General features: G+C 42.4%; 106 protein-coding genes, 2 pseudogenes and 1 riboswitch. Of the genes and pseudogenes, 86 read left to right on the top strand and 22 right to left on the bottom strand.

Annotated elements, in window-relative coordinates; translation table 11 throughout:
• Positions 1-267: 267 nt before the first annotated feature.
• The gene (gene rsmG, locus ACXM1Q_RS01200; RefSeq protein ID WP_135035501.1) at positions 268-981 is read right to left on the bottom strand and encodes a 16S rRNA (guanine(527)-N(7))-methyltransferase RsmG; all 714 of its coding nucleotides are present in this window, start codon (positions 979-981) and stop codon (positions 268-270) included.
• A gap of 89 nt (positions 982-1,070) precedes the next feature.
• Between rsmG and ACXM1Q_RS01195 the strand changes: the two genes are divergently transcribed.
• The 19 genes from ACXM1Q_RS01195 (at position 1,071) to greA (ending at position 23,845) form a co-directional block, all read left to right on the top strand.
• Positions 1,071-1,634 carry a LemA family protein gene (locus ACXM1Q_RS01195; RefSeq protein ID WP_458515482.1) on the top strand — a complete coding sequence of 188 codons (564 nt, stop codon included), beginning with the start codon at positions 1,071-1,073 and terminating at the stop codon, positions 1,632-1,634.
• Between the two features lies 1 nt (position 1,635).
• On the top strand, positions 1,636-2,538 hold the full coding sequence (gene htpX, locus ACXM1Q_RS01190; protein ID WP_135035495.1) for a zinc metalloprotease HtpX: 903 nt from the start codon (positions 1,636-1,638) through the stop codon (positions 2,536-2,538).
• A gap of 8 nt (positions 2,539-2,546) precedes the next feature.
• A complete protein-coding gene (locus tag ACXM1Q_RS01185) occupies positions 2,547-3,080 on the top strand; it encodes a YceD family protein (RefSeq protein ID WP_458515481.1) in 534 nt (177 codons plus the stop codon).
• 176 nt (positions 3,081-3,256) lie between these two features.
• Positions 3,257-5,344, top strand: coding sequence for an AAA family ATPase (locus tag ACXM1Q_RS01180; RefSeq protein WP_458515480.1), 2,088 nt, complete (start codon positions 3,257-3,259; stop codon positions 5,342-5,344).
• 107 nt (positions 5,345-5,451) lie between these two features.
• A complete protein-coding gene (gndA, locus tag ACXM1Q_RS01175; protein ID WP_458515479.1) occupies positions 5,452-6,876 on the top strand; it encodes an NADP-dependent phosphogluconate dehydrogenase in 1,425 nt (474 codons plus the stop codon).
• Between the two features lie 9 nt (positions 6,877-6,885).
• Positions 6,886-7,581, top strand: a complete 696-nt coding sequence (locus ACXM1Q_RS01170; RefSeq protein WP_458515478.1) for a winged helix-turn-helix transcriptional regulator — start codon at positions 6,886-6,888, stop codon at positions 7,579-7,581.
• A 139-nt stretch (positions 7,582-7,720) separates the two neighbouring features.
• Positions 7,721-9,916 carry a PTS transporter subunit IIBC gene (locus ACXM1Q_RS01165; protein ID WP_458515477.1) on the top strand — a complete coding sequence of 732 codons (2,196 nt, stop codon included), beginning with the start codon at positions 7,721-7,723 and terminating at the stop codon, positions 9,914-9,916.
• A 23-nt stretch (positions 9,917-9,939) separates the two neighbouring features.
• The gene (locus ACXM1Q_RS01160; protein WP_458515476.1) at positions 9,940-10,758 is read left to right on the top strand and encodes an endonuclease/exonuclease/phosphatase family protein; all 819 of its coding nucleotides are present in this window, start codon (positions 9,940-9,942) and stop codon (positions 10,756-10,758) included.
• 114 nt (positions 10,759-10,872) lie between these two features.
• Positions 10,873-11,694: a 2-keto-4-pentenoate hydratase gene (locus ACXM1Q_RS01155; RefSeq protein ID WP_458515475.1), complete on the top strand. Its 822-nt coding sequence runs from the start codon at positions 10,873-10,875 to the stop codon at positions 11,692-11,694.
• Positions 11,695-11,965: 271 nt separating this feature from the next.
• Positions 11,966-12,439, top strand: coding sequence for a transcriptional regulator NrdR (nrdR, locus tag ACXM1Q_RS01150; protein ID WP_458515474.1), 474 nt, complete (start codon positions 11,966-11,968; stop codon positions 12,437-12,439).
• A complete protein-coding gene (locus tag ACXM1Q_RS01145) occupies positions 12,426-13,604 on the top strand; it encodes a DnaD domain protein (protein ID WP_458515473.1) in 1,179 nt (392 codons plus the stop codon). The genes nrdR and ACXM1Q_RS01145 overlap by 14 nt, the downstream gene beginning before the upstream one ends.
• Entirely contained in the window at positions 13,605-14,501 is an 897-nt protein-coding gene (dnaI, locus tag ACXM1Q_RS01140; protein ID WP_458515472.1) for a primosomal protein DnaI, read from the top strand.
• 10 nt (positions 14,502-14,511) lie between these two features.
• Complete coding sequence (der, locus tag ACXM1Q_RS01135) at positions 14,512-15,822, top strand: ribosome biogenesis GTPase Der (RefSeq protein WP_135035464.1); 1,311 nt, start codon at positions 14,512-14,514, stop codon at positions 15,820-15,822.
• Positions 15,823-15,883: 61 nt separating this feature from the next.
• Positions 15,884-18,967 (top strand): SNF2-related protein, encoded by a 3,084-nt coding sequence (locus ACXM1Q_RS01130; protein WP_460255632.1) that lies wholly within the window; start codon positions 15,884-15,886, stop codon positions 18,965-18,967.
• A 70-nt stretch (positions 18,968-19,037) separates the two neighbouring features.
• Complete coding sequence (locus tag ACXM1Q_RS01125) at positions 19,038-19,619, top strand: hypothetical protein (protein WP_458515470.1); 582 nt, start codon at positions 19,038-19,040, stop codon at positions 19,617-19,619.
• Positions 19,616-20,950, top strand: a complete 1,335-nt coding sequence (murC, locus tag ACXM1Q_RS01120) for a UDP-N-acetylmuramate--L-alanine ligase (RefSeq protein WP_458515469.1) — start codon at positions 19,616-19,618, stop codon at positions 20,948-20,950. Before ACXM1Q_RS01125 ends, murC begins: the two co-directional genes overlap by 4 nt.
• Positions 20,951-21,004: 54 nt before the next feature.
• On the top strand, positions 21,005-21,493 hold the full coding sequence (locus ACXM1Q_RS01115; RefSeq protein ID WP_458515468.1) for a GNAT family N-acetyltransferase: 489 nt from the start codon (positions 21,005-21,007) through the stop codon (positions 21,491-21,493).
• A gap of 65 nt (positions 21,494-21,558) precedes the next feature.
• Positions 21,559-23,349, top strand: coding sequence for an endolytic transglycosylase MltG (gene mltG, locus ACXM1Q_RS01110; RefSeq protein ID WP_458515467.1), 1,791 nt, complete (start codon positions 21,559-21,561; stop codon positions 23,347-23,349).
• A 13-nt stretch (positions 23,350-23,362) separates the two neighbouring features.
• The gene (gene greA, locus ACXM1Q_RS01105; protein ID WP_135035449.1) at positions 23,363-23,845 is read left to right on the top strand and encodes a transcription elongation factor GreA; all 483 of its coding nucleotides are present in this window, start codon (positions 23,363-23,365) and stop codon (positions 23,843-23,845) included.
• A 286-nt stretch (positions 23,846-24,131) separates the two neighbouring features.
• On the opposite strand, the gene yidC is transcribed toward greA, so the two are convergent.
• Both yidC and ACXM1Q_RS01095 read right to left on the bottom strand, forming a co-directional pair.
• A complete protein-coding gene (gene yidC, locus ACXM1Q_RS01100) occupies positions 24,132-25,064 on the bottom strand; it encodes a membrane protein insertase YidC (RefSeq protein ID WP_458515485.1) in 933 nt (310 codons plus the stop codon).
• A gap of 88 nt (positions 25,065-25,152) precedes the next feature.
• Positions 25,153-25,431 (bottom strand): acylphosphatase, encoded by a 279-nt coding sequence (locus ACXM1Q_RS01095; RefSeq protein ID WP_458515466.1) that lies wholly within the window; start codon positions 25,429-25,431, stop codon positions 25,153-25,155.
• Between the two features lie 31 nt (positions 25,432-25,462).
• On the opposite strand from ACXM1Q_RS01095, the gene ACXM1Q_RS01090 reads away from it, so the two are divergent.
• The 18 genes from ACXM1Q_RS01090 (at position 25,463) to ACXM1Q_RS01005 (ending at position 37,835) form a co-directional block, all read left to right on the top strand.
• Positions 25,463-26,200 carry a TrmH family RNA methyltransferase gene (locus tag ACXM1Q_RS01090; protein ID WP_458515465.1) on the top strand — a complete coding sequence of 246 codons (738 nt, stop codon included), beginning with the start codon at positions 25,463-25,465 and terminating at the stop codon, positions 26,198-26,200.
• A 9-nt stretch (positions 26,201-26,209) separates the two neighbouring features.
• Positions 26,210-26,896: a Bax inhibitor-1/YccA family protein gene (locus ACXM1Q_RS01085; protein ID WP_458515464.1), complete on the top strand. Its 687-nt coding sequence runs from the start codon at positions 26,210-26,212 to the stop codon at positions 26,894-26,896.
• A gap of 106 nt (positions 26,897-27,002) precedes the next feature.
• Positions 27,003-27,236 (top strand): YneF family protein, encoded by a 234-nt coding sequence (locus ACXM1Q_RS01080; protein WP_135035433.1) that lies wholly within the window; start codon positions 27,003-27,005, stop codon positions 27,234-27,236.
• A gap of 100 nt (positions 27,237-27,336) precedes the next feature.
• Positions 27,337-28,131, top strand: a complete 795-nt coding sequence (gene racE / locus ACXM1Q_RS01075; protein WP_458515463.1) for a glutamate racemase — start codon at positions 27,337-27,339, stop codon at positions 28,129-28,131.
• Entirely contained in the window at positions 28,128-29,084 is a 957-nt protein-coding gene (locus ACXM1Q_RS01070; RefSeq protein WP_458515462.1) for a nucleoside-triphosphate diphosphatase, read from the top strand. The genes racE and ACXM1Q_RS01070 overlap by 4 nt, the downstream gene beginning before the upstream one ends.
• Positions 29,066-29,590 carry a metallophosphoesterase gene (locus ACXM1Q_RS01065; protein WP_458515461.1) on the top strand — a complete coding sequence of 175 codons (525 nt, stop codon included), beginning with the start codon at positions 29,066-29,068 and terminating at the stop codon, positions 29,588-29,590. The genes ACXM1Q_RS01070 and ACXM1Q_RS01065 overlap by 19 nt, the downstream gene beginning before the upstream one ends.
• Positions 29,587-30,048: a cyclic-di-AMP-binding protein CbpB gene (cbpB, locus tag ACXM1Q_RS01060; protein ID WP_458515460.1), complete on the top strand. Its 462-nt coding sequence runs from the start codon at positions 29,587-29,589 to the stop codon at positions 30,046-30,048. Before ACXM1Q_RS01065 ends, cbpB begins: the two co-directional genes overlap by 4 nt.
• Positions 30,045-30,794 carry a site-specific tyrosine recombinase XerD gene (gene xerD, locus ACXM1Q_RS01055; protein ID WP_458515459.1) on the top strand — a complete coding sequence of 250 codons (750 nt, stop codon included), beginning with the start codon at positions 30,045-30,047 and terminating at the stop codon, positions 30,792-30,794. The genes cbpB and xerD overlap by 4 nt, the downstream gene beginning before the upstream one ends.
• Complete coding sequence (locus ACXM1Q_RS01050) at positions 30,785-31,501, top strand: segregation/condensation protein A (RefSeq protein ID WP_458515458.1); 717 nt, start codon at positions 30,785-30,787, stop codon at positions 31,499-31,501. The genes xerD and ACXM1Q_RS01050 overlap by 10 nt, the downstream gene beginning before the upstream one ends.
• The gene (gene scpB / locus ACXM1Q_RS01045; RefSeq protein WP_458515457.1) at positions 31,498-32,061 is read left to right on the top strand and encodes an SMC-Scp complex subunit ScpB; all 564 of its coding nucleotides are present in this window, start codon (positions 31,498-31,500) and stop codon (positions 32,059-32,061) included. Before ACXM1Q_RS01050 ends, scpB begins: the two co-directional genes overlap by 4 nt.
• Positions 32,051-32,794, top strand: a complete 744-nt coding sequence (locus tag ACXM1Q_RS01040; RefSeq protein ID WP_135035410.1) for a pseudouridine synthase — start codon at positions 32,051-32,053, stop codon at positions 32,792-32,794. The genes scpB and ACXM1Q_RS01040 overlap by 11 nt, the downstream gene beginning before the upstream one ends.
• Entirely contained in the window at positions 32,791-33,042 is a 252-nt protein-coding gene (gene yidD, locus ACXM1Q_RS01035) for a membrane protein insertion efficiency factor YidD (protein ID WP_458515456.1), read from the top strand. The genes ACXM1Q_RS01040 and yidD overlap by 4 nt, the downstream gene beginning before the upstream one ends.
• A 145-nt stretch (positions 33,043-33,187) precedes the next feature.
• On the top strand, positions 33,188-33,691 hold the full coding sequence (gene trmL, locus ACXM1Q_RS01030; protein WP_458515455.1) for a tRNA (uridine(34)/cytosine(34)/5-carboxymethylaminomethyluridine(34)-2'-O)-methyltransferase TrmL: 504 nt from the start codon (positions 33,188-33,190) through the stop codon (positions 33,689-33,691).
• A gap of 12 nt (positions 33,692-33,703) precedes the next feature.
• Entirely contained in the window at positions 33,704-34,267 is a 564-nt protein-coding gene (locus ACXM1Q_RS01025) for an ECF transporter S component (protein WP_135035401.1), read from the top strand.
• Positions 34,257-34,910, top strand: a complete 654-nt coding sequence (locus tag ACXM1Q_RS01020) for a phosphatase PAP2 family protein (protein WP_458515454.1) — start codon at positions 34,257-34,259, stop codon at positions 34,908-34,910. The genes ACXM1Q_RS01025 and ACXM1Q_RS01020 overlap by 11 nt, the downstream gene beginning before the upstream one ends.
• 80 nt (positions 34,911-34,990) lie before the next feature.
• Positions 34,991-35,548: a tRNA 5-(aminomethyl)-2-thiouridylate-methyltransferase MnmM gene (gene mnmM / locus ACXM1Q_RS01015; RefSeq protein ID WP_458515453.1), complete on the top strand. Its 558-nt coding sequence runs from the start codon at positions 34,991-34,993 to the stop codon at positions 35,546-35,548.
• Positions 35,541-35,795 (top strand): hypothetical protein, encoded by a 255-nt coding sequence (locus ACXM1Q_RS01010; protein WP_135035393.1) that lies wholly within the window; start codon positions 35,541-35,543, stop codon positions 35,793-35,795. Before mnmM ends, ACXM1Q_RS01010 begins: the two co-directional genes overlap by 8 nt.
• Positions 35,796-37,835, top strand: coding sequence for a cation:proton antiporter (locus tag ACXM1Q_RS01005; RefSeq protein ID WP_458515452.1), 2,040 nt, complete (start codon positions 35,796-35,798; stop codon positions 37,833-37,835). It abuts the gene before it with no gap.
• Positions 37,836-38,120: 285 nt separating this feature from the next.
• On the opposite strand, the gene ACXM1Q_RS01000 is transcribed toward ACXM1Q_RS01005, so the two are convergent.
• The 8 genes from ACXM1Q_RS01000 to ACXM1Q_RS00965 all read right to left on the bottom strand — a co-directional run bounded on the left by ACXM1Q_RS01000 (position 38,121) and on the right by ACXM1Q_RS00965 (position 46,057).
• A complete protein-coding gene (locus ACXM1Q_RS01000) occupies positions 38,121-38,948 on the bottom strand; it encodes an exodeoxyribonuclease III (RefSeq protein ID WP_458515451.1) in 828 nt (275 codons plus the stop codon).
• A gap of 275 nt (positions 38,949-39,223) precedes the next feature.
• Complete coding sequence (serS, locus tag ACXM1Q_RS00995; RefSeq protein ID WP_458515450.1) at positions 39,224-40,501, bottom strand: serine--tRNA ligase; 1,278 nt, start codon at positions 40,499-40,501, stop codon at positions 39,224-39,226.
• Between the two features lie 211 nt (positions 40,502-40,712).
• Positions 40,713-41,087 (bottom strand): DUF956 family protein, encoded by a 375-nt coding sequence (locus ACXM1Q_RS00990; RefSeq protein ID WP_458515449.1) that lies wholly within the window; start codon positions 41,085-41,087, stop codon positions 40,713-40,715.
• 55 nt (positions 41,088-41,142) lie between these two features.
• Positions 41,143-42,054, bottom strand: coding sequence for a PTS system mannose/fructose/sorbose family transporter subunit IID (locus ACXM1Q_RS00985; RefSeq protein ID WP_135035381.1), 912 nt, complete (start codon positions 42,052-42,054; stop codon positions 41,143-41,145).
• A 17-nt stretch (positions 42,055-42,071) separates the two neighbouring features.
• Positions 42,072-42,878 carry a PTS mannose/fructose/sorbose transporter subunit IIC gene (locus tag ACXM1Q_RS00980; protein ID WP_458515448.1) on the bottom strand — a complete coding sequence of 269 codons (807 nt, stop codon included), beginning with the start codon at positions 42,876-42,878 and terminating at the stop codon, positions 42,072-42,074.
• Positions 42,879-42,895: 17 nt separating this feature from the next.
• Positions 42,896-43,888: a PTS sugar transporter subunit IIB gene (locus ACXM1Q_RS00975; protein WP_458515447.1), complete on the bottom strand. Its 993-nt coding sequence runs from the start codon at positions 43,886-43,888 to the stop codon at positions 42,896-42,898.
• A 171-nt stretch (positions 43,889-44,059) separates the two neighbouring features.
• On the bottom strand, positions 44,060-45,082 hold the full coding sequence (gene adhP, locus ACXM1Q_RS00970; protein WP_458515446.1) for an alcohol dehydrogenase AdhP: 1,023 nt from the start codon (positions 45,080-45,082) through the stop codon (positions 44,060-44,062).
• A gap of 159 nt (positions 45,083-45,241) precedes the next feature.
• Positions 45,242-46,057, bottom strand: a complete 816-nt coding sequence (locus tag ACXM1Q_RS00965; RefSeq protein ID WP_458515445.1) for a Cof-type HAD-IIB family hydrolase — start codon at positions 46,055-46,057, stop codon at positions 45,242-45,244.
• Between the two features lie 86 nt (positions 46,058-46,143).
• Between ACXM1Q_RS00965 and ACXM1Q_RS00960 the strand changes: the two genes are divergently transcribed.
• From ACXM1Q_RS00960 to lytR, 4 genes are read left to right on the top strand one after another with little or no spacing between them, the layout of a single operon-like run.
• Positions 46,144-46,758 (top strand): DUF1361 domain-containing protein, encoded by a 615-nt coding sequence (locus ACXM1Q_RS00960; RefSeq protein WP_135035367.1) that lies wholly within the window; start codon positions 46,144-46,146, stop codon positions 46,756-46,758.
• Positions 46,759-46,783: 25 nt separating this feature from the next.
• Complete coding sequence (tsaE, locus tag ACXM1Q_RS00955; RefSeq protein ID WP_458515444.1) at positions 46,784-47,242, top strand: tRNA (adenosine(37)-N6)-threonylcarbamoyltransferase complex ATPase subunit type 1 TsaE; 459 nt, start codon at positions 46,784-46,786, stop codon at positions 47,240-47,242.
• Positions 47,217-47,741 carry a GNAT family N-acetyltransferase gene (locus tag ACXM1Q_RS00950; protein ID WP_458515443.1) on the top strand — a complete coding sequence of 175 codons (525 nt, stop codon included), beginning with the start codon at positions 47,217-47,219 and terminating at the stop codon, positions 47,739-47,741. The genes tsaE and ACXM1Q_RS00950 overlap by 26 nt, the downstream gene beginning before the upstream one ends.
• Before the next feature lie 4 nt (positions 47,742-47,745).
• Positions 47,746-48,780, top strand: a complete 1,035-nt coding sequence (lytR, locus tag ACXM1Q_RS00945) for a glycopolymer--peptidoglycan transferase LytR (protein ID WP_458515442.1) — start codon at positions 47,746-47,748, stop codon at positions 48,778-48,780.
• A gap of 302 nt (positions 48,781-49,082) precedes the next feature.
• Here the strand turns inward: lytR and ACXM1Q_RS00940 are convergent, their stop codons facing one another.
• From ACXM1Q_RS00940 to ACXM1Q_RS00925, 4 genes are all read right to left on the bottom strand, one after another.
• Positions 49,083-49,595 (bottom strand): hypothetical protein, encoded by a 513-nt coding sequence (locus ACXM1Q_RS00940; protein WP_458515441.1) that lies wholly within the window; start codon positions 49,593-49,595, stop codon positions 49,083-49,085.
• A gap of 19 nt (positions 49,596-49,614) precedes the next feature.
• Positions 49,615-50,580, bottom strand: coding sequence for an aromatic acid exporter family protein (locus tag ACXM1Q_RS00935; RefSeq protein WP_458515440.1), 966 nt, complete (start codon positions 50,578-50,580; stop codon positions 49,615-49,617).
• A gap of 138 nt (positions 50,581-50,718) precedes the next feature.
• Entirely contained in the window at positions 50,719-51,042 is a 324-nt protein-coding gene (locus tag ACXM1Q_RS00930) for a hypothetical protein (RefSeq protein ID WP_458515439.1), read from the bottom strand.
• On the bottom strand, positions 51,043-51,462 hold the full coding sequence (locus ACXM1Q_RS00925) for an HIT family protein (protein ID WP_135035346.1): 420 nt from the start codon (positions 51,460-51,462) through the stop codon (positions 51,043-51,045).
• Between the two features lie 130 nt (positions 51,463-51,592).
• Between ACXM1Q_RS00925 and ACXM1Q_RS00920 the strand changes: the two genes are divergently transcribed.
• The 27 genes from ACXM1Q_RS00920 to ACXM1Q_RS00790 all read left to right on the top strand — a co-directional run bounded on the left by ACXM1Q_RS00920 (position 51,593) and on the right by ACXM1Q_RS00790 (position 75,673).
• Positions 51,593-52,327 carry an ABC transporter ATP-binding protein gene (locus tag ACXM1Q_RS00920; RefSeq protein WP_458515438.1) on the top strand — a complete coding sequence of 245 codons (735 nt, stop codon included), beginning with the start codon at positions 51,593-51,595 and terminating at the stop codon, positions 52,325-52,327.
• Positions 52,320-53,372, top strand: a complete 1,053-nt coding sequence (locus ACXM1Q_RS00915; RefSeq protein WP_458515437.1) for an ABC transporter permease — start codon at positions 52,320-52,322, stop codon at positions 53,370-53,372. Before ACXM1Q_RS00920 ends, ACXM1Q_RS00915 begins: the two co-directional genes overlap by 8 nt.
• Positions 53,373-53,411: 39 nt before the next feature.
• Complete coding sequence (gene ccrZ / locus ACXM1Q_RS00910) at positions 53,412-54,206, top strand: cell cycle regulator CcrZ (protein WP_135035337.1); 795 nt, start codon at positions 53,412-53,414, stop codon at positions 54,204-54,206.
• Positions 54,203-54,844, top strand: coding sequence for a tRNA (guanosine(46)-N7)-methyltransferase TrmB (gene trmB, locus ACXM1Q_RS00905; RefSeq protein ID WP_458515436.1), 642 nt, complete (start codon positions 54,203-54,205; stop codon positions 54,842-54,844). Before ccrZ ends, trmB begins: the two co-directional genes overlap by 4 nt.
• Positions 54,845-54,994: 150 nt before the next feature.
• A complete protein-coding gene (rimP, locus tag ACXM1Q_RS00900; protein ID WP_458515435.1) occupies positions 54,995-55,444 on the top strand; it encodes a ribosome maturation factor RimP in 450 nt (149 codons plus the stop codon).
• A 44-nt stretch (positions 55,445-55,488) separates the two neighbouring features.
• Entirely contained in the window at positions 55,489-56,712 is a 1,224-nt protein-coding gene (gene nusA, locus ACXM1Q_RS00895) for a transcription termination factor NusA (protein WP_458515434.1), read from the top strand.
• A 2-nt stretch (positions 56,713-56,714) separates the two neighbouring features.
• A complete protein-coding gene (rnpM, locus tag ACXM1Q_RS00890) occupies positions 56,715-57,011 on the top strand; it encodes an RNase P modulator RnpM (RefSeq protein ID WP_458515433.1) in 297 nt (98 codons plus the stop codon).
• The gene (locus ACXM1Q_RS00885; RefSeq protein WP_458515432.1) at positions 57,004-57,306 is read left to right on the top strand and encodes a YlxQ-related RNA-binding protein; all 303 of its coding nucleotides are present in this window, start codon (positions 57,004-57,006) and stop codon (positions 57,304-57,306) included. The genes rnpM and ACXM1Q_RS00885 overlap by 8 nt, the downstream gene beginning before the upstream one ends.
• Positions 57,307-57,322: 16 nt before the next feature.
• On the top strand, positions 57,323-60,028 hold the full coding sequence (infB, locus tag ACXM1Q_RS00880) for a translation initiation factor IF-2 (protein WP_458515431.1): 2,706 nt from the start codon (positions 57,323-57,325) through the stop codon (positions 60,026-60,028).
• A 13-nt stretch (positions 60,029-60,041) separates the two neighbouring features.
• Positions 60,042-60,398 (top strand): 30S ribosome-binding factor RbfA, encoded by a 357-nt coding sequence (gene rbfA, locus ACXM1Q_RS00875; protein ID WP_135035315.1) that lies wholly within the window; start codon positions 60,042-60,044, stop codon positions 60,396-60,398.
• 166 nt (positions 60,399-60,564) lie between these two features.
• Positions 60,565-60,768: a hypothetical protein gene (locus tag ACXM1Q_RS00870; protein WP_458515430.1), complete on the top strand. Its 204-nt coding sequence runs from the start codon at positions 60,565-60,567 to the stop codon at positions 60,766-60,768.
• Positions 60,750-61,256, top strand: coding sequence for an EcsC family protein (locus ACXM1Q_RS00865; protein WP_458515429.1), 507 nt, complete (start codon positions 60,750-60,752; stop codon positions 61,254-61,256). The genes ACXM1Q_RS00870 and ACXM1Q_RS00865 overlap by 19 nt, the downstream gene beginning before the upstream one ends.
• A 169-nt stretch (positions 61,257-61,425) precedes the next feature.
• Positions 61,426-62,580 (top strand): N-acetylglucosamine-6-phosphate deacetylase, encoded by a 1,155-nt coding sequence (gene nagA / locus ACXM1Q_RS00860; RefSeq protein WP_458515428.1) that lies wholly within the window; start codon positions 61,426-61,428, stop codon positions 62,578-62,580.
• A 148-nt stretch (positions 62,581-62,728) separates the two neighbouring features.
• On the top strand, positions 62,729-63,562 hold the full coding sequence (locus ACXM1Q_RS00855; RefSeq protein WP_135038628.1) for an SAM hydrolase/SAM-dependent halogenase family protein: 834 nt from the start codon (positions 62,729-62,731) through the stop codon (positions 63,560-63,562).
• 9 nt (positions 63,563-63,571) lie between these two features.
• A complete protein-coding gene (locus ACXM1Q_RS00850; RefSeq protein WP_458515427.1) occupies positions 63,572-64,117 on the top strand; it encodes an ECF-type riboflavin transporter substrate-binding protein in 546 nt (181 codons plus the stop codon).
• Positions 64,118-64,204: 87 nt separating this feature from the next.
• Positions 64,205-65,875: an ABC transporter ATP-binding protein gene (locus ACXM1Q_RS00845; RefSeq protein ID WP_458515426.1), complete on the top strand. Its 1,671-nt coding sequence runs from the start codon at positions 64,205-64,207 to the stop codon at positions 65,873-65,875.
• The gene (locus ACXM1Q_RS00840; RefSeq protein ID WP_458515425.1) at positions 65,872-66,702 is read left to right on the top strand and encodes an energy-coupling factor transporter transmembrane component T family protein; all 831 of its coding nucleotides are present in this window, start codon (positions 65,872-65,874) and stop codon (positions 66,700-66,702) included. The genes ACXM1Q_RS00845 and ACXM1Q_RS00840 overlap by 4 nt, the downstream gene beginning before the upstream one ends.
• 65 nt (positions 66,703-66,767) lie before the next feature.
• The gene (locus tag ACXM1Q_RS00835) at positions 66,768-67,334 is read left to right on the top strand and encodes a glucosaminidase domain-containing protein (RefSeq protein ID WP_458515424.1); all 567 of its coding nucleotides are present in this window, start codon (positions 66,768-66,770) and stop codon (positions 67,332-67,334) included.
• A 120-nt stretch (positions 67,335-67,454) separates the two neighbouring features.
• On the top strand, positions 67,455-67,745 hold the full coding sequence (gene rpsF / locus ACXM1Q_RS00830; RefSeq protein ID WP_135038617.1) for a 30S ribosomal protein S6: 291 nt from the start codon (positions 67,455-67,457) through the stop codon (positions 67,743-67,745).
• A gap of 11 nt (positions 67,746-67,756) precedes the next feature.
• The gene (locus ACXM1Q_RS00825) at positions 67,757-68,248 is read left to right on the top strand and encodes a single-stranded DNA-binding protein (protein WP_458515423.1); all 492 of its coding nucleotides are present in this window, start codon (positions 67,757-67,759) and stop codon (positions 68,246-68,248) included.
• Between the two features lie 24 nt (positions 68,249-68,272).
• Positions 68,273-68,512: a 30S ribosomal protein S18 gene (gene rpsR / locus ACXM1Q_RS00820; protein ID WP_135038614.1), complete on the top strand. Its 240-nt coding sequence runs from the start codon at positions 68,273-68,275 to the stop codon at positions 68,510-68,512.
• A gap of 613 nt (positions 68,513-69,125) precedes the next feature.
• Positions 69,126-69,764, top strand: coding sequence for a deoxynucleoside kinase (locus tag ACXM1Q_RS00815; protein WP_458515484.1), 639 nt, complete (start codon positions 69,126-69,128; stop codon positions 69,762-69,764).
• 93 nt (positions 69,765-69,857) lie between these two features.
• On the top strand, positions 69,858-71,003 hold the full coding sequence (locus tag ACXM1Q_RS00810) for a glycoside hydrolase family 3 protein (protein WP_458515422.1): 1,146 nt from the start codon (positions 69,858-69,860) through the stop codon (positions 71,001-71,003).
• Between the two features lie 160 nt (positions 71,004-71,163).
• Entirely contained in the window at positions 71,164-72,090 is a 927-nt protein-coding gene (locus ACXM1Q_RS00805; protein ID WP_458515421.1) for a DUF6574 domain-containing protein, read from the top strand.
• 148 nt (positions 72,091-72,238) lie between these two features.
• Positions 72,239-72,970: a hypothetical protein gene (locus tag ACXM1Q_RS00800; protein ID WP_458515420.1), complete on the top strand. Its 732-nt coding sequence runs from the start codon at positions 72,239-72,241 to the stop codon at positions 72,968-72,970.
• Positions 72,971-72,979: 9 nt separating this feature from the next.
• Positions 72,980-74,362, top strand: a complete 1,383-nt coding sequence (locus tag ACXM1Q_RS00795) for a DUF4767 domain-containing protein (RefSeq protein ID WP_458515419.1) — start codon at positions 72,980-72,982, stop codon at positions 74,360-74,362.
• A 138-nt stretch (positions 74,363-74,500) separates the two neighbouring features.
• On the top strand, positions 74,501-75,673 hold the full coding sequence (locus ACXM1Q_RS00790) for a low temperature requirement protein A (RefSeq protein ID WP_458515418.1): 1,173 nt from the start codon (positions 74,501-74,503) through the stop codon (positions 75,671-75,673).
• Between the two features lie 305 nt (positions 75,674-75,978).
• On the opposite strand, the gene ACXM1Q_RS00785 is transcribed toward ACXM1Q_RS00790, so the two are convergent.
• Together ACXM1Q_RS00785 and ACXM1Q_RS00780 are read right to left on the bottom strand one after the other, a co-directional pair.
• Positions 75,979-76,650 carry a DUF1129 family protein gene (locus ACXM1Q_RS00785; RefSeq protein WP_458515417.1) on the bottom strand — a complete coding sequence of 224 codons (672 nt, stop codon included), beginning with the start codon at positions 76,648-76,650 and terminating at the stop codon, positions 75,979-75,981.
• A gap of 14 nt (positions 76,651-76,664) precedes the next feature.
• The gene (locus tag ACXM1Q_RS00780) at positions 76,665-77,609 is read right to left on the bottom strand and encodes a magnesium transporter CorA family protein (protein WP_135038647.1); all 945 of its coding nucleotides are present in this window, start codon (positions 77,607-77,609) and stop codon (positions 76,665-76,667) included.
• Positions 77,610-77,762: 153 nt separating this feature from the next.
• Between ACXM1Q_RS00780 and uvrA the strand changes: the two genes are divergently transcribed.
• The 7 genes from uvrA (at position 77,763) to ACXM1Q_RS00745 (ending at position 83,829) form a co-directional block, all read left to right on the top strand.
• On the top strand, positions 77,763-80,594 hold the full coding sequence (uvrA, locus tag ACXM1Q_RS00775) for an excinuclease ABC subunit UvrA (RefSeq protein ID WP_458515416.1): 2,832 nt from the start codon (positions 77,763-77,765) through the stop codon (positions 80,592-80,594).
• Positions 80,595-80,598: 4 nt separating this feature from the next.
• Positions 80,599-81,660, top strand: a complete 1,062-nt coding sequence (locus tag ACXM1Q_RS00770) for a M24 family metallopeptidase (protein WP_458515415.1) — start codon at positions 80,599-80,601, stop codon at positions 81,658-81,660.
• Between the two features lie 61 nt (positions 81,661-81,721).
• Entirely contained in the window at positions 81,722-82,282 is a 561-nt protein-coding gene (gene efp / locus ACXM1Q_RS00765; protein ID WP_135038641.1) for an elongation factor P, read from the top strand.
• Between the two features lie 12 nt (positions 82,283-82,294).
• Positions 82,295-82,681: an Asp23/Gls24 family envelope stress response protein gene (locus ACXM1Q_RS00760; protein ID WP_458515414.1), complete on the top strand. Its 387-nt coding sequence runs from the start codon at positions 82,295-82,297 to the stop codon at positions 82,679-82,681.
• On the top strand, positions 82,674-83,114 hold the full coding sequence (gene nusB, locus ACXM1Q_RS00755; RefSeq protein WP_458515413.1) for a transcription antitermination factor NusB: 441 nt from the start codon (positions 82,674-82,676) through the stop codon (positions 83,112-83,114). Before ACXM1Q_RS00760 ends, nusB begins: the two co-directional genes overlap by 8 nt.
• Before the next feature lie 193 nt (positions 83,115-83,307).
• Complete coding sequence (locus tag ACXM1Q_RS00750; protein ID WP_458515412.1) at positions 83,308-83,535, top strand: garvicin Q family class II bacteriocin; 228 nt, start codon at positions 83,308-83,310, stop codon at positions 83,533-83,535.
• Positions 83,536-83,829 carry a bacteriocin immunity protein gene (locus tag ACXM1Q_RS00745; protein WP_458515411.1) on the top strand — a complete coding sequence of 98 codons (294 nt, stop codon included), beginning with the start codon at positions 83,536-83,538 and terminating at the stop codon, positions 83,827-83,829. It begins immediately after the preceding gene.
• Between the two features lie 665 nt (positions 83,830-84,494).
• On the opposite strand, the gene ACXM1Q_RS00740 is transcribed toward ACXM1Q_RS00745, so the two are convergent.
• The 4 genes from ACXM1Q_RS00740 to ACXM1Q_RS00725 all read right to left on the bottom strand — a co-directional run bounded on the left by ACXM1Q_RS00740 (position 84,495) and on the right by ACXM1Q_RS00725 (position 88,231).
• Entirely contained in the window at positions 84,495-84,944 is a 450-nt protein-coding gene (locus tag ACXM1Q_RS00740; RefSeq protein ID WP_458515410.1) for an ASCH domain-containing protein, read from the bottom strand.
• Entirely contained in the window at positions 84,941-85,495 is a 555-nt protein-coding gene (gene thiT, locus ACXM1Q_RS00735; RefSeq protein ID WP_458515409.1) for an energy-coupled thiamine transporter ThiT, read from the bottom strand. Before thiT ends, ACXM1Q_RS00740 begins: the two co-directional genes overlap by 4 nt.
• Positions 85,496-85,552: 57 nt before the next feature.
• A riboswitch (TPP riboswitch) is annotated at positions 85,553-85,640 on the bottom strand.
• Positions 85,641-85,839: 199 nt separating this feature from the next.
• Positions 85,840-86,793 (bottom strand): LacI family DNA-binding transcriptional regulator, encoded by a 954-nt coding sequence (locus ACXM1Q_RS00730; protein ID WP_458515408.1) that lies wholly within the window; start codon positions 86,791-86,793, stop codon positions 85,840-85,842.
• Entirely contained in the window at positions 86,783-88,231 is a 1,449-nt protein-coding gene (locus ACXM1Q_RS00725) for a sucrose-6-phosphate hydrolase (RefSeq protein WP_458515407.1), read from the bottom strand. The genes ACXM1Q_RS00730 and ACXM1Q_RS00725 overlap by 11 nt, the downstream gene beginning before the upstream one ends.
• Positions 88,232-88,413: 182 nt before the next feature.
• Between ACXM1Q_RS00725 and ACXM1Q_RS00720 the strand changes: the two genes are divergently transcribed.
• The 9 genes and pseudogenes from ACXM1Q_RS00720 to recG all read left to right on the top strand — a co-directional run bounded on the left by ACXM1Q_RS00720 (position 88,414) and on the right by recG (position 100,330).
• Positions 88,414-90,312 carry a sucrose-specific PTS transporter subunit IIBC gene (locus tag ACXM1Q_RS00720; RefSeq protein ID WP_458515406.1) on the top strand — a complete coding sequence of 633 codons (1,899 nt, stop codon included), beginning with the start codon at positions 88,414-88,416 and terminating at the stop codon, positions 90,310-90,312.
• An 89-nt stretch (positions 90,313-90,401) separates the two neighbouring features.
• Positions 90,402-91,283 (top strand): fructokinase ScrK, encoded by an 882-nt coding sequence (gene scrK / locus ACXM1Q_RS00715; RefSeq protein WP_458515405.1) that lies wholly within the window; start codon positions 90,402-90,404, stop codon positions 91,281-91,283.
• Position 91,284: 1 nt separating this feature from the next.
• Positions 91,285-91,698, top strand: coding sequence for a peptide deformylase (locus tag ACXM1Q_RS00710; RefSeq protein WP_458515483.1), 414 nt, complete (start codon positions 91,285-91,287; stop codon positions 91,696-91,698).
• Between the two features lie 754 nt (positions 91,699-92,452).
• Positions 92,453-92,878: pseudogene (locus ACXM1Q_RS00705) on the top strand (PTS sugar transporter subunit IIA); the annotation flags it as partial.
• Positions 92,879-93,079: 201 nt separating this feature from the next.
• A complete protein-coding gene (manA, locus tag ACXM1Q_RS00700; RefSeq protein ID WP_458515404.1) occupies positions 93,080-94,021 on the top strand; it encodes a mannose-6-phosphate isomerase, class I in 942 nt (313 codons plus the stop codon).
• A gap of 119 nt (positions 94,022-94,140) precedes the next feature.
• Positions 94,141-96,654: a preprotein translocase subunit SecA gene (gene secA, locus ACXM1Q_RS00695; RefSeq protein WP_135037951.1), complete on the top strand. Its 2,514-nt coding sequence runs from the start codon at positions 94,141-94,143 to the stop codon at positions 96,652-96,654.
• A 182-nt stretch (positions 96,655-96,836) separates the two neighbouring features.
• Positions 96,837-97,226, top strand: a complete 390-nt coding sequence (gene acpS / locus ACXM1Q_RS00690) for a holo-ACP synthase (protein ID WP_458515403.1) — start codon at positions 96,837-96,839, stop codon at positions 97,224-97,226.
• A complete protein-coding gene (gene alr, locus ACXM1Q_RS00685; protein WP_458515402.1) occupies positions 97,198-98,304 on the top strand; it encodes an alanine racemase in 1,107 nt (368 codons plus the stop codon). Before acpS ends, alr begins: the two co-directional genes overlap by 29 nt.
• A 7-nt stretch (positions 98,305-98,311) precedes the next feature.
• A complete protein-coding gene (recG, locus tag ACXM1Q_RS00680; protein ID WP_458515401.1) occupies positions 98,312-100,330 on the top strand; it encodes an ATP-dependent DNA helicase RecG in 2,019 nt (672 codons plus the stop codon).
• A gap of 428 nt (positions 100,331-100,758) precedes the next feature.
• Here recG and ACXM1Q_RS00675 read toward each other — a convergent pair whose 3' ends face one another.
• Entirely contained in the window at positions 100,759-101,718 is a 960-nt protein-coding gene (locus tag ACXM1Q_RS00675; RefSeq protein WP_458515400.1) for an asparaginase, read from the bottom strand.
• Positions 101,719-101,814: 96 nt separating this feature from the next.
• Here ACXM1Q_RS00675 and ACXM1Q_RS00670 point away from each other — a divergent pair, with 96 nt between their 5' ends.
• Positions 101,815-103,209, top strand: a complete 1,395-nt coding sequence (locus ACXM1Q_RS00670; RefSeq protein WP_458515399.1) for a Cof-type HAD-IIB family hydrolase — start codon at positions 101,815-101,817, stop codon at positions 103,207-103,209.
• A gap of 100 nt (positions 103,210-103,309) precedes the next feature.
• Positions 103,310-103,513, top strand: a pseudogene (locus ACXM1Q_RS00665) (IS4 family transposase); the annotation flags it as partial.

Here is a 103,513-nt window from a genome sequence, read left to right as displayed (position 1 = left end):
CCGGACATACCAAGGATTAAATTCACCGTTTTATTGAGAGATAGTTCCCGATTACGAGAAAAATCAGATGGGTTATGGATCAAACTTCCTCGCTCTCGCTCTATCACAGCAGCAATACTTTTTCGTAGTTGCTTCTTTACTTGATTTGGCATTCTATCCACCTCCTTTAGCCTAAGTATAGCAAAAAAAGGATTTCGAAAGCTCATAAATCGAGCTTTCGAAATCCTTAACTTAATGACATTGAGAACGAACTTCTGTCTTTTTATGTTATAAGGGACGTTTGTTAGGAATCCCGGCTTTACGTGGATACTTGTTGGGAGTTTCTTTTCGTTTTTCTAAGGTGGTTAGAGCCCGTGGATCTCCATTAGGAAGTTGGTAATTGTGGGATTGAATGACTTTTGTGAAGAGGCTCGTTAAGGCAGTTTGAGCTTCCTGGATTTCTTCTTGGGCATCACTGGCTTTGAGTGCTAGGACTTGACCCCCAACCTTGAGAAAGGGAACGGTTAATTCCACAAGAATGGGAAGGCGAGCAACTGCACGCGCGGTTACAAGGTCAAATGTTGCACGGTATGTTTTGTCTTGACCGAAGTCTTCTGCACGTCCATGGATGAAATGAACTTTCTCTAGTTCGAGATTTTCGGCTAGTAGGTGAAGAAATTGGATTCGTTTGTTTAAGGAATCGATAATAGTGACTTCCAGTTCAGGCAATAAGATTTTCATCGGAAGACTAGGGAATCCTGCTCCAGCTCCGATATCGAGTAGTTTTAAGTCTTGGTGATTTATTTGGCCTAAGAGAACTGGAGCCAAGGAATCATAAAAGTGCTTGAGATAAACTTCTTCCTTATCTGTGATAGCGGTAAGATTGATTTTCTGATTCCATTCAACCAATAACTCATAGTAGGTTTCAAATTGTTGCTTTTGTTTTTGGCTTAGCGAAAAGCCCTGTTCTTCAAGTTTTTGATAGAATATTTCTGGTTTCATAACCCCTCCCTCTGTTCCTTTATTCTAACACATTCCCCTTCAATTTTGATATACTAGTACTAGTTTTACGAAAGGAAGTATGCTTAGAAATGTGGATTATATTTGGATTGTTGATAGTGCTACTTGTTTATGGAGTTGTGTCCTATAATGGTCTCATTCGTTCACGTATGCAAACCCAAGAGGCTTGGAGTCAGATTGACGTCCAGCTGAAGCGCCGGAATGATTTGATTCCTAATTTAATGGAGACTGTAAAGGGTTACGGCAAATACGAGCAGTCTACTCTAGATAAAATTACAAGTCTCCGCACCCAGATTCAGCAAGCAACCAGCCCTGCCGAGGCTATGGCCGCTAGTGATGCTCTTAGCCGTCAGGTTTCAGGTGTCTTTGCGATTGCAGAGAATTATCCAGATCTCAAGGCTAATACTAACTATCTTCAGCTGCAAGAGGAGTTGACTAACACAGAGAATAAAATTGCTTATTCTCGGCAGCTATACAATAGCGTAACTGCTAAATACAATACAAAATTAGAGACCGTTCCAACCAATATCATTGCTAATTTTTTCCACTTTCAACCAGAGGATTTTCTACAAATTCCTGAGGAAGAAAAAGTTGTTCCTAAAATTGATTTTGGCAGTAATGGATTAGGAGATTGAGATGTTATTTGACCAAATTGCAAGTAATAAAAGGCGTACCTGGGTATTGCTCTTTGTCTTTTTTCTCCTTTTAGCCTTGATTGGAGCTGCAGTTGGTTATCTTTGGTTGGGGAATATTTGGGGAGGAGTTTTGACGGCCTTCATTATTGGGGGTATCTACGCTCTAAGTATGATTTTCCAAGCTACGGAAATGGTGATGTATATGAATGGAGCTCAGGAAATTCATGAGAAGGACTATCCAGATTATTACCATATTGTAGAAGATATGGCTATGGTAGCCCAGATTCCTATGCCACGAGTTTATGTGGTACAAGATCCATCACCGAATGCTTTTGCAACCGGTTCAAATCCCAAAAATGCAGCTGTTGCAGCTACGACTGGTTTATTAGATAGGATGAATCGACAGGAATTAGAAGCTGTTATAGGTCACGAAGTTAGCCATATTCGGAACTATGATATTCGTATCTCAACTATTGCAGTAGCTTTGACTAGTGCTGTGACGATGCTATCGAATATAGCAGGACGGAATCTTTGGTACAGTATGGGAGGCCGTCGTCGCTCTTCCTCGGATGATAATCAGCAGGGAGTGGCGAATGTTGTATTTCTCCTCTTATCCTTGTTGGCCATTATTTTGGCACCACTTGCTGCGACCTTAGTACAATTAGCTATTTCGCGTCAACGGGAATTTTTGGCAGATGCTTCTAGTGTGGAATTAACCCGCAATCCGAAAGGGATGATTTCAGCCCTTCAAAAGTTAGAAGGCGGACCAGCTAGTAAGCGTCCAGTAGATGAGGCCAGTGCTGCTCTTTATATCAATGAGCCTAGAAAAATGAGTAGCATGCAGCGTCTTTTCTATACCCACCCACCGATTCCTGAACGGATTGCCCGTTTGGAAAAAATGTAAGGAGTTTTATGTTTCATTTACAAGAAATTCGTCGTCAGCCGAATGGCCTAGTGTTTGATCAAGAATTGGATTTGTTAAAATCTTTACAGGAACGGAATCCTGAAATTTTAGATTTAAGCCAATTAAGAGCTGTTGGAAAAGTGAGTTATGATAATGGTCTCTATTTTTTAGAGTATCAGTTGTCTTATGATATTACCCTAGCTTCAAGTCGTAGTCTTGAGCCAGTCGTGTTACAAGAAAATTACCCGGTAGCAGAAGTATTTGGCGATGCTGAGGAGGCTACTTCTCTGAGTGAGGAAGAAGCCTTGTATTTGTTGCCGATTGAAGGTGACGGTATTAGCTTGAAAGATAGTGTGGCTGATAATATTCTCTTAGAGATTCCTCTCAAGGTTTTGACGCCAGAGGAGGAAGCAGAGGATAGTATGCCGCAGGGGGCTGCTTGGCAAGTACTGTCTGAGGAGGACTATGCTCGGCAGCAGGCTGAGACTAGGAAAGATAATAATCCTTTTGCTTCTCTTCAAGACCTCTTTACAGAAGAATAACCTTTATTTTCCTGGGAGTTTTACTCTCAGGAATTTTTTTGTAAAAAAAGGTAACAAAATGTTGACAATATGTTACAATCTTGTTAAAATTAATTATGGTCAGTAAAGGTCAAAAAGTAAGTATTGGTCAAAGACTAACTGATCTATAGTATTTAAAAATGAAGAGGTAACGATATATGACAAACTACTACAACAACCAATTTAATCAAATGGATGAACTCATGAGACGCTTGATGGCTTCGCAAGGCTTTCAAGGACAAACGCGCCGGTATCGGATTAATGGGCAGGAAGTTAGCCCTGAACAATTTGCAGCCTATCGTCAGCAAGAGATGGGGAACACCCAGGAAGTTGTTCAACGGAAAGGAGTAAAGATGGATGGTGTTTTAGGAAAATTAGGCCGTAATTTAACAGAAGAAGCTCGCCAAGGAAGCTTAGATCCGGTTCTTGGTCGTGAGAAAGAAATTCAAGAAGCAGCTGAAATTCTAGCTCGTCGTATTAAAAATAATCCAATTCTTGTTGGGGATGCAGGTATTGGTAAAACAGCTATTGTAGAAGGTCTAGCCCAAGCTATTGTAAAAGGAGAGGTACCAGCTGCAATTAAGGATAAGGAAATTATTTCCATTGATATTTCCAACCTTGAAGCTGGTAGCCAGTACCGAGGTAGTTTTGAAGAGACCATTCAAAAGCTACTGGAGGAGGTTCAAGCAGCTGGAAATATCCTTCTCTTCTTTGATGAAATTCATCAAATCCTTGGTGCTGGCAGCACAGGTGGAGAGAGTGGCTCGAAGGGACTAGCAGATATTCTCAAGCCGGCTTTATCTCGGAGTGAGTTAACCTTAATCGGGGCAACCACGGAAGATGAGTATCGGAATACCATTTTGAAGAGTGCAGCCTTGGCACGACGCTTTAATGAGGTGAAAGTGAAGGCTCCCTCTCCAGAAGCAACTGTTGAGATTCTCAAAGGAATTCGTCCACTCTATGAAAACCATCACAATGTAATTTTGCCAGATAGTGTTCTACAAGCAGCAGTTGATTACTCTGTTCAGTACATTCCACAAAGAAGTCTTCCAGATAAAGCAATTGACTTGCTGGATATTACGGCAGCCCATTTAGCAGCACAACATTCTGAAGTAGATGTTTTTCAATTGGAAGCTGAGGTGCAATCCGAGAAAGAGCTACAAGAACAGGCCGTGGAGGCTCAAGATTTTGAAGTAGCTTTGCAGCACAAACTTCGGATTGAGGACTTGGAGAAGCAAATCCATGACCAAAGAGCGAGCAAACAAATGGAAGCGTCTGTGAATGATGTAGCAGAATCAGTAGAACGTTTGACAGGAATTCCAGTTGCTCAAATGGGAGAAAATGACATTGAGCGTTTGAAGGGGTTAAAAGATCGTTTAGAACATCAAGTAATTGGACAGCATCAAGCTGTAGAAATGGTTGCACGTGCAATTCGCCGTAACCGCGCTGGTTTTGATGATGGGAATCGTCCAATTGGTAGCTTCCTTTTTGTGGGCCCAACTGGAGTCGGTAAAACAGAGTTAGCCAAACAATTATCCCTGGAATTATTTGGCAATAAAGACGCTGTCATTCGCCTAGATATGTCTGAATATGCGGATAAAACAGCAGTTTCGAAATTGATTGGTACAACTGCTGGTTATGTGGGCTATGATGATAATGGTAATACCTTAACCGAACAAGTCCGCAGAAACCCTTACTCCATTCTTCTTTTTGATGAAATTGAAAAGGCTGATCCACAAGTTCTAACCTTGCTCTTACAGGTCTTGGATGATGGTCATTTGACGGATGGTCAAGGAAACCGGGTCAACTTCAAAAACACAGTGATTATTGCCACTTCTAATGCTGGATTTGGTTACCATCATACTGAGGCGGATGATCAAGATTTGATGGAAAAATTAGCTCCGTACTTCCGTCCAGAATTCCTTAACCGCTTTAATGCAGTGATTGAATTCCGCCATCTTGAAAAAGAGGATTTGGCCCAGATTGTAGATTTGATGTTAGCAGATGTGAATCGAACTTTAGGTAAAAAAGAAATTCGCTTAGATGTCACCGCGCCAGTGAAAGACATGTTGATTGAAAAAGGTTATGATCCCGCTATGGGAGCTCGACCACTTCGCAGAGTCATTGAGCAAGAAATCAGAGACCGTGTAACTGATTTCCACCTCGATCACTTAGAAGCTAAAGAACTGGTAGCTGACTTGAAAGACGGAGAGATTCAAATTAAAGAAAAGGTAGAAGCTGCCTAATGAAAGAGAAACTGCGTGACCCTTGTCCGCAGTTTTTGCTCTTTCTAAAAATTGCAGAAGACTTTTCTAGGTGGTATAATGGGAACAAATAGTTTAAGGAGAAACTCATGTCAAAAGCAAATTTTGGTGTTGTTGGTATGGCTGTAATGGGACGTAATCTTGCTCTCAATATCGAGTCCCGTGGTTATAAGGTAGCAATCTATAACCGTAGTAAAGAAAAAACGGATGATGTGCTTGCCAGCCATCCGGATAAGAACTTTGTACCGAGTTATGATGTGGAATCATTCGTAGCTTCCATTGAAACACCTCGTCGCATTATGTTGATGGTTCAAGCTGGGGCTGGAACTGATGCAACTATTCAAGCCTTACTTCCCTATTTAGATAAGGGGGATATCCTGATTGATGGGGGAAACACTTTCTACAAAGATACAATTCGTCGGAATGAGGAATTAGCGGATTCAGGAATCAACTTCATTGGAACTGGAGTTTCTGGTGGTGAGAAAGGTGCTTTAGAAGGACCGTCTATCATGCCTGGTGGACAAAAGGAAGCCTATGAGTTAGTCGCAGATGTCTTGGAAGAGATTTCTGCTAAAGCACCTGAAGATGGAGCACCTTGTGTGACCTATATCGGTCCAAATGGAGCTGGACATTATGTGAAAATGGTTCATAATGGAATTGAGTATGGCGATATGCAATTGATTGCAGAGAGTTATGACTTGATGAAAGGGCTTTTAGGACTATCTGCGGAAGAAATGTCTGATATTTTCACGGAGTGGAATCAGGGGGAGCTAGATTCTTATCTTATCGAAATTACAGCGGATATCCTTCGTCGTAAAGATGACCAAGATCAAGATGGCCCAATTGTAGACTATATCTTGGATGCAGCAGGGAACAAGGGAACTGGTAAGTGGACGAGTCAATCTGCTTTGGATTTAGGTGTACCTCTACCTTTGATTACAGAATCAGTCTTTGCTCGTTATATCTCTACTTATAAAGAGGAACGGGTTGAAGCTAGCAAGGTTTTAGCTGGTCCAGATGTAGCAGCCTTTGAAGGAGATAAGGCTGAGTTGATTGAGAAAATCCGTAAGGCTCTCTATTTCTCTAAAATTATGTCTTATGCACAAGGTTTTGCGCAATTGCGCGTGGCAAGTAAGGAAGAAGGATGGGATTTACCATTTGGTGAGATTGCTTCTATCTGGCGTGCTGGATGTATTATCCGTGCTCGCTTCTTGCAAAAGATTACAGATGCCTACAAGGAAGATGCAGACTTACCAAATCTACTTTTGAATGACTATTTCCGTCAAGTAACAGCAGAATATCAAGCTGCTGTTCGTGAAGTTGTGGCTTTGGCTATTCAGCATGGACTACCAGTTCCAACTTTTGCGAGTGCTATTAATTACTATGATAGTTACCGAGCTGCGAATCTACCAGCTAACTTGATTCAGGCACAACGGGATTATTTCGGAGCACATACTTATGAGCGTAAGGACAAGGAAGGGATTTACCACTATTCTTGGTATTCTGAAGAATAAGGAGAAACTATGGGGAAACGTATTGTAATCATTGAGCAGGAAAGTCATTTGGCTCGTTTCCTCACCCTTGAGTTGGAGTCGACAGGGTATGAAGTCCATTGGTTTCAACATCACCAGGAAGTTTTTACCCTGGCGACCTCAACTGAAATTGATCTCTTTTTGTTTGACGTTCAGGCTGGGATTGAAGCTAATCAAGTTTTCTTACAGGAGTTGGAGAAGGTTCGTCCTGGAGCAGTGATTATTGCCCTGGCTACTCCGGATGAATTGAAGCAGCAGGAGGAGTTGATTCAACGCTATGCTGTGGTAGCAACTGTCAAACCCTTTGTGGCCCCTGTTTTATTAGAACAGATTGCGTCGATTTTTAGAGGGCGTGATTTTATTGATCAACATTGTAGTCAAATGAAAAAAATAGCCAAGCACCGCCATCTCAAGGTAGATTTGGCTAATCATTTGGTTTACCGTAATGGGGAGCAACTAGCGTTGACCCGACGTGAATATGATCTGCTAGTTACCCTAATGAGCAGTCCAACTGCTCTAAGCCGGGAAGAGCTTCTGGAGCGTATTTGGAAATATGAGAATCCAGGAGAAACCAATATTGTGGATGTCTATATCCGTTATCTACGAGGAAAAATTGATCTAGAAGGTCAAGCTAGTTATATTGAAACAATTCGTGGTGTCGGTTACAAAATGAGAGATTTAAGTTAAAAAGGTTGAAGTTTAGACTTCAACCTTTTTAGACAAAAACTTTTTGAAAACCTTTACAAGGATTCGGGAATACTGTATAATATTTCTTGTAAGTCAAACGATTGCCTATCGTGAAGATATTAAATATATGAGGAGATGAATGATGAAAGATACATTCAAAAATCTAACGAGCTTTGAATTCTGGCAAAAATTCGGTAAAGCTCTGATGGTGGTTATCGCTGTTATGCCAGCAGCGGGTTTGATGATCTCCATTGGTAAGTCTATTCCAATGTTGGGACCTGAGGTTGGCGCCTTGGTGATGATTGGTAGCGTTCTTGAGCAGATTGGTTGGGGTGTTATCGGAAACCTCCACATCCTCTTTGCCCTTGCTATCGGTGGTAGCTGGGCTAAGGAACGTGCTGGTGGTGCTTTTGCAGCTGGTCTATCCTTTATTCTTTTGAACCGTTTAACAGGGGTTATTCTGGGTGTTAACGGAGATATGCTAAAGGATCCAGATGCAACGGTTCAAACACTTCTTGGTTCAACCATTAAAGTGTCAGATTACTTTGTAAGTGTTCTTGAAGCACCAGCCTTGAACATGGGGGTATTTGTTGGTATTATTGCCGGATTTGTTGGAGCAACTGCCTATAACAAATATTACAATTACCGCAAACTTCCAGATGCCCTTTCTTTCTTTAACGGAAAACGTTTCGTACCATTTGTAGTTATTCTTCGTTCCGTTATTGTAGCCATTATTTTATCTGTTGTATGGCCAGTCATTCAGTCTGGTATCAATGCTTTTGGTGTTTGGATTGCGAACTCGCAAGAAAATGCACCAATTATCGCACCATTCCTCTTTGGTACCTTGGAGCGTCTCCTATTGCCATTTGGTCTTCACCACATGTTGACGATTCCAATCAACTACACGGCTTTAGGTGGTACTTACGAAATTATGACGGGTGCAACAGCTGGTCAAACAGTATTTGGACAAGATCCACTTTGGTTGGCTTGGGTTACGGACTTGACAAACCTAAAAGCTGCTGGAGATACAACGGCTTACAATAACCTTCTAGAGACAGTCACACCTGCACGTTTTAAAGTAGGACAAATGATTGGTTCGATGGGTATCTTGATGGGTATCGTATTTGCAATCTACAAAAATGTGGATGCTGACAAAAAAGATAAATACAAAGGAATGTTGACAGCAACAGCTCTAGCGGTATTTTTAACTGGTGTTACTGAGCCTGTTGAGTACATGTTTATGTTCGTGGCTATGCCACTTTACGTTGTGTATGCTCTGATCCAAGGTCTTGCTTTTGGTATGGCAGATATCGTTAACTTGCGGATGCACTCATTCGGAAGTATCGAATTTTTGACTCGTACACCTCTAGCAATCAATGCAGGCCTAGGAATGGATATTCTGAACTTTGTTTGGGTAACAGCTCTCTTTGGACTTGTTATGTATTTTGTGGCAGATTTCATGATTCGCAAATTTAACTATGCAACTCCAGGACGTAATGGAAACTATGAAGAAGGTATGGGGGCATCGAACTCAGCTGAAGCGGGTTCTGCTGATGGTAAAGTAGCAGCACCTTCACAAGCGGTGAATATTATCAATCTTCTTGGTGGAGCAAGCAATATTGCTGATGTGGACGCATGTATGACTCGCCTTCGTGTTACGGTTAAAGACCCAGATAAAGTTGGATCTGAGGACTTGTGGAAAAAAGAAGGAGCTATGGGTCTTGTTATGAAAGACTCTGGAGTTCAAGCTATCTATGGACCAAAAGCAGATGTCTTGAAGTCAGATATCCAAGATTTATTGGACTCGGGTGAAGTTATCCCTCAAACTGTCATGACAGTCTTTGATGATGCCCCTGCGGAATCTTCAGCACCTCAAGGTAAAGCTGTTGAAATTGCAAGTGTTGCAGATGGTAACGTTGTGGAATTGGCTTCTGTTTCAGATCCAGTATTCTCGCAAAAAATGATGGGTGATGGCTTTGCGGTTGAACCAAGTGCGGGTGAATTCTATGCACCAGTAGATGCAACTGTAACGAGCATCTTCCCAACAAAACACGCTCTTGGACTCTTGACCGAAGAAGGTCTTGAAATTTTGATTCACATTGGTTTGGATACTGTAAGTTTGGAAGGTAAACCATTTACAGTTCATGTAACCGAAGGTCAAAAAGTTGTCCGTGGAGATCGCTTGGTAACAGCTGATTTGGATGCTATCCGTGAAGCTGGTCGTGAAACAACAACTATTGTTGTCTTTACAAATCAAGACTTTGTTCAAAGCGTGTCTGTAACCAAACTTGGTCAAGGAACCAAGGATGATACAGTAGCAAGCGTAGAACTTTAAGATTTTAAATAGAAAAGGGAAAAATGGCGAAATTCTTAACCTTGAACACCCATTCTTGGATGGAGGAAGAGCCAGAACAAAAACTGGCGGATCTGGTTCAGCAAATTGTTCGTGAGGAATATGATGTCATTTGTTTGCAAGAAGTTAATCAGGAGATTAACTCTTCCCCTGCGGAAGAAGTGGCGGGCTACGAGGTGGCTCAGCCACTTCTTGCTATTCATGACGATCATTTTGCCCATGTTCTTGTAGGAGAATTGAAAAAAGTTGGTTTAACTTATTACTGGAGTTGGGCCTATAATCATATTGGTTATGATCGTTACCATGAAGGTGTTGCGATCTTATCGAAGGAGCCGCTTGAAGCTAGGGAATTACTGGTTTCAGATAGTGATGATCCAACCGACTATCGCCGTCGTCAAGTTTTACTAGCTGAGACGGTAGTCGATGGGCAAACAATTCAAGTTGCCAGTGTTCATTTATCTTGGTGGAATAAAGGTTTCCAAGCGGAGTGGCAGCGTCTAGAGCAGGAGTTGGAATCAAGTCGTTACCCACTTGTATTGATGGGAGACTTTAACAATCCTGCTGGTCAAGAGGGGCACAGTCATATTTTAGCCAGTCCGTTAAAACTTCAAGATAGTCATCTAGTAGCTCAAGAAGTTTCGGGTGAATTTACTATGGGTGGCCATATTGATGGCTGGGAGGCTAAAACACCACCACTGCGAATCGATTTTGCTTTCTTATCCAGCGATTGGAAGGTGGATCGTTCGGCTGTCATCTTTGATGGCAAGAGCAGCCCGATTGTTAGTGATCATTTTGGATTGGAAGTGTTTGCCCGCCTTGTTTGAATGGCCTAATTTTTACTCCAAAGCAGCTAGCTTTCTAACTAGCTGCTTTTTCTTTTTACAAAAAATAAAAAATTTTCAGAAAATATATTGATTTTAAAAGGAGAATTTCCTATAATGACTAAAAAGGAAATGGAGTGTTTGTCTATGGATAAAAAGGAACATTTAGTTGCAGAGGTATCGGAAAAGTTGTTTAAGGCTTTGGAGCAACGCGCTCCCTTGGCTATGAGTGAGTTGGATGGTGTTGTTGAAGATATTGATACAGCTTATCAAATCCAAGATGCTTTCGTGGCTCAAAGAGGTGAGGAAGTCCAAGGCTACAAGGTTAGTCTGACTAGTGAAGAGACACAGCGAATGTTCAATTCAACAGAACCGTTTTATGGGCAGGAAACGACTTCTCAATTTATCCAAGGACCTGCTGAGGTGTCTCTTGGTGAGTTAATGGAGCCGCTCATCGAAATTGAATTGGTTTTCCGGGCCAAGGAAGATCTATCTCTGAAAGATAGCCTAGAGGATTTATTGGGGAAATTGACGATTGCTCCTGGAATTGAAGTGCCAGATGCTCGGTTTAAGGATTGGTTTCCAAAATTAAATAAGTATCTCGTGGTTTCAGATTCTGCAGTAGCGGGGCGGATTGTCTATGGACAGGAGCAAGATTTGAAGGGAAACTATACCGTTGAGGATTTGGCAGCTATTTCAGGTGTCTTGTCCAAAGATGGTCAAGTACTGGATCAAGGAGTCTCTTCACAAGTATTAGGGAATCCACTGCATTCAGTTCAATGGTTGGTTCAAAAATTGGCAAGTCATGGTAAAACCTTTAAAAAGGGGCAGCAAGTTTCCAGCGGTACTTTCGTAATCCCACCACACTTGGAAGTCGGAGTATACAGAGTTGAATATGGAAGTGGAGTTGGCAGTCTAGAATTAACCGTGGTTGATTAAAGGGAAGTCTATTTCTGTTCTAAATAACAGATTGAAATTTGAGAGGAACAATTGTCTGCTCCCTGAGATGTTAGGGGATGGTGCTTTCTCTTCACGTCCAATTAGTACAAGGTCAGATCGCTCGATCTGGCTTTTTACTTTGTTTACATGTGGCAAGCAGAGCTATCGGGAATACCAAGTCTGGGAGTAAGAAAAGGTGCTTTTTGCCGATTTTTTACGAATACGGTGTTTGGCATGGTATAATGAAGTATTGAATCGTTGGAGGTGAACCATGCGTTGTCCTGAATGTCAAAGTGATCAAACGAAGGTGATTGATAGCCGGCAAGTTGAACAAGGAGTTGCCATTCGGCGTAGACGTATTTGTGAAAAGTGTCAACATCGCTATACAACTTATGAACGGATTGAAACCAAGGCTTTAGTTGTCATCAAAAAAGACGGACGTCGTGAAAATTTCGAACCTTCTAAAATTTATAATGGTATTTTCCAATCTGCTGAAAAACGCCCTGTTACACCGGAGCAAATTAAGGAGTTGGTGAAACAGGTTGAGACGACTTTGCGGAATACATCGAGTGGTGAAGTCACTTCAGATAAAGTCGGAGACCATGTGCTAGAGGCTTTATCTGAGTTAGATCCGATTGCTTATTTTCGATTTGCCAGTGTCTATAAGCGCTTTAATGAATTGAGCGAAGTTGAAGAACTGCTACGACAATTCCGGAAGAAAGGAGAAGATAGTGAAGCCGAATGATTATTTCTTTTATGGACAAGGTAGAGTTCCTCAAAAAGATAGCACAGCTCTATTGGTTTATTACTATCCAATCATTGGTTCGGATGCCTTTGCTCTGTATCACTATCTTTTAAGTTTTTGGGATGATGGACGCAGTCAGACGCAAGTTTCCCAGGTCTTAAACCATCTACAATTTGGTCCAGAACGTTTTAATCAGGCGCTTGAGCTTTTGCAGGCGGTTAAATTGGTCGATCGTTACCAAACGGATACGACCTATCTTTATCTGCGAGCTCCCCTTGGAGGAGATGATTTTTTCCAAGATAATGTGTTGCGTTCCTTATTAAAAACTAAAATTGGTGAAGTCGCTCTAAAGGCACTCGAACCCGCTAAGCCGCAAGGGCAAAAACAGGAAGTTGATACGGGTAAATTCTTTAATGGTCTTTTGGTAGGAGAGCAACCAGTAAAACCTAAGCCCAATTATTTTGATCAGGAAACTTTTCAGGTTCGCATGGAAAAAGGCCAGTTGAGCTATGAGGATAAAGACACGGATATCTTGGCTTTGGAGCTGTATGCAAGGCAGTATCATTTGAACTGGAACCATCTGTATCAATTGGCTGAAGCAACCGCTGTCCAAGGTCGAATCTCCGTCAAGCGAATGGAGACCAAGTTAAAACAAACGGCAATCTCTGCTAACTTCAGTCCTGAGGAATCATTTTTCTTGAGTGAGAGTAAATCACAATCAGCTTTGGAGTTTCTAAGCCAGCTAAAGGATACCAGAGGAAGTCAGGTCAATGACAAGGAACAGGAACTCATTGTAAGTCTGCAAAAACAAGGTTTTTTAGATGAGGTTATCAGCATTCTATTACTGTTGGCCTATAATCGCGATACTAGCTTACATATTAATGAGCGGTATGTCTTGAGAGTTGCAGAGGATTTTAAGAAACAAGGGATTGTGAGTGCAGAAGAAGCGATACTTCGGGTTCGTAAAAAAAGGGAAGAAAAGAGTCAATCCTCTCCGAAAGCCTCTTTCAAAACTCAAGGAAGAAGACAAACGAAACCGCAACAATCGAATGTTCCAGAATGGAGTCAAAAGGATTATGTGGATCAAACGACTCCCGAAGAGATGCAGGCTCGTGAAGCAAAACATAAGCGTCTATTCCAACAATTAAAAGGGGAAGGAAACTAGATGAAATCAGTAAATAAGGCCCTGGAAGGAAGAGCGCAGGGAAGGTTTGATTACCAACAATTGGTTGAAGAAATCATGCAGGATAAAGACGTAGCTACCTTTATTCAGGAACACCAGTTGAATTCGGCAGAAATCAAGAAATCTATCTCTAAATTTAGTCAGTTTATCAGTGAGCGTGACCAGTTTAGAAATGGTGACGAGACCTATCTAGCCAAGGGCTATCAACCAATTCTTGTTATGAATCAAGGTTATGCGGATGTGAGCTACAAAGAAACGGAAGCGCTCATTGCTGCTGAGAAAGAAAAGGAGATGCGGAGTCGTATTCGTTTACTGAATTTACCAGAAAGTCTTAGAGGGATTAGTCTTGAAGACCTTGATTTTGATGATCGTTGGATGACAATTGAACAATTAGTTCAATTTATTGTGGACTATCCGAGTCAGAAGCAGGGGCTCTACCTTTATGGAGACTTTGGAATAGGTAAGACTTATTTGTTGGCAGCTTTTGCTAACGACTTAGCAATGGTCAGAGGGATTTCAACCGTGATGTTGCATTTTCCAACTTTTGTGCAGGATTTGAAGGGTGGGTTCAAAAACAATACTGTTCGTGAACAGATTGAAGAGGTTAAAGGTGCTCCTTGTCTAATTATAGATGATATTGGAGCGGAGCAATTTTCATCTTGGTTGCGAGATGAGGTTTTACAAGTAATTCTCCAATATCGAATGCAGGAGAACTTGCCTACTTTCTTTAGTTCCAATCTTTCTTTTTCAGATCTTCAGCAACGCATGTCCAAGGGAAAAGAGGGAGATGAGAGTTGGCAGGCACAACGTGTTATGGAACGTTTGCGTTATCTAGCGAAAGAAATACATTTGCCAGGTGCAAACCGGCGTAATCAGTAAAGGAGAAAACATGTCAGTAGCAACAGTGGCGATTGTAGGTCGTCCGAATGTAGGGAAGTCGACGCTTTTTAACCGGATTGCCGGTGAGCGAATTTCTATTGTCGAGGATGTGGAAGGGGTAACTCGGGATCGAATCTATGCTCAGGCTGAGTGGTTGAATCGCTCTTTTAGCATTATCGATACTGGGGGGATAGACGACGTTGATGCCCCTTTTATGGAACAAATTAAGCATCAGGCTGAGATTGCTATGAATGAGGCAGATGTGATTGTCTTTGTCGTTTCGGGTAAAGAAGGAATCACTAATGCGGATGAGTATGTAGCCAAGATGCTCTATAAAACTGAAAAGCCTGTTATTTTAGTTGTCAATAAGGTTGATAATCCAGAGATGCGAAATGATATCTATGATTTTTATTCTTTGGGGCTAGGCGAGCTTTATCCTGTTTCCAGTGTGCACGGGATTGGAACAGGGGATGTCTTGGATGCCATCATTGAAAATTTACCCGCAGAGGATGCGGAAGAAGAATCAGATGTTATTCGTTTTAGCTTAATTGGTCGTCCAAACGTTGGAAAATCGAGCTTGATCAATGCCATTTTGGGTGAGGATCGTGTGATTGCCAGTCCAGTTGCGGGAACCACACGCGATGCTATTGATACTCATTTTGTGGATTCAGAGGGTCAAGAATTTACTATGATTGACACTGCAGGGATGCGTAAGTCCGGTAAAGTCTATGAGAATACGGAAAAATATTCTGTTATGCGGGCTATGCGGGCCATTGATCGTTCGGATGTTGTGCTCATGGTTCTGAATGCAGAGGAAGGAATTCGTGAGTACGATAAACGAATCGCTGGTTTTGCCCATGAGGCAGGAAAAGGAATCATCATTGTTGTGAACAAGTGGGATACCTTGGAAAAGGATAATCATACTCTGAAAAACTGGGAAGAAGATATTCGTGATCAATTTCAGTATCTTGCATACGCTCCGATTATCTTTGTGTCCGCTATGACCAAGCAGCGTTTGCACAAGTTACCAGGGATGATTAAGGAAATTAGTCAAAATCAGAACTTACGGATTCCAAGTGCTGTGTTAAATGACGTTATTATGGATGCGATTGCTGTAAATCCAACTCCGACAGATAAAGGAAAACGACTAAAAATCTTCTATGCGACTCAGGTTGCCGTCAAACCGCCGACCTTTGTAATTTTTGTCAATGAAGAAGAATTGATGCACTTTTCTTATCTGCGCTTCTTAGAAAATCAAATTCGCAAAGCCTTTGTTTTTGAAGGAACGCCAATTCATTTGATTGCACGAAAACGGAAATAATGATCAAGAGATCCTTGAACTCAAGAGTTAGGGTCTCTTTTTGACAAGAGAGGAAATAACGATGCGTATGATTCCTGGAAAGGTGCGCCAAGAAGGGAAAGCACTGTATCAAGCGGGAGAAGTTGAGTTTCAAGGGTATCAAAATGATCTACTACTCTTCCAAGTTTTAGCAGAAGAGGTTCACTTTTCAGTAATAGGAGAACAAGACTATTGTTCATGTTCGGACATAGCTTTATTGGGCTATTGTGTCCATATCGCGGCTGTGGAAGTTTTTGTGCGGGAGCAGGAAGAAATGGTTTCCCAAGTTTCCCCAGAACGAATGCTGGCAGGAGAAAAATCGGCTGCTTTATTTTCCCAAGAAGGGGAGAGGTTCCTACAAGATTTTTTTGAGGCCTGTTCTTATCCGACTCAGCTTAGTCTGAGTGTAGAGGGGGAAATCGCCTATCGTCAAGATGGTATTAGGTGGACTTTTAAATTACGTTATGGAGATTCTAAGTCTTATATCGTGCGAGATATCCCAGAATTTTTGCTTCGCTTGGAGCAGGGAACAGGATTTCGTCTGAATCGTCACCTTGCCTTTGATCGTTTAAGTTGGGATTTTTTAGATGTGGCTAGTCGTAAAGTCTTATCATTTTTGGTAGGTCTAAAGCAAGAATCAACCTATTCGCCAAATCCTTATTTCCTAAATGATGGACGTTACTTACTGTTACCCTTGCCGCTTTTGAGTCAGGTTTTACCTCTCTTTCAAGAGTTACCTCATTTTCAATTGGATTTGGGTCTAGGACTGTTAAGAGAGGTGAGTTTTCAAGATTTAGAAGAGAATCTGAGTCCGTACTCTATGGAATTACGCCGAAATTATCAAGCTTATACCTTGAATTTAGAAGTAGAGGACTTTCTCAGTCTCTATGAGCATCAGTTGCTCTACTATCAGGAGAAGCTCTTTGTGATTGCTTACCCACAGGCTCAGCTCTTAAAACAACTCCAGTCTCATTTTCAGCTGCTTGAATTAGCTGGAGATTCCTTACGATTTGGAAGGGAGCAGTTGAGTCGATTATTTGCTTTTTTTGAAAGGGTAAAAGGTCTTGTAAATTTAAGATTCCCGGAAGGCTTGGAGCCAAGAGATTTTGCGGTTTCCCTTTACTTGGATATTGATCCCTTAGGATGGCTAATCAGCCAGTCCACGTATCAAATTGGTGATGCGGTTTTCACGAGTGAACAGGAGATTTTTGAAGCTGGTCTTGTATTGGATTACCAACAATTAACAGCCTATCAGCAAACTCTAGCAAAAATAAATCTACCGATAAGCATGGTTGGAAGGAGACCGCCCTTAAGCGAGGAAGAAATTCTAGATTTCTTTGATCTCCACTTGCCACTTTTGCAAGAAGTGGCAGATGTTTGTTGGTCACCTGCTTTTGGGGAACTAAGGCAAGAAGTGGCACTCGATTTTAGCATTGAGGAAGGTCAGCGTTTCTTGGAAGTTCGGTTTTCTCTTGAGGGAGTAGCTGAAAGCGAGATTCAAGAAGCTATCCAGGCTTTAGCAGCTGAAAATTTTTATAGAACCAAAGCAGGTCAGCTTGTTCGTCTAGATGAAAAGAATCAGAAACAACTGCAGGACCTTATGGCAGTGGAGGATGGTAGCTGGAATTCTCAAGAAGGACGTTTTCAGGTGAAACGTCAACTTTTGGGGCGTTTGGATTCTGTGTTACAGGGAGCTACGGTTAGCTATTCAAGGGCTTTAGAGGAGCTGTTAGGACACCTAGCCCATCCAGAAACGTATCCATTGGTCACACACCCGATTCTGGAACAGTTACGGGATTACCAGAGAATTGGAGTTGCGTGGATGTCTATGTTAGCTCATTATGGGTTTGGTGGAATTCTAGCAGATGACATGGGCTTAGGGAAGACTGTTCAAGCGATTAGTTTTTTGGTATTAAACTTGAAAGAGGGAGAGAAAGCATTAGTTGTAACTCCATCAGGTCTTCTCTATAATTGGCAGGAGGAATTAAGACGTTTTGCCCCTGATTTAAAAGTTGGGATGGTTTATGGCTCTAAGAAGGAACGAACAAAGACGCTTGAGCAGGATTATCAGGTGTATCTGACTAGCTATGGAAGTCTTCGTCAAGATGTTCAGGACTATTTGACTCAGGATTACAAATTTCTTATTCTAGATGAGGCTCAATATATTAAAAATCAACGAACCAAGGTTCATACCAGTTTAGAAAAAATCAATGCTCAATCGATTTTTGCCCTCTCTGGGACACCGGTTGAGAATCGAATTGAAGAGATTGGGGCTATTTTCAATTTAGTTTTACCGGGATTATTACCGGCTAAAAAAAATTTGCTGAAGCTACCGGTGGAAGCTGTTGTCCAACAAATTCGCCCCTTTATCCTGCGTAGGGATAAACAGGCCATTCTAACCGAATTGCCTGAAAAGAGTGAAGGGGTCTATGTGACCGAGTTGCTCCCTGAACAAAAAGCCTTGTATTTGGCTCAAAGGAGTCAAATGCAGGCGGAATTACAGGAGTTAACGGAACAGGAATTCCGTAAGCGAAAGGTGGAATTTTTAGCAGGTTTGACGCGTCTCCGTCAGATATGCGATAGCCCAGCTCTTTTTTTAGAAGATTATAAGGGTCAGAGCGGGAAACTAGAAATGTTGAAGATTCTTCTAGAACGGGCGAAAGAAAGTGGCCAACGAATCCTAATCTTTTCTCAATTTGTAGGAATGTTAGATTTAGTGGCTCAGTTTTTAGATCGTGAAGCAATAGCTTATTTCACGATTAAAGGATCGACACCGGCTCAAGAACGCCAAATCATTAGTCGTGCCTTCAATCAGGGGCAGGGCGATGTGGTTTTGATTTCCTTGAAAGCTGGTGGTGTGGGACTTAATTTAACTGGAGCAGATACGGTTTTTCTTTTAGATTTATGGTGGAATCCAGCTGTGGAGGAACAGGCTATTGGTCGGGCTCATCGGATGGGACAGACCAATCCTGTTCAGGTCTATCGGTTTATTACCAAGGGAAGCATCGAAGAAAAGATTTTTGAATTGCAAGAAGGGAAACGTAATCTTTTGGGAACAATTCTTGATGCAGGGCGTACCAATGAGGCTCTCAGCTTAGAGGAAGTAAAAGAAATTTTAGGTATTTAGGAAAAGTAAGAGGACCTAACTTGAAAATCGCGGAAAAAACGCTATAATTGAGATTTGAAAGGATAAAACTATGGCAGATAAACAATTTCCTTTATTGGCTGATTCAGAACCGATTTTTGAAGAACGTCAGCCGATGAATCTCTATGAAGAGTCGGATTTTATCAGTAATATTAAGGGTGATTATCAGGAAAAGTCCATTTATGATTGGGCTCCTATTTCGAATGCCAATCATCAAGTCCAGGAATCTGGGATTGCGGACGAATTTAAAACGGATGCAGCCTTGGGACGCGAGGAAGCTAGAGAAAGTGTCCGACAAAAACGGTCTGCGGCTTATCTTCAGGATGAACCCGACCAAGCCTTTCGAAAAGATTTGCAACGTCGGAGGGAATTGTCTGGAGGGCTAACCAAAGTCAAAGAAGAACCCGTTTCTAATTATCAGAAGATGGGGGAAAAGTTGCGTCAAGAGAGCTATATCCTAGCAGATTTACGCGGTAGGACAAAGAAAAGTGCTACTCCAAAAGCTAAGTCGGATTCCTACGATTTTCTAAGAAAGAGTCAAATTTACCAAGAGAAAGAACAGAAAGTAACTCCTCGTCCAACGAATCAAGAATTGGATTTACGGAAGTTGACGAGTGAGAAGGAGAAAAAATGACCAAGCGTTATCATTTTATCGGAATCAAGGGTTCAGGGATGTCTGCCCTAGCCCTTATGCTACACCAAATGGGTTATGAAGTGCAGGGAAGCGACGTCGATAAGTATTACTTTACCCAACGTGGTTTGGAACAGGAAGGAATTAAAATTCTCCCTTTTGATGCGGCTAATCTCTCGCCAGATTTGGAATTGATTGCAGGGAATGCCTTTAAGGCAAGCAACAATGTTGAGTTGGCAGCAGCAGAGGAGCAAGGCCTCAGTTATCGTCGTTACCATGAGTTTCTTGGGGAATTTATGGAACAATTTACTAGCCTTGGAGTTGCCGGGGCTCACGGTAAAACCTCAACGACAGGTCTTTTAGCCCATGTTCTATCGAATATGACGGATACTTCTTATTTGATTGGAGATGGAACGGGTCGTGGATCAGAGCAGGCAAGTTATTTTGTCTTTGAATCGGATGAATACGAACGTCACTTTTTACCCTACCATCCTGCTTATTCGATCATTACCAATATTGATTTTGACCATCCGGATTATTTTACGAGCCTAATGGATGTCTTTGATGCCTTTAATACTTATGCGGATAATGTGAAGAAGGGATTGTTTATTTACGGTGAAGATGAAATCCTTCGCAAGATTACGGCAGAGGCACCAATCTATTATTATGGATTTGATCCGGAAAAGAATGACTTTGTTGCGAAAGACTTGGTACGTTTGACAACCGGTTCTACCTTTACTGTCGAATTTCGAGGGGAAACTCTGGGGCAATTCCATATCCCAACTTACGGGAAACACAATGTTATGAATGCTACGGCTGTGATTGGTTTGCTTTATACTATTGGCTTTGATTTAGAACTGGCTCGCCAGCACTTAAAGACCTTTGCGGGTGTTAAACGTCGCTTTACGGAGAAAATTGTCAATGGTGTAACCATTATTGATGATTTTGCCCATCATCCGACAGAAATCATCGCAACCATTGATGCAGCGCGGCAAAAGTATCCAAGTAAGGAAATAGTCGCTATTTTCCAACCCCATACCTTTACTCGAACCATTGCTCTGATGGATGAGTTTGCGGATGCCTTGAATCTAGCAGATTCAGTCTATTTAGCTGAAATCTACGGTTCTGCTCGTGAGGTCGACAATGGTCAAGTGCGCGTGGAGGATTTGGCCGGCAAGGTTGCTAAAAAAGGTGGAATTATTACAGTCGACAATGTATCGCCTCTGCTTGACCATGACAATGCCATTTTTGTCTTTATGGGTGCGGGTGATATCCAGACGTATGAGCACTCCTTTGAGCAGCTCTTAGCAAACTTAACGAATAATATTCAATAGGGGAGCAGAGAGGCGAGCATCAGTTCGACCTCCCCTTCTTTTTTTGGAGGAAGCATGATACGATTGGCAAATTTGGCTGATATAGACCGTCTTTATGAGATTGAAGTCCAAAATTTTGGACAAGAAGAGGCACTTCCTCGTGAAACCTTACTGCTACATATTCAAAATATAAAGACCAGTTTCTTGGTGTATGAGGAAGATGGCTGTATTCTGGCTTATCTTGAAGGACCAGTAGTTCCCGAACAGACTTTGGTTGACAGGAATTTCTATGAAGCCAAGGATTGGAGTCAGGAAGTAGGAGGCTATATCTCTATTACCAGTTTATCGGTTGCTCCTGAGGCACAGGGTAAGGGACTTGGTACCTTGTTGCTAGAAGCAATGAAGCAAATAGCTTTACGAGACCACCGCTTAGGAATAAACTTAACCTGTCATGATTACTTGATTGCCTATTATGAAGCTCAAGGATTCCAGCTATTAGGACCGTCCTCTTCTACTTACGCAAATGAAGAATGGTTTGATATGCTATGGGAAATAGGTAAGTAAGGATTATTGGAAATTCCTTTCGTTATGTTATAATGATTTAGATTAGTATGAAGGAGGGCCCGCCTTTGGCTGACCAAGATGAAAGACGAAAAAGTCTCAGCTTTAAAGAGCAAATTTTAAGAGACCTTTCCCAATCCAAGAAGAAACGACAAGCGGCTTTGAATGCTGCTCAACAGGCGTATGAGAAGCAGTTGGCACAGACGCAAGCAAAGTCTGTGGAAAAGCAGGCTAGTCAGATTCAACAAGAGCCAGCAAGGCCTGTAACAAAAGAAGGTCAAAATCTATCAAATCAGCCGTCGGCGGCTGTAGATTCCTCGTCTCAAACTTCGAAATCACCAGCGCCGAATCATTCCACAGAGTCACGCCAAGTACCTTTGGAGGCTCCAAAGAAACGGAGAGGGAAATCGATTCAGGTTCCCTTATCTATTGGTCGGAAACATACCAAGACCATTGAGACAGAGGCGCTGAAAAAGCAACGGAGTGTTCCGGCTGCTAAGGAAAAAGCGCATGCAGAGGCTATCCAGCAAAAACAGCCTGGATCACACATTCGGATGAAAGCAGCCCCAGGGAAATCTCTCTCCTTTGCTGCTGAAGATAAGAAACAGAGCCTAGCTCCTGTGAAAGAAACGAAGTTGGCCCGAGTGGAAGCAGTCGACTGGCAAGGAGAAGAAGACGATATGGATAAACGTCAAGAGAAACGTAGAAAACAAAATCAAGTTGCTAAGAAGATTGTGGGGGTTGTCACCTTATTATTGATCGTCTGCCTGATTGCAACTGGAATTTTTAGTTATACTTATGTGCAATCTGCTTTGGGACCAATTGATCAGGATTCTACAGAATATGTGCAAGTTGAAATCCCGATTGGATCCTCCAATCGGGAAATCGGACGTATTCTGGAGGACTCTGGTCTGATTAAGAGCGGGCAAGTTTTTAACTTTTATACCCAATTCCGGAATCACTCCGATTTCCAATCCGGTTATTACAACCTGCAAAAGAATATGGATGTTGAAGAAATCATTGAGAAGTTGAAAGAAGGTGGAACAGAGAGTCCTGTTGTACCATCTTTAGGAAAAATTACGATTCCTGAGGGCTATACGCTGGAGCAAATTGCAGAGGCTGTGACCTTTAATGCAGCTTCTAAAGATGGCAAAGAAAAGAGTATCTTCAGCAAAGAAGAATTTATAGCTAGAGTCCAAGATGATGGCTTGATTGAGGCTTTAGTTGCAAAATATCCAAATCTGTTAGGTAGTCTTCCAGCAAAAGAATCGGGTGTTAAATACCGTTTAGAAGGTTACCTCTTCCCAGCAACGTATGACTACAATGAGGGAGATACGATTGATGGCTTGATTGAGCAGATGGTGGCAGCGATGGATACCAATATGGCTCAATTTTATGAGCAAATCAGTCAGCAGCAAAAATCAGTCAATGATATTTTAACGCTTGCTTCTCTTGTAGAAAAAGAGGGAGCAACGGATGAAGATCGTAAGAACATTGCGAGTGCCTTCAATAACCGCCTCACTCAGCAAATGCCTTTGCAAAGCAATATTGCAATCTTATATGCAATTGGTAAGCTAGGTCAAAAAACAACCTTAGCGGAAGATGCTGGTATTGATACCAATATCGATTCTCCATATAATATTTACAAAAATCAAGGCCTTATGCCGGGACCGGTTGACAGTCCTGGAATGGCTGCGATTCGTGCAACCATTGAACCGAATAAGACAGATTATCTATACTTTGTAGCCGATGTGGATACAGGTATGGTCTACTATGCTAATAATATTGAAGAGCATAATCGAAATGTTGAAGAACATGTCAATTCCAAACTAGCCAATGCTTCGGCTAGTTCCAACTAGAAAGTGAGAACTTATGGCAGAAAAAACTTATCCAATGACCCAGGCTGAAAAGGAAAAGCTTGAAAAAGAATTAGAAGAACTCAAATTAGTTCGCCGCCCAGAAGTGGTTGAGCGGATTAAGATCGCCCGCTCTTATGGAGACCTCTCTGAGAATAGTGAATATGAGGCAGCCAAAGATGAGCAAGCCTTTGTAGAAGGCCAAATCTCGGATTTGGAAACCAAGATTCGCTATGCTGAAATCGTGGACTCTGACTCAGTGGCTAAAAACGAAGTCGCTATCGGAAAAACGGTAACCATTCAAGAAGTGGGTGAAACAGATACCGAGACTTATATGATTGTTGGCTCTGCAGGTGCGGACGCCTTCGCGAACAAGGTCTCCAACGAAAGTCCAATTGGACAAGCATTGATTGGTCGTAAAACTGGAGATACGGTTACCGTACAAACCCCAGTCGGCAGCTACGACGTTAAAATCGTATCTGTGAAAAAATCAAAATAAATGGATCTAAAGCACGAAACCCTCAACTGATGTTGCTACCAGTGAGGGTTTCGTCGTGTTTTTGAGGATACCTTGGATTTCAAAAGGCATTTTAGTAAGGTGTAAGTGATACTTTTCAAATGTTTGGAATCTCTGTTTAGCTCTCTAAAAAGCTTGATTCAAAATATTTTGACTAACTAAAAATTAGAGGCTGGGTAAACACTAGCATAGATAAAAACAGCTTAGAATCACATCGATTCTAAGCTGTTTTGTATTTCGAAGCCTTTTTATCCAGCCTCTTTTGTGATTAACGTGAGCGCTGCTTACCTGCGTTTCGTTTTTGCTTGGATTTGTTGTCTATTTGCGTGCTTGGTGGAGTGACGTCTTTAATTGGATTTGATCCAGCAGCTGAGCCGAAAACAGTTCCCAAATTACTTGGTTTTTTTGGAGGATTTTCTTCAAATTCCTTAGCTACTTGTTTCCGGAGGCGAGGACGTACTATATACATGGTGATTAATTGTTGGATGATGGAGAAGAAACCACCGACGAGCCAGTAAAGTGCGACCCCAGCAGGAGAACTAAAGGAGAAGAACATAATCATGATAGGACTGATGAGTACCATAGATTGCATTTGCTTCCGTTGCTCCTCAGAAACTCCAACCAAGGTTAAAGCTGATTGAATAAAGTAGAGGATACCTGTAAGGATTGTCAAGAGCATACTTGGAGAGTCCAAAGCGATTCCCATCCAGCTAGCTCCTGAGATTCCTGGTGTATGTTGGGCTGCGAAGAAGAGAGCAGAGAAGAAGGGCATTTGAATTAAGAGTGGCAAGCAGCCAATCCCTCCAAAGGGGTTGAGACCATTTTCTCGTTGGGCAGCCATGTATTCTTGGTTGGCCAGTAATTTTTCTTCTTGAGTTTGGGCATTTCGCATCCGCTCTTGAATAGGAGCTAAGATGGGCTGCATATAAGCCATTTTTTCAGCTTGGTAAGCTGCCTTATGTGATTGCATGAGGCCGAGTGGCAAGATAATTAAACGAACAAGAATCGTTACAATAATGATTGCAACCCCATACCCTAAAGCTTGATTTTCAGCAAAGAAGGTAATGAGTGTACTCATGGGTTGTCCTAAGAGTGTCCAGATAAGGCCAGTCGGATTTCCGTTGGCATCACGGCCCACGCAGCCAGAGAGCAAGACTAGCATCGAAGCAAGGAGTCCTGCAGAAGCAAATTTTTTTCTAATTGTCACGTTTATAGTCCTTTTCTAAATTATTACTCTTTTCATTTTACTGTTTTTAAGCCTAGATTACAATAGGACCTAAGTCTGACCTTTAGTTTTGGATGGCAAAATCTTGATAAGAGGGGAAATTAGCCATGCTAACGTCAACATAGGTCACCTTGGAAAAAGGACTAGGTCCCTTTCTCACTTCTTGGATAAAAAGAGCCATCTTATTAGGATCTTTGGACTCTGCTAGAATTTCGACACAACCATCGTCTCTATTCCAAACTCGGCCTGTAATACCGTCTATCCTATTGGCAAGTTCCCAGACAGCCCAACGAAAGCCGACTCCTTGGACCCGTCCTTGAACAATCATTCGTACTTTTTTCATAAGTTTCTCCTTTTGTGCTATAATATTTTCTATGACTATTATAACCTCTAAAACCAATCCCTTGATTAAAAAGGTCAAAAAACTCCAGAAGAAAAAGCACCGTAGAGATTCTTATTTGATTGAAGGTTGGCATCTATTTGAAGAGGCCTACCAAGCTGGAGTTACCTTTGGTCCGATTTTTGTTATAGAAGAAGAATTGGAACGTTTACCGGAAGGTCTTCCCTATCAATTAGTGAGTTCGGCGATTCTAGCAGAATTGGCAGATTCTAAGACCCCTCAGGGAATTGTTGCAGAGGTAAAGCATGAAGAACCGCCAGCTGTCGATGTGAGTCAGGGGATGTGGCTGTATTTGGAAGAAGTCCAAGATCCTGGAAATGTAGGGACTATGATCCGTACAGCCGATGCTGCTGGTTTTACAGGAGTTCTGGTCAGTCCTGGAACGGCCGATATCTATAGCCCCAAGACTCTGCGGTCGATGCAGGGTAGTCATTGGCATTTGCCTATTCTGGAATATTCTTTAGACGATCTTGGGCAGGAAGCCCATGCTCCTCTATTAGTGACGAGTCTAAAGGATCTTTCGAGTAGTTATGTGGATTTGCCACCATTTGAACATCTGATTCTTCTAATGGGAAATGAGGGACAAGGGGCTTCTGATTTGGCTCATCAGATGGCGGATCGAACAGTCCATATTCCCATGTCTGGCCAAGCAGAGAGTCTGAATGTGGCCATTGCTGCTGGAATTTTGATGTTTCATTTTAAAAATAGATAAGGAGTTTGTATGCAACCAACGATGTCGCAAACCGATACAGGTTTAAACCGTTTTTTCGCTAAAGTTTATGGATATATGGGGCTGGGGCTAGGAATTTCTGCTCTTGTTTCTGGCTTGTTACTATATGTTTTTCAAGCTACTATGATAAATATTATGCTTCACCATTCATGGGTTTACTACGCAGCTTCATTTATTGAGATTGCACTTGTTTATTCTGTTTCCACAACGGCTTGGAAAAATAATCCGATGGCGATGCCGCTTTTCTTGTTTTATTCAGCCCTTAATGGCTTTACCTTGAGTTTTATTTTGGCAGCTTATAGCCAAACGAATGTATTTGCCGCTTTCTTAACGGCGACATTGACTTTCTTTGCCATGGCTGCTATCGGTGTGTTTAGTAAGCGCGATTTATCAGGGATGGCTCATGCTTTTCGGATGGTTCTCTTTGGAGTTTTGGTTGCAAGTTTGGTTAATATTTTCTTACGCAGTGCAGGCTTGTCTTATGTTATGAGTCTTGTCATGGTTGTCATCTTTGCAGGATTAACAGCTTATGATAACCAACGGATTCGTCAAGTCTACTACCAATCTGGTGGACAGATATCTACGGGCTGGGCAATCTCAATGGCTCTTAGCCTCTATTTGAATTTTATTAACTTATTCTTGAGTATTCTCCGTATTTTTGCTGGAAATCGTGATTAGGATTTGGATCTTTGAGCTTTCGGCTCAGAGGTCTTTTTCTTTTTGAAAAAGACCTCTAGCTTTGGTATAATAAGGAGAAATGTTTGAAAGAGGAAGGAATTGAATTATGGCTCTTTGGCTAGCAATTGTTTTAATCGTAGTGTTCTTTATTGGAGGTGTAGCTCTAGGTATTTATTTGACACGTCGTCAAGTGGAGCAGGAAATGGCGCAATATCCTCGTTTGAATAAGGATGCCCTTCGTGTCATGATGGGACAAATGGGGCAAAAACCAAGTGAGGCGCGTGTGAACCAAGTATACCAACAAATTGTCAACCAACAGAAAAAACAAGCCAAAAAATAAACAAGTGAGGCTGAGACAAAGGTCTCGGCCTCCTCGTTTTCATATGAAAAATGGACTACTGTTGAAGAATAGCCTCTAGGCTAAATAAAGGGAGGATTGCATGGATAATCGTCCAATTGGTTTCTTAGATTCGGGAGTCGGTGGCTTGACAGTTGTGAAAGAGCTACGGCGCCAACTTCCGGATGAAGAAGTTATTTATATAGGAGACTCTGCCCGAGCTCCGTATGGCCCTCGGGCAGCTGAAGAAATTCGGGAGTATACCTGGGAACTAGTTCGATTTCTACAAGCTAAAAATGTTAAAATGATCGTCATTGCCTGTAATACGGCAACAGCCGTGGCCTGGGAAGAAATTAAAGAAGCTTTGGATATTCCGGTTCTTGGAGTTATTCTTCCAGGTGCTTCAGCAGCCCTCAAGGCGAACCATCATGGAAGAATTGGCGTGATTGCTACGGAAATGACGGTAGCCTCGGATATTTATCGCCAGAAGATCCAATCTTTGGATCCTAAAGCTCAGGTCATGAGTCAGGCTTGCCCTCCTTTTGTACCGTTGGTCGAAGCCAATGAGCTATCCTCTAGTTTAGCGAAAAAGGTTGTTTATGATCAATTGAAAGATTTTCAAGGGCAAGTATCCACTTTGATTTTAGGGTGTACCCACTACCCTTTGCTACGACCGGTAATTCAGAATGCCTTGGGGCCAGATGTAACCTTGATTGATAGTGGGGCAGAATGTGTTCGCGATATTTCAGTTCTTTTGAATTATTTTGAAATCAATCGTGGACGTAACTTAAAAAAACAGCAGCATAGTTTTTATACGACAGGGGATGCAGTAGCTTTTGCTCAGCTAGCGCAGACTTGGTTAGAAGAAGAAGTAAGAGTGGAGCATATAGATTTATGACACAAGAATTAGTAGAATTTCGTGATAGCCAAGATTGGTACGTTGCACAAGTTTCAGACGGACCTCACTTAAGTTTCGCTTTTGATCAGGAAGATCAGGTTTATCATTTCCTTGCTCCTTTTCAATATTTATCTCAAAAAAATGGTTTTAAAGTTCAAGTTTTCCAATGGTCCTCAGCCCAAAAGTTGGCACAGTTTATGGTGGACTTAATTAATAGAAGCGAAGATAGGCATCTGAGCTTGGAACGCCGAGGTAAGGCTCTCTTGGTTGTGGAAGAGGGGCGTTTATTGCATGTGGTGTTACCGGAGGGTGGCGAAGAGTTGGATAAGATTTTTGGGCAAGCAGAATTAGAGCCCCTCTTGATTGCGACACGTAATGAGGGCAAAACTGCTGAGTTTAAGAAAATCTTTGAGCCTCTTGGTTACCGGGTGGAAAATCTGAATGCTTATCCAGATTTACCTGAAATTGAGGAAACGGGGACAACATTTGAAGCGAATGCTCGACTGAAGGCGGAAGGAATTGCGGCTTTGACAGGTACCTTGGTATTGGCCGACGACTCCGGTCTGAAAGTCGATGTACTAGGGGGACTACCAGGAGTTTGGAGTGCTCGGTTCGCGGGTCCTAAAGCTACAGATGCGGAAAATAATGCAAAATTATTGCATGAATTGGCCATGGTTTTAGAAGTAGACAAACGTTCCGCCCAGTTTCACACGACCCTTGTTGTAGCAGCTCCTGGGAAGGAGTCTTTAGTTGTTGAGGCCGATTGGCCGGGTTATATTGCCTTTGAACCTAAGGGTGAGAATGGGTTCGGTTATGATCCTCTGTTTCTTATTGGAGAGACTGGAAAAACATCTGCCCAGTTAAGTATGGAGGAGAAGAATCGGCAGTCCCATAGGGCCCAAGCTGTTCAGAAATTAGTGGAGGTATTTCCATCATGGAGCGACGGACAGTAGTTGTAATGAGTGATTCTCATGGAGATCGCAGTATTGTACAAGCTATTAAAGAAGAATGGCAAGACAAGGCTGATTTGATTTTTCATAATGGGGATTCAGAATTGGAAGTGGACGATTCGGTCTGGGATGGTATCCATGTTGTTGCTGGAAATATGGATTTCTTTGCAGGCTATCCGGAACGTCTCAGTGTGGACTTGGATGGACATATCATTGTCCAGACCCATGGTCACCTGCAAAATATTAATTTTACAATGGATAAATTGGCCTATTGGGCGCAAGAAGAAGCAGCGAGTATCTGTCTCTATGGACATCTTCATGTACCAGCAGCCTATCAGGAAGAGGGAATCTTATATGTGAATCCCGGTTCTGTTAGCCAACCGAGGGGACTTGTCTTGGAACGTCTATACGCGGTTTTAACCCTTGAAGGCAATCAGGTTCGAGTTGATTATTACACACGAGATCATGAACTCTTCCCTAGCTTAAGCAAGGAGTTTACGATTAAATGATTGCACAACCCTTAGAGGACTATTTGAAGGCACAAGAGTCCACCTTCCTAACACCTGCTGCTAATTTGGCGGTTGTGATTGATAGTCATAATGTAGACCATGTGATTCTCTTGTTGAGCCAAATTACCTATACACGGATTCCTGTAGTAACAGATCATGGAAAATATATAGGGACAATCTCCTTGACCGATATCTTGGGTTATCAAATGCAGCATCATCTTTCAGCTGCAGAGCTTGCAGATATGGACATTGTTCATATGGTCAAACGAGATGGTCTTACCTTGGGGCCTGGTTATACGCTGACGGAAGTCTTTCACAAGTTGGTAGACGAGTCCTTTCTTCCTGTTTTAGATGCCGAAGGTATTTTGGAAGGCATTATTGCACGCAGGTCGATTTTGAAAGCAACCAATGCCCTGCTCCATGATTTTGGTCAGCATTATGAAATGAGTCCTAAATGAGAGTGTGGATTGAGTCTTTTTTAGAAACAAAGAAACTGTCAAACAATACCAAAGCGGCTTATATATCGGATCTACAGCAATTAGCACGTAGTTTGGGCGATACGGTAGATGACTTGGGTCTGAAGCTTTACAGGGATTCCTTGACTTCCTTAAGTGTAACGGCTCAGCGTCGAAAACTGTCAGCGATCAATCAATTCCTCTTCTTTCTTTACCAGGAGGGGCATATTGACCGATATTATCGTTTGGATTTGCCGCCTTTGAAAAGTCAAGAGGAACCAAGTGCTCCTGATCAGGAATTGTTGGTTAAGGATTTGTTTCAGACAACGACCCAATATTCTCAGGGACAGCTTCTGGTAGCGCTGATTTTAGAAACGGGGCTGTTGCCAACCGAAATTATTCAGTTGAAGAAATCGGATTTGGAGCCTGTCCTAGGACTCTTGCAGGTGGGGCAAAGCGGTAAACGAAGAGTCTTGGAGGTGAGCCAACCCTTGATACAAGCTCTCGTCCAGGAAGGGCAAGGGGGATATCTCTTCGAACATCAAGGAAAACCATATACACGTCAGTGGGTTTTCCTGCAGATAAAAGCTTTTTTGGAGGAGCAGGGGCTCATGCAACATTCTCCCCAAAGTTTACGAGAGCAATATATTTTTAAAGAATTGAAAGCTGGAGTGGATTTGCTAACGATTGCGGATAATCTAGGCCTTCGCTCCTTACACAGTATTGAGAAATATCGCAAATGGAAATAAAAATCAAAGATTTTGAGGGCCCCCTAGACTTGCTTTTACATCTGGTCTCTCGCTACCAAATGGATATTTATGATGTTCCCTTGCTAGAAGTGATTGAGCAGTATCTGGCTTATCTCTCAACCCTCCAAGCCTTACGTTTAGAAGTAGCTTCTGAATACATGGTGATGGCCAGTCAGTTAATTTTATTGAAAAGTCGCAAGCTCTTGCCTCAGATTCAAAGTCAAGAGGAGGATGAGCTGGTGGAGGATATGGAGCAGAACTTGCTTCAACAACTAGAAGATTATCGCTATTTTAAAGCGGCTAGTCAGGAGTTGGCTCAACAACATGAGAATCGTTCTCGTTATTACAGCCATCCCTCCAGTCCCTTAGTTTCAGAAGTTGTAGAATTGAATCAGGATGTGACTTCGATGGATCTCTTTTTGACCTTTTCACACCTTCTAAGGCAGGAAAAAAAGAAACGGCAAGGTCGTCAGACAACGGTAGAGCGGGATGATTTTCGGATTGAAGATTCTATGGAACAGGTTCGCCAAGGTTTGCTCCAGTCTCAGGGAAAATTAGCATTTAGCAAACTTCTAGCTCAGGCTGAATCACTTTCCCAAATGATTACACAATTTTTAGCCTGTTTGGAATTGGTGAAAATCCAAGAGATTCGCCTTTATCAGGCTGGAACTTTTGATGAAATATGGATAGAAGGACAGGTACTATGAGTCAATTAGCGGCTTTGGAAGCTCTCTTATTTACAGCTGGTGAGGATGGAGTGGATCGCCTTCATTTAGCCTCTATGTTGGATGTAGCTCCAGCCCAGCTTGAAATTCTGATCGAGGCTTTAATCCAATCCTATGACCAGAATCCTGATTCTAGTTTGACGATTATCGAAACTAAACAGAGCTTACGCTTGGTGACCAAACCAGTCTTTGCTTCTTTGTTGGAAGCCTATGCACAGACACCGATGCAGCAGTCTCTTTCCCGAGCTAGCTTGGAAGTTCTATCCATTGTTGCTTATCGACAACCGATTACTCGGATTGAAATTGATGCTATTCGGGGGGTTAATTCTAGTGGCGCTTTAAGCAAGTTACAAGGATTTGGCTTAATCAAAGAGGTTGGTAAAAAGGAGACTTTAGGGCGTCCCAATTTATACGGAACTACAGATTATTTTTTGGACTATATGGGAATGAATCAATTGGAGGATCTTCCACAGGTTCAAGTAGAGGAAGAAGAGGAACAAGAGCAGTCCTTATTTAGAATTGAGGGAGAAAATGAGAATTAATAAATACATAGCCCATGCTGGAGTTGCCAGCCGTCGAAAAGCGGAAGAACTCATCAAGCAGGGGCGAGTAACCATTAATGGTCAAGTAGTCAAGGAATTGGCGACGACTGTGAAAAAAGGGGACCGAGTAGAGGTGGAAGGTCAGCCTATTTACCATGAGGAAAAAGTCTATTACCTTCTAAATAAACCCCGGGGAGTTATTTCGAGTGTCAGTGATGATAAAGGACGAGCAACCGTTTTAGATTTCTTTGGAGGAGTCAAGGAGCGGATTTATCCTGTTGGGCGTCTAGACTGGGATACCAGTGGGGTCTTGTTATTGACCAATGATGGAGATTTTACGGATGAGATGATTCACCCTCGAAATGAGATTGACAAGGTCTACTTGGCCCGTGTGAAAGGTCTGGCTACCAAGGAAAATCTTCGTCCCTTGACCCGGGGAGTTGTCATTGAAGGGAAAAAAACCAAGCCAGCTGTTTATCATATCTTGAAAGTTGACCCGGTAAAAAATCGTTCAGTGGTTGAATTAACCATTCACGAGGGACGAAACCATCAAGTTAAGAAAATGTTTGAAGCTGTTGGGCTTCAAGTTGATAAATTATCTCGGACTCGTTTTGGACATCTAGATGTATCTGGTTTACGTCCAGGAGAATTCCGACGTTTAAATAAAAAAGAAGTGAGTCAACTACATAATCTAGCTGTAACTCCCAAGAAATCTGGGAAAAGAAAACGATGAGTCGTCTTTTCATTTTTTTGGTGAAGCTCTACAAACGCTTGATTTCTCCCCTCTTTCCTCCGTCTTGTATCTATCGTCCGACCTGTTCGACGTATATGATCCAAGCTTTGGAGGCCTATGGTTTGTGGGGACTCTATTTAGGGGGGAAGCGAATTCTATCCTGTCACCCCTGGTCTCAGGGGGGAGAAGATTCCCTTCCAGATTCGTTTACTTTTTTCAAAAAAACAGTCAAGAGACTTGACAGATAAGCGGAACGTGGTATACTTAGAATGTAATTTGATTGATTTAGCTCAGACCTGTTGTGATCTAAGTTAATCAGATGAGCGCACCACATTGTCCGCTGAGCTTGACTCCGGATAGTGTGGCTATTTTTTTACCTGAAAGGAAGTATCCTTGAACCATATTGTTTTGTATCAACCGCAGATACCTCAGAATACAGGGAATATTGCTCGGACCTGTGCGGCAACAAATAGTCCTCTTCATCTAATCCATCCCTTAGGTTTTCCCCTAGATGATAAAAAGATGAAGCGAGCTGGTCTTGATTATTGGGATCAGCTTGAGATCTATCATTACGATTCTTTAGAGGATTTTTTAGAGCAGCATGGGGAAGAAAATCTGTATCCTGTGACAAAATTTGCGGAACACACCTATGCAGAGAGGCAATATCCGATTAGGCAGAATATCTTTTTTATCTTTGGACGGGAAGATACTGGACTGCCGCAAGAGTTTTTACAACAATACCGTAGGCAAGCCATCCGAATTCCGATGAATGATAATCATGTTCGAAGTTTAAATCTGTCCAATGCGGTTTGTATGGTAGTCTATGAGGCCTTACGGCAACAGGACTTTAATGGTTTGGAAGCTGTTCATTATTATGAGCAAGATAAGCTAAAATAGAAAGGTTATTTTATGATTCCAGTTAGACGATTAACCATTGTAGCAGTTCTTTCTGCCCTTTCCTTTATTTTAATGTTTTTCGCTATGCCGATTATTCCCGGAGCTGATTTTTTACAGTTGGACTTGAGTATTTTACCAATTCTAGTAGCCTTAGAATTATTTGGTCTTAAACAAGCTAGTTTGGTTCTCTTTTTACGCTCGCTTCTCAAATTGCTTCTCAATAACCAGGGCGTTTCAACAATGATTGGACTCCCAATGAATATGTTGGCGGTCTTTAGCTTTATACTCGTGCTTACCTTGGTTTGGCGTAAAAAAGATTCTTATGTTCAGTATCTTTTAGCAGGAGGCTTGGCAACACTTGCTTTAACGCTTGTAATGCTAGCAATGAACTATGTATATGCGATTCCATTATATGCGACTTTTGCTGGCTTTGATATTGCAAGTATTATTGGAGTCGGTCCTTATTTACAAGCCATGGTTCTTCCCTTTAATGTGGTTGCGGGTCTTGTCTACACAGTGAGCTTTGGGTTAGTTTGGGCTTTGATGAAACCTGTGATGAAAATTTATGCAAAATAGACAGGAATTCTGGATAAAGGGGAGTTTTTGCCTCTTACTTTTTGTCATCTTGGGTTATACGGTTCGTTTTTACCCTCAGAACCTAGTAGCTTTTGATAGTGGGCTTCAAACAGTTATTCGTGGGGACCTTCCTAATAGCTTAACAAGTTTCTTTACAACTTTGACTAAGATTGGGAATATGCCAGTGATTATTACTTGGGTGACATTGATTTCAGTCTTTCTCCTGTGGAAACGTTACTATAGTGAAAGTCTGCTTCTAGTTGGAAATCTAGTTCTTACGGGACTTCTGGTAGTTATCCTTAAAAATATTTACCAACGTCCTCGTCCTAGTATTGAACATTTGGTTGTGGAGAACGGATTTTCTTTTCCAAGTGGCCATGCCCTAGCTGCGAGTTTAGTGCTTGGTTCTTTACTGGTGATTGTGAGTCAGACCATTCACCTGGGAAAACTCAGACGATTTCTGCAGGGATTATTCATTTTCCTAATCTTAGCTCTACCACTCTCTCGAGTTTACTTAGGTGTCCACTATCCGAGTGATGTGATTGGTAGTCTTTTACTAGGGAGTGGAATCTTATGTTTAGAAATGCCTGTCTATCAAAGACTCCGGTTTCGCTGGCGTTTTACAGGCAAACAAGCAAGATAGCCTTTGAGTTATCTTGCTTTCTTTTTGTTGAAAAATGATATAATGGGAACATCTTTAAAAAATAGGTAGGGAGAAGAAAAATGGTCCAAAGACCTTTAGACATGGCCCATGAATTTCTGGCTCAGGTTATTGGTCCAGAGGATACCACGGTAGATGCTACGATGGGAAATGGGCATGATACCCTCTTTTTAGCACAGCTTAGTGGTCAGGTTCATGCCTTTGATATTCAGGAACAAGCCCTTGTTCAAACCCAGCAACGTCTGGAACAGTCTGGTCAACATCATGTCCAGTTGCACTTGATTGGCCATGAGCATTTGGCTCAATATGTAGAAGAGGCCAAGGCAGTGATTTTTAATTTGGGCTATCTTCCATCTGCGGATAAGAGCTTGGTAACACTTCCAGAGACGACTTTAGCGGCAGTAGAGGTAGCTTGTCATATCCTACTCCCTGGTGGTCGGATTGCGATTATGGTTTACTGGGGCCATCCGGGTGGCTCAGAGGAGAAAGACGCTCTTCTAGAATTTGTTCAAGAGCTACCTCAAGAAACCTATACCGTTTTGGAATACCGGACTTTAAATCAGCGAAATTGCCCTCCTTTTTTAATAATGATTGAAAAGAAAGTAGAGAAACATGGATAAAGCATTTTTTGAAGAACGAATGGAACGCTTGCGTAATCGCACGGATCGTGATCGTCAACTGGGACCGGAGTTGGTAGAGATGGAAACTTCTCAGATTCGGAAAATTAGACGCAAACGCCAAAAATTGTTGAATTTGGAAATGGCTAAATGTTCTAAGAAAATTCAACACCAAGATGAGCAAAAAACCCAAGAGCGGATTCATCAGGAAAAGAATCGTTTCCAAAAAATTTGTCGGGGTAATAGCTAGATGAAATTATTGCTGACCATTTTAGGGTTCCTGCTTTTCCTTATCTTATCCAATGCGATTAATAAGGTTTTTCCTCGCTTACCGATTCCTTTTTTGCAGATTGTGATGGGGATTATCCTTGGTTATTTTTTATTGGAAGAACAGTTTGAGTTTGATACGGAGCTCTTCTTGGCTTTGATTATAGGTCCCCTTCTTTTTCGGGAAGCAGAAGAAGCGGATATTCCAAGTATTTTTAAGCACTGGAAAATTATTCTATTTTTGATCTTTCCAGTGATCTTTGTCTCCACCTTTGGCTTGGGGAGCCTGATTGCTCATCAGTTGACAATGCTACCCCTAGCTGCTTGTATTGCAGTCGGGGCTGCTTTGGGACCGACTGACTTGGTTGCCTTCTCGTCCTTGGCTCAACGTTTTCGTTTTAGTGAGCGGGCGACTAATATTCTGAAGGGGGAAGGATTGCTCAATGATGCCAGTGGCTTGGTGGCTTTCCAGACAGCCATACTGGCTTGGTCAACAGGAGCCTTTTCCTGGACTCAGGCGGGGGGTAATTTACTCCTTCAACTCTTGGGTGGCTTTGTCGTCGGTATTTTTACGGCCTTGCTGAATCGTTGGTTGCACAATGTACTCATGCGCTTCCATGCTGTGGATGTAGCTGGTGAGCTCTTGTTGGAACTAGCCTTGCCACTGCTGACTTTCTTTTTAGCGGAAGAATTTCATGTTTCTGGAATTATCGCAGTTGTAGTGGCTGGTATTCTGAAGGCTAGTCGTTTCCGACGGATTAATCCTTTGGAAGCCGAGGTATCTGAGACTACGGAGGTGGTTTGGAAGGCTGTCACCTTTATGTTGAATGGTTCGGTCTTTCTTCTCTTTGGAGTCGAAATGGTTTTTCTTTTTGAACCCATTTTGAAGAGCCCACTCTACAATGATTTATTAGTCATGGGTCTTTGTGTAGTACTGACCCTAGCGCTTTTTGCTCTTCGCTATATCATGCTTTGGGCTTATAATACTTTTTTTGTTTTTGATAAAGATGAAAAAGAAAATGGACGAGATCTTTTAATCTTAGCTTTCTCTGGGGTTAAAGGGACGGTCTCTATCGCGACCATTCTGCTCTTGCCAAACGAATTAAAAACCAGTTATCCTATTTTACTGTTTCTAGTAGCAGGGGTGACTATTCTGAGTTTTTTGATTGGACTTCTGATTTTGCCATACTTGGCAGAGCCAAGTCAGGAAGAAACTGAAAATCTGATTGAGATTGCGATTTTAACAGATGTTATGAAGCAATTGGAGAAGGAGCTCTACCATACTCGGGCTAAATCGACACTCTATATGGTGTTGGATAACTATAATGAGCGCTTGGTCCAGTTAACCATTGCTCAGGAAGGCAAGGGCATTCAAGAAGAGTGGACAGACTTGATGCTTCTGATTTTGAGTGTTGAGAATGATGGTTTGGAGCAGGCCTATGAAGAAGGACGTGTAACGGAGCAGGCTTATTTTGCTTATCAACGTTACCTAAGGAGCATGGAACGACGGATTAATCGTTCTCTCGTTTCCAGTCTAACCTATATCTTTTTAGTTGTTTTCCGACTCGCTCGGCTCTTACTTCATGAAATTGTGACTTTTGGTGCTAGCAGTCGTCAATGGCTAGGTGGCGGAGGTTCTCGCTTAAGTCGTGATGATGCCGATGATTTAGCTCTTTTGTATCTGGAGAATACAGAGATTATCGTCGATGCTTTAGAGGATTTGCGTGGTGTTTATCATGATAGTTTGATCCAGTTTGTGCAAGAATGGCGGATTCGAGAGACAGCCATTATCGGAGATGGAGGCTTTGTGAATCGCATTTTGCTCCGCGAGCAGGCTTACCATTCTAGAGAGATGCTCAATGCCTATTACTTGGAAAGAAAGGCTATTTTTGACTACGAACGTGAAGGTCTTCTAACAAGTAGTGAGGCCAATAAACTTCGAGCTCAGGTAAACCAATTGGAATCTTTTGCGCTCAAAGACCATAGCCCTAGCTTAAACTTGGCAAGAATGAGACGAGAATAAGATCCAGGAAAAGCCTATTTCATCTAGTGCTTACTACAAGGGTGTTATGGCCGGACTCTCCAAGACGTGAGAAGATTGAACGATTTGTATTTACTATAGCGGTCTCAATGCTTAAATCAGTTATTTCTTATCTAGCAAATTTAGCCTATGGAATTACAGGTAACAGCAGCAGATATCAGATAAAAGGGCGTGTGTTCTTATAAAAAATAGGAGCATCGTTTGCCAGTCTTGCGGGATTGGCTATGAGATTAAAAAACCACGAGTTTTAAGACTCGTGGTTTTTTATTACAAATCAATGTTTAGCAGAATAGGGGTGTGGTCTTGTCTTGCGCCGGAGTCAATCATACGAGATTCTTGTACCTTATCAGCCCAACGATTGCTGATCAACCAGTAATCAATTCTCCAGCCAGTGTTATTGATTTTACTAGTCCGGCTGCGTTGTGCCCACCAAGTATAGTGGTCTGGAATCATACCGTGGAGATGCCGGAAGGTGTCGGTGAAGCCCTTGTCTAAGAGATTGGTAAAGCCTTGGCGTTCTTCATCTGTAAAGCCTGGAGAACGGCGATTAGAGGCAGGATTGGCCAAGTCAATTTCGTTATGGGCTACATTGTAGTCGCCAGTTGCTAGTACGGGCTTATTCTGATCGAGGCCTGCAAGATAATCTGCGTAGCAGGCATCCCATACTTGGCGTTCTGCTAAGCGTTTGAGACCATCTCCGGCATTAGGGGTGTAGACTTGAGTGACATAGAACTCAGGGAATTCGAGAGTAATGATTCGGCCTTCCAAGTCCATAGTCGAAGGAGCTCCGATTTCAGGGTAAGTGATCACAGGCTCCAGTTCTTTTTTGTAGAGAAACATGGTTCCAGCGTATCCCTTGCGAGCTGGTTCAACAGAAGAGCGCCAAGTGTTTTCATAGTCTGGGAAAAGATCTGCTAAAATTTCCAGATGTTTTTTGGTAGGGCCTTTGGCAGAGAGCTTTGTTTCTTGAATCGCAATAATGTCTGCATCTTCAGAAACCAAGGTTTGTAAAACTGCTTGTGACAATTGGGCTCTGGCGGAATCGCTGGTTAGAGCTGCATTTAACGAATCAATATTCCATGAAATGAGTTTCATAATTCATCCTTACTATTTTTCAATTGCTATCATTATACCAAAGTTAGGCCACTACTTCATACAAATGAGCTTAAAACAGTCTACAAGGACAAGAGGAGCGTTTATGGAGAAAAAAATCCTCTATGGCTGTCCAAAAAGTCATAGAGGATTTTAAAAGTGAGACCGCTAGAATCGCAACCTAATAGTATCCCTTTGGAGAAAGGCTTTTCTTCATGGGGAAGGAAGGAGGACAGATTCTAATGGAGCTGGGATTAGGGCTCACCTTTTAAGGTCTGTTAGGGAGCTACGATTTTTTCGATGCCACCCATATAAGGACGGAGTACCTCAGGAATGGTGACAGAACCATCTGCATTTTGATAGTTTTCCAAGATAGCTGCGACAGTCCGGCCAACTGCTAGTCCTGATCCATTTAGGGTGTGGACGTGTTTAACCTTGCCATCTGCTTCATCCCGGTAACGGATTTGAGCTCGACGTGCTTGGAAGTCTTCAGTGTTGGAGCAGCTGGAGATTTCACGATAAGTATTTTGAGCTGGAATCCACACTTCCAAGTCATAGGTTTTAGCAGCTGAGAAGCCCATGTCACCAGTTGAGAGGGCTAAAACACGATAGGCTAGACCTAGTTTTTGCAAAATAGACTCTGCGTTTTGAGTCATTTTTTCCAATTCTTCGTAAGACTCTTCTGGTTTGGCGAATTTGACCATTTCGACCTTATGGAACTGGTGTAGGCGGATTAAACCACGGGTGTCACGTCCTGCTGAACCTGCTTCAGAACGGAAGGATGGACTCATGGCTGTGAAGTAGATTGGTAGCTCTTTAGCTTCCAAGATTTCACCACGGTAGTAGTTCGTGAGTGGGACTTCAGCAGTTGGGATTAATACATAGTTGGTATCTGCTAATTCAAAGGTATCTTCTTTGAATTTTGGATATTGCCCAGTTCCAAACATAGAATCGTGATTGACCATATACGGAGGGATGACTTCAGTGTAGCCTTCTGCTAAGTGCTCATCTAACATAAAGTTGTAGAGTGCACGTTCAAGACGAGCTCCTAGTCCTTTATAGAATAGGAAACGAGCTCCAGTCACCTTACCGCCACGTTCCCAGTCTAAAATGCCGAGATCTTCCCCTAGGTCCCAGTGAGCTTTAGGTTCAAAGTCAAATGTAGGTGCTTGACCCCAGCGACGAATTTCCACATTATCTTCCTCATCTTCTCCAACTGGTACTGTATCATGAGGAAGGTTAGGAAGGGTTACGAGAATATCTTGAAGTTGTTGGTCAATGGTTGTTAGGTGTGCATCCAACTCTTTAATTTCAGCAGATAAAGCTTGCATGGCTGCAATCTTGTCATCGGCATTTTCTTTGTTGCGTTTAGCCTGTGCTATTTCAGCGGAAACGGTATTCCGTTTAGCTTTTTCTTCTTCAACTTGGACTAGAAGCTCTCGACGTTGTTCGTCTAATTCCTTCATTTTGTCTAGGATAGTAGCGTCGACTCCACGTGTAGCCAACTTTACTTGGGTTGCAGCAAAATCGTTGCGAATTTGTTTCAAATCTAACATAGAAACCTCCTTTTAATGAAAAAACACACGAATGCTTGTGTTGGAGCGTCGAAACGCGGTTCCATCCAACTTCACATCGTGTGCCTTGATTACTTATTTAAAAAATTCAACGGTAGAATTTCGTCTTTCTCTTCTATCTGCTTGCAGCAACCGCAGACTCTCTAAAAGAAGAATATAAGAGTACTTGTCCGTTTGTTTCATTATATCCAAACTAGCCTTTTTTGGCAAGCGCTTGCTGAATTTTTTTCCAGGTCAGTTGGACCAAGGTAGGTAGGCGAAGGACTTTCTCATCCCCGATGTGTTGACGAGCGATTTTGAGAATTCGACCGGAGTCTGGAGAAGAGAATCTGAAATTTCCTAAATCTGTATTGACTTCAAAATGCCGGCTAACCTTACCACGACTAACATTAGCACCAATACTTTGGATATTTTCCCAAGGCATTTGAATAAAATCCTGGACATTGCGGTCACTATAAAATTCAAGAGCTTTATCGCCTACTAAAAAGTTTCCGACTTGGCCACCAATACCAATATAGGATTGGCCACGAGCTTTGAGCTCAACTTGTGTATTGAGAGATTGAACCATGTCTACTCCTTTGATGAAAAGAGAGGCTAGGATAGATTCCTAGCCTCAATTATATTTACATGATACCTGCTAAGTGAGCAAGGATTCCGACAACAAAGAGTGCCAAGATGATGGTAATTGGTGAAACTTTCTTTTTCAACAACCACATGCAAAGGAAGGTAAGAAGAAGTCCCATCAATCCAGGAATTAAGCTATCCAAGTTTTCTTGGAAGGTTGTTACCTTCGTTGGGGATTGGGAAAGACCTGCTCCAACTTGAGCGAAGGCTTCTTGAATTCCTTCCCAGCCATTAGGTAATTTATCCCAATGGATGTAAGCTTTTTCATCTAGTTGTACTTCAGAGACAGTAAAGGCGAATTTAATAGATACCCAGCGTTGAACGAGAACGGCTAGGATGAACATTCCAAGGATGGAAGCACCTTTGGTAATGTCCTGAAGAATACCACCAGACATATTTTTTGTGATTTCAGATCCGGCACGGTAACCCAATTCTTGTGTGTACCATTGGAAGGCCATACGGATTAAATTCCAAAGTAGGAAGAATAGGATTGGTCCCATAATATTGCCAGAGAGAGCAAGGGAAGCTCCCAATGCTCCAAGGATTGGCCGAACAGTAAACCAGAAGACAGGATCTCCGATACCAGCCAAAGGTCCCATCATTCCGATTTTAACCCCTTGGATTGCGGCATCGTCAATCGCTGCTCCATGAGAACGTTCTTCTTCCAAAGCCAATGTAACTCCAAGGATTGGAGAGGCTACATAAGGATGTGTGTTGAAGAACTCCATGTGACGCTCAAGCGCAGCTGCACGATCTTCTTTGGTTGTATAGAGACGCTTGATAGCTGGGATCATTGAGTAAGCCCAACCTAAGTTTTGCATCCGCTCGTAGTTCCAAGAACCTTGCAAGAAAGTGGAGCGCAACCACACCTTCTGACGATCATTTTTACTTAATTGAATCTTTTCAGTCATGTTGTATGTCCCCTTTCTTAGTAGTCTTCAAGAATGTCCCCGATAGGGTCAGTAGAAGTGGCTGTAGCAGTACCATTACCTGAACCTCCCTGTTTGGATAGGTTTAGATAGATAAAGGCAAGAGCAACCCCAATAGCACCGAGAGCAATCAAGGTCAAATCAGAAACAGCGGCAAGAGCAAAACCGATTGCAAAGAATGGCCATACTTCACGAGTAGCCATCATATTGATAACCATAGCGTAACCAACAGCGACAACCATACCACCTCCGATTGCCATTCCTTCTGATAACCAAGCAGGCATGGCTTCAAGAGCTGATTGTACTGCACTTGTTGGGATAGCAAGAAGGAGGGCAGCAGGAATAGCAATCCGTAGTCCTTGAAGAAGAAGGGCAATATAGTGGTAACGCTCCATTTTGGAGATATTTCCTTCTTTAGCAGCGGCATCTGCTCCATGGACCAAACCAACAGAAGCAGTCCGTACTAACATGGTTAGGAATAGACCTGCAACGGCTAGGGGAATAGCAACGGCTTGGGCAACGGCGATACCACGGGGAGAAGTATCGCCTCCTAGAACAAGGATAATGGCAGCTGCTACAGAGGCAAGAGCAGCATCTGGTGCAACTGCAGCTCCGATATTAGCCCAACCAAGGGCAATCATTTGTAGAGAACCACCGAGCATAATACCGGCTGTAAGATTGCCTGTAACAAGACCGATAAGAGTACAAGCAACGAGTGGTTGATGGAATTGGAATTGATCCAAGATACCTTCAAGTCCAGCTAGGAAGGCAACAAGGACAACCAAAATTGCAGAAATCAATGACATGTTTTATGTCCTTTCTATTATTCGTGAATGTTGGCCTTAGAGATGAGGTCAAACAAGTCTTTTTTAGAATCATTCGGAACCTTTCTGACGTCAAATTCAACGCCAAGGTCACGCAATTTTTCAAAGGTCGCAACGTCTTCTTTATCCATGGAGAGAACATTGTTAACCATTGTTTTACCAGTTGAGTGTGCCATGGAACCAACATTTAAGGTCTTGATAGGCACGCCTCCTTCAATGGCCCGAAGAGCATCTTGAGGTGTTTCAAATAGGACAAGGGCATGGGTATTTCCAAACCGAGGATCTTTTGAGACATCAATCAATTTTTGAATAGGAACAACATTGGCTTTAACATTACCAGGTGCTGCTTGCTTGATTAACTCTTTGCGAAGCTCATCCTGAGAAACTGAATCCGATGCTACGATGATACGATCAGCTTTTGAGTCAGGGGTCCATCCAGTGGCCACTTGACCATGAAGCAAGCGGGTGTCGATCCGAGCTAAATTGATCTTCAACTGCCCATCTCCAATAACAGTTCCTTCAGGGATAGCTGCTTGAACAGTAGGGCCTTCTACTGTAGCTTTTGCTTCTTCAGCAGGGTTTAGTTCCTCAGGTAGAGCCTTAATCCCTTCTTTTGCCTCTTTAATGATGTTGGCTGCGACAGCTTCAACACCAGCCGATGCATCCATCATTCGTTCTGTGTAGGCTTGAATTAACATCGGTAAGTTCAAACCAGTGATAATAGCGAACTTGCGGTCGGGATTTTCTCCCATGACACGACTAGCTTGGTTGAAGGGTGATCCACTCCAAAGGTCAGCCAGGACAAGCACTTCGTCCTCAGCATCAAAAGCAGCTACAGCGTCATTGAACTTGGCATACAAGTCGTCTGGTCCTTCACTCGGCATAAAGGTCACAACCTGGACTTTTTCCTGATCACCAAAGATCATAGATCCAGATTGATGAATGCCGGCAGCAAATTCACCGTGGCTGGCAATAATGATTCCAATACTCATTATTGGTCTCCTCCTAAAAAATATTTGCGACTTAAATTCTTAAGAAATTTTTAAGCTATCTCATTGTAAAGCGATTTCAAAAAAATGTCAAGTGCTTTCAAAAATTCCCATACAAGTGAAAAAACCACAAAAAATAGGGAACGCATTCAGCGTTCCCTATTTTGGAAAAGATTAAGCGTTTTTAAAGTCTAGTACCATACGGCCTTGAATTGTACCCGCTTCCATTTCATCAAAGACAGCTGGTGCCTCTTCTACTGGACGTAGTTGTACAACTGGTACTACGAGTCCCTCAGCTCCAAATTGGAAGGCTTCTTCCAAATCTTTACGAGTTCCAACAAGAGAGCCTACAACTTTAATACCATCTAAAACGAGTTTTACGATACTGAGATCCATATATTCAGATGGTAGTCCAACGGCCACAAGAACACCTGCAGCCCGAAGGGAATCGACAGCTTGGTTAAAGGCAACTTTTGATACTGCTGTTACGACTGCAGCATGGGCTCCAAGACCAGTAATTTCCATGATTTTTCCAGGAACATCTTCAACTTCTAGGCCATTGAGGCTAATATCGGCTCCTGCTTCTAGGGCCAAATCTAATTTATCTTGATTAATATCGACGGCAATAACATGAGCATTGAAAACTTTTTTAGCATATTGGATAGCAAGGTTCCCAAGACCACCAGCACCGTAAACGACAACCCATTGACCAGGCTGAACATTTGCTTCTTTGATGGCTTTATAGGTGGTTACCCCAGCACAGGTGATAGAAGAAGCTTGAGCTGGATCAAGATTTTCAGGAACTTTCACAGCATAGTCTGCAGTTACGATACATTGTTTAGCCATGCCTCCGTCAACAGAGTAGCCAGCATTTTTAACGTCACGGCAGAGAGTTTCACGACCGGTTGTACAGTATTCACAGGTTCCACATCCCTGGAAGAACCAAGCAACGCTGACACGGTCTCCGACTTTGAGACTGCTTACATCGGGAGCTACTTCTTTAACAAGTCCGATACCTTCATGACCTAGGACACGACCTGGAACTTTTCCAAAATCACCATGTGCAACGTGTAAATCGGTGTGGCAGACTCCACAGTATTCAATTTCTACGAGAGCTTCACCAGCTTCAATAGGACGAAATTCTTTTTCAACAACTTCTACACCAGTTCCTTCTGCATTAACAACAACTGCTTTCATATGAGCCTCCTTATTCTTAGGGATAGTTCCCTTTCTCATATGTTTAGTATATCACAATGGTTTTATAGTTGCAAGCGTTTACATAGAAGCTGTCAAAAAAGAAAGCAGTTCAAAATTAGAATGAAATCTTGGACTGCTTTCTGGAGCTTGGTTATTTCTTTATAGGAAGAGTTGTAGTAATTTTTGGGCAACTCCGTCTTCTTGATTGGTCCATGGGATTTGTTGGTCAGCGTAGTCTAGGAGCTTAGGGTTGGCATTTTGCATGGCGTAACCGGATCCGGCATAGGCCAACATCTCTTTGTCATTGAGTTGGTCTCCAAAAGCAATTAAATCAGAGGGCTGCTTTTGATAGACAGTCAAGAGATGTTTGAGGGCATTTGCTTTGTGAATGCCTTTAGGGGTACATTCTAAAATATTGTAGGGGCCGCCCCAGGAACTAACATTCATTTCACCTTGGTAGTAAGTCATCAAGTCTTGAGCTAGGCTTTCACTATCTTGAAAACGGGTTTGAAAGAGGATGGCATTTGGATTTTTGTTGATTTTTTGTAGAATCAGTTGGTGCTGGGTTGTGATTTTATCCACCCCTAAAAGTTGGGGGTCAAAGCTATGAGGGTCTTGTTGGTGAATAAAGAATTTTTTTCGGTATTCACTTACAATGAAGTCTGCTTGGACCTCATCTTGTCGTTGAACGAGGTCAACCAAATATTCTTTATCAATGGTGTATTCCCGTTCGTGGTCCCACTCTTTTCCAGGGAGAACGGTTAAAGCACCATTGAAAGAAATCAAAGGGGTCTCTAGCCCTAGCTGTTGGTAGTAGGGGAGAGCTGAGCGGTAGGGACGACCAGTTGTGATAACAATTTTATGCCCCTGCGCTTGAATCTTGCTGAGGACTTCTTGACTTTTAGAGGAAATTTGTTGTTGATTGTTTAAGAGGGTCCCATCGAGGTCGAGGGCAATAATTTTATGAGTTTCCATACATGCTCCAGTTTTTTTGCTTTTACCTAGTATAGCAAATTTTAAACTTTTCATGGTAAACTGATACAAATAAAAAAGGAGTTACGATGTATAAACGAATTTTTATTGTCTATCAATCTGCTTTTATTGCGATTTTTGCAGTACTAGCCTTGATTGGAGCGACCCAACAAGGTCCCAATTTAACTTGGAATATGTTTTTAGCTTTGACGGCTCTAGACTTTGCTCTTCTCTCTAAGGTGACACAGAATCGTATCTTGCGATGGGGAGCTTGGCTTTTATGGTTACTCTTTTTTCCAAATACTTTCTATATGGTCACTGATTTGATACACATGCATTGGGTAGGGGATGTTCTCTACAATAGGGCCAATCAGAAGCTCTTTTTTGGCTTTGTCTTTGCTATATTTTTCGGAGTATTGTGTGGGGTTGAAAGTTGGCGCTTGGTGCGCTCACACTTTTCATGGAAGCTATGGCAAGAGATTTTTGCTACCTCAATCTTATCTTTTCTCTCGAGTTTGGCTATTACAGTAGGTCGTTATCCCCGGTTGAATTCATGGGATGTCTTTACGCGTCCGAGACTTGTGCTTCAGACTTTTTTGGATATCTTTAGCTGGGAATACATTATTTTTGTCTTAGGATTTGCGGCCCTTCAAGGCATGTGCCTCTTTTTACTTGCTGATGATTGGATAAAAAGTAGGAAGTAAGAGGGGAATTTGGTATAATGGTGGAATGATAATTCAAAATGAAGAAACCCTGATAGCCTGGGGAGAGAAACTAGGGCACCTACTGGATGTAGGAGATGTCTTGATTTTGTCAGGAGATTTGGGAGCTGGAAAAACGACTTTTACCAAGGGCTTAGCGCGAGGATTGGATATTGATCAAATGATCAAAAGTCCAACTTATACGATTGTTCGTGAATATGAGGGGCGGTTGCCACTTTATCACTTGGATGTCTATCGGATTGATGGTGATCCGGATTCGATTGACTTGGATGCGTTTCTGTTTGGGGAAGGGATTACTGTTATTGAATGGGGAGAGTTGTTGGAGGACGCTCTTCCAGATGATTACCTTCATGTGACTCTTTATCATGAGGGGGAAGGACGTCGTCTGGAGTTGGCAGCAGTTGGCCAGCGTAGTCAAGAATTGATGGAGGCTTGGAAGGATGCCGCAGCAAGAGTTGGTGATTGAGGAGGCTCAGGCCTCAGATGCTTCTAGTTTATTAGCATTTTTTAAGCAAGTCGCTGGTGAGAGTGACCTCACCAGTTTGGAGCCTAGTGGCCTTGATCTATCCCAGGAGCAGCTGGCTGATTATTTGGAGTCTAGTGCTAACCATCCATCACGTCTGTTCTTACTAGCTCGTTTAGACAATCAAGTGATTGGTCTTTTGAATGTGTCAATCGATTCCAATCCTCGTTTGAGTCATGTGGGAGAGGTCTTTGTGGCTGTAGGACAGGCTTATTGGGGTCATGGTATCGGGACGATGCTTTTTGAACTGCTCCTAGACTGGTTGGCAGAAACGCCATCTATTCGCCGTTTATCTTTGAATGTTCAAGAAAGAAACCAAGCTGCCAGAGCTTTGTATGAGAAATTTGGCTTTTCCTATGAAGGTCGGCAGGAAGAAGCCATCCAACTTTGGGATGGAAGCTATGAAACAGTCCTCTATATGGGACTTGTATTAGATAGGTAACATCATGTTTAAACAGAATTTAAAATTATTTTTAACCTTTCTTTTAGTGACCCTGATTGGTTTGGGAACTTATGCAGGTACGATTTACTTCCAATCCACAGGTCAGTTAGCTAAAACCTTTCAGAATTTTGGTCGTCAATCGGATGTTATTGAAAAAGCAGAGCCCATGACCATGCTCCTAATGGGAGTAGATACCGGGAGTGGCTCACGGTCAGATCCTTGGGAAGGAAATAGTGATACCATGCTGTTGGTGACCGTTAATCCGGACACCAAAGAAACCACGATGATGAGTTTAGAGCGGGATATCTTGACCAAGATTTCACAAAAAGGTGAGGTGACGGAAGCTAAACTGAATGCCGCTTATGCCATGGGTGGTGCTGAATTGGCGATTCCGACGATTGAATCCTTGATGAATATTAGCATTGATCACTATGTCATGATTAATATGCAGGGATTGGTTGAGTTGGTGGATGCGGTTGGCGGTATTGAGGTCAATAATACTTTTGACTTCCCAATCTCCATTGAGGAGCAAGAACCTGAATATACTGCAACCATTAAACCAGGAAAACAGCATATTAATGGCGATCAAGCCCTAGTCTATGCCCGGATGCGTTACCAAGATCCGGAGGGAGACTATGGTCGTCAACAACGCCAGCGAGAAGTTATTCAAAAGGTTGTGCAAAAAGTTCTTAGTTTAAATAGTGTCAGTCACTATAAAGAAATCCTAGGTGCTGTCAGCAATAATATGCAGACGAGTATTGATCTCTCATCCAATAGTATTCCGAAACTCTTGGTTTACCAAGATGCCTTCCGAAATATTCACCAAGAGCAACTGCGGGGAGAAGATGCAACTCTTCCAGATGGTGGAAGCTACCAGATTGTAGAAACAGGCCATATTTTAGAAATGCAAAATATATTGCGCACCTCACTTGGCCTAGATAGCCTCAAAAAACTGAAAACCAATGCAGTTACCCTAGATGAGTTAAATGGAGGAGGGGCGGCATCTGAAAGTGTCGAGCCTCAATCTGCACCTGAATAGCTATGAAGCTGGGAGAGCCTAGTTTGAAACAATAAAAGAGAGCAATTCTAAGTTGAAGTTGCTCTCTTTTATTTTCCTATGGAGTAGGAAGTTTGGATTGAATACTAAGAGTGAAATAGCACTATTCCACAGAGGGGTGTGATGATTTTTGTTGATTTTAGACCTCCTATTTGGATCGATACTTGCTCATTATTAACTGGTTAAATAGTTTCTGAAGGTTAATAAAGGGTGTTTTTTGAGCCTTAATAAGATCCTTGGTTGCAGGTGCTAGAATTCTCTCGATTTTCTGTAAAATTTCTTTTTTATTGGAATCTTTTGCCATAGGTGATGTTGAAAAGCCACTGAAGATTTTGTCCTTGTGGAGGGCTAGGTTGAATATCAATAATAGACTGTAGAAGTTCATTGACAAATTTTTCCCCTTCTTCCCTCCTTTCCTTGGAATTATCAGAAAGGCTAGTGTCACTAGCTAGTACTCTGAATTCTAAAAATTCTCCTTTTCCTGTAAAGTAATAGATATCTCTTACGTGGAAAAGCATATACTCTTCAATAGAGCCTGTTAAACGGATATTATATTTTAAGTTATAAACAGTATTATGACCATCAAAATCATATTTAATTAAATCGTTTTCAGGTCTTGAAATATAATCTAAATTATCGATAATCATTGCCATGGTAGGATTGTAGCTAGGATCATGTTCTAAATTTTGGGCATAATAAACGGAATAAAAGATTAGATTTTTTTTAATGGTGTAGTAAGTACGAATCATGAGAAATAGGAGGCTACTTATTCCTATTATCAGAGCAAGTTTTTTCATTATTTTTCCTTAAACCAGTTTATTCATTGATTTGATCGCGATAATGGCTAGCAAAGTCAACTTTTAATTGGACAAATTGTTTGAGATCTTTGAGGAGTTGTAAGAGGATGGCGCGGGTTTCAAATTCTTGGCGTGTCTGGGGGAGCGGGCGTTTGCGGAAGGTTTCGAGGTAGGTTTGAATTTCTTCCATAAGGGTCTCGGCGGGATTGAGTTGGCTGAGTTGATCAGCCACATGTTGAAAGAGTTCTGCTAGAATGTGGCTTTCTTCTGAGGAGAGTTGGTAGTTATTGATGGTTTGGGCCATATCCTTGAGGATGTAGTTTTGGGCTTGGCGCATTTCAAAATAGTCAACATGGTAGCTATCTTTTTGAAGGAGTTGGTCGGAGTAGTCTAAATAAGCAACTTCTAGGGCCTGACGGAGTTCGAGGTCTAATTCTTTGACCAGTTTGGCATCGTTACGTCCATCTCCTTGTCGCAGGAAAAAAACGAAGCGTTTGAGAATGCCTTTTAATAAATTCTCTACTTGGATGTGGTAAGTCTCCAATTCTTTTTGTCGCCCGGGCATATAGAGAATGACTAGGAGGGCACTGAGGGTTCCAATTAGGAAGATCAGAACTTCGTTGGCAAGGAAGGAGAGGGCGACGCTTTCTTCTAAAAGAAGGTGGGTTACTAAAACGGTACTAGGGGTAATCCCGATTTCCAGCTGGAAGTGATAGGCCAAGGGGACATAGAGGAGTAGGAAGGGGGCTAGGGACCAGAGATGAAAGCCTAGTATCAAGAAGACGAAACTACCTAGTGCTAGAGCTAGGAGCGCTGATAATAGTCTTTGATAGGCTAAGGTAAAGGTTCGTCGCCGAGTGTCTGAAACACTGAGAATGGCAATAATACCAGCTGTGATGGCATAATTAGCCCCTAGAAAACTGGCTAAGAAAGCCGCTGAGCAGGTGGCGAGAGTAAGTTTTAAGGTACGTTGAAGGAGGGACATAGGGGCCTTTCTGGAATAACTTTGACAATATTTTCAAACATTGAACGATTGTAAGTGGCAAATGAAGATTTGTGTTTAGAGTTTTTTGAGGATAAATAGGAGAACCCCTGCGTTAACAATCGCGGGGGCTTACTAGGGTTACTTCTGATTTGTTTGATCTTTGACTTGCTTGACACGCTCTTGAGCTTGTTCCATTTGAGCTTGAATTTGTTCTGCTCGTGCCTGAGCTTCTTGACTAAAAGCTTGTGTTTTATAGGCGAGGTCATGGGCTAGGGGTGCAATTTTTTCGGCTTCTTTTTGGAGGGTTTTCAGTTGGTCTTTCAGTTGTGCTTGTAGGGCGTTGACTCGCTTGGTTTCAACGGCAGCCTCTTTGGCATTACTGAAAATCTCTTTACGGTTCAGTACAAGTTCGTAGGAAGATTTGGCAGCACTTAAAAATAGAATGGTTGATAGCAAACTCATTTAAGCTTCCTCCTGAGTTTCTTGGATTTTCTGGGCTAGTTGTGCCAAGTGGGCAAAGTCAGGTTCCTGAGTTTGGAATTGGATAGCGAGGCCATCTCCTGCTTCAAAGCGGGGAAGTAAGTGGACATGGGTATGGAAAACAGTTTGTCCAGCTGCTTCTTCACTGTTATTGAGGACATTGATTCCTTGAGCTCCAACAGCTTTTTTTAGACGACGGGCTAAGGCCGGAACTTGTCCGAAAAGATCTTTAGCGACTTGGGGTTCTAAATCAAGAATGTTCCGATAATGCTTTTTGGGGATCACCAAGGTATGGCCCGGGGTTGTTTGGGAAATGTCCAAAAAAGCTAGGATGTGCTCGTCTTCATAGACTTTACTAGCTGGGATTTCTCCCGCAACAATTTTACAGAAAAGACAATCCATATTTTCCTCCTTAAGTTCCTTCCATTTGTTATAATGGAATTGATTGAATTTCAATAGGAAAGCGGTTGACGATGACCGCCAGAGGCGACCTGTGCTCGCTTTCTCTTAGTATAGCAAAAATGGAGGATTTATGTTAGAAGTGAATCAGGTTACGGGGGGATATTTCAACCTACCTGTGTTGAAAGAGATTAGTTTCTCCGTTAAAAAACATGAAATTGTAGGATTGATTGGATTAAATGGGGCTGGGAAGTCGACGACGATTAAGGAAATTATCGGTTTTCTTCATCCCTATAAGGGTGAAATCCTCTTGGATGGGCAAAAACTTCAAGAAGATGCCGTGACTTACCGGAAGAAGATTGGTTATATACCAGAAACACCAATGCTCTATGATGAATTGACTCTGCGGGAGCATTTAGAAATTGTAGCCATGGCCTATGAAAAAGATTTAGACCAAGCTCTCGAACGTCTAGCTCCCTATCTCCAGCGATTCCGCTTGGATCAAAAGCTAGATTGGCTACCGGCGGAATTTTCCAAGGGGATGAAACAGAAGGTCATGATTTTGTGTGCCATTTTAGTGGATCCCGATTTGTATATTGTGGATGAACCTTTTTTAGGATTAGATCCCTTAGCTATTGAGGATTTATTGCAATTTCTTCTGGAGGAAAGAAAAAAAGGAAAGGGTGTTTTAATGTCTACCCATGTCTTGGATACTGCCGAAAGGGTTTGTGATCGCTATATCCTTCTCCATCAAGGTCAAGTTCTGGCAGAGGGGAGTTTGCCAGATATCCAGGAACAATTCCAACTGCCCGGTCAAAGCCTTCATGACATTTATCTACGAGTGACGCAGGAGGACCAGCATGCATGATTTGTTTAAGCGAAGACGGCAAGCCTTCCACAAGGAAATCACGGGCTATCTTCGCTATGTGCTGAATGATCATTTTGTTCTTTTTTGCTTTCTTTTTTTGGGTTTAGTGTTGACCCAGTATCGAGCAATTTTAGTGGATCCAGCACCTTATCGAGGGATTTTAATCTGGCTCCTACCATTGGTCTCAATTGTGTGTTTTTGGCCTGGGCGGATGGCTAGCTATTTGCGGCGAGGTGATGAATTTTTCCTGTTGGTTCAGGAAGCTGATGTTCAAGCGGTTTTATTAGTGGCTTTTCGTCGAACGCTTGGACTGCAACTTATTCGTGCTTTGCTTACTTTTACCCTGGTTCTTCCCTTGTGGCTGGTGATTTTTAACAGCTGGATTCCTGTGATGGCTTATGTACTTCTTTTAGCTGCTCTACAATTCGGAGTTTTGAGGTATCGTTATCGGGGATTAGGTCAAGACGGGCCTGTAGATTGGAATTTTTGGATTGCAGAAGAGCAAGGTCGAACGCAAGGAATTCTACGTTTTTTCTCCCTTTTCACCCAGGTGAAAGGAATTGAAGAGCGCGTGCGGATGCGGGCTTATTGGAATCCTGTTCTCCCCATTCTGGAGCGGGGGCAGTCGAATCCTTGGTATAGTCTGTTTTTGCGTTCTTTCTTACGTAAAGGGCCTTACTATGGGCTTTGGGTACGACTTCAGTGTTTAGCTTTGTTAGCCCTCATCTTGCTGCCGCATGTTTGGTTAGCGGCTGGTCTGGCTTTTGTGGCGTATTATCTGTTGTTTTTCCAGTTATTGGCTCTTTTTAGGAGTCAGGATGGGCAAGTAATGACGGGATTGTTTCCAAGGGGAAGTCAGGCCAAGGTGGCGGGGCTCAGACGTCTGTTAGATCAGTTAGGGTTTATCAGTTTGATTCAGGCGTTAGTGGTCTTGGGCGTACGTGGGGCCTTTTTGGAAGCAGGTATTTTCTTATTTGCGATGGGCGTGCTTTTTAGATTTTATATTCCTTATAAACTAAGAAGATTGGTTGACGAAGCTGTATAAAATTAGTAGAATGAAGAAGATTTTTTCAAGGAGGGAATAATGGAAGGGACTGATCAAGAGTTATCCTTGAGCCCGTTAGCGGGTAAAAGTGGGAATGCCTATAAGGGCACTTATCCAGATGGACGTGAAATTTTTGTAAAAATGAATACCAGCCCGATTCTAGCTGGCTTGGCCAAGGAGCAGATTGCGCCCCAACTTTTGTGGAGTCGCCGGATGCCCGACGGTCAGGTGATGACAGGGCAACAGTGGTTAAACGGAAAGATTCTAACTCCTGGAGAAATGGGTAAAAAGCAGATTATTAATATTTTGAGCCGGCTGCATCGTTCCCGTCATTTGATGGTTCAATTAACGAGTTTAGGGAAGCAGTTGGAAACTCCAATTGATTTGCTCAATTCTTGGCGGGAGTCTGTTCATTCCAATCTTCGTCGCAATCAATTTCTTCAGGAAGTGATTGATGGTCTACGTCAATCGGCTCCTGGGTTCCGAGAAGATTATGCGACGATTGTTCATGGAGATGTTCGTCACAGTAACTGGATTGAGACGGAAAGTGGTTTGATTTATCTGGTAGACTGGGATTCTGTTCGTTTGACGGATCGGATGTTTGATGTGGCGCATATCTTGAGTCACTATATTCCGGAGTCACGTTGGCAGGAATGGTTGGTTTACTATGGCTATCGCTACAATGAGAAAGTGTTGAATAAGCTGTATTGGTATGCTCAGTATTCTTACTTGAACCAGATCGGTAAGTACTATGCTAATGATGATATTGATAATGTGAACCGAGAAATTTATGCTTTGCGAAATTTCCGGACACGTTTTGGAAAGGGATTATGAGAGTTCGCAATCGAAAAGGAGCCACCGAGCTTCTAGAAGCACATCCAGAATATGTGGTTTTGGATCCAGAAAGTGCCAAAGGCCACTGGCAGGAAATTTTTGGCAATAGCAATCCGATTTACGTTGAAGTTGGCTCTGGTAAGGGACAGTTTATCTCTGGGATGGCTAAGAATCATCCAGACATCAATTTTATTGGAATTGATATTCAGAAGTCTGTTTTGAGTTACGCCTTGGATAAGGTCTTGCTCACAGATGTTCCGAATATTCGCCTGCTATGGGTAGATGGGGATTCCTTAACTAACTATTTCGAGTTAGGGGAAATTCAACGACTTTACTTGAATTTTTCGGATCCTTGGCCTAAAAAACGTCATGAAAAGCGGCGTTTAACCTACAAGTCTTTCTTGGAAACTTACCAGGAAATTTTGCCTAGCCAAGGAGAAATTCACTTCAAGACGGATAATCGAGGTTTGTTTGAATATTCCTTGGTTTCGATGTCTCAATATGGAATGATTTTGGATGGCGTTTGGTTAGATCTCCACGCAAGTGAAATCGAAGGCAATGTCCGTACAGAATATGAAGAGAAGTTTTCAAGTAAAGGGCAAGTTATCTACCGCTTGGAAGCGCATTTTCCAGATTAAACTGTTCTTTCGATTATTAAAATCTTGCTTTTGAGGATTTCTATGGTATAATTTAAACAGAATGAAAAAATGAAGGAGGGGCGAAGAGAAATCTTCGCCTCTTGTTTATAGCAAAAAGGAGGTGTTCTTATCGCAACGATTGTTGAACAGGTGTCCCAGGTGTTAGAGGGACAGATTCCTCAGCCCTATGAACTGGTAGACATTGAGTATGCTAAATTGGGTGGTGATATGGTCTTGAGTGTCTTTGTGGACAAGCCTGGTGGTATCACTGTTGAGGATACGGCTGATTTGACGGACTTGATTAGTCCACTTTTGGATACCATCCAGCCAGACCCTTTCCCTGAAAATTATTTCTTGGAGGTGTCCAGTCCTGGTTTGGAACGACCATTAAAAACAGCTACAGCCATGGAAGCAGCCGTTGGTTCCTACATCCATGTGAGTCTTTATCAAGCGGTTGATAAGAAAAAACAAATTGAAGGAGATCTCCTATCCTTTGATGGCGAGACGCTGCAATTGGAGTACATGGATAAAACGCGGAAGAAGCAAGTGGAAATTCCCTACAAGTTGGTTTCCAAAGCCCGCTTGGCCGTGAAATTTTAGTTATAACAGAAAGGAGCTTTTGGGGAACCAAAAGCAAGTGAAGCATGAGTAAAGAAATGAAGGAAGCTTTCCGCATCCTTGAGGAAGATAAGGGGATCAAAAAAGAAGATATCATTGATGCAGTCATTGAGTCTCTTCGTGCTGCCTATCGTCGTCGTTACGGACAAGCTGATAGTGCCCTTATTGAGTTTGATGAGAAGAAAGCAGATTTCCACGTTTACACGGTTCGTGAAGTTGTAGATGAAGTATTTGATAGCCGCTTGGAAATCAGCTTGAAAGATGCCTTGGGCATTAATGCAGCTTATGAACTTGGAGATAAAATCAAATTTGAAGAATCTCCAACGGAGTTTGGACGGGTAGCTGCCCAATCGGCTAAACAAACCATCATGGAGAAAATGCGTAAGCAAACACGCTTGATTACTTACAACACTTATAAAGAACACGAAAATGAACTAATGAGTGGTACCGTCGAGCGTTTTGATGCCCGCTTTATCTACATCAACCTTGGAAGCATTGAGGCACAAATGTCTCGTAAGGATCAAATCCCAGGTGAAGTTTTTGCCTCCCATGATCGTATCGAAGTGTATGTGGAAAAGGTTGAAGATAATCCACGAGGGGTGAATGTTTTCGTAAGTCGTAGTCATCCACAGATGATTAAACGCTTGATGGAGCAAGAAATTCCTGAAGTTTACGATGGAACTGTTGAGATTATGTCAGTCTCTCGTGAAGCTGGGGATCGAACGAAGGTGGCAGTGCGTAGTCATAACCCGAACGTTGATGCGATTGGTACCATTGTTGGACGTGGCGGAAGCAATATCAAGAAAATTACGAGTAAGTTCCACCCTGCACGGTACGATGCTAAATTGGAAAAATGGATTCCAACTGAGGAAAACATTGACGTTATCGAGTGGGTCAGTGATCCAGCCGAATTTATTTATAATGCCATTGCTCCTGCTGAAGTTGACCAAGTAATCTTTGATGAAAAAGATAGCAAGCGTGCTTTGGTCGTTGTACCAGATGACAAACTGTCCTTGGCCATTGGTCGTCGTGGACAAAATGTCCGTTTGGCGGCTCATTTAACAGGTTTCCGAATTGATATCAAATCGGCTTCTGAATTTGAGGCTATGGAAGCTGCAGCCATGGAGGCAGCAGAAGTGGTTGTTGAAGAAGTTTTGGATGTGGAAGAACAAACGGTAGCAGAAGTTACGGAGGCAGTTGAAGTTGCAGAAGCTACTCTAACAGAAAGCCTTGAAAACGAACAGGAATAAGTATGACCAAAGCAAGAAAGATTCCTTTGAGGAAGTCCCTTGTTTCGGGTGAAGTGATTGATAAACGTGATTTAGTAAGGATTGTCCGGACAAAAGACGGACAGGTTAGCATTGACCCAACTGGTAAGGCCAACGGTCGTGGGGCTTATATCAAATTGGACAATGAAGAAGCTGCCTTGGCTAAGCAACGGAAGATCTTTGATCGCAGTTTTCGTCAGGAAATTTCCGAAGAATTTTACGATGAACTGATCGCTTTTGTCGATCGCAAATTGAAACGAAGAGAGTTAGGACTTGAATAAGGAAGAACAGTTGTTAAACCTTTTAGGTCTGGCCCAGCGAGCAGGAAAGCTTGTTTCTGGTGAAGATTTAGTCATTAAAAGCATTCAGAATAACCAAGCACAATTAGTGTTTTTGGCACAAGATGCAGGCCCTAATCTTCGTAAGACCATTGAGGATAAAAGTCGCTACTATAAAAAGACGGTAGTTGATGATTTTTCAACACAAGAATTGAGTCTGGCCATCGGGCGCCAACGGAAGGTGCTTAGTGTGGTCGATTCCGGATTTGCAAAAAAAATGAGGTCCATTATGAGCTAGAAATGGAGGCATGAAAATGTCTAAAAAACGTTTGTATGAAATTGCCAAGGAATTGGGCAAGGAAAGTAAAGAGATTGTCAGTCGAGCTAAGGACTTGGGGATTGAGGTCAAAAGCCATGCTTCATCTGTCGAGGTAGAAGTTGCGAATCGCATTAAGGCTAGTTTTGAGTCTGTGAAATCAGCAGTAGCTCCGAAAGAAGTAGGACAGGCTGAGGATAAGACAGTAGCAGCTCCAACTTCTGTTCCGGAGGAAGCGCCTAAGCCAGCAGCTCCAGCTAATAATAACCGTCCACAAAGTCGGAATTTTAAGGCGGAGCGTGAGGCGAAAGCTAAGGCTGAGGCGGAACGTCGTAAACAAGGTCGTGGGAAGCAGGACCGCAATAAAGGTCAGGGAGGTCGTGGTCAAGGTCAAGACTTCCGTGATCGTCAAGGTCAGGGACAGGGACGTGATCAAAACCGCAATCGTGGGAATCGTGATCAAAACCGTCGCCAAGACCGGAATGCTCAGCCAGCAGCTCCCCGCCTAGACTTTAAAGCACGTGCTGCAGCCTTAAAAGCGGAACAAAATGCAGAATACGCTCGGAATAGTGAATCCCGCTTCAAAGAAGCTCAGGCCCAGCGTCAAGCTCAAGAAGAGCAGGCAAAACGCCGCAAGGAAGCTAAACAAGAAGCAGTCACGCAAGCACCTGTTGCTCCAGTTCCGGAGCCAGTCGCTTTCCAAGCACCTGTTGCGGCAGCGCCTGCTTCTGATAATCGTCGTAAGAAACAAGCGAGACCAGATAAACGTCGTGATAATGAGCACGAAGATGGTCCACGCAAGCAAGCAAATAGAAATCGAAATAACCAAAATCAAGTGAGAAATCAAAGAAATAGTAACTGGAATAAAAACAAAAACAAAGGGAAGAACCAACGTGGCAAGAACCAGGCACCAAAACCGGTTACCGAACGCAAGTTCCACGAACTTCCTAAAGAATTTGAATACACTGCTGGCATGACCGTTGCGGATATCGCAAAACGGATCAAACGTGAACCAGCAGAAATCGTTAAGAAGCTCTTTATGATGGGAATCATGGCGACACAGAACCAATCCCTTGATGCTGAGACCATTGAACTCCTTATGGTAGATTATGGAATTGAAGCTAAAGAGAAGGTTCAAGTTGATAATGCCGATATCGAACGCTTCTTTGTCGATGATGATTACCTTAATGAAGAAGAGATGGTTGAGCGTCCACCAGTGGTTACGATCATGGGACACGTTGACCATGGTAAAACAACCCTCTTGGATACCCTGCGCAATTCTCGTGTCGCAACAGGAGAAGCAGGGGGAATTACCCAACACATTGGTGCCTACCAAATTGAAGAAAACGGTAAGAAGATTACCTTCTTGGACACACCTGGACACGCGGCCTTTACCAGCATGCGGGCTCGTGGAGCATCTGTAACGGATATTACCATCTTGGTTGTGGCAGCCGATGACGGTGTTATGCCACAAACCATTGAGGCTATCAATCACTCGAAAGCCGCTAATGTTCCAATCATTGTAGCGATTAACAAGATTGATAAACCAGGTGCAAATCCAGAGCGCGTTATCGGTGAATTGGCAGAGCATGGCGTTATGTCAACAGCCTGGGGTGGTGACTCTGAGTTTGTAGAAATCTCCGCTAAATTCAACCAAAACATTGATGAGCTTTTGGAAACGGTCCTATTGGTTGCCGAAATCCAGGAATTGAAAGCAGACCCAACTGTTCGTGCCATCGGTACAGTTATTGAAGCTCAATTGGATAAAGGTAAAGGGGCTGTCGCAACGCTATTGGTTCAACAAGGAACCCTAAACGTCCAGGATCCGATTGTTGTCGGTAATACTTTTGGACGGGTTCGTGCCATGACCAACGACCTCGGTCGTCGGGTCAAAGTGGCAAGTCCATCAACACCAGTATCCATCACTGGTCTGAATGAAACTCCAATGGCAGGTGATCACTTCGCAGTTTATGAAGACGAAAAAGCTGCGCGTGCAGCTGGTGAAGAGCGTGCCAAACGTGCCCTTCTCCAACAACGTCAAAATACAACCCGTGTTAGCTTGGAGAATCTCTTTGATACTCTTAAAGCCGGTGAAGTTAAGTCTGTTAATATTATCATTAAAGCCGACGTACAAGGTTCTGTTGAAGCCCTCGCAGCCTCTCTTCAAAAAATTGAAGTCGAAGGTGTAAAAGTGACCATCGTTCACTCAGCGGTAGGTGCTATCAATGAATCAGATATTACCTTGGCAGAAGCTTCAAATGCCATTATTATCGGCTTTAACGTTCGTCCTACTCCACAAGCTCGCCAGCAGGCAGAAACCGATGGTGTTGAAATTCGTCAACACAGCATTATTTACAAGGTTATTGAAGAAGTAGAAGATGCGATGAAGGGACTTCTTGATCCTGAATTCGAAGAAAAAGTTATCGGGGAAGCTGTTATCCGAGAGACCTTCAAGGTATCAAAAGTGGGTACAATCGGTGGATTTATGGTCTTGCGTGGTAAAATTACCCGTGATTCTAAAGTTCGCGTTATCCGTCAAGATGTTGTCATCTATGATGGTGAATTAGCAAGCTTGAAACACTACAAGGATGATGTAAAAGAAGTCAGCAACGGCCGCGAAGGTGGTCTCATGGTTGAAAACTACAATGACATTAAGGTAGATGATGTCATCGAAGCTTACATCATGGAAGAAATCAAACACTAAGAGGGAGGTCCTCATGGCAAATTCGATTCGTACTGACCGGGTCGCTATGGAAATCAAACGCGAAGTCAACGAAATCCTTCAAAAAAAGGTTCGTGACCCTCGTGTCCAAGGGGTGACCATCACCGATGTTCAAATGACAGGTGATCTCTCCCTTGCCAAAGTTTACTACAGTATCATGAGTGACTTGGCATCGGATAATCAAAAGGCACAAATCGGTTTGGAAAAAGCGACTGGAACCATCAAACGGGAACTAGGTCGCCAACTCCATATCTATAAAATCCCCGATTTGACCTTTGTTAAAGATGAGTCCATTGAGTATGGTAATAAAATTGATCAAATGTTGCGGGATTTGAACAAGGAAGATTTTTAATTCAACCGTATTTCTTGAAAGAGTTATGACTAGTATGAGGCCTCCAACTGTTGTCAGTTGGAGGTTTTTGCTTGAAACGAGGCATTACCCTAAAAACAAAAATTGCAAAAAAAAAGCAATGTATACTAGGGATAAGAAATACTTGTCTTGAGAGGGGAGTTTGGCGATGGCTAAAAAGGAATTGTTCAAAGAAGAAGATGTCTTGAATTTACTGGATTTAACCTATGAAAGGGTTCTAGATGGTGTTCCAATGGTGAGTGTACCTGTTGCTCAAATGGCTAAGGAGTATCTGGATAAACACGAGACCGTTGAAGAAGCCGTTCGTGACATGATGGACAAGCAAATTTTGAAGTGTACAACATCGGGGTGATTACAGGATTTGGAGGGCTCTTAACATTACCTGTAGCTGTACCGGCCAATGTTTCCAGTGTCTTGTATGTGCAAATGCGGATGATAGCTTGTGCAGCCCAAATGGCAGGTTATGACTTGGACAGTGATCAAACGAAGACTTTTGTTTATGCTTGTCTTGTTGGTATTTCACTTAATCAAATGATTAAGAAAACGAGTATTGTTGCTGGGCAGAAGGTTGCTACCAAGATGATCGCAGGGATTCCGGGTAGGTTATTAACAGCCATCAACCGGAGAGTTGGTTTTCGACTAGTGACCAGGTTTGGTAGTAGAGGTGTTGTCAATCTTGGAAAATTGGTTCCTGGTGTTGGAGGTGTGATTAGCGGAGGTTTGGATTACATGGAAACCAAAATTATTGCGGATCGGACTTATTCTTGGTTTTTCCAAGGAGATTTTTCAACCAAGGACAAAGAAGAAGAGTGGCTGGAAGAAGATTTTGCTGAGAAGTAAGTTGCCCTAAAGTATCCTATCGCTTGTGAAATGTGGTCTTCTGTTCTTTTACTAGTCCAACCTTGCTGCTCCAGCCTTTTTAGCTTCAGAGAGGTCGTCGAAAAAACCGGTCTATACCATTTTATTTTTTGCCTTCAAGGTGTATAATAACTATAAGGAGGACTCGACGATGAACTACTATATTCAAGCAGATGCCTTTTTCTATCCTTATGAGAAAAAGGGAGCAGGTTACTTAGAAATCAAGGATGGTCGTTTTGGTAAATGGCAAGCTCAGCGACCAGCAACAGGGGAAATCCGTGATTATACTGGTTATTGGGTGAGTGCAGGGCTAGTCGATACCCATATTCATGGATTTGGAGGTATCGATGTCATGGATAAAGACATTGATGGACTCTTGACAACGATGAGTGAAGGGCTTCTTAGTACTGGGGTGACTAGCTTTCTCCCAACGACTTTGACGGCAGATACGGCAGATCTCCGTCAAGTATCTGAGCAGATTGGAGCTCGTTATCAGGAAGCTAAGGGAGCTAAAATTCAAGGGATTTATTTTGAAGGTCCCTATTTTACAGAAGAGTTTAAAGGAGCTCAAAATCCAGCCTATATGAAAGATCCAAGTCTGGAAGAGTTTCGGGATTGGCAAGAAGCAGCTCAAGGACAAATCAAGAAGATTGCTCTAGCACCTGAACGTGATGGGGTTGAGGAATTTGTTGAAACCTTGACCCAAGAAGGTGTTACAGTTGCCCTCGGGCATTCCAATGCTACTTTTGATCAAGCTCGCAAGGCTGTTCAGGCTGGAGCTAGTGTATGGGTACATGCTTATAATGGGATGCGCGGCTTAACCCATCGAGAATTAGGGATGGTTGGTGCGATGTACCAGTTGCCACACACCTTTGCGGAGTTAATCTGTGATGGTCATCATGTTCATCCAGGAGCCTGTCAGATTTTGATGGATCAAAAAGGCTTGGATCAGGTAGCTTTAATCACGGATTGTATGCGAGCGGGGGGCATGCCTGATGGTGATTACCACCTAGGTGATTTTCCTGTTGTTGTTCAAGAGGGGACCGCTCGTTTGAAAGATTCGGGTTCTCTTGCAGGCTCTATTCTTCAACTGAAAGATGGGGTAAAAAATGTGGTGGATTGGGGCTTAGCCAATCCTGAGCAAGCGCTGCGAATGGCGACCTTGAATCCGGCTCTCTCTGTTCATTTAGAACAAGAATGTGGGCAGATTCGACCAGGAGCAGCTGCCGACTTTTTGATTTGGACTCCTCAATTAGAGTTACAAGAGACCTATTTGGATGGTCAATTACGCTATCAGGCAGAGTGAGTCTCTAGGAAAGACCGGATGATGAGAATCATCTGGTTTTTTTCTGTATAAAAAAATTTAATGGCCCTAATAAGAAAAATAGCCTTGGTAGTGGCTGAAAAATCTGATAGGATAGAAGGGTAGTAAAAACTTGCTACTGGGAGGTACTATGAACCACTTGTTAGTGTTACAATCGGATTTTGGGTTAGTAGATGGTGCAGTCTCGGCCATGATTGGAGTGGCCTTAGAAGAAGCACGAGATTTGAACATTCATCATCTGACACATGAGATCACACCTTATCACATTGAAGAGGCCAGTTATCGACTTTTTCAAACGATTGATTATTGGCCAGAGGGTACAACTTTTGTCTCCGTTGTTGACCCTGGAGTTGGCTCCAAACGAAAAAGTGTCGTGGCTTTGACCAAGAGAAATCAGTATATTGTAACACCGGATAATGGTACTTTATCTTATATCAAGGATGAGGTGCTGGCTGTGCGGGAAATTTCTGAGGTATCCAACCGCCGTGCCAATACGGAGCATTCTTATACTTTCCATGGTCGTGATGTCTATGCCTATACTGGCGCTAAATTAGCTAGTGGTCACATGACTTTTGAAGAGGTGGGACCCGCATTAAGTGTGGAGCACATTGTTGAAATTCCAGTTGTTGAAACAACTCAGGGACCTGACTGGGTCCAAGGAGTTGTCGAGATTCTAGATGTTCGCTTTGGCTCCCTGTGGACCTCCATTAAACGAGAAGATTTCCAGAACCTTAATCCCGAATTTGGAGATCGCTTTGAAGTTACTATCTATAACAATGATATGCTGGTCTACCAAAATCAAGTCGTTTATGGCAAGTCCTTTGCAGATGTTCGCATTGGACAGCCTGTCCTTTATGTAAATTCGGTTTACCGTATCGGGCTAGCCATTAATCAAGGTTCCTTCTCCAAAGCCTATAATGTTGGTGTGGGACCCCAATGGTCTATCCAGTTGAAAAAGATTTAGGAGTTTATTATGTCACAATTATCCATTAAGCAAGTTGTCGCGATTGGTGTGGGAGCAGCCCTTTTTATTGTTGTTGGTCTGATTAGCATTCCCACTCCGATTCCAAATACCTATATTCAACTGCAGTATGCTGTTCAGGCCTTACTTGCAGTCATTTACGGACCCGTTGTTGGCTTTTTTGTCGGTTTTATTGGCCATGCGAATATTGATTTACTTCGAGGTGGAAGTCCTTGGTGGTCTTGGGTTCTCGCTTCAGGTCTTTTTGGTTTGGCTGTTGGAAGTGCTAGTAAGGCGATACAATTGCAAGCTGGCAAACTCAATTCAAAAGGACTATTAACCTTTAATCTGATTCAGGTAATCACCAATCTCGTCCTCTGGGGACTAGTGGCTCCGATTGGAGATATTCTGATTTATACGGAGCCAGTTACTAAGGTATTTGCTCAAGGTGTGGTGGCAGGATTGACAAATTCAGTTACAGTTGCCATTGCAGGAAGTCTCTTACTAAGCCTTTATGTTCGTAATCAAGTCAAAACGGGTAGTTTGACCAAAGAATAAGCTCAAAGGACAAAATTCAACTTGTGAATTTTGTCCTTTTCCCATCTCACTATGATAAAATGAAAGAAAAAAAGAGGGAGAACCACGGTGACACCACTGATTCAGTTTAAAAATTTTTCCTTTCAGTACCAGAGTCAGGCAGAGCCGACATTGAGAAATATCAATCTGGACATTCAGAGAGGAGAAAAAGTAGCCATTATTGGCCCTTCGGGATCTGGGAAGTCAACATTGGGACAATGTCTCAATGGCTTAGTTCCCCACGTTTACGAAGGTCATATTCAGGGGCAACTCTTGTTTAAGGGACAAGACTTGATAGCTTCTAGCATTGTGCAACGCTCCTTACTAATTTCCAGTATTCTTCAAGATACGGATGGTCAGTTTATTGGTCAAACTGTTGCAGAAGACGTGGCCTTCGCTTTGGAAAATGACGCCTTGGAGACGTCTCTTATTCGGGAGAAGGTGGCTTATTGGTTAGAACGATTAGGGTTGACATCTTTAGCACATCAGCGACCACAGGATTTGTCAGGAGGTCAGAAACAGGCGGTTGGCTTAGCGGGTGTTCTGATTGACGAAAGTCCCCTCTTGTTATTTGATGAGCCGTTAGCCAACCTAGATCCCCAGGCTGCTCATGAAAGTTTGCAATTACTAAGCCGACTTCATGAAGAGACAGGGTCGACTCTGGTTATCATTGAGCATCGTCTCGAAGAAGTACTGGAACTAGGCCTCGATCGGATTGTTCTTGTGGAAGATGGTCAAGTTGCTTTTGATGGTCCTCCGAATCAATTACTGGCTAGTTCTGAGTTGATGCGAGTCGGAATTCGGGAACCCCTGTATTTAACAGCACTTAGAGAGTTAGGAATGGATTTAAGAGCCAGCCAGCCCCTAGATGATTTGACAGCCTTAGAACTACCCGCTCTTTCCTTACCGGAGTCTGTTCAAGTGGAAGAAGAGCCAGCAGGAGAAGTGTTGGCTCAGTGGAATCGGCTGAGATTTGCGTATCCAGATAGGCCTGCTATTTTTGATGGCTTAGATCTCCAACTACGAAAAGGAGAGTTGGTAGCTTTAGTTGGGAAAAATGGAACGGGAAAATCGACCTTGGCTCAACTACTGTCAGGTTACCTACCGGCTCAAGGGCAGTATTTCTGGCAGGGGCAGGAACTGTCTGAGCAATCGTTGACAGATCGAGCTCGGCAGGTTGGGTATGTTTTGCAGAACCCAAACCAGATGATTTCTCAAACCATGATTTTTGATGAGGTTGCGCGGGGCTTAAGGCTTAGAGGTCTATCGGAAGAGGAGGTGACTTCTAGGGTGGCAGCGGTTTTAGAGATTTGTGGTTTAACACCGTTTCGTAATTGGCCCATATCCGCTCTATCCTATGGTCAGAAAAAACGGGTCACAATAGCAGCGATTTTGGTATTAGAGCCTCAGGTTTTAATTTTGGATGAACCGACTGCTGGTCAAGATCAGGCTCACTATCGAGAGATGATGGATTTTCTGCAAGAGTTAGCGGATTTGGGGCATGCTATTGTCCTGATTACGCATGATATGCAGCTCATGCTTGAATATGCGAATCGTGCGTTAGTAGTGGATCAGGGTCGGATTTTGGCAGACCAAAATCCACGGGAGCTTCTCTCCCAGCCGGAACTCTTGGCTAAGGCTCATTTACGGACAACTTCGCTTTTCCATTTAGCGGATAAGTTACAAGTGGATCCGATTGCTCTATCGCAGTTTTATCAAGAGAGGGGGAGAAAGGCATGAACAATTTTATCGGCTATCAGTCGGGGACAAGCTGGATTCATAGATTGAGCGGTGCTAGTAAATTTCTTTTCTTCCTGTTGATTTCGGTTGCGGCTATGATTACTTACGATACGCGTCTGTTACTGGGGATAGCTCTCCTATCTCTAATGGCACTGTATGTATCTAGAATTTCCTGGAGGAGTATTCGCTGGGTCATTTATTTTGCTTCTTTTTTCGCAGCTATGAATCTACTCATGGTCTATCTTTTTGCTCCGGAGTATGGAGTGGATATTTATGCGAGTCGTCATTTGATTTGGGAGGGCATTGGCCCTTATCATTTGACTCAGGAGCAACTGTTTTATCTAGGGAATCTGTTTCTCAAGTATGTGGCGACTCTTCCATTGGCCTTAGTTTTTCTTTTGACGACCCATCCGAGTCAATTTGCGGCGAGTCTGAATCAGATTGGAGTTTCCTATCGGATTGCTTACGCCGTAAGTTTAACGCTGCGCTATATTCCAGATGTACAAGAGGATTTTGTGATGATTCGTAGGTCTCAGGAGGCGCGTGGGCTAGATTTATCCCCTCAACAACCACTTGTTGCTCGTATTCGAGGGAATGCCTTAATCCTCTTTCCACTAATTTTGACGTCTTTGGAGCGTATTGAGACGATTTCTCGTGCGATGGAACTGAGACGTTTCGGTAAGGAGAAACGCCGTACCTGGTATTGGACCCAAGCTTGGGCTTGGCAAGACTACCTTATTTTAGGGATAGCTGTGATTTCGTTGCTGTTGGCTCTTTACTTGATGTGGGTTCAAGGAAGTCGTTTTTACAATCCATGGCAATCCTAGTTTTGTCTTTACATCCTTCTTTTTTCTTGTTAGACTAAAAGAAAAATGGACGAAAGGTGTCAAGAATGCCGAAAAGAAAAAAAGGGCTAGGACTCTTAGTCTTGTCTTTGGGAACTCTTGCTCTGGGTTTCCTTGCAAATCAGATGGTGATGACCGAGCAAGAGAATTATACCGTGCCAACTGAGGATTATTTTGTGCAGAGCATTGCGGCAGATGCCCAAATGGTGGCGGATCAATATGGCCTCTATGCTTCGGTGATGATTGCCCAAGCTATGTTGGAATCGGATCGTGGAACGAGTCGATTGTCTCAGCCTCCGCACTACAATTTATTTGGGATTAAGGGAACCTATCAAGGAGAAGGGGCTAACTTTTTGACGACCGAGGATGATGGCAGTGGTGATCTGTATGAAATTCACGACCAGTTCCGTAGTTATCCTTCTTATTATGCTTCTTTGACAGACTATGCACTTGTACTTTCACAGCCTATGTATGCTGGCACATGGAAGATTAATACGACTTCCTATCAAGACGCTACCCAAGCTTTAACAGGAACCTATGCGACAGATTCGTCCTATAATGTTAAACTCAATCGCTTGATAGAGCAGTATAATTTGACCCAATACGATTATTGAACGAAATAGTAAAAAACTCTTGCCTTTGGTAAGAGTTTCTTGTATAATAGTATCTTGTGAGAATATCCCTCACTTACTCGTCTTGAGGCGAGTCATTAGTCCAAAAGGAGGAACATATCAATGGCTAAATACGAAATTCTTTATATTATTCGTCCAAACATTGAAGAAGAAGCTAAAGCAGCTTTGGTAGAGCGTTTTGACGCAATCTTGACAGACAACGGTGCAACTATCCTTGAGTCTAAAGACTGGGAAAAACGTCGCCTTGCCTACGAAATCCAAGATTTCCGTGAAGGTCTTTACCACATCGTGAACGTTGAAGCGAACGATGATGCAGCTCTTCGTGAGTTTGATCGTCTTTCAAAAATCAATGGCGACATTCTTCGTCATATGATCGTTAAACTTGACGCGTAAGAAGGTAACAAATGATTAATAATGTTGTACTTGTTGGTCGTATGACCCGTGACGCAGATTTGCGTTATACCCCATCGAATGTTGCAGTGGCGACTTTCACCTTAGCTGTGAATCGCACTTTCAAGAGTCAAAATGGTGAGCGTGAAGCAGACTTCATCAATGTAGTCATTTGGCGTCAACCAGCTGAAAATTTGGCTAACTGGGCGAAGAAGGGTACACTAATCGGAATTACGGGACGGATTCAGACTCGTAACTACGAGAACCAGCAAGGACAGCGTGTTTATGTTACTGAAGTCGTAGCTGACAACTTCCAAATGTTGGAAAGTCGTGCTGTACGAGAAGGGAATACGGCTGGCTCTAGCTTTGGTGCTAACAGCTTTGGATCAGCTCCAGCTGCTAGTCCAGTAAGCTCAGAACCTGCAATGCCAGACTTTTCTCGAAATGATAGTCCATTTGGTGCAACCAGTCCAATGGATATCTCTGATGATGACCTTCCATTCTAAGACAAATAAATAAAGGAGAACAAAATGGCTCAACAACGTCGTGGCGGATTCAAACGCCGTAAAAAAGTTGATTACATCGCAGCAAACAAAATTGAATACGTTGACTACAAGGATACAGAACTTCTAAGCCGCTTCGTCTCAGAACGCGGAAAAATCCTTCCACGTCGCGTAACTGGTACTTCAGCGAAGAACCAACGTAAAGTTACAAACGCTATCAAACGCGCACGCGTAATGGCTTTGATGCCTTACGTAAACGAAGATTAAAAATGAGCCTCCAACGAGGCTCATTTTCTGTTTTATGTAGCTTCCGAAGGAAGCCATCTGCAGGTCCAGTGGACCGTTTTTTTGTGGAATGTTACTTCCGCAGGAAGTCATCGAGTTCAGGTTGGAGGCTCATTTTCTGTTTTATGTAGCTTCCGAAGGAAGCCATCTGCAGGTCCAGTGGACCGTTTTTTTGTAGAATGTTACTTCCGCAGGAAGTCATCGAGTTCAGGTTGGAGGCTCATTTTCTGTTTAATGGAGATTCCCGAGGAATCCATCGCTTTGTTCAGTGGACCGTTTTTTTTGTAGAATGTTACTTCCGCAGGAAGTCATCGAGTTCAGGTTGGAGGCTCATTTTCTGTTTAATAGAGATTTCCAAGGAATTCATCGTTTTGTCCATGGTATTTTAGAAGGAAATGATACGTAATCTAGTGGGAATTAGTAGTCTATGATTAGTCGGCGGTTAATTATTGGATATGTGTTTTTTGATTTTTTAGTGCTAGAGTCTAGGAAGAAGTAGCCGATTGTGATACAGTATTAGGGAGTAATTGAATTTTTTGAGATATTCAACCTTGATGTTGAAAAGACTTGCTCAAATTCTAAGGAGGGAATGAAAATTTTGTTAGTTTTAGCGGGTACCATTGGTGCCGGAAAATCATCGTTGGCAGCGGCTTTGGGGGAGCATTTTGGGACAGAAGTTTTCTATGAATCGGTAGATGACAATCCTGTTTTGGATTTGTATTATAAAAATCCAGAGAAGTATGCTTTTCTTTTACAAATTTATTTTTTAAATAAGCGTTTCAAGAGCATAAAGCAGGCTTACACTCATGATAATAACATTTTGGACCGTTCTATCTTTGAAGATGCACTCTTTTTGGATTTGAATTATAGGAATGGTAATGTTACACAGGAAGAACATCAGGTTTACCACGAATTACTGGATAATATGATGGAAGAGTTAGAAGGGATGCCTAAAAAAGCTCCGGATCTATTGATTTATATTGATGTTTCTTTTGAAACGATGTTGTATCGAATTGCACTTCGTGGTCGGGATTATGAGCAAATTGATGGTAATCCAGATTTAGAGACTTATTACCAGCAAGTTCATAGTGCCTACCCAGACTGGTATGACGCTTATGATAAAAGCCCTAAGGTACGAATTGATGGTAATCAGCTTGACTTTGTTAACGATGAAGAGGCTATGAGAGAAGTTATCCGGCAGGTCGAACAGGCTCTAGCAGAAATCAGAAACTAGAACAGGGCCCGAAGTCTTTTTTTGAGTTCGGGTTTTTCATTTGCCAAAAATAGCCTAGTCTAGGTTAAGGATAGATGCTATAATATAAAAAGTATGAGAAGAAAAATAAAACCCATTGCCTTTTTTCTCTTTTACCTCTTATTTTTCCTGGGTCTATTTTTGATGATAACGATTCATAAAAAAGTAGAGACTACAGACAGGAAGCAGAGACCTGAGCAGGTGGAAAAGAAAGTGAGCAGTAAAAAAGACGCAACGATTGAAAAGTTACTAAAGGATATGACGCTGGAAGAAAAGGTCGGACAGCTCTTTTGGGCACGTCTTCCCTATTCCAACCAAATTAAAGATATTCAGAATTACCATTTGGGCGGCTACATCTTATTTGGTAAAGATTTTGAAGGTCAGACCGTTCAAGGGATTCGAGAATTAACGGATGGTTTTCAAGAAGCTTCTAAAATTCCACTGTTGATAGGATCAGATGAAGAAGGTGGCACTGTTACTCGGATTAGCAGTATTATCAGCAAACCATTTCTATCCCCCATGCAACTTTATCAGGAAGGTGGAATGGACGCCATTGTAGCGGATGCAAAACGAAAATCCCAAATTCTTCAGGGAGCAGGCATCAATGCTGGTTTGGCACCTGTAGCAGATGTAGCCACAGATTCCAATGCTTTTATCTATCCTCGAACTATTGGACAAGATGCCGAAACAACAGCCGACTATGTTGCTGAGGTTGTTCAAACCTTTAAGCAGGAGGGGCTGGGCTCTACGTTGAAGCATTTCCCTGGTTATGGTAATAATGGGGATAGTCATACGGATATCATTCGAGATAATAGATCTTTAAAGAGTTTAAGAAAATCTGATTTCCTTCCTTTTAAAGCTGGAATTGCACAAGGAGCAGATAGCATTCTTGTATCTCATAATATTCTTAGTCAGGTTGATTCTGTTCCATCATCGATTTCTAAAAAAGTTACCGATATTCTTCGACAGGAACTGAATTTTAAGGGAGTTATTATGACAGATGATTTGGATATGGCTGGTTTAGCGGACTTTGTTAATCAAGATGAGGCAGCATTTCAGGTCATTCAAGCTGGAAACGATCTTATCTTAGGATCTAGTTATAGCACTCAAATTCAATACCTTTTGGATAAAATTGAAGAAGGTGAATTAACAGAAAAACGCATTGATCAGTCTGTTAAACGGATCTTAGCTTGGAAATACGATCTAGGACTCTTAAAGTAAGCTGAGGAGAAACGGGTATTTCAGTAGATCCGATGTTTCCCTATATTGGTTGCAGAAAAATGATCTTAAACTTATTGTCATTAAGGTTTTGAAACGGTATAATATTTGAGTGTTTATTTGGAAATTTCATAGAAAAGTTTAGGAAGAAGAGGAGATCATAATGAATCGTTCAGATTGGTTAGAATATTTTGAAGCTATTAATGGACGCCCTGCTACTGGAGAAGAAGTGGCAGCAGCTGTGGAAAAGGGTGAGATTGTAGATTCACCTGTAAGCCAACCGCAGGCTGTGCAAGCAAGTGCAGATACATCAGTGGCTTCAGAAGCTACTCAAACAAATCAAGTACCACCTGTTCAATCAACAGCTGTCCAACCGGATCAAGTACCACCTACACCCCAAGTAGCACCATTGGTATCTCCAGAACATCAGGAACAAATTAAAAAAACGTCTACTGACTTCTGGAATTGGTTTGTATCAGCCTTAAAAGCACCAACATCAGAAGTACAGACAACGCCTGCAAATGGATGGATAGCTTTTGGCTTATTGACTTTATTTTATACTTTGACAATTTTCATTATTGCTCGTAAGTCTATGGGATTTGGGTCAAATTTCATGAATGGCATTAACAACTATTATTCTGGAAGTTCAACTTCTTTGATGAGTAATCCAGTGGGATTCTCAGCCTTTATGGCAATTTTAGTTGGAGCTGGTTTATATCTATTCGCCATTATTTTTGCCGGATTTGTAACTAAGCGCTTTGTTTATAGCGATACACAATTTACATTAACCAAGGCCTTTGATTGGTATGGACGTTTATTCTCTGTGAATATTGTTATGATGACATTAGCAACTCTATTTGTCTTAATCGATGTTTACTCAATTGCCTTTATCCTAATTATTCTTAGCGTGCTGGTATTTGGACTAGCCACAACTTTTGCCTTAGCCCACTCGCGCGATGTATCATCTTTGGATATGTTTTATAAGTATATTCTTGCGGTTATTGTGAACGGATTAGTACTATTTGTCTTTGGTGTCTTATCAATGATGATTGCTGGTGAATATCTAGTAAAACTTATTTCCCTTTACTAGTTCAATCTAGGTTAAATATGAATGAGGTCCATGCTTGTTACATCCATGGACCTTTTTCTAGTTCCTTTTAATCATTAGTTAAATACATCTTGTAATCACATTCTAATGATGTTATTCTAAGAGAAATTGATATGAAAGAGGAGAAAAGATGACAGGTAAGGAATGGTCGGATGCTTTTAAAAAAATTGAAGGACGGGAACCGTCGCCTCAAGAGTTTATGGAGGCTAAAAAGGCTGGTTTTCCGGAACTGGTGATGGAAAGTTCAGAATCGTTGACAGCTGCCGACTGGACGGCATTGTTTACAGAAATTTATAAAAGAACGCCATCACCCCAAGAATTTATGGCAGCTAAAGCACAAGGATTCCCCGCAATGGGTAATCTAGGAGTAGACGAGAAACTAGTACTAGAATCTCAAGCAAGTTCTTCAGAGGAGGCCGTAACTCAACTTCGTTCAGAACCTATGATTACCGGAGAAGTTCATTCTACTCAGATTGTAGAAATGCCAGAGGAACCGGGAGTTCAGTCAAAATCTGAATCTGTGGTAAGAGAAAAACCTCAACCTGCTCAAGCTGTTGCTGCAACTGAGAGGATACAAGAAGTAGCGGGAGTCTCTCAGGAAAATCATGAGGTAGAAGCAGCAACTACACAAGCTCTTGGAACTGTAGAACTAGCAGCGAATCTTGTTCCGCCAGTGAACCCAGCAACATTAACCCCAAGCCATGTCACGCAAGCTGCTGCCAATCAAAATCCGCAGCAAGCCTCAACGGGTATGCGAATTTTGCGTATTCTGACCATAATTGCGGTTGTACTTTTGACCATTGCTTTGGCTATGGTTTTAGGTTATTTTGCCCTTGGACCGTTATTAGAAATGTTAGGTTAGGAGAAGAGGATGAACGCAAAAGATTGGTCTCAAGCATTTGAACAGCTTTTTGGTCGCAAGCCAACACCTGAAGAATTTATGCAGGCCAAACAAACTGGCTTTCCGCACCCACAAATTGCTCAAGTTCAACCAAGTCAAAAATCTGCCATAGGCATTCCTAGCTGGATATGGGGAACCATTTTTATAGTATTTCTACTTTTGGCTGGTGGTTACTATGTATACAGCCAATCCGGAAATAGCCCAACTTCTGTATCCCAGTCAGTTAGTCAAGATTCAGAAGAAGTGGATTATGCTGAGAAAATTGAGCAGCTCAGTGAGGAAGAAGTTAAGCTGGTTTCCCAAAATTTTGGGAAATGGTTATATGATAGTCCATATGGAAAAGATGCAGTTGTTATTCGGTCCACAACTTTGCCAACGCATGGAACGGGTTCTGCCCATGTGATTACCAAAGAATCAGTTGATGGTGATATTTTGGCTGGTTTTGGTTGGACTTCACCTGGTAGTCTAGAAGAAGCATCTAAAGAAAGTAATCTCAATCTGGTTGAAGAAAGAGATAGATATGACCTACGTCTTTTGGGAATGAAAGTCTCTAGTGATCAAGTAAAAGATTTTACGGATAATGCTATTGTTTTTCGAATTTACTCTCTCAAAGATTCTACCCATGCTTATTATATAAGTGTTAACGATGAATTCGAAAAATTTTTGAAACTACGTGTACCTGAGGACCAGCTAATACCTGCTGCAGGGATGGGAAAAACTTATTTAGGTCAAAAACTTATAGACACTGAGAAGGAAAATTATTCTGTTCTACTGGCTTCAAACGGAAAAGTTTATTACACCAATCATGCGAAGGGTGAAAAAATGTTCCAAGAAGCTCCACAGGATATGCAGAAAGCCTATCAAAATTTTCTTATGAATGCTTCTTCATTAAAGGAGGTTCAAAGTATTTTCGCGGATAAGAAAGAGGAGACTTTGGAACCTTCCAGTTTTGAAAAGAAAGACTCTCAAACTGAGATTGCTACACCAGCTTTATGGAATAGCGATAAAGATGCAGCCTTAGCAGATTTTATGGTTAGCTGGGGAAATTCGATGAATCAGCCAGGGTATGAGGATAAAGGAACGAAACTAATAGAAGGCTGGTCCTTTAATGTTGGTGGAAATGCTGTTAGTCTTAAAGTTTCGGCTGATGGGCGTGGAGATGCAGATTACAAGGTAGTAGCAAATTACCAGTATTTGAATAATTCTGTTAATCACATCTATTATTTTGCATTTGATCGTTCAGGTTCTCCAATTGTTTTATATACCAATCAATGGGATGGCCCTGTACTATATCTTAGAGAAACAGCCAATGCTGATTTACGAGCCGGTTTTGCAAGCATTGCTAATCAGTAACAGTTCTTCGATGGGGGCTTAAATTTTTAGTGTCCAAATAGGTTAGTCGGAAATATCTTTTCCGGCTTTTTACGTGCTTTCTTTTTGTAAGGTGATTTGTTACAATGGGGTCTGTATTTTTTAGAAGGAAGGAATAGTATGTCGAATAGAGTTGGTTTGGCCAAGCGGGTTTCCAATTATGAACTCTTCTTTGATTTGGCCTTTGTTTTAGCCTTGCGGGAATTAAATGGATCTTTTCATATGGAACAGATTGGTTTTCAAAATGTTTTATTATTCGTGCTGGCTAATATTGTTTTAATGACCATTTGGTTTAATGAGGTTCTTTATTATCAGAAATATGGGGATTCTAGACGAGCGGATATTTATACTGTTATTGCATTGATGTTTGTCGTTGGGCATTTGGCAATGAATTTTCATTTGGAAACGACGGAACTTGGTGCAGGAAGTCCAATCGTATGGCTGTTTAATAGTCTCTTGTTTGTAGCCTATGGGATTATCATATTGCAGTATGTTATTAAAGGACGGCAACAAGGATTTAATCGAGATATGAAATTATCGATTCTGTCCTTAATGCTTTACATGTTTCTGTTGCTTCCTTTTATTTTGGGGATTGCTGGCTGGAGTTTTTGGATGTCTTTTGTATATATATTCCCGATGATACTTCCGCTCGTCTTTGTTACCTTTTTTTATCGAGGTCGTGAGGAGTTGCCAACGAATTTCCCTCATGCTGTAGAGCGTGGACAATTAATTACAATTTTGTCCTTTGGGGAAGCTGTGATTGCGATTATTGGCTCTTACCCATTAGACGAAGCCTTTTTGACAGGAGCTTTCCTTTTCTTTGGAATGGCTAGTATGTTTATGAATTACATGTCACAAACCTTTCTTGGTGTGGATCATCATTCTCAGAAGTTCGTAGCTCCCTTATTTTATCTCCATTTGGTGATTGTTTTGGGGATTAATTTCTTTACTGTATCGGTAGAGTTTCTAACGGATACTCATCATGCGGATTTAGGACATTTCTTATTTTTGGCGGGTGTTCTTTTGTTTTATATAGGAACTTATGGGACTTCAATCTACAATTATCCCTATTATAAACTAGGTAGAAAGAATTATTATCACCTTTTTGTTCTTTTTACAGGAGCTTTGGTAGCTCTTTGGTTCAGCGGTAACAATGTTTTGTATTTATCTCTCATATTATCGCTCAGTTCCTATTTGCTAGGCTTTTATGTGTTCCGTTTTCGGAAAAAAGCTCGGCAGGCACAGGGACTGCCACAGCCGGATAGACGTTTGAATCTTCGAGATTTTTCTTAAGAAAAAATCTAAACGGATTTCAAACAGTTAGACAAATGATTATGAAAAGGACTGAATCCTGTATTGAACAGAATCCAGTCCTTTTCTTTGTTTTTCATAATAATCAATCGTATTCCGAATTACTTGTCTCAGTTTAAAAGGCTCCCTCTACTTGGTAGAGAGGAGTCAAGGGGAACCGGTCGGTGAGGTTTACTTTCAATCAATTTTCAATTCCGGGGAATTCTATTGATCATTTCAAAAAATCCCCCCAATCATTAGAGTTTGTAGCTAACGATTGGGAGGATTTCACAACTAAGAATGTTTTGTTAAAGCGGACGACGGCGGGGATTAATACGAGCATTTTTAATATTGTAGGTACGCATGAGCCACCAGCGAACTCCAAAAGCTGCTGCTCCAATTAGGATGAGAGCAAAACTTGGAAGTGGTAAATTAATCCCGATGAGTACACTTTCTGAAAGAGTAATGAGACCAATCCAGGCCAGCAGAATGAGTCCGACAAAAAGGAAGCCACGGCGAACATTGGGACGTTCCCCCTCATACTGAGGTTCGTAATAGCGATAAATAAAATGGTAGAGGGCGTAAAAAACAGCTCCTCCTCCGGTAGTCATGCTAATCAGTGTTAGCAGTCCATAACTCGGACTGTCTGGAACAAATTGGTTGATCAATCCAATCCCAAGTCCGACAAAAGCGAGTAGGAAGAGGGTGGATTCCAACCACATTAGCCATGGATTGTCATTGGTGTCCGCTTGTTCTTCTGTCTCAGGATGTGAGCCTTCAAGCTGACTGCGAACCCATTGGGTTGGAGTTCCAAAGAGTGCTCGTGCAGTGAAACCGCGAGCTTGTTTTTCTTCAATCTCAGGGAGAATAGTTGCAAGTAATTCATCAATTTCGGTTGAATTTTTTCCCGCTTGTTCCAATAATTTTTGGACTGTGCGTAGATATTGCTGATTCTTTTTGGTTAGATTTTCAAATGACATAAACTTCCTTTCTCTTAGAACCATTTTTTATGAATCATATACAAGGTTAATGAAAGGCTCATTGCAAAGGCAATGGCAATGATGATCCAAAAGGCGTGGGGCTCACCATTGAGAGGCATATCGTTGTTTTTGAAGTTCATTCCATAGGCTGAGAAAATCATGGTTGGAATGGACATTACGATAGTGACCAAGGCTAGGGCTTTCATAATGTTGTTCTGGTTGTTGGAAATAATAGAGGCGAAGGTATCCGTCATACTCCGTAAAATATTTCCATAAATATCGGCCATTTCAATAGCCTGTTGAGTTTCAATAAGGGTATCTTCTAGTAGATCCTCATCTTCCAGGTATTTTTTGATTGAAGAGGAAGATGACGTTAATTTACGGACCACACGCTCATTGGTTTTGAGGGAGGCTTTAAAGTAGACGATGGTTTTTTCCAACTCCATGAGTTCAATGAGTTCTTCATTACGTGGAGCTTCTAACAGGACAGTCTCGATTTGATCGGACTTACGGTCAATGGAACGAAGGGCGGTAAGGTAAAGCTCCGCATTGCGGTACAAAATTTGAAAGACAAAGCGGGAGCGCATAAAGGTGTAAAAATTTCGTAAACGTCGTTGTACGAAGACATCGAGCAATGGAATATCTTCTTGGCAGGTAGTAATGATGACCTCATCTGTCAAAATAATTCCTAGCGGGATAGTGACATAATAAATTTTATTGTTTCGCTCTTCGGTAATGGGAACGTCAACAATAATCAAGGTATAGTTGTCCTCAATGGTAACCCGCGACATCTCTTCCAAATCCAGAGGGGCTCGTAAATCGGTGATATCAATGTCAAATTCGTTAGCCACTTCAATCGATTCACTTTGAGTGGGATTGATCAGGTTAATCCAAGAACCAGATTCCATATGGTCAATTTCCTTGAATTGGGTTGTTGTTGATAAAAATACCTGTCTCATGGTCCCCTCCTTTTCTCATTCTTTTCCATTATATCTTAAATAGGCTCAAAATCAAGCTTTTTCTATTGTTGGAGAATTCTATACCTATCGGTTTTAGGACCAGTTTTTGAGGCATTTTTGATATAATGGAGGAACAGAAAAAGAGAGGATTGTATGCAGGATAAAATTGTTATTCATGGCGCACGCGCCCATAATTTAAAAAATATCGATGTGACCATTCCCCGAGACAAGCTAGTCGTCATCACGGGTTTATCTGGTTCAGGGAAGTCTAGTTTGGCTTTTGATACCCTTTATGCGGAAGGGCAACGTCGCTATGTCGAATCTCTATCCGCCTATGCCCGTCAATTTTTGGGTAATATGGATAAACCAGATGTTGATTCCATCGATGGTCTTAGCCCGGCGATTTCCATTGACCAAAAGACAACCAGTAAGAATCCCCGTTCGACTGTAGGAACTATTACAGAAATTAATGACTACCTCCGCCTGCTGTATGCCCGTGTCGGGACACCCTACTGTATCAATGGCCACGGAGCCATTGAGGCTTCTTCAGTAGAGCAGATTGTAGACCAGGTCTTGGAATTACCCGAAGGTCAACGACTTCAGGTACTATCTCCTGTCCTTCGTAAGAAGAAAGGGCAACACAAGAATCTCCTGGCTAAAATTCAAAAGGATGGTTATGTCCGGGTTCGTGTAGATGGAGAAATTTACGACATCACAGAAGTACCTGAGCTTTCTAAGAGTAAGAAGCACGACATTGAAATCGTTGTGGATCGGATTGTCCTTCGCGAGGGTATCCGTTCTCGACTTTTTGATTCTGTTGAGGCTGCCTTACGCCTATCGGAAGGTTACTTGATGATTGATACCATGGATGGCCAGGAGCTGCTCTTTTCCGAGCATTATGCCTGTGCCGTTTGCGGTTTCACCGTACCAGAATTGGAACCTCGATTGTTCTCATTTAATGCTCCCTTTGGCTCTTGTTCAGTCTGTGATGGACTTGGGATGAAGCTTGAAGTTGATTTAGATGTTGTTGTTCCAGATTCTGGAAAAACCTTAAGAGAAGGTGCCCTGGCCCCTTGGAATCCCATTTCGTCTAATTACTATCCTCAAATGTTGGAGCAGGCCATGGCTGCCTTTGGAATTGATATGGATACTCCGTTTGAAGACTTGGCCCAAGAAGATAAGGACTTGATTTTCTTTGGTTCTGGGGGACGGGAATTTGCCTTTCACTATGAAAATGAATTTGGTGGTGTACGAGATATTGAGATTCCTTTTGAAGGGGTGGCAAACAATATTAGTCGCCGTTATCGGGAAACCAGCAGTGACTACACTCGGAATGTTATGCGGACATATATGAATGAGCTGACTTGTGGAACTTGTAAGGGATATCGCTTGAATCCACCAGCACTTTCTGTTCGTGTAGGTGGAGAAGATGGTCTTCATATTGGACAGGTATCAGACCTATCTGTTGCAGATCACCTGGCCTATGTAGAAGGGCTAACATTGACGGAGACGGAATCAACGATTGCGAAACCTATTGTTAAGGAAATCCATGATCGTCTTTCTTTCTTGAACAATGTCGGCTTGAATTACCTAACCCTCTCTCGAACCGCAGGAACTCTTTCAGGAGGGGAAAGTCAGCGAATTCGTTTAGCGACACAGATTGGTTCGAATTTGAGTGGGGTACTTTATATCTTGGATGAACCGTCTATTGGTTTGCATCAGCGTGATAATGACCGCCTGATTGAGAGTCTTCAAAAAATGCGTGATTTAGGCAATACCTTGATTGTCGTGGAGCATGATGAAGATACCATGAGGGCAGCGGATTGGTTGATTGATATTGGTCCTGGAGCAGGAGTTTTTGGTGGTCAGGTTGTGGCCTCTGGGACCCCTGATCAAGTGGCCAAGGATAAGAATTCCTTGACCGGGCAGTATTTGTCTGGTAAACGCTCCATTCCAGTTCCAACAGAGCGGCGAGCTGGTAATGGTAAAACAATCGACATTACAGGAGCTAGTGAGAATAATTTGAAGGATGTGTCTGCATCGTTTCCACTTGGGAAATTTGTGGCTGTAACAGGTGTTTCAGGTTCTGGGAAGTCCACATTGGTGAATGCCATTCTTAAAAAAGCCATGGCTCAGGAGCTTAATCGTAATTCGGAGAAGCCTGGTCGTTTTAAAACGATTACGGGAATCGATCAGGTTGAGCGGTTGATTGATATTGACCAGAGTCCTATAGGACGGACCCCTCGTTCCAATCCAGCGACCTATACAGGTGTCTTTGACGATATTCGAGATCTTTTTGCTCAAACCAATGAAGCTAAAATCCGAGGTTACAAGAAAGGTCGTTTTAGTTTTAACGTCAAGGGTGGACGTTGTGAGGCTTGTTCAGGTGATGGAATCATCAAGATTGAAATGCACTTTCTACCGGATGTCTATGTTCCTTGTGAAATTTGTCATGGGACACGTTATAACAGCGAAACCCTCGAGGTTCACTATAAAGAAAAAAATATCGCAGAAATTTTGGATATGACTGTTAATGATGCTGTTGAATTTTTCCAACATATTCCAAAAATTCAGCGGAAGCTTCAGACCATTAAGGATGTTGGCTTGGGCTATGTGACTTTGGGACAACCGGCTACAACTTTATCTGGAGGAGAAGCACAGCGGATGAAATTAGCTTCAGAGCTACATAAACGTTCTAATGGGAAGTCTTTTTATATTTTGGATGAGCCAACAACAGGTCTTCATACAGAAGATATTGCGCGTCTGTTAAAAGTCTTGGACCGTTTTGTCGAAGAAGGCAATACAGTTCTTGTGATTGAGCATAATTTGGATGTTATCAAAACAGCCGATCATATTATTGATTTGGGACCAGAAGGTGGAGTTGGAGGCGGTCAGATTATTGCTGTTGGAACTCCAGAAGAAGTAGCTGCAAACCCTGCTAGCCATACAGGGCGTTACCTACAAGCAAAATTAGAGGAGATTTAGGTTTATGAAACGATTGGAACAATTACAGGCAGTATTAGTGGCGCGTGATTTGGATGGTTTTTTGGTGAATAACCTGACCAATATCTATTACCTAACGGGTTTTTCGGGTTCTAATGCAACTATTTTTGTAGAGCCAGATGCCGTAACTTTTTTCACGGATTCCCGTTATACTTTAGCGGCCAAAGATATTCTTCATCCAGCGATTCGTTTTATAGAGACTCGCTTAGAATTGGCAGAGGTGGAGAAACTTGTTAGGGATCGAGGATTGAAGCGGATTGGTTTTGAGCCAACCGTCCCCTACCATTACTACCAGGAATTGGCCAATCGCTTGTCAGCTCAAGAGCTTGTGGCAGAAGCTAATCTAGTGGAGGACTTGAGGATTATTAAGGATGAGTCTGAGATTGCGGTGATTCAGGAAGCCTGTAAGATATCCGATCAGGCCTTTATGGATGCTCTTGAATTTATTAAGCTTGGGAAAACAGAGCTGGAAATTGCCAACTTCCTAGATTTCCGTATGCGGGAATTAGGAGCTAGTGGCTTGTCTTTTGATTCCATTGTAGCTTCTGGCCCCAATTCAGCCATGCCTCATGCTCATCCAGGTCAGCGTCAGCTCCAGTCCGGAGATAGTTTGACCTTAGATTTTGGCTGTGTCTTTAATCACTATGTATCGGACATGACTCGGACCATTTATTTAGACCATGTGAACGATGAGCAGGCTGCCTTGCATCAATTGGTTTTGGAGGCTAATCAGGCAGTTATCGATCAGGCACAAGCGGGTATGTTGTTGACAGACTTTGACCAAGCTGCCCGGTCTTTAATTGACCAAGCGGGCTATGGTCCAGCCTTTAGCCATTCGATTGGTCATGGGATGGGGCTTGAAGTCCATGAAGAGCCTTTCTTCCGGGCTGGCTCAGAAGAAAGGCTTCAATCTGGAATGGTCGTGACCGATGAACCTGGTATTTACTTAGATGGTAAATATGGCCTGCGGATTGAAGATGATCTATGGATTAAAGAAGGAGGCTGCCAGGTTTTAACTAAGGCACCTAAGGAGCTGATCATCATTTGAGGTTTACCTTAAATTGTGATAGAATGAAGAGAAAAATTTATATTTGAAGAGGTATTCAAGCATGATTGATGCAAGTAAACTAAGAGCTGGAATGACTTTCGTAGCGTCAGATGGAAAATTGCTTCGCGTATTGGAAGCCAGCCACCACAAACCTGGTAAGGGAAATACCGTTATGCGTATGAAATTGCGCGATGTTCGGAATGGTTCTACGTTTGATACGACTTATCGTCCTGATGAGAAATTTGAACAAGCTATTATCGAGAGTCGGACTGCGACCTACCTATACCAAATGGATGATACAGCTTACTTTATGGATACAGAGAGCTTTGAGCAATATGAAATTCCAACAGTAGCGGTACAAGATGAACTTCGTTTCATTTTGGAAAACTCTGAAGTGAAAATCCAATTCTATGGTACTGAGGTGATTGGGGTCACTGTTCCAACAACGGTTGAATTGACTGTTACAGATACGCAACCATCTATCAAGGGTGCGACTGTAACTGGTTCTGGAAAACCAGCGACACTTGAAACTGGTTTGGTTGTTAACGTTCCAGACTTTATCGAAATTGGTCAAAAATTGATTATTAATACTCAAGAAGGTACTTACGTATCCCGTGCCTAGAAAGGACCAGCTATGACGCAACAATCAGGTGACATTATTATTGCCCCTCGGGTCTTAGAGAAAATCATCGCGATTGCGACTGCTAAAGTGGATGGGGTTCATTCCTTTGCAAATAAAAACATGTCAGATAGCTTGATTAAAAATAATTCAAGCCGTGGTGTGTATATCGAAGATATGCAGGCAGATGAGAAGGTTGTGGATATCTATCTTTACTTGGAATATGGAGTTTCTGTTCCTAACTTGGCAATGGAAATCCAAAAAACGGTTAAAACAGCTGTTCGTAATTATCTAGAAATGGAATTGGCAGCGGTCAACCTTCATGTTGCCGGAATTGTTCCAGAGAAAACGCCAAAACCAGACTTGAAAGACCTGTTCAACGAGGACTTTCTAAATGGCTAAAGTGCAACAGGAAACTCGTCGTGATTTACGTGAACGGGCTTTTCAGACCCTCATGGGATTAGAGTTCCAAGAGGATTCGTTGGGCCTTGTCGCTTTTGCTTATAACTATGATAAGGAAGCTGTTGAAGAGGAACGAGAAGTTCCGGTCTTTCTTCTAAACCTTGTCCAAGGTGTCCAAAACCACCGGGAAGACTTAGATCAGAAAATTGCTGCTAAGTTGAAATCAGGGTGGACTTTGGACCGCCTAACGTTGATTGAGAAGAATATTCTTCGTTTGGGTCTTTTTGAAATACTTTATTTTGAAGAAACTCCAGCCGTCGTTGCGGTCAACGAAGCGGTGGAGTTAGCAAAGACCTTCTCAGAACCAAAATCAGCGCGCTTTGTAAATGGGGTCTTATCGGCCTATGTTGAAGAAGCGGAAGCATCGAATTAAAGATACAGTGCTAGAGTGACTCTCTAGCACTTTTTAGATAGCTTGGCTAGGCAGCTGATCTTTTTAACTGATAATATTTATAGTCGATACTTTTAAAAAATGACCATTCAGGACGATTGGATGACATTTTAGGACTTTTTGGTTTAAAAAGCAGAAAGCAATGCTATACTCAAAAGCAGATTGGAGGTAAAAGATGAAAACACATTCACTTTCTTTATCTGAGTTGCAAAACCTACTTGCAGGGACAGCTGGCACCTGTGAATTTGTGATGGCAGGTGCTAATGGCTATTCTTGCCGCTATCCCAATGGACAGTGGGGCTATATTGTAACCAAGTCACCCTTTGAAGCAACCAAAGATACGGTCGTAAATGGTTGGGTATCATCGATAGCTGGTGGATATTGGTCAGGAGGTAGATCTTAAATGAAGGAAGAAGAATTGTTGGAGCACTATTACAATCTATTATTGAGTCCAAACTTGCGGGAGGATGAGCGGAAAATCCTACTCGCTTACAAGCAAGACTTAATCGCTTCCAATACACACTGGAAACATCGTTTTCTAACAATGGTTGAGGATATACGCCTTTTATCTCTTCAGAAGATTGGGGAGGAGGGCTTAAGTCCGGATTTAGCTGATTTCTATAAGCAAGTCGCTTTCATAGGTCGGGTTGAAGAAGAGAAGGCAAGAGGACTGGCCTCCTTGGGCAACTTTTTTTAATAAGCTTTCGTGAAAGTCGGGAATAGATCCCGACTTTTTTGGTGGCAACAACTAGTGTTAAAGGATTTAGGCTCAGTTATACAAGCAAATATACTATGTTGTGCTTTTTCAAAATTTTACCATTCAGGACGTTTGAATGACAGTTTAGGATTTTTTGATTTGAAAACCTTAGATAGGTGGTAAAATGAAGCTAGCACAAACTCGTAGAGACTAGTAAATCATTTTTTCTAGACACTCCGAAAATAGTTGGAGGGGGCATTCAAAGCCCCCTATCTTTTAAGTTTGAAAAATGGAGTTATACTATGGCTTTATACTTTTTATTATTGTTTTTAGTGATAGAAATAGTTGTTTACTGGAAATACCGTAACCTTTTTAAAAAGGTGTCTTTTGTGGATGTTTTTCCCCTTCTTTGGAGTCTTGCCCAATTTTTGGACGGCTTTCGTCTAGGTTATCTGATCTTGGTTTTGATTTGGCTGGGCTTTATATTGGCAGAAATTAAGTGGGGGAAGAGGACAGATCCTAGTTGAAATAGCCTAAGTAGTTCTACTGGTGGTTTATCATTCGAGCGGATTCGTTAGAACTCAAAAAGACCATCTAGATACCTAGCTCGGGATGGTCTTTTTGAGAATATGTTGTAATCTGCATTTAGAGATAGAGATTGACTTTTAATCCACACGTTCGAAGATTTCAAAGACCATCATCGCATCATCTTTGAAATCTAAGCCTGCTTCTTGGAAATAGGGCTTAAAGAAAGCGTCATGAACCTCTCTCCAATAGGCATAACTCAGATCTCCCTCTCCTTCCATACGAGCTTGGTCGGGCGTGATTTCCTTGTAGGGAATCAGGAGGATCTCCTTTGTTTGGGTGATGCACACGGGATCTTGGGAACCATCAAGGATGATATTATATTCCCCGACTTGAGGCAAGGGTTCGTCCTTTTCATAGAGCTCAAAGGCGGATGTAGTGGCTGTCTTTTTTCCGATTTTGACTAAGTCGGCTAATTCATTGGCCAGCTCAGGCGTATCCCCGAAACTCCAAGCTTGGTATGGAGTTTGAAGAGGGAGATTCTTTTTGGAGCAGAAATTCTGCCAATATGTCTGTATTTCTTTTTTCATTTTTCTAAAAAAAATCGGGGCTGAACTTTTAATAAAGGTAAAACAACTAAAAGACTAAAGAGCAAGGTCAGAGCCCCTGCGGTCCCGTTAACGCTCAGTGAGTAGAGGAAAGGTGACATTCCTTCTGGAGCATAGTCAGACCAAAAGAGGATTCCCGCCCAGAAATGGAAGAAGTAACGTACTAAGATGGCAGTTGTAGCAGCCAAGGCAGCAAGACTAAAAGCTTTAGTGATTTCCTTTTGCGCCAAAGCTTGTTTCAGGGGAGTTGCATAGAGCCCCGCCAATCCCATAGTTAGAAAGGCTAGGATATATTCAATGATAACTTGAGGAAGGCTCAGATAGTAGACTTTGGAGAGTAGAAAATGAAGCAGTCCCCAACAAAGTCCTGCTAAAAGCCCTGCTTTTAAACCTCTACGAAGGGAAACTAAAATAAGAGGAACCGCTCCAAAAGAAGGAGTGAACCAGGAAGCGAAGTCAGGAATAAGGGATAGGGTCATGGCCAAAGCTGCAAAGATGGCAGCCTCGGTTAGAACAAGCATTTTTTTGGACATAGAAAAACTCCTTTCAGCAACAGCCAAGGAGTGGTAAGGTCATGGATAAGCAATATCAGTGAAATTGCAACATTTCCCTGCGTCAGTGTTAACTGCATCAGGTTCCATGGGTATAATCTCAGCCTCAGCACCCCAAATGTTTCGTTTCATCTAGTCTAGCATAGTAAGCGCTTTAATACAAGGGATATGAATGCTAGGTAGATAAAAAGAGGCTGATTAAAAAGTTTTGAAATAGAAAACAGCTTAGAATGACGTTATTAGAAACGTTGATTCTAAGCTGTTTTATCTATTCAAACTTCAAGGGAAGCTAGAAATTGTTCGTTTTTTTCCAGCCTCTTTTCTTCCTAGTTTCGTGGACTTGCCAAGAGACTTACCGGAAGAATGTAGCCGGTGTGCTCCATCGTTTGTCCTTTGATTCGTTTTAAGAGGATTTCGACCATCAGTTCAGCCATTTCAGCAATGGGTTGCTTGATAGTCGTTAGGTGTGGGTGGTAGTGCTCTACATAGTGGGTCCCGTCATAACCAATGACTTCTAAATCAAGATTCATGCTTTTAGCGATATTTTGCACTTGAATCGCAGTGAGGTCGTCTGAGGCAAAGATGCCATCAGGACGATGGTCTCGGAGGATTTGTCGAATCTCCATTTCCTTACGCTGGGTACTGTAGTGAGAGGGTAGATTGACAATAGGGGCCTGTGGGAGTACGCTGGCAAAGCCTGCATGCCGAAGACTTGTGGGAGAATTAGAATTATCATTGCCTGTCAACATCAGAATGTTACGCGCCCCAGTTTTGACGAGATAGTTGGCGGCGATTTCTCCGCCACTATAGTTATCGGAGGCGACTACTGGGATATCTGGAGAAAGATTGCGATCGAAGGCAACAATTGGAGCGCTAACCCGATTGTAGTCGTCGATTCCCAGATTGTGACTGGATGAGATAATACCATCTACCTGATTGGCTTCTAACATTTCCAAATATTCTCGCTCTTTTTCAGGCTCTCCTTGACTATTACAAATAATGGTTTTATAACCGTGCTTAAAGAGTTCTGCTTCTAGGGCATCGATGAGCTCAGCATAGAATACATGGCCTAGTTTGGGGAAAATCAAGCCAACTAATTTGGCAGATTTTCCTTGTAGACTGCGGGCCATGTTGTTGGGCTTGTAGCCGAGTTCCCGCATACTCTTCGTTACCTTATCGATTGTTTTTTGAGACAGGTAGCCTTTGCGGTTGATAACACGAGAGACAGTAGTAGGGCTAACGCCGGCATGTTCGGCGACATCTGTTAATTTAACGGCCATTCGCTGAGAGTGGATAGTAGTGCCCAGTTACTTGTCCATTTGTTAGATAGCAGCCTGTTTGATCTTGACTTGGGAAAGCTCGACCAGATAGGACAAATTCTCCGTCATTGATAAAGATTTCAAAGGTTGATTGGTCGATAAAGATTTGAAGTTTTGTCTCGCCTGCTGGGAGTTCCAAATCTCGACTTTCGCAATGTTCTAAATCGAAGCGATGTGCCAAACCGGAGCGGTCGACAGTCAGACGACCAGCTTCACGGTTGATCTGGATGTTAAGTCCTTTTTTGTCTGCATTTGCAAAGAGTACGAGGTTAGCATCTTGTCCGGCGGGAACACTGAGTGTTAATTCATAGCTGTTGTCAGTTTCTACACGATCCGCCCATGCTTCTGGTGCTTGACGGAGATTCTTCATGGCTTCAACTGGTTCTTGGTAGAGTTTACCGTCTTTGATGCTTAATTTTTTAACGAGCGACATGCAGCCTTGATGTTCAAAGGCATCTGATGGGTAGCCAACATCTGGCAATCCCATCCAGGAGATGGCATAGGCAGTTCCATCTGGAGCATTGAATCCTTGAGTAGCATAGGTTTCAAATCCATAGTCCAACTGCATAAGTGGTCCAACCTCAACCATTGTGGCTGTTGTAGTGTCAAACGATTGACCTATTTTATAGAGGTTTGGATAGATATTTTGGTAGTCAAAGACATTCTTGTCCAAACCTTGTGGACAGTAGAGAAGCACTGGTTGTTGGTTGATAAAGACCAGGTTGGGACATTCCATCATGTAAGCGGTACGATCGTTGGCAAAATCCAAGTTGCCAATGGCTTGCCAGTTGCGGATATCCTTATTCTCAGCCTTGTAGAGACGGACAAACCCTTTTTTATCTAGGTCTTGCCCGCCAACGATAGCATAGTAGTCTCCTTCAAATTGGAAGATTTGTGGGTCACGGAAGTGATCAGTTGCATCTTCGGGTTGGTCAATCAGGACTTGCTCCATTTTTTCCAAAGTTCCGTCTTTATGGACGAGCGCGCCAATTTGGTAAGGATGTCGAATCCACTGCTCATCGCGGACATTTCCAGTATAAAAAAGGAATAGTTTGTCTTCAACTTGTAGGGCGGAACCAGAGTAAGCACCATGGCTGTCAAGAGGAGTGTCTGGGAGGACTTTTAAGCCAGTTTCTTTAAAGTTGACCAAGTCATCACTTTCAAGTTGGACCCATTGTTTGAGCCCGTGGGCTGCACCAAAGGGGAAGTTTTGATAAAAAAGAATCCACTTGCCGTCAAAATAGGAAAATCCATTTGGATCGTTGAGGAGCCCAGTAGCTGGTTCAACATGGTAGTGGTTATGCCAAGGGGATTGGGCGTTGAGATCTTGGAGTTTTTGGTATTCCTTTGCTGTCCAATCTTCGTAGCGTTTATAACGGTTTTCTGTAGTCCATTTCATAAAAGGGCCTCCATAGTTTTTTGCTATTTTATAGTAAATGTTTTCCTAAGAAAAATCAAGGGTTTACGTCAGTAAAAATATTTTTTCTGCAAAACGATTGACATATTTTTCAGATGTGGTACAATAACAATTGTCAGAACGGTGTAAACCGTTTTCAAAAAAATATAACAAGGAGTTGTCACATGGATAACAAGCAGATTGCCCAGTCCGTAATCGAAGCGCTTGGTGGACAGGAGAACGTGAATAGCGTTGCTCACTGTGCGACCCGCTTACGGGTAATGGTCAAGGATGAGTCCAAAATCGACAAGGATAGAGTTGAGAATTTGGACAAGGTTCAAGGAGCCTTCTTTAACTCTGGTCAATACCAAATCATTTTTGGTACTGGTACCGTTAATAAAATTTATGATGAAGTTGTAGCATTGGGACTTCCAACCAGCTCAACTGGTGAGCAGAAAGCTGAAGCTGCTAAGCAAGGAAATTGGTTCCAGCGTTCTATCCGTACTTTCGGAGATGTATTCGTACCAATCCTACCAGCAATCGTTGCGACAGGTCTCTTTATGGGGATTCGTGGAGCTATCAATAATGATGCTGTTCTAAGTCTATTCGGAACAACTTCAGAAGCTTTTTCAAGTACTGATTTCTATTTGTGGACACAGGTTCTAACAGATACAGCCTTTATCTTCTTCCCAGCCTTGATTGCATGGTCAGCTTTCCGTGTATTCGGTGGTAACCCAGTTATCGGGATTGTTTTAGGGTTGATGATGGTTAGCCCTGCTCTTCCAAATGCATGGGCAGTTGCTTCAGGTGATGCAGAACCATTGATGTTCTTTGGTTTCATTCCGGTAGTTGGTTACCAAAACTCTGTTCTTCCAGCTTTCTTTGTTGGTTTGCTTGGAGCGAAATTAGAGAAATGGTTGCATAAGAAAGTTCCAGATGTCTTGGATCTCTTGTTGGTTCCATTTATCACTTTCTTGGTGATGTCTGTTCTTGGTCTCTTTGTTATTGGACCGGTCTTCCACTCTGTTGAAAACATTGTTCTTGCAGCAACAACAGCAATCCTTGCCTTACCATTTGGTTTGGCTGGACTGATCCTTGGTGGAGTTCACCAATTGATCGTGGTAACAGGTGTTCACCACATCTTCAACTTGTTGGAAGCTCAATTGATTGCAAACACTGGTCGTGATCCGTTTAATGCTATCATTACGGCTGCCATGACTGCTCAAATGGGGGCAACTCTTGCGGTTGGTGTTAAAACAAAAGATAAAAAATTGAAAGCTCTTGCTTTCCCAGCAGCTCTTTCTGCTAGCTTGGGAATTACAGAGCCAGCAATCTTCGGGGTTAACCTTCGTTATGGAAAACCATTTGTAATGGGATTGATTGCCGGTGCTGCTGGTGGTTGGTTGGCTTCTATCATGAATCTTGCTGGTACAGGATTTGGAGTAACCATTATTCCAGGAACTCTTCTTTACCTCAATGGTCAATTGCTTCAATACGTCATCATGGTTCTTTTAACCACTGGTCTTGGATTCGGTTTGACTTATGCTTTTGGTTATCAGGAGAAAGAAGAAGAGGTTGAAGAAGTTGAAGCGGCTGTTGAAGCAGCGCAAATGGTTGGTTTGCAAGATGAAGCTGTAGCAACTCCTGTTGAAGGAGAAACGGTTGCTCTTGAAATGGTTAATGATCCAGTATTCTCTAGCGGTGCAATGGGAAGCGGGATTGCGATCAAGCCTAGCCAAGGTGTGGTTTATGCACCTGCAGATGCGACTGTTACTGTTGCTTTTGAAACAGGACACGCTTATGGTTTGAAAACAGACAAGGGTGCTGAACTCTTGATCCATGTTGGTATCGATACTGTATCGATGGCAGGTAAAGGATTTGAACAAAAAGTTCAGTCTGGTGCCAAAGTAAAAGCAGGGGATGTTTTGGGTACTTTTGACTCAGCTGCCATTGCTGAAGCAGGTCTTGAAGATACAACTATGTTTATCGTAACCAATACTGCTGAATACGGACAAGTTGCGCCAGTAGAAGCTGGACAAGCTGTCCAAAAAGGTTCAGAAGTTCTTAGCCTTTCTGCTAAATAAGTGATAAAATAAAAGGGCCGAGACTCCAAGTCTCGGCCTTAACTATGTAATGATTAAAATCCATAAAATAAAAAATGAGGAGGGTTTCTATGTCTGAAAAATTATATGCTAGTTTGGAAGCTGGCGGAACGAAATTTGTTTGTGCTGTCGGTGATAGCAATTTTGAGGTTGTTGAGAAAATTCAATTCCCAACGACTACGCCCGAGGAAACTATTGGTCAAGCCATTGATTTTTTCTCAAAGTTTGATTTAGCTGGTTTGGCGATTGGTTCTTTTGGTCCACTGGATATTGCTCATAGCTCTGAAACCTATGGTTATATTACCACAACCCCTAAACCTCACTGGGCTAATGTTGATTTAGTTGGTCCCTTCAAGGAAGCTTTGGGAATTCCCGTCTATGTGACCACAGATGTTAATTCCTCTGCCTTTGGAGAAATTGTTGCTCGTAACCACAAAGTCAATCATTTAGTGTACTATACCATTGGTACGGGTATTGGAGCTGGTGTTATCCAAGATGGGATGTTTATTGGAGGTCAAGGACATCCAGAAATGGGACATGTTCCTGTTGCCTTGCATGAGTTAGACCGGGAGTCTGGTTTTGAAGGAGTTTGTCCGTTCCATGGTACTTGCTTGGAAGGAATGGCAGCAGGTCCAAGTCTTGAGGCGCGTGCAGGAATTCGAGGAGAACACATTGCCTTGGACTCACCAGTTTGGGATATTCAAGCATCTTATATTGCTCAAGCAGCGGTTCAAGCAACTCTGACTTTCCGTCCACAAGTCATTGTTTTTGGGGGTGGTGTCATGGCCCAAGATCATATGCTAAAACGGGTTCATCGGGAGTTTGAGAAGCTGTTAAATGGTTATCTTCCAGTTCCAGATTTGAAGGATTATATTGTGACACCAGCAGTGCCGGAAAATGGTTCTGCAACCTTGGGGAATTTTGTCTTGGCCAAGGAAGTAAGTGAGTCCTAAGATGATACCGGAGATTATTCGAGATAAAGGATTTCTTAGCCAGCCATCGTCTCCTGTCAGTCCTTTGGATTTAGGACTAGCTGATCAATTACGCTTAGCTTTGGCTGCTAATCGCGAGCGCTGTGTGGGCTTGGCAGCCAATATGATTGGTCATACCAAGCAAGCCATGATTATTAGTCTAGCTCCAGGCTTGGATCTCGTTCTCTTTAACCCGAAGATTCTTAGCCAATCGAATCCTTACGAGACCGAAGAAGGGTGTTTGTCGTTGGACGGAGTTCGTCCAACGACACGCTTTCGGAAGATCCGAATTTCCTACTTGGACCAACATTTTCAACCACAGGAAATGGATTTAGTAGATCTTCCTGCTCAAATTTTTCAACATGAATTTGACCATTTCCAGGGGATTTTGATTTAATACCGATGTTGCTTTTCAGAAAAATTGAAGGACACTCCAAATGTTGAAACGAGTTTGTTACATTTGGGGTGTTTTTTAGTGAGTCAGAATTATCGGTTACTGTCTCAAGAAACGAATAGGCAAAACAAACATTAGGAATAAAATTCCTAGAGTCTATGGATATGGTAGGATTTATTTTTTTAGATAAAGCTAATGGGGCTGGGTAAAGATTCTAGCCTTCTCTGTTGATACAGTAAAAAAGGTTAATGCAGTGCTTGATGGGCAAGTCTATTTGTATTGTAAACTCCAAATCACCTGTGCGGGGGAAGTGAGTGAAACGGTCGTTTCAGTTTCTAAAAACTGATGATACGGCTAAAATAAATCAAATGTTTGAAAACGCGTGGACACTGGAGTATTCGGACGCTCAAAAGATTGAAATTTATAGCCTGTCAGCGTAAAAATGGTTGATGTTATTCCACAAATAGCAAGGATGTCTTAGTAATGAGGAAGAGAAGTATTGATGAGGCTACATGGGAAAGGTGGGTATGGATATTTTTATGAATCTTAGAAAATAGAGGAGTGAGCTAGTTATCTCTATCTTGACATTTGGCCAAAAGATGATACCATTAAACCAAGTTATAAAACGTTTACAGAGGTGATGAAAATGGCTGAGAAATCCTGGTTTCAAAAACGAATTGGTTCTTTATTTTCAAATAAAGATGCTGAGGATAGAGGGGAAATCATTGTGGCAAGCCCTGTGGCAGGAGAGGTTTTGGCATTAGAAGAGGTGAATGATCCAGTCTTTGCCAGTGGAGCCATGGGAACCGGTTTTGCAGTGAAACCTGTAACTAATGTAGCTTATGCCCCTGTTAGTGGGGAAGTGACGATTGCTTTTGAGACAGGGCATGCCTATGGCTTGCGGACAGCTCAGGGAGTAGAGCTTTTGGTTCATATTGGGATTGATACGGTGTCTTTGGAAGGGCAAGGTTTTGATGCCAAGGTAAAACAGGGGCAAATGGTCGAAGCGGGTGAGGTATTGGCTCAGTTTGATCCAGCTGTTATTGCGGATGCTGGTCTAGAAGCAACAACCATGATTATCGTGACCAATCCTGCGGAGTTTTTACAAATGGAGCGTTTGGCACAAGGGACTACTGAGGTAGGGGAAGGGCTATTTGCTTTGAAGCGACCAGGTGTTCAATAGGAATCTTGTGTAAAGCAGATGGCAGTTGTTATTTGTGCTGGATTAAGGCGTTCTTAGAGATCCTTGCTGTTACTATTAAAGGTTTAAGAGTCTTTTCAAGGCTGAGGGTAGCTAAGGCTTGGGTACAAACTTATAAATAAAAATGTAGACCTTGGTTGCATCAGTATCCAGGGTCTTCTAGCTTTAAAGAAGGAGTGAGAAATGGGACAACCGTTATTTTTACAAGCTGTTATTCAGGAAAAAATTTGGGGTGGCCGAAAACTGGAAGAGGTCTTTGGCTATCCCTTAAAGGATGGGAAGTTTGGGGAGGCTTGGGCTATTTCTGCTCATCCCAATGGGGTTTCCAAGATTTTGAATGGTCCCTTTCAAGGAATGGGCTTAGACCAACTCTATCGAGAGCAGCCTGCTCTTTTTGGAAACCGGTCAGAACCTGTTTTTCCGTTGTTGACCAAGATTTTGGACGCCAATGATTGGCTGAGTGTTCAAGTGCATCCAGATGATGCTTATGGTTTAGAACATGAAGGTGAGTTAGGAAAGACGGAATGTTGGTATGTGCTAGATGCAGAGCCGGGTGCGGAAATTATTTATGGGCATCAGGCTCAAAGTAAGGAAGAACTGGCTCAGATGTTGACTGAAGGTTGTTGGGATGATTTGCTCTTACGACAACCTGTTCAAAAAGGTGATTTCTTTTATGTTCCCAGTGGAACGATGCATGCGATTGGCAAAGGGATTTTGATTTTAGAAACCCAGCAATCAAGTGATACGACCTATCGTGTCTATGATTTTGATCGTCAAGATGAACAGGGACAAACAAGGGAGTTGCATCTCCAGCAATCACTAGATGTACTTAATTTGGGGCCGGTTGCGAATTCCCGTACTGCTGCACTGAAAGTTGGTTCAAATCGTTATGAGCAGTTGGTAGCCAATGATTTCTTTGTGGTTTGGAAATGGGAAATTCGGGAGTTGGCCGAGCTATCTCGTGAAGCGGATTACCTCTTGGTTAGTGTGATTGAAGGGCGTGGAAACATGACGGTAGGGGGGCAAGATTACCCTCTCAAGAAAGGCAATCACTTCCTCCTATTGCAAGATGTTGATTCGTGGTCATTTAGTGGTGAGATGGAGTTGATAGTCAGTCACCCTTAGGAATGGAAAGAGGAGTTGGATGAAAACTCCCTTTTTCATTTTTAGGTTAAATTTTCAAGATGGCCTAGATTATGATATAATGAAGGGCAGTAGAAAAAAATGAACAAGTAAGGAAAACAATGGCAAATTTATTAAAATCCATTATTGAAAACGATCGAGGGGAACTTCGAAAAATTGAACGGATGGCAGATCGTGTTTTCTCTTATGAAGAGGAAATGGCGGCTTTAACAGATGAGGAGCTCAAGGCCAAAACAGAGGAATTTAAGGACCGCTATATGGAAGGGGAGTCCTTAGATGAACTCTTGTACGAAGCTTTTGCTGTGGTACGGGAAGGTGCTAAGCGGGTTTTAGGGTTATTCCCTTATAAAGTACAGGTAATGGGAGGGATTGTTCTCCATCATGGTGACGTTCCGGAAATGCGGACGGGGGAAGGAAAGACCCTGACAGCGACAATGCCTGTTTATTTGAATGCGATTTCTGGTGAAGGGGTACACGTAGTCACTGTCAATGAGTATCTTAGTGAACGGGATGCGACGGAGATGGGGGAACTCTATTCTTGGTTAGGCCTTTCGGTAGGGATTAACTTGGCATCGAAGTCTCCGATGGAGAAACGCCAAGCCTATGCTTGTGATATCACGTACTCAACCAATGCCGAGATTGGTTTTGATTATTTGCGGGATAACATGGTTGCTCGTCCAGAAGATATGGTTCAACGCCCTTTGAATTATGCCTTGGTAGATGAAGTGGATTCTATCTTGATTGACGAAGCCCGGACACCTTTGATTGTATCTGGCCCAACCTCATCAGAGACGAATCAGCTTTACTATTTGGCAGATCGCTATGTTAAAACTTTGGTGGAAGACGATTATATCATTGATGTCCCTTCCAAAACAATTGGTCTTTCTGATTCAGGAATTGATAAGGCAGAAGCCTACTTCAAGTTGGATAATCTCTATGATATTGAACATGTAGCCTTAACCCACTTTATTGACAATGCTTTACGGGCCAATTATATTATGACCTTAGACATTGACTACGTAGTGAGTCCCGAACAGGAAATTTTGATTGTTGACCAATTTACAGGTCGGACAATGGAAGGACGTCGCTTCTCTGATGGTTTGCACCAAGCCATTGAGGCTAAGGAAGCTGTTCCGATTCAGGATGAAAGTAAAACATCGGCTTCAATTACCTATCAGAATTTATTCCGGATGTATAAAAAGCTATCTGGGATGACAGGGACTGGAAAAACCGAGGAAGAGGAATTCCGTGAAATTTATAATATTCGGATTATTCCTATTCCAACGAACCGTCCTGTTCAACGGATTGACCACCCTGATTTGCTTTATCCTAGCTTGGAAGCTAAATTTAAAGCGGTTGTTGAGGAAATTAAACGCCATTACGAAAAACGCCAACCTGTTTTGGTGGGGACAGTATCGGTCGATACTAGTGACTACCTATCTCAAAAATTAGTTGCTGCAGGTATTCCTCACGAAGTTTTGAATGCCAAAAACCACTACAAGGAAGCCCAGATCATCATGAATGCTGGACAACCGGGTGCGGTTACCATCGCGACCAATATGGCGGGACGTGGTACAGATATCAAGCTCGGTGAAGGAGTTCGTGAAAATGGTGGTCTCTGTGTTATTGGAACTGAGCGTCACGAAAGCCGTCGGATTGATAACCAGTTACGCGGTCGTGCCGGTCGTCAGGGAGATCCAGGAGAATCCCAATTCTATCTATCACTTGAAGATGATTTGATGCGTCGTTTTGGTTCAGAACGTATTAAGGCTTTATTGGACCGGATGAATTTATCGGAAGAAGAGTCTGTAATCCGTTCAGGGATGTTGACGCGTCAAGTAGAAGCGGCTCAAAAGCGGGTTGAAGGAAATAACTATGATACCCGTAAGCAAGTCTTGCAATATGATGATGTGATGCGGGAGCAACGAGAAATTATCTACCGTGAACGTTATGATGTGATTTCTGCTGACCGAGATTTAGCGCCTGAAATCCATGCCATGATTCATCGGACAATCAAGCGTCAAGTTGAAAACCATAGTCGCTCGTCTAAGGAAGAACGTCTCGAAGCTCTTTACAATTTTGCACATTATTGTATTGTTCCGGAAGATGAGATTGACAAGGAAGACTTGGAAGGTCTCAGTGATGCGGAAATGATTGATTATTTGTATGAGCTAGCTATGGATGTTTATGATGATCAGGTTTCCAAGTTGCAAAATGAGGAAGCGGTCAAAGAATTCCAGAAAGTCTTGATTCTCCGTGTTGTGGATAACAAGTGGACGGATCATATTGATGCTCTGGATCAATTGCGGAACGCAGTTGGACTTCGGGGCTATGCTCAAAACAATCCAGTTGTTGAGTATCAGGCTGAAGGTTTCCGCATGTTTAATGACATGATTGCTTCTTTGGAGTATGATGTGACACGCCTGATGATGAAGGCACAGATTCACCAACAGGAGCGTCCTCGTGCAGAGCATAAGATTCGGACAACAGCAACGCGTAATATTGCAGCAGAGGGTAAGGAGTTGCCTGGCGATATTGACTTGAGTCAGGTGAAACGCAATGACCTTTGCCCATGTGGTTCAGGAAAACGTTTCAAGAACTGTCATGGCCGTTAGTAAGCATGAAATGTAGAGGAGTGTGGGCAGTCTAGCTCCACTCCTTTTTGTAATAAAAAATTTTAAAGATTATATGTAACCAAGGGGTCGTCATTGTTTGCGGGTTGCTCTCGCTTTTAGGAATCAATTAGTGATCAGAACGATCCTGATGATCCTGATGTTGAAGTGAATTAGGTAAGGATATGATTATTGGATATGGCATAGATGTAGAGGAGATGTCTTCGATTGCGGATGTAATGGAGCGGAAACCTAACTTTGTAGCCAAAATTTTAACGCCAGCAGAGCAAGTTATTTTTGAAGGGCTGGGTCCTAAGCGAAAATTGGAGTATGTCGGTGGACGTTGGTCTGCTAAGGAAGCTTTTGCGAAGGCTTTGGGAACAGGTATTGGTGGAGGACGCTTGAGTTTTCAGGATTTAGAGGTTTTGCATACGGATGATGGAGCTCCCTACTTCTCTAAATCACCCTTTGAGGGAAAGGTTTGGGTTTCTATCAGCCATACTAAAACCCTTGTTCAAGCCAGTGTTATTTTAGAGGAGGTTAGTCATGAAAACAAGTCCCCATCGGCCTACTAAGGCGATTATTTCTCTGGAAGCCATTGCTCATAATATTCAACAAGTGACTAGTCGTCTCCCTGAACAGACATTAAGAATGGCGGTTGTTAAGGCCAATGCTTACGGTCATGGTGCTGTGGCGGTATCTCATTATATTCAAGGAATTGTGGATGCTTTTGGGGTTTCCAACATCGATGAAGCCCTAGAGTTGCGAGAAAGTGGAATCACTAAAGATATATTAGTCTTGGGAGTGACGGCTTATGCAGCTGTATCCTTGGCACAAGAGCATAATATTTGCTTGACTGTAGCGAGTTTGGACTGGGTGAAAGAACTCTTGAACTTGGGGCAGAATCTAGCAGGGTTGCGGGTTCATCTTAAGGTTGATTCTGGTATGGGGCGAATTGGTTTTCGTTCTTTAGACCAAATCCAAGAAGCACAGCAAGCCTTGCGAGCACAGGGAGTTAAAGTTGAAGGGATTTTCACTCATTTTGCGACTGCTGATGAGGTGGATACCAGCTATTTTGTGGAACAAGAACAGCGTTTTGCCAAACTTTTGGAGGAGTTGGAAGATGTACCGCCTGTGGTGCACGCTTCTAATTCAGCAACTAGTATTTGGCATCCCGAGACTGTATTAAATATGGTTCGTTTGGGCAATATTATTTATGGGATGAATCCGAGTGGGCGTGCTTTAGAATTGCCATTTGCTATCAAAGCAGCTTTGTCTTTGGAATCAGAATTGGTTCATGTTAAGAAAATAGCTTCTCTGCAAGGAGTGGGGTATGGGAAAACCTATGTTAGCCAAGAGGAAGAGTATATAGGGACTCTCCCTTTGGGGTATGCGGATGGTTGGACTCGAGATATGCAGGATTTTGAAGTTCTCGTTGATGGCGTATTTTGTCCGATTGTAGGTCGGGTTTCTATGGACCAATTAACCATTCGTTTGCCCAAAGCTTATCCACTTGGAACTAAGGTAACCTTGATAGGAAGCAATGGTCAGGAGAGGATTGATGTGACCCAAGTTGCTGATTACAGGGGAACCATTAACTATGAGGTTGTCTGCTTGCTCAGTGATCGGATTCCTCGTGTTTATCGAAAATAGGTGACTTATGAATTTGCATCAACCCTTAACCGTTTTAGCGGGAGTTGGTCCTAAATCGGCTGAGAAATGGGCTCGTTTAGGGATTGAGACCCTGCAAGACTTGCTTTTGTATTTTCCTTTTCGTTATGAAGACTTTAAAAATAAATCGGTCTTTGATTTGGAAGATGGTGAGAAAGCTGTTTTATCCGGTGTTGTTGTTCGTCCAGCAAGTGTTCAGTACTACGGTTATAAGCGTAATCGAGTTCGGTTCTCCATTCAACAAGACCAAGTTGTTATTGGGGTGAACTTTTTTAATCAACCCTATTTGGTGGATAAGATTCAGATGGGAGCGACTGTTGCGGTTTATGGGAAGTGGGATCAGGCTAAGAATAGTTTGACAGGTATGAAATTTCTCACCCAAATCGATCAAGATTTGCAACCAGTTTATCATGTGGCTCAAGGAATCTCTCAAGCTAGTCTGGTGAAGTTGATTCGTCAGGTAATTGATGAAGGACTTCATCAATTATTAGAGGAAAATGTACCGAAAGTGTTGCGGGAACGGTATCGTCTTTTGGATCGCGTCACTGCGGTAGAGTATATGCATTTTCCACCAGATTTAGCGGCTTACAAACAAGCTCTTCGGCGGATTAAGTTTGAGGAGTTCCTTTATTTTCAATTGCCCTTGCAGTTGCTCAAAAGAGAACAGGGAAAATCTGGAGATGGAGAAAGTTTGCATTATTCACTAGATCTCTTGGCCCAGGCTAAGGCGGGACTGCCTTTTGCGCTCACACAAGCTCAGGAGAAGGTCTTGCAGGATATCTTGGCAGACATGGCCAGTGATCGCCAAATGAGTCGCTTGCTTCAGGGGGATGTGGGAAGTGGTAAGACCATTGTAGCCGCTTTGGCCATGTATGCCGCTTATACCGCAGGTTATCAAGCAGCACTAATGGTGCCAACAGAAATTTTAGCCGAGCAGCACTTGGAGAGTTTGGAGCAACTGTTTCCGGATGTTCCAAAGGTTTTACTGAAGGGGAGTCAGTCGGGAGCTGTTCGGCGGGAAGTTTTGGAACAAATCGCTTCTGGAGAGGCGGCTTTTGTGATTGGAACTCATGCCTTAATCCAGGATGGGGTGAGGTATGATGCTTTGGGGTTGATTATTGTCGACGAGCAACATCGCTTCGGCGTGAAGCAACGGAGAGCTTTGCGGGAAAAAGGAATGCGGCCAGATGTTTTAATGATGACGGCGACGCCCATTCCTCGGACCTTGGCGATTACGGCTTACGGTGATTTAGATGTCTCGGTTATCGACCAGTTGCCGGCTGGTCGAAAACCGATTGTAACTCGTTGGGTCAAGCATGAACAGCAGGAGCAGGTCTATACTTGGTTGAAGAAGGAAGTCCAGCAGAAAGCTGCTCAAGCCTATGTGATTTCGCCCTTGATTGAGGAATCGGAAGCCTTAGATTTAAAAAATGCACAGGATTTGCAGGCTGAGTTACAGTCTTTCTTAGGAGAGGGGATAGAGGTTGGTTTACTTCATGGTCGTATGAAGCCAGCAGAAAAGGAACAGGTCATGGATCGTTTTAAGACAGGTGATTTAGATGTTCTTGTTTCTACAACAGTAATTGAAGTAGGGGTGAATGTTCCGAATGCCTCTATTATGATCATTGTGGATGCTGACCGCTTTGGGCTTAGTCAGCTCCACCAATTACGTGGTCGAGTTGGACGTGGTTCAACCCAATCCTATGCTGTACTGATTGCTAATCCTAAAACAGAGACAGGAAAGTCTCGGATGAAAATTATGACCGAGACAACAGACGGTTTTCGGTTGGCCGAAGAAGACTTGAAAATGCGAGGGTCGGGCGAGATTTTCGGGACTAGACAATCAGGTTTACCCGAGTTTCAAGTAGCAGACATCTTGGAGGATTTCCCTATTTTGGAAGAGGCTCGTAAGGTAGCTCAGGAAATTGTCGAGGAACCGGATTGGCGCAGTAATCCTTTATGGCAAGAAATTGTTTGGAACTTAGAAGAGAAGTCGTTATTAGATTAATACCGAGTGAATTTCAAGATCAGCATATTGGAAGAATTGCAACGAGATGCCGAGGAAAGTTGGTGAAGATCCTTTAACAGGTCTGGATTCTGTTAACTATTATTAAAGAGACTAGACCAAGTTAGGATGCGTAGAAAAATTGTGGGGGCTAGGCGCGTGAGTGTCTAGCCCCCTACAATTTTTGCACAAGAAAAAAGGCCGGATTACCAGCCTAATTCGTTGACACAGTACTTGTGTGAGTCTAGAGCATAGAGTTTACGAACAAACGATAATATTGTTTGCATTTCTCATTTTTAATCTGATTAGAATTAATTGTGTGGGGATTGGAGTCAGACGTCTAGGGAGAGACTCTTGGAACTTGCGATGAGCAAGATGATGTGCCGGATTCTTTCTCTACTCCCTTGGAGTGGCTTTAAAAGCCCGATTGCTTATCCTTCAAGATAAGCTTTGAGGGAATCTCCAGTGAGGCCGGCATTAAGGGCAATGAGGAGTTTAAGTCGAGCCTTGGGAGCGTTTAGTTCTTTGATAAAGTAAATGCCCTTGTTGGCAAGATCTTGTCCGCCTCCGGGATAGGCATAAACAGGTTCGGCAATGCCATTAAAACAACGGGAGACGAGGGCGACAGGGATTCCAGATTGAATGAAGGTTTCTAGTTTTTCTGCAACAAGAGGTGGAATATTTCCGGCTCCAAAGGCTTCGATAATGAGACCGTCTAACTGGGAACTGTCCATCATTGTTAGAAATTCCCCATCCATCCCTGTGTAAACCGGAAGAATTGGAACAAGACCTTGAATGTTATCTAAATCAAACCGCACTCGTTCTTGCGCTTGTTTGAAGTAGAGGATTTCTTTTTTCATAATGAGTCCCAGAGGTCCGTGGGTTGGTGTTTGGAAGGTAGAGACATTGGTAGTATGGGTTTTTGTGACATACTTAGCAGCATGGATTTCATCGTTCATAACAACTAAAACTCCCTTATCACGCGCTTGTTCATCACTTGCTACGCGAATGGCAGCTTGGAAGTTGTAAATCCCATCACTGCCAATTTCATTAGAGGAGCGCATGGCTCCTGTAATGACTACAGGAATGGGTGGTAAGTCCATTGTATCTAGAAAATAGGCGGTCTCTTCCAAGGTATCTGTTCCGTGAGTGATCACGACCCCATCCACCTCTGCTGCGTATGCTTTGATGGTATGGAAGAGTTGGAGCATATGTTTGGGAGTCATTTGCGGACTAGGAAGATTTAGCAAATCCACTGAAAGTAGCTGAACATCGTCCAGTCCCGTTTGGATCTGTACCATCGGATTTTTTTCATTGGTAGAGACGCGTCCTTGGTCATCCGCCTGCATGGAGATAGTCCCTCCTGTGTGAAGGGCCAAGATTCGTTTCATAAATAACCTCATATCTTTTTTCTTTCATTTTATCATACTGAAGGCATGATTATGATAAAATAAAAAGAATCAAATGCGCAGTTAAAGAGGGCTAGAATGGATATAAAAGCAGTATTTTTCGATATCGATGGGACCTTGGTAAATGATAGCCGCCAGGTGTTAAAATCGACAAAAAAGGCGATTGCATCGCTTAAAAAGCAAGGAATCATGGTGGGTTTGGCTACAGGTCGAGGTCCTTTCTTTGTGCAGGAATTTATGGACGAATTGAACTTAGACTTTGCGGTGACCTATAATGGGCAGTATATCTTTAGTCCGAAAGGTGTCTTGTACGCCCAAACGCTATCTAAAAAAGAGGTTGTCGAAGTCTTGGATTATGCCAAGAAGCATGGTAAAGAGATTGCTTTAGGACGTAAGGATGGGATGCTAGGATCGCGGATTATGTCCTTTGGCATGTCTTCGATGACTCAGGAACTCCATCGCTTTATTCCCCGCAAATTATCAGGTTTAGTGAGCCAGTCCTTTAATAAGGTAATTAGCCGTTTTGTTCCCCAAGACTATAAAGAATTGGAAGCTATTGCTCGTGAGCCGATTTACCAAATCCTGATGTTGGCTACCAGCAAGGAGGGGCAGGAAGTTGCGGAGCATTTCCCGCATTTAAAATTTACCCGCTCAAGTCCCTATGCTTCAGATATTATTAGTAAGGGGATGTCTAAGTTAGAGGGGATTCGACTTCTTGGCCAGGAATTTGGCTTTGACTTGGATCAAGTGATGGCCTTTGGAGATTCGGATAATGATTTTGAAATGCTTTCGGGGGTTGGATTATCCATTGCGATGGGGAATGGTTCGAGTCGAATTAAAAAAGTCGCTCAGCACACAACCAGTTCCAATACGGAAGATGGAATCCATGAGGCATTGTCTTACTTTGGATTTTTAGGTAACGAACCGATTTTTGTCAGCCAGGATACCAGTTTCAATAAGGTTAAGCAATTCCACGGTCTCATGGATCAACGAACTCAAGAAGATCCAAAAGCTTGGATTTGCCAAGATGCTAGTCACCGGGCAGCGTTTACGATTGAGGAATTGGTTGAATTTATCCATGCAACAAGCTCTTCTAGTTCAGAGTTTGAAGATAGTATCATGAAGCTCCACAAAGCTCTTGACCAAGCTAAGGATAAAGTTAGGAGTAAAGAAGGAGAACCACAGGTCGATTTGGTAAAGCAGGTGGATGCACTTGTTGATTTATTGTATTTCACTTATGGTCACTTCGTTTTAATGGGAGTGGATCCTGCTCCGATTTTTGACCTTGTCCACCAAGCTAACATGGGCAAAATTTTTCCAGATGGGAAAGCCCACTTTGATCCTCAAACCCATAAAATTTTGAAACCAGAGGATTGGGAAGAAAACTATGCCCCAGAACCGGCTATTCAAAAAGAATTGGAACGCCAACAAAAGGCTTACCATAAACATCATTGCAAAAAAGAAGCCCATTAAGGCCAATGTCATTAAGTTAAGGTTTTACTAGACAAAAGTCTGGTAAGCCTTTTCTTTTTATTTCTAAAAGGAGTAAACTAGCAATAAGGGAGGTTTGAATATGATTCTTAGTGTCATTAAATCTTTAGAAAAATGTGTTCATGATCTTTCATTAAATCTTGAATCCTATGTAAAGGATTCTGGTAAAGACTTTTCTCGTTCCCGTTTACTCACTTTCGATAAAATGATTTGGACATTTCTCCAAATGGGGGGAAAGAGTCTATCAAAAGAACTTCTGGACCTTGGACTTCCAGTTTCAAATTCA

The sequence above is a fragment of the Streptococcus sp. 10F2 genome (assembly GCF_054331515.2).
Note: the sequence above shows the minus strand (reverse complement) of the source record. Positions and strands in the feature narration are given on the sequence as shown.

Coding starts and splice junctions, on each gene's coding strand:
- rsmG (WP_135035501.1), bottom strand. CDS start 981: ATGAAACCAGAAATATTCTATCAAAAACTTGAAGAACAGGGCTTTTCG.
- ACXM1Q_RS01195 (WP_458515482.1), top strand. CDS start 1,071: ATGTGGATTATATTTGGATTGTTGATAGTGCTACTTGTTTATGGAGTT.
- htpX (WP_135035495.1), top strand. CDS start 1,636: ATGTTATTTGACCAAATTGCAAGTAATAAAAGGCGTACCTGGGTATTG.
- ACXM1Q_RS01185 (WP_458515481.1), top strand. CDS start 2,547: ATGTTTCATTTACAAGAAATTCGTCGTCAGCCGAATGGCCTAGTGTTT.
- ACXM1Q_RS01180 (WP_458515480.1), top strand. CDS start 3,257: ATGACAAACTACTACAACAACCAATTTAATCAAATGGATGAACTCATG.
- gndA (WP_458515479.1), top strand. CDS start 5,452: ATGTCAAAAGCAAATTTTGGTGTTGTTGGTATGGCTGTAATGGGACGT.
- ACXM1Q_RS01170 (WP_458515478.1), top strand. CDS start 6,886: ATGGGGAAACGTATTGTAATCATTGAGCAGGAAAGTCATTTGGCTCGT.
- ACXM1Q_RS01165 (WP_458515477.1), top strand. CDS start 7,721: ATGATGAAAGATACATTCAAAAATCTAACGAGCTTTGAATTCTGGCAA.
- ACXM1Q_RS01160 (WP_458515476.1), top strand. CDS start 9,940: ATGGCGAAATTCTTAACCTTGAACACCCATTCTTGGATGGAGGAAGAG.
- ACXM1Q_RS01155 (WP_458515475.1), top strand. CDS start 10,873: ATGACTAAAAAGGAAATGGAGTGTTTGTCTATGGATAAAAAGGAACAT.
- nrdR (WP_458515474.1), top strand. CDS start 11,966: ATGCGTTGTCCTGAATGTCAAAGTGATCAAACGAAGGTGATTGATAGC.
- dnaI (WP_458515472.1), top strand. CDS start 13,605: ATGAAATCAGTAAATAAGGCCCTGGAAGGAAGAGCGCAGGGAAGGTTT.
- der (WP_135035464.1), top strand. CDS start 14,512: ATGTCAGTAGCAACAGTGGCGATTGTAGGTCGTCCGAATGTAGGGAAG.
- ACXM1Q_RS01130 (WP_460255632.1), top strand. CDS start 15,884: ATGCGTATGATTCCTGGAAAGGTGCGCCAAGAAGGGAAAGCACTGTAT.
- ACXM1Q_RS01125 (WP_458515470.1), top strand. CDS start 19,038: ATGGCAGATAAACAATTTCCTTTATTGGCTGATTCAGAACCGATTTTT.
- murC (WP_458515469.1), top strand. CDS start 19,616: ATGACCAAGCGTTATCATTTTATCGGAATCAAGGGTTCAGGGATGTCT.
- ACXM1Q_RS01115 (WP_458515468.1), top strand. CDS start 21,005: ATGATACGATTGGCAAATTTGGCTGATATAGACCGTCTTTATGAGATT.
- greA (WP_135035449.1), top strand. CDS start 23,363: ATGGCAGAAAAAACTTATCCAATGACCCAGGCTGAAAAGGAAAAGCTT.
- ACXM1Q_RS01095 (WP_458515466.1), bottom strand. CDS start 25,431: ATGAAAAAAGTACGAATGATTGTTCAAGGACGGGTCCAAGGAGTCGGC.
- ACXM1Q_RS01090 (WP_458515465.1), top strand. CDS start 25,463: ATGACTATTATAACCTCTAAAACCAATCCCTTGATTAAAAAGGTCAAA.
- ACXM1Q_RS01085 (WP_458515464.1), top strand. CDS start 26,210: ATGCAACCAACGATGTCGCAAACCGATACAGGTTTAAACCGTTTTTTC.
- ACXM1Q_RS01080 (WP_135035433.1), top strand. CDS start 27,003: ATGGCTCTTTGGCTAGCAATTGTTTTAATCGTAGTGTTCTTTATTGGA.
- racE (WP_458515463.1), top strand. CDS start 27,337: ATGGATAATCGTCCAATTGGTTTCTTAGATTCGGGAGTCGGTGGCTTG.
- ACXM1Q_RS01070 (WP_458515462.1), top strand. CDS start 28,128: ATGACACAAGAATTAGTAGAATTTCGTGATAGCCAAGATTGGTACGTT.
- ACXM1Q_RS01065 (WP_458515461.1), top strand. CDS start 29,066: ATGGAGCGACGGACAGTAGTTGTAATGAGTGATTCTCATGGAGATCGC.
- cbpB (WP_458515460.1), top strand. CDS start 29,587: ATGATTGCACAACCCTTAGAGGACTATTTGAAGGCACAAGAGTCCACC.
- xerD (WP_458515459.1), top strand. CDS start 30,045: ATGAGAGTGTGGATTGAGTCTTTTTTAGAAACAAAGAAACTGTCAAAC.
- ACXM1Q_RS01050 (WP_458515458.1), top strand. CDS start 30,785: ATGGAAATAAAAATCAAAGATTTTGAGGGCCCCCTAGACTTGCTTTTA.
- scpB (WP_458515457.1), top strand. CDS start 31,498: ATGAGTCAATTAGCGGCTTTGGAAGCTCTCTTATTTACAGCTGGTGAG.
- ACXM1Q_RS01040 (WP_135035410.1), top strand. CDS start 32,051: ATGAGAATTAATAAATACATAGCCCATGCTGGAGTTGCCAGCCGTCGA.
- yidD (WP_458515456.1), top strand. CDS start 32,791: ATGAGTCGTCTTTTCATTTTTTTGGTGAAGCTCTACAAACGCTTGATT.
- ACXM1Q_RS01025 (WP_135035401.1), top strand. CDS start 33,704: ATGATTCCAGTTAGACGATTAACCATTGTAGCAGTTCTTTCTGCCCTT.
- ACXM1Q_RS01020 (WP_458515454.1), top strand. CDS start 34,257: ATGCAAAATAGACAGGAATTCTGGATAAAGGGGAGTTTTTGCCTCTTA.
- mnmM (WP_458515453.1), top strand. CDS start 34,991: ATGGTCCAAAGACCTTTAGACATGGCCCATGAATTTCTGGCTCAGGTT.
- ACXM1Q_RS01010 (WP_135035393.1), top strand. CDS start 35,541: ATGGATAAAGCATTTTTTGAAGAACGAATGGAACGCTTGCGTAATCGC.
- ACXM1Q_RS01005 (WP_458515452.1), top strand. CDS start 35,796: ATGAAATTATTGCTGACCATTTTAGGGTTCCTGCTTTTCCTTATCTTA.
- ACXM1Q_RS01000 (WP_458515451.1), bottom strand. CDS start 38,948: ATGAAACTCATTTCATGGAATATTGATTCGTTAAATGCAGCTCTAACC.
- serS (WP_458515450.1), bottom strand. CDS start 40,501: ATGTTAGATTTGAAACAAATTCGCAACGATTTTGCTGCAACCCAAGTA.
- ACXM1Q_RS00990 (WP_458515449.1), bottom strand. CDS start 41,087: ATGGTTCAATCTCTCAATACACAAGTTGAGCTCAAAGCTCGTGGCCAA.
- ACXM1Q_RS00985 (WP_135035381.1), bottom strand. CDS start 42,054: ATGACTGAAAAGATTCAATTAAGTAAAAATGATCGTCAGAAGGTGTGG.
- ACXM1Q_RS00980 (WP_458515448.1), bottom strand. CDS start 42,878: ATGTCATTGATTTCTGCAATTTTGGTTGTCCTTGTTGCCTTCCTAGCT.
- ACXM1Q_RS00975 (WP_458515447.1), bottom strand. CDS start 43,888: ATGAGTATTGGAATCATTATTGCCAGCCACGGTGAATTTGCTGCCGGC.
- adhP (WP_458515446.1), bottom strand. CDS start 45,082: ATGAAAGCAGTTGTTGTTAATGCAGAAGGAACTGGTGTAGAAGTTGTT.
- ACXM1Q_RS00965 (WP_458515445.1), bottom strand. CDS start 46,057: ATGGAAACTCATAAAATTATTGCCCTCGACCTCGATGGGACCCTCTTA.
- ACXM1Q_RS00960 (WP_135035367.1), top strand. CDS start 46,144: ATGTATAAACGAATTTTTATTGTCTATCAATCTGCTTTTATTGCGATT.
- tsaE (WP_458515444.1), top strand. CDS start 46,784: ATGATAATTCAAAATGAAGAAACCCTGATAGCCTGGGGAGAGAAACTA.
- ACXM1Q_RS00950 (WP_458515443.1), top strand. CDS start 47,217: ATGCCGCAGCAAGAGTTGGTGATTGAGGAGGCTCAGGCCTCAGATGCT.
- lytR (WP_458515442.1), top strand. CDS start 47,746: ATGTTTAAACAGAATTTAAAATTATTTTTAACCTTTCTTTTAGTGACC.
- ACXM1Q_RS00940 (WP_458515441.1), bottom strand. CDS start 49,595: ATGAAAAAACTTGCTCTGATAATAGGAATAAGTAGCCTCCTATTTCTC.
- ACXM1Q_RS00935 (WP_458515440.1), bottom strand. CDS start 50,580: ATGTCCCTCCTTCAACGTACCTTAAAACTTACTCTCGCCACCTGCTCA.
- ACXM1Q_RS00930 (WP_458515439.1), bottom strand. CDS start 51,042: ATGAGTTTGCTATCAACCATTCTATTTTTAAGTGCTGCCAAATCTTCC.
- ACXM1Q_RS00925 (WP_135035346.1), bottom strand. CDS start 51,462: ATGGATTGTCTTTTCTGTAAAATTGTTGCGGGAGAAATCCCAGCTAGT.
- ACXM1Q_RS00920 (WP_458515438.1), top strand. CDS start 51,593: ATGTTAGAAGTGAATCAGGTTACGGGGGGATATTTCAACCTACCTGTG.
- ACXM1Q_RS00915 (WP_458515437.1), top strand. CDS start 52,320: ATGCATGATTTGTTTAAGCGAAGACGGCAAGCCTTCCACAAGGAAATC.
- ccrZ (WP_135035337.1), top strand. CDS start 53,412: ATGGAAGGGACTGATCAAGAGTTATCCTTGAGCCCGTTAGCGGGTAAA.
- trmB (WP_458515436.1), top strand. CDS start 54,203: ATGAGAGTTCGCAATCGAAAAGGAGCCACCGAGCTTCTAGAAGCACAT.
- nusA (WP_458515434.1), top strand. CDS start 55,489: ATGAGTAAAGAAATGAAGGAAGCTTTCCGCATCCTTGAGGAAGATAAG.
- rnpM (WP_458515433.1), top strand. CDS start 56,715: ATGACCAAAGCAAGAAAGATTCCTTTGAGGAAGTCCCTTGTTTCGGGT.
- infB (WP_458515431.1), top strand. CDS start 57,323: ATGTCTAAAAAACGTTTGTATGAAATTGCCAAGGAATTGGGCAAGGAA.
- rbfA (WP_135035315.1), top strand. CDS start 60,042: ATGGCAAATTCGATTCGTACTGACCGGGTCGCTATGGAAATCAAACGC.
- ACXM1Q_RS00870 (WP_458515430.1), top strand. CDS start 60,565: ATGGCTAAAAAGGAATTGTTCAAAGAAGAAGATGTCTTGAATTTACTG.
- nagA (WP_458515428.1), top strand. CDS start 61,426: ATGAACTACTATATTCAAGCAGATGCCTTTTTCTATCCTTATGAGAAA.
- ACXM1Q_RS00855 (WP_135038628.1), top strand. CDS start 62,729: ATGAACCACTTGTTAGTGTTACAATCGGATTTTGGGTTAGTAGATGGT.
- ACXM1Q_RS00850 (WP_458515427.1), top strand. CDS start 63,572: ATGTCACAATTATCCATTAAGCAAGTTGTCGCGATTGGTGTGGGAGCA.
- ACXM1Q_RS00840 (WP_458515425.1), top strand. CDS start 65,872: ATGAACAATTTTATCGGCTATCAGTCGGGGACAAGCTGGATTCATAGA.
- ACXM1Q_RS00835 (WP_458515424.1), top strand. CDS start 66,768: ATGCCGAAAAGAAAAAAAGGGCTAGGACTCTTAGTCTTGTCTTTGGGA.
- rpsF (WP_135038617.1), top strand. CDS start 67,455: ATGGCTAAATACGAAATTCTTTATATTATTCGTCCAAACATTGAAGAA.
- ACXM1Q_RS00825 (WP_458515423.1), top strand. CDS start 67,757: ATGATTAATAATGTTGTACTTGTTGGTCGTATGACCCGTGACGCAGAT.
- rpsR (WP_135038614.1), top strand. CDS start 68,273: ATGGCTCAACAACGTCGTGGCGGATTCAAACGCCGTAAAAAAGTTGAT.
- ACXM1Q_RS00810 (WP_458515422.1), top strand. CDS start 69,858: ATGAGAAGAAAAATAAAACCCATTGCCTTTTTTCTCTTTTACCTCTTA.
- ACXM1Q_RS00805 (WP_458515421.1), top strand. CDS start 71,164: ATGAATCGTTCAGATTGGTTAGAATATTTTGAAGCTATTAATGGACGC.
- ACXM1Q_RS00800 (WP_458515420.1), top strand. CDS start 72,239: ATGACAGGTAAGGAATGGTCGGATGCTTTTAAAAAAATTGAAGGACGG.
- ACXM1Q_RS00795 (WP_458515419.1), top strand. CDS start 72,980: ATGAACGCAAAAGATTGGTCTCAAGCATTTGAACAGCTTTTTGGTCGC.
- ACXM1Q_RS00790 (WP_458515418.1), top strand. CDS start 74,501: ATGTCGAATAGAGTTGGTTTGGCCAAGCGGGTTTCCAATTATGAACTC.
- ACXM1Q_RS00785 (WP_458515417.1), bottom strand. CDS start 76,650: ATGTCATTTGAAAATCTAACCAAAAAGAATCAGCAATATCTACGCACA.
- ACXM1Q_RS00780 (WP_135038647.1), bottom strand. CDS start 77,609: ATGAGACAGGTATTTTTATCAACAACAACCCAATTCAAGGAAATTGAC.
- uvrA (WP_458515416.1), top strand. CDS start 77,763: ATGCAGGATAAAATTGTTATTCATGGCGCACGCGCCCATAATTTAAAA.
- ACXM1Q_RS00770 (WP_458515415.1), top strand. CDS start 80,599: ATGAAACGATTGGAACAATTACAGGCAGTATTAGTGGCGCGTGATTTG.
- efp (WP_135038641.1), top strand. CDS start 81,722: ATGATTGATGCAAGTAAACTAAGAGCTGGAATGACTTTCGTAGCGTCA.
- ACXM1Q_RS00760 (WP_458515414.1), top strand. CDS start 82,295: ATGACGCAACAATCAGGTGACATTATTATTGCCCCTCGGGTCTTAGAG.
- nusB (WP_458515413.1), top strand. CDS start 82,674: ATGGCTAAAGTGCAACAGGAAACTCGTCGTGATTTACGTGAACGGGCT.
- ACXM1Q_RS00750 (WP_458515412.1), top strand. CDS start 83,308: ATGAAAACACATTCACTTTCTTTATCTGAGTTGCAAAACCTACTTGCA.
- ACXM1Q_RS00745 (WP_458515411.1), top strand. CDS start 83,536: ATGAAGGAAGAAGAATTGTTGGAGCACTATTACAATCTATTATTGAGT.
- ACXM1Q_RS00740 (WP_458515410.1), bottom strand. CDS start 84,944: ATGAAAAAAGAAATACAGACATATTGGCAGAATTTCTGCTCCAAAAAG.
- thiT (WP_458515409.1), bottom strand. CDS start 85,495: ATGTCCAAAAAAATGCTTGTTCTAACCGAGGCTGCCATCTTTGCAGCT.
- ACXM1Q_RS00730 (WP_458515408.1), bottom strand. CDS start 86,793: ATGGCCGTTAAATTAACAGATGTCGCCGAACATGCCGGCGTTAGCCCT.
- ACXM1Q_RS00725 (WP_458515407.1), bottom strand. CDS start 88,231: ATGAAATGGACTACAGAAAACCGTTATAAACGCTACGAAGATTGGACA.
- ACXM1Q_RS00720 (WP_458515406.1), top strand. CDS start 88,414: ATGGATAACAAGCAGATTGCCCAGTCCGTAATCGAAGCGCTTGGTGGA.
- scrK (WP_458515405.1), top strand. CDS start 90,402: ATGTCTGAAAAATTATATGCTAGTTTGGAAGCTGGCGGAACGAAATTT.
- ACXM1Q_RS00710 (WP_458515483.1), top strand. CDS start 91,285: ATGATACCGGAGATTATTCGAGATAAAGGATTTCTTAGCCAGCCATCG.
- manA (WP_458515404.1), top strand. CDS start 93,080: ATGGGACAACCGTTATTTTTACAAGCTGTTATTCAGGAAAAAATTTGG.
- secA (WP_135037951.1), top strand. CDS start 94,141: ATGGCAAATTTATTAAAATCCATTATTGAAAACGATCGAGGGGAACTT.
- acpS (WP_458515403.1), top strand. CDS start 96,837: ATGATTATTGGATATGGCATAGATGTAGAGGAGATGTCTTCGATTGCG.
- alr (WP_458515402.1), top strand. CDS start 97,198: ATGAAAACAAGTCCCCATCGGCCTACTAAGGCGATTATTTCTCTGGAA.
- recG (WP_458515401.1), top strand. CDS start 98,312: ATGAATTTGCATCAACCCTTAACCGTTTTAGCGGGAGTTGGTCCTAAA.
- ACXM1Q_RS00675 (WP_458515400.1), bottom strand. CDS start 101,718: ATGAAACGAATCTTGGCCCTTCACACAGGAGGGACTATCTCCATGCAG.
- ACXM1Q_RS00670 (WP_458515399.1), top strand. CDS start 101,815: ATGGATATAAAAGCAGTATTTTTCGATATCGATGGGACCTTGGTAAAT.